Below are 112,127 nucleotides of genomic sequence, written 5' to 3'. Positions count from 1 at the left end.
TCGTACGGCGGGGAAGGCGCAGGGTGGCGACGGCCAGCAGGGGTGCGCCGATCACCATGCCGATGGCGAAGGCCGAGATCAGGAGCCCGGCCTGGGGGATCGAGACGTCCATGTCGGCGGCGATCGGCGGCAGCAGCCCGGACAGCATGAATTCGCTGGTGCCGAGGGCGAAGACCGCCAGGCCGAGGATGTAGACGGCGAGGGGCATGCGGGTGCGTCGGTCGGCAGAGTCGGGCATGACAGGGGAGAACACCGCCGGCGCGGCTCGCATTCCCGGGCGGCGGGTGGCCGGGGTGCGGCCGGGCCCGTCGCCGGGTGCTGCTCCGCGTCCGCGTTGTGCCTGGTGCCTGGTGCCTGGTGCCGCCCGTGCCGCTCAGACTGTGAGCAGGTCCAGCTCGGTCGTCAGGTTCTGGCGCGCCCGCTCCTCCCACTCCGCCCGCCCGTGCGGCGTACGGAAGAGCGTCGGCAGGCCCAGGAGCTGCCGCAGGACCGCCGCACGCCCCTCGCGGAACGCGTCGTCGGGAACGAAGCCGTACTCCTCGCGGACCGCCGCCGCGTAGGCGGCGTACGGCGCGGGGGCGGCGGCCAGGATCGCCAGGTCCGCGTCGCAGAGCGCCTCGCCGTTGGCGTCGCCCGGGGCCGGGTCGTGGGTGGCGGTGAGGCGGACCAGGCGGGCCACCTCGGCCGTACGGGCCTCGTCGAGCCCCAGCTCGGCCAGCGCGCGCTCGGCGAGGAGGGCGCTGCGCTCCTCGTTCTCGGAGCGGTCGGGGCGGTACACCGCGTCGTGGAACCAGGCCGCGAGGCGCACGGCGGCCGGGTCGTCGGCGTGGCCGGCCAGCGTGTCCAGGTGGCCGAGGACCGCGACCAGGTGGTCGGTGCGGTGGTAGCGCCGCTGCGGTTCGGCCCAGCGGGCGAGGAGGTTCTCGGCGTACGGGCGCGGATCGGCGGACAGCTCCCCGCCGGCCGGCAGCGTGTCCAGCCAGCGGCGGACCAGGTCGTCGTGCGCGGGGTGCGGCGGGGCGGCGGCCGTGGCGTTCATGGGCCTCATTCTGCCGCGCGGCGGCCCCGGCCCCCCGGCCGTCCCCCCGACCCGGCGGCCCGGACGCGCGAAACCGCCCTTGTGCGGGCCGGTGGGCGACCGGCTCCGCACAAGGGCGGCCGGGTCAGGCGCCGGCGGCCTTGAAGCCGCGCAGACGCAGCGAGTTGCCGACGACGAAGACGGAGGAGAAGGCCATGGCGGCTCCGGCGATCATCGGGTTGAGGAGACCGGCCGCGGCCAGGGGGAGCGCGGCGACGTTGTAGGCGAAGGCCCAGAAGAGGTTGGACCGGATGGTGCCCAGCGTCCTGCGGGAGAGGCGGATCGCGTCGGCCGCGGCGAGGAGGTCGCCCCGTACGAGCGTCAGGTCGCCCGCCTCGATGGCGGCGTCGGTGCCCGTGCCCATGGCCAGGCCGAGATCGGCCTGCGCGAGCGCGGCGGCGTCGTTGACGCCGTCACCGACCATGGCCACGCTGCGCCCCTCGGCCTGCAGCCGCTTGACCACGTCGACCTTGTCCTCGGGCATGACCTCCGCGAAGACCTCGTCGATGCCCACCTCGCGGGCCACGGACTCGGCGACGGCCCTGTTGTCGCCGGTCAGCAGGATCGGCGTCAGGCCCAGCGCGCGCAGGCGGGTGATCGCCTCGGCGCTGGTCTCCTTGACCGCGTCCGCGACCTCCAGGACCGCGCGCGCCTCGCCGTCCCATGCCACCGCGATCGCGGTGCGGCCCGCTGCCTCGGCCGCGGCCTTGGCCCGTTCGAGTCCTGCGGGCAGCGTCATCGCCCAGTCGGCCAGCAACCGGGTGCGGCCGACCAGGACCGCGTGGCCCTCGACGACGCCCTGGACACCGAGACCGGGTACGTTCGCGAAGTCCTCGGGGGTGGGCAGGGCGTCGCCGGTCCGCTCGACGGCTCCCGCCGCCACGGCCTGCGCGATCGGGTGCTCGGAGGCGTGCTCCAGGGCGCCCGCCAGGCGGAGTACCTCCTTCTCGTCCGTCGACCCGGCAGTGTGGACGGCGAGCAGGGTCATCCTGCCGGTGGTCACCGTGCCGGTCTTGTCGAGGACGATCGTGTCGACCTTGCGGGTGGTCTCCAGCACTTCCGGGCCCTTGATGAGGATGCCGAGCTGGGCGCCTCGGCCGGTGCCGACCATGAGGGCGGTCGGGGTGGCCAGGCCCAGCGCGCAGGGGCAGGCGATGATCAGCACGGCCACGGCGGCGGTGAACGCGGCGGTCAGGCCGGAGCCGGTGCCGAGCCAGAAGCCGAGCGTGCCGAGTGCCAGGGCGATGACGACCGGGACGAAGACGGCGGAGATCCTGTCGGCCAGGCGCTGGGCGGACGCCTTGCCGTTCTGGGCGTCCTCCACGAGCTTGGCCATGCGGGCGAGCTGGGTGTCGGCGCCGACCCGGGTGGCCTCGACGACCAGGCGGCCGCCGGCGTTGAGGGTGGCGCCGGTGACGGAGTCGCCGGGGGCGACCTCGACCGGCACGGACTCGCCGGTCAGCAGCGCCGCGTCGACGGCGGAGGTGCCTTCGACGACGGTGCCGTCGGTGGCGATCTTCTCGCCCGGGCGGACCAGGAAGCGGTCGCCGACGGCGAGTTCCGCGGTGGGGATCGTCTCCTCCCGGCCGCCGTCGCGCAGTACGGTCACGCTCTTGGCGCCCAGCTCCAGGAGTGCCTTCAGGGCCGCGCCCGCCTTGCGCTTGGAGCGCGCCTCGAAGTAGCGCCCGGCCAGGATGAAGGCGGTGACGCCGGCCGCCGCCTCCAAGTAGATGTTCCCGGCGCCGTCGCCGCGCGCGACGGTCAGCTCGAAGGGGTGCGTCATGCCGGGGGTGCCGGCCGTGCCGAAGAACAGCGCCCACAGCGACCACAGGAACGCGGCCGACGTGCCGACCGAGATCAGGGTGTCCATCGTGGCCGCGCCGTGCCTGGCGTTGGTCCACGCGGCGCGGTGGAAGGGCCAGGCGGCGTACGTCACGACCGGGGCGGTCAGGGTCAGCGACAGCCACTGCCAGAACTCGATCTGCAGGGCCGGGACCATCGCCATCGCGACGACCGGGACGGCGAGGACGGTCGCCGTGATCAGCCGCTGACGGAGCGGGCGCAGTTCGTCGGCGTCGGCGGTCGCCGCGCCCGTCTCCCCGGTGGCGCCGGGCGGGGGGTCCTTGCGTACGGGGGGTGGCTCGGCCGTGTAGCCGGTGGCTTCCACCGTGGAGATCAGGTCCTGTACGGAGACGTCCTCGCCGCGGTAGGTGACCTTGGCCTTCTCGGTGGCGTAGTTGACGGTGGCCTCGACGCCGTCCATCCGGTTCAGCTTCTTCTCGATGCGGGCGGCGCAGGAGGCGCAGGTCATGCCGCCGATGACGAGCTCGACCCGGTCTCCGGGGGTGGTCCTGGCGGTGGTGGTGGCAGGTGTGGTGGGCACGTGCGCTCCTCGGTCCGGCTCGTCTCCTATACCCCAGGGGGGTATTCGTCGGTCTCATGTATACCTCCGCCGCCGGGTCTGTGCAAGGCGTTCAGGGGGGTGGTTGCCGCGACATGTTGATGCGCCGAGGGGGCGAGGGCTCTAGGGTGGATATTGGACTAGACCTGTAGTCGCCGTTTTCCCGAGGAATGGGGTCCCATGAACAACCGTGCAGTCCTGGAGGTGATCGCCCTCGACGCGGAGGACGCGGTCGCCGCCCAGTCCGGAGGGGCGGACCGGCTGGAGCTGGTCACCGACATGGCGGCGGACGGTCTGACCCCGTCCCGCGAGACCTTCGGACGGATCCGTGCGGCGGTGGACATTCCGCTGCGTGTGATGCTGCGGCTGGCGGACGGGTTCCTCGCGGGGGACGTCGACGAGCTGGTGCGGGTGGCGCGGGGGATGCGGGCGGAGGGGGCGGACGAGTTCGTACTCGGCTTCCTCGACGCGGACGGGAATCCGGACCTGGTCGCGGTCGAGCGGGTGGTGGCGGAGATCGAGGGGTGCCGGTGGACGTTCCACCGGGCGATCGACCGGGCGGCGGACCGTGACGCGCTGCGCAAACGGCTGGCGGAGCTGCCGGGCCTGGACACGTACCTGACCGCCGGCGCGGCGGAGGGCGTGGACGCGGGGCTGCCGGTGCTGGCGGCGGAGGCGGAGGCCGCGCGGCGGGGGGCGCCGGGGTACCAGCCGCAGCTCCTGGTGGGCGGGGGGCTGCGGCTGGACCACCTTCCGGGGCTCCGGGCGGCCGGGATCGACGCGTTCCACATCGGGGGCGCGGCGCGGCCGGGGGGCTGGGAGGCGCCGGTGTCCGCGGAGGCGGTGCGGGTCTGGAGGGCGACGCTGGACGGGTAGGCGGAGCGGCGGGGTGCGGCGGGGCTCCGCTGCGCGGGGCTCTCCCCACCCCGCTCTTTCCCGAACCGGGGCGCCGCCCCGGGCCCCGGTCCTCAAGCGCCGGACGGGCTGAAGGGGGTGGGGGTGGCGGGAGGGTGCTCGGTGCCCCGTCCCCCGTGGTCAGGTCAGGGACGGGGGGAGGGGGGTGGTGTGGACGACTGTCAGGCCCGACACCGCTCGGGTCAGGGCCACGTACAGCCGGCGCAGGCCCGTTCGTTCGTCCGGTTCGCCCGCGACCACCGCCGCCGGTTCGTCCAGTACCACGTAGTCGTACTCCAGGCCCTTCGCCAGCGACGCCGGCACCAGCGTCAGGCGGGACTCCGCGGTGGTCTCCTCGCCGGGGGAGAGGTACGCGTGGCCCGCCGCCGTGAGAGCCGCCGCCAGTTCCCCGATGCGCGCGTCCGCCGCGATCAGGCCCGTCGATCCCTCGTTCCGCAGCGCCTCCGCGCACGCCGCCACCACCGCGCCGGACAGCTCGCCCGCGTCCACCCGGCGCACCGCCAGCGCCCCCGCGCTCTCCCGTACCGACGACACCGGCGCCAGCCCCGGTGAGATCTCCGGCAGCAGCCGCGACGCGTACGCGATGACGTCGCGCGGCACGCGGAAGCCCGCCGTCAGCTCCTCGACCGCCGCCTCCGGCTTGCCCAGGTGCCGCAGTGCCTCCGCCCAGCTCGCCGTGGCCCACGACGTCGTCCCCTGGGCGAGGTCGCCCAGTACCGTCGCCGAGCCCGTCGTACAGCGGCGGCCCACCGCCCGGTACTGCATCGGCGACAGGTCCTGCGCCTCGTCGAGCACGACGTGCCCGAGCGAGTGCGTACGCGAGATCAGGTCCGCCGCCTCGTCCAGCAGCACCACGTCCGCCGCCGACCACTTCGCCGTCTTCACGGACCGCGCCGGCTTCGCCCACAGGATCCGCTTCTGCTCCTCCGCCGAGAGCACCCCCTGCGCGTGCTCCGCCAGGAACTCCGCGTCGGACAGCAGCCGCAGCACGAGCTTCGCCGGGTCCACCGCCGGCCAGATCGCCTTGACGGCCGCCTTCACCGCCGCGTTGCGCGCCACGGCGTCCTGCACCCGGTCGTCCGGCGCCTCGCCGGCCTGCTCCATGCGGACCAGCACCGCGTGCGCGATGCGCTGCGGCAACGCGTCGTGCGCCGCCCCGTAGCGGATGTCGCGGGCCAGCAACTCGCCGACGATCTCCTCCAGTTCGTACGCCGGGACGCGCCACCTGCGCGAACCCCGGACCACCACCACCGGCTCCGTGGGCACGGCGGTGACGTGCGAGCGCAGGGCCCGGCGAAGGACCTCGGCCATCCGGGCGTCGCCCTTGACGACGGCCGCCTCCGCGTCGTCGGCGCCGCGCACCTCGCCGTGCACCGCCACCAGGTCGTCGACCGTCGCCTGCTTGACCTCCAGCTCGCCCAGCGCGGGCAGGACCTGCTCGATGTAGTGGAGGAAGGACTTGTTGGGGCCGATGACCAGCGTGCCGGTACGGGCCAGCCGGTCCCGGTGCGCGTACAGGAGATACGCCACGCGGTGCAGGCCCACCGCCGTCTTCCCGGTGCCGGGGCCGCCCTGCACGCAGACGCTGCCGGACAGGCCGGACCGTACGATCTCGTCCTGCTCGGGCTGGATCGTCGCCACGATGTCCCGCATCGGGCCCACGCGCGGGCGCTCGATCTCCGCCTGGAGCAGTTTGCTGGTCTGCGCGGCTTCGGCCGGGTCGGAGAGGTGCTCGTCCTCGTACGCCGTGAGCTCGCCGCCCGTGTAGCCGAAGCGGCGGCGCAGTCCTACGTCCAGCGGATCCTTCCTGGACGCGCGGTAGAACGGCTGGGAGACGGGGGCGCGCCAGTCGATGACCATGGGGTCGCCGCCGGCGTCGTGGACGTGCCGGCGGCCGATGTAGAAGCGCTCGCCCGCCGCGCCCTCGGCCCGGTCTGCGCCGACGGCGTGGAGGTAGTCGAGGCGGCCGAAGAACAGCGGCGTGTGGGAGAGGTCCGCGAGCGACTTGATGCGTTCCTCGATCTGGGCCCCGAGGACGACGGCGTTCACCCAGTTGGCGGTGACGTCGCGGATGTCGAGCGCCTCCGCGTCCTCGCGCATGGCGCGCAGCGCGGCGCGCGAGGCGGCGAGGTGGGCGCGTTCACGGCTCAGGGGGTCGGGCGGGCCGCCGACGAGGTCGGGGGCGTCGCTGCGGGACGTGTCGGGATCGAGCGCGGGCACGGTCTTGCCTCCGGAGGGGTTCACGTGGGTGTCGCGGGGTTCGCGTGCGATCGAGCGGGGATCGCGGCGTGGACCGGCCGGTTTCCGTCCGGGCGGCGGCGCTCCGAAGAGGGAGGCGGGAAGACGGGGGAGTGTACTCGCGGGGGCGGGGCGCGGGCCAATGGATTTTCGCGGCGGTCCCGGCGGAGTGGCGCCGGGCGCTGTTGGCGCCCTGTCGGTGCGGCCGGCCCCGACGGTACGGCCGGCCCGGGCGGGAGCGTCCGGACGCCGCCCCGGAGGCGGACCCGGGACGGTCCCGGAGGCCGTCTCGGGGTCGGGGTAGGTCCCCGGGAGGAGGCGGGCGGTGCGGAGTTCAGCCCTCAGACCGTTGTGCGCCGAATGCCCGAAATACATCATGGAGGTATGAGTTCACTGACCTTCACCCCAGGCCCCTCCGCCCCACGCCCCTCCGGCCGTGTCCCCGGCGCCACCGCCATGGGCGCCGCCCGGCCCGGCCTCCGGATCGGCGAAGTCCTGCACGCCGTCAAGGTGTTCGCGGGCGCCGCCTTCAGCGTGGTCGTCCTCGGGGAGTACGCGCAGGAGGCGGGCGTACGGCGCCGCTGACCCGCGCCCGCCGGTCCGCCGTCCGCCGCTCCTCCGTCGATCCGGGCCCGCTGATCCACTAGGGTCGCGGCCGTGGAACAACGGAGCGTGACACCTCGATCACCAGGCGTACCGGCCCGGACGCCCGCCTTCGTCCTGCTCGCCGTATCGCTGGCCGCGCTGGCCGCGCTCTGCGTGCTCCAGCACATCCCGATGGCCGACACCCTCGTCTACCGGGCGGAAGGCGCGGCCGTCGCCAACGGCACCGACCTGTACGGGTTCACCGTCACCCGGTGGCAACTTCCCGCCACCTACCCGCCGTTCGCCGCGATCCTCTTCGTGCCGACGACCTGGCTGCCGCTCGGCGCCCTCAAAGTCGCCTTCGCCGTCGGCAACACCGCGCTCCTCGCGCTCCTGGTCCATCTCTCCTGCCGGTTCGCCGGGCTCCCGGGTGGACCCGTGCTCGTAGTCGCCGGCACAGCGCTCGGCGTGTGGCTCGAACCCGTCTTCCAGACGATCGTTTTCGGTCAGATCAACCTGGCCCTCGCCTGCCTCGTCCTGTGGGACCTGACCCGTACGGACGACGCCCTCGGCAAGGGTTTCGCGCTGGGGGTGGCGGCGGGCGTGAAGCTCACGCCCGCGATCTTCATCGTCTATCTGCTGCTGACGGGCCGGGTGCGCGCCGGGCTCACCGCGGTCGCCTCGTTCACCGGCACGGTGCTGCTCGGCGCGCTCGTACTCCCGCACGCCAGCCTCGACTTCTGGACCCGGCGCGTCTTCGAGACGGGGCGGGTCGGCAAGGCGTGGATCGTGGACAACCAGTCGCTGCAAGGGCTGCTGGCCCGCCTGCTGCACCAGCCCGAGCCGGGCGCGGTGTGGCTCGCGGCGGCGGCGCTCGTCGCGGCGGGCGGGCTGTGGGCCGCGCGCCGGGCGGCGGGGGCGGGGGGCGATACGTGGGGCGTGCTGGCGACGGCGGCGACGGCGCTGCTGGTGTCGCCGATCAGCTGGACGCACCACTGGGTGTGGTGCGTGCCGCTGCTCGCGGTGCTCGTGGCGGAGGGGCGGGGGAGAGCGGCCGCGGCGGTGGCCGCCGTGTTCCTGGCCCGCTCGCTGTGGCTGGTGCCGCACGACGGCCCGCTGGACCTCCGGCTCCCCTGGTGGCAGCAGCCACTGGCGTCCCCGTACCCCCTCCTGGCCCTCGCCCTGCTGGCGTACGCGGTGGCGGCTCCGGGCCGGTCCCGGAGCGGGGCCGTCCTGCGGGGCCGGACGCCCGCCCCACTGCGCGCGGGGAGCCCCGGTGGCAGCGACTGCGCCGGAAGCCGCACCGGCACCGGCGTGAAGGCCCCGTCCGGCCTCTAGGCCGGCAAGAGCCGCAGGCACGGCGGGCACCGCAAAGGACCACAGGCACCGCAAGGGCCGCAGACGCGGCAAGCGCTGCAGGCGCCACAGGCACCGCAGGCACGGCGAAGGGCGGGGTCCGGGGCGGTCCGCCCCCGACCCCGCCCTTCCGCGGTCACGACGCGGTGTCGGCGTCGCCCGCCATCAGTTCGTCCGCGTCCATGATCCGGTACGCGTAACCCTGTTCGGCCAGGAAGCGCTGGCGGTGGGCCGCGAAGTCCTGGTCGATGGTGTCGCGCGCGACCACCGAGTAGAAGTGCGCCTGGTGGCCGTCCGCCTTCGGCCGCAGGACGCGGCCGAGGCGCTGCGCCTCCTCCTGGCGGGAGCCGAACGTGCCCGACACCTGGATCGCGACCGTCGCCTCCGGCAGGTCGATCGAGAAGTTCGCGACCTTCGAGACGACGAGGACGCTGATCTCGCCCTGCCGGAACGCCTCGAAGAGCTTCTCGCGCTGCGCGTTGGACGTCTCGCCCTTGATCACCGGGGCGTCCAGGTGCTCGCCCAGCTCGTCGAGCTGGTCGATGTACTGGCCGATGACGAGGATCTGCTGGCCCGCGAACTTCCGTACCAGCGCCTCCGTCACCTTCCGCTTCGTCGCCGTGGTCGCGCAGAAGCGGTACTTCTCCTCCGTCTCGGCCGTGGCGTACGCGAGCCGCTCGCTCTCGGTGAGGTTGACGCGCACCTCGACGCAGTCGGCGGGCGCGATGTAGCCCTGCGCCTCGATCTCCTTCCACGGCGCGTCGAAGCGCTTGGGGCCGATGAGCGAGAACACGTCCGACTCGCGGCCGTCCTCGCGCACGAGCGTCGCCGTCAGACCCAGCCGGCGCCGCGCCTGGAGGTCGGCCGTGAACTTGAAGACGGGCGCGGGCAGCAGGTGCACCTCGTCGTACACGATCAGGCCCCAGTCGCGGGAGTCGAAGAGCTCCAGGTGCGGGTAGATGCCCTTCCGCTTCGTCGTCAGGACCTGGTACGTCGCGATGGTGACCGGCCGGATCTCCTTGCGCGTACCGCTGTACTCGCCGATCTCCTCCTCGGTCAGCGACGTCCGCTTCACCAGCTCGTGCTTCCACTGGCGGGCCGAGACGGTGTTGGTGACGAGGATCAGCGTGGTGGCCTTCGCCTGCGCCATCGCGCCCGCCCCGACCAGCGTCTTGCCCGCGCCGCAGGGCAGGACCACGACGCCCGAGCCGCCGTGCCAGAAGCCCTCGACGGCCTGCTTCTGGTACGGGCGCAGCGCCCAGCCGTCCTCCGCGAGGTCGATCGGGTGGGCCTCACCGTCGACGTAACCGGCGAGGTCCTCGGCCGGCCAGCCCAGCTTGAGCAGCGTCTGCTTGATCTGGCCGCGCTCGGAGGGGTGGACGGCGACCGTGTCGCCGTCGATCCGGGTGCCGACCAGCGGCTGGACCTTCTTCGAGCGCAGGATCTCCTCCAGCACCGGGCGGTCCGTCGAGGTGAGGACGAGACCGTGGACCGGGTGCTTGGAGAGGGTGAGGCGGCCGTACCGCGCCATCGTCTCGGCGACGTCGACGAGCAGCGCGTGCGGGACCGGGTACCGGGAGAACTCGACGAGCGCGTCGACGACCTGCTCGGCGTCATGTCCGGCGGCCCGCGCGTTCCACAGGCCCAGCGGCGTCACCCGGTACGTGTGGATGTGCTCGGGGGCGCGCTCCAGCTCGGCGAAGGGCGCGATGGCGCGACGGCAGTCGTCGGCGCGCTCGTGGTCGACTTCGAGGAGCAGAGTCTTGTCGCTCTGGACGATGAGGGGTCCGTTCACGCGTGTTTCGGCCCTTTCTGCGGCAGATCGGCCCGTACGGCCAAACGTCCAGTGTGCAGCATCGGGCGCGGTAGGGGCCGGGAGTCGGGGTAAGCGGGTGTTCATGACAGCTGAAGCGGATGAAGCGGAAGCAGCCCGACGGCCTCGTCGCTCCTGGGGGCGGGCGGTGCTGCGCGCCCTCGCGGTCGCCCTGGCCTTCGTCGGCCTCGTGCTCTTCTCTGCCGTACTGGCGCGGCTGACCCTCGCCCCGTCGCACGCGTCGGAGGCGCTGGTCACGACCAATCTGCGGCCGGGTGCGTCGCTGCGGCAGTACGCCGAGGACTACACGTTCCTCGCCGCGTGCAAGCAGATCGGCGGCAATCTGCTGCTGGGCATGCCATTCGGACTGCTGCTGCCGGTGCTGGTGCCGCGCTCGCTGCGGCTGCTGCGGGTGGTGGCCCTCACGGTGGTGGTGATGGTGCTGGTGGAGCTGGCACAGGGCGCGATCGTGGAGGGCCGGGCGTTCGACGTCGACGACGTGATCCTCAACACCACGGGCGCGCTCATCGGCTACTTCCTCCTCGGCCGCCGCATCGGCCGCGCGGTGCACGCCAAGCGCGTACCGCGCGCGAAGGGGGAGACGGTGCCTTCCGGCCACTGAGCCCCCGGCCGCCGGGGCGCGTCTCGCCCCGGCTACGCGCTGTCCGCCAGTTCCGCCACGCCCGTGATCCGGTGCAGGGGGTAGGTGCGGACCTCGTCGGCCGTGTGGTCGTACGCCGTGACGAAGCCGCCCTCCACCCGCACCGGGGCGATCACGCGCTGGCTCGCCGCCCCGTCCGCGTTGACGTACCCGATCCACACCGCCGACCCCGTCAGCGCCGCGGCCTGGACCGTCGCGAGGGTCTCGGCGGCGGTGGTGCGCGGCAGCTCGCCCGGGGCGGTGGCGGACCCCGCCGCAGTCCCCGCCGGGGTTTCCCTGCGGACCGCCGTGGAGGCCATGTCCCCCGCCCGGATCGCCCGCAGCGCCGCGCCCAGCAGCGTCTCGTCCGGCGTCGGCGGCCCCTCGGGCACCGGCACGGGCGCGGTGCGGGGCGGCGTCCGGTAGGCGTGGGCCCGGGTGATCAGCACGTCGCCGGCCGCCGACTCGGCGGCCGGTGCGAAGCCCATGGCCCGCAGCCCTTCGAGCAGCGCCGCCGGGTCGCTCTGCGCCGCCAGGACGGTCGGGGCGAGGCGCCGCAGGCCCAGGCCCTGCGACCGCTTGTCCGCGAGGATCTCGCCGAGCATCGCGTCGTCGTCGCACCGCACGTACGCCGACGCCGCCCCGACCCGCAGATGCCCGTGCTTCCTGGCCACGTCGTCGATGAGGTAGCTCAGCGGCTGCGGCACGGGCGTACGGCTGTGCTCGGCCAGGAAGGCGTGCAGGTCGGACGCGGCCCGGCCCGCGTCCAGGGCGCGCCGTACGGACCCGGGCGTGAACCGGTAGACCGTCGCCCCGCCCTTCGACTCCACGTCCGCGAGCACGTCGAGCGTGTCGGCGAGCGGCCGTCGCAGCGGCCCCGGGGCCACGGCCGTGAGGTCGGCCTGCAGGAGTACGTGGTCCAGCGGCTCCGGGATCAGCGGCGCGAGCAGCGCGGCGGCCCGCGCGGCCGCCGCGGCCTCCCCGGCGCCGGTCCCGTGGCCCGCCGGGGGCGCGGCGTCCAGCAGCGCGCGCCCGTGGGACGAGAGCGCACCGCGCCCTGTCACGCCGAGGAGCTCCGCCTCGGTCAGCGTCCACAGCGCCACACGGGAGCGCAGGTCACCGGGGGCGCCGGCGGAGGAGGAGCCGGAGGCCGGGGCCGCTCCCCGCAGCGGCCGCTCCCACCGCAGCCGCGCCAGCAGCTGCTCCGGGGCCGGAGCCGCGCCCTCCGCCAGCTCCGACAGGAGCCGGAGCACGCGGCGGCGCACCTCCGGGGCCGCCGAGCGGTCCAGGTCGGGGCCGAGCGCGGCGAGCACCCGGCCCTTCGAGTCCTGGCCGCCGACCAGACCGGCCGTGCGGGTGGCGTGCAGCCAGGCGGCGGCGAGGCGGGTCCACCGGTCCTGCGGCGGGAGGTCGAGCCATTCGTCGTACGCGGGGGTGGCGGCGTACCGCTCGGCGGTCTCGCCGTCAGAGGCCAGCAGCCCGGCTGCGTAGGCGAGTTCGACCCAGAAGGCGGCCGTGTGCTCGGGCGCGTCGAGCGCGGCGGCGGTCCGCTTGAGGTCGCGGACGCTCAGGCCGCCGGAGCGCAGGACGGGCGGCCCGCCCTCGTTCCAGTCCTTGAGCAGCTCCTCGACGGTCGCCAGGGCCGTGTACGCCTGGCCCGCCGCCGTGCTGTCCACAACCTGTGGACGGTACGCGTGGGCCGGCTCGACGGCGGGCGGCACCGGCTCCGGCACCCGGTGCGCGCGCCCGGCGCGCAGATGCAGCGCGGCCTCGCGCGGGAGCACGACCGTACGGGGACTGGTCGGCAGCAGCAGCCCCCGCTCCCGCAGCCACCGCACGGGCGGGGCCGGGTCCGGCGTCACCTCGCCGTACGGCGGCCCCCACACCAGCCGCTCCAGCACCATCAGTGCCTCGGGCGGCGCGGTGTCGAGCAGCGCGGACATCCGCGTGCGGTCGTTGAAGAGCTCCGCCAGCGCGGTGACCGCCGACACGGGGTCGTGCGTGGGCGGCAGCCCGGCGGCGGCCAGGGTCTCCTGCCACCGGCCCGGCGACATCCCGGCGGTCGCCTCCGCGACGGTCGGTCCGAGGCCGGTGGGGGACGGGTGCGCGGGGGAGGGGGCGAGCAACTCGCGGGCGGTGCGCACCAGTCTCAGCCGGTCGTCGGCGCCCCACAGCAACGCCTGGTCGCGCAGGGCCCCGACGGCCGCCGGCAGCGCCGCCTCGACCACCGGATCGCCGTCGTCGCCGGTCATCAGGGCGCGCAGAGCCTCGTACGGAGCCGGGTCGGGGGCCACCGCGAGGGCTTCGGCGGTCTGCAGCGTGAACCGGTCGAGCCGTTCGAGGGCGCGCACGACCGACGCGCGCGTCGCCGCGCGCGTCGCGAGCTGCGACAGGTCGTTCGGCACCGGCGAGAGCAGGTCGGGCCGGGCGCGCAGCAGCGCGGCCAGGGACGCGTCGCCGCGGGTGCGCAGGGCCTCCGCGAGCGTGCGCGGTGGCGTCGGGCCTGATCCTTCGGACACGTGCGCCTCCTGGTTGCGCTCGCCGGTCCCCATCCGCCCCACGGTAGCCGGTGTGGCGCTACCGTCGGTGCAGGCAGTTGGAGGGCAAGGGACGGACCGACGCGTGGGGATCGAGAGCGATCAGCTCGTCTACGACTATCTGAGCCGGGTCGGCGACCTGGCTCAGCAGCAGAAGCTGCCCTCGGCGGCGCGTATGCGGCTGGTGGCCGGCCTGCGCGACGAGATCGACCGGCAGCGCGCCCGATTCGGCACGCCCGACTCCCCCGCCGCGGTGCGCCGCATCCTCGGCCGCATCGGGCCGCCGGACGAACTGGTGGCGCGGGCGGCGTCGGGCGGGGCGCTGCCCGTGGGCGCGGCCGGGCCGGCGACCGAAGCGGAGAAGGGCCCGCCGGTCGTCCTGCCGGAGCAGCGCGCGAAGCCGAAGCGGGCCGGTGGACGGATTCCCCGTCCCCGCGACCGCGCGAGCGAGCCCGGGGCCGTGTCCCGGCCCGCCGGGGCGTCGCCGCCCCACCTCGCCGGAACCGACGAACTCGGGCCCCGGGGCAGCGAACCCGACTGGTGGCGTGTCGAACCGGGGCCGTTCGGTCTGGGCGTCGACGTGCCGGGGTTCGTCGGCGGGGTCGAGATCCCGGAGATATTGAAGCCGCCGCCCCCGGCGCGCGACGACGACGGGGAGGACGAGGGCGCGGCCGCCGGTGCGGACGGCGTCGAGCAGGCGCCCGCCGGGACGCGGGGCTTCCTGCGCCGCGGCCTCACACGCCTGTGGCGGCGTACCGCCCCGGCGCCCGCCGTCGTGCCGGCGGAGGAGGCGCGGGCCCCGGTCAGCGTGCTCCTCGCGGCCGCCGCCGCGTTGCTCGTGCTGGGCGCCGTGCTCGGCAACTGGCTCGCGCTGGCCGCCGGTTGGCTCCTCGCGTACGCGTCACGGCGCATGAGCCGCGCCGAGGCGAAGTGGGCGGTGCTCGGCCTGCCGGGGGTCGTCGCGGCGGGCGCGCTGGTGTGGCTGTGGGGCCGGACCGAGGGGCGCTGGGGCGAGCCGGTCGCGCCGGACGCGATGGGCGAGGCCCTGTCGGGCATGTGGCCCGTGGTCGTACGGGTGGCGGCCGTCGCCTCCGCGCTCCACCTGCTGTGGCGGGCGCGGAGGCGGTAGCGCCGGCTACTTCGTGAGGTGGCCCCGCAGTTCGTCGAGGATCCGGTGGGCGGCGGTGTATCCGATGCCCTGGATCCACAGTTCGTCGTCGACGGCGAAGACCTTGCCCGCCTTCGCGGCGGGCATGTTCTTCCACAGCCCGCTGCCGAGGGTCTTCACCGCCCCGGCCTTCTCCGGGTCGCCGTACGTCGAGTGGAAGACCACGTCGGCGCCCTCGCCCGCGAGGTTGATCCTCTCGGGGCTCACGTCGTACGAGAAGCCGTCCTTGGCCTTGTCGGCGATGGCCGGGCGGCCGAGACCGACGTCGGCCAGGACGGTCGCGATGTAGTTCTGCCTGCCGTAGACGCGGATGTCCGCGCCCTCGATGAAGCGCACCACGTTGACGTCGGTCTTCGCGGCCCGGTCCTCGCCGCCGATGGCGTCGGTGACCTCGCGGGCGTGGGCGGTGTAGTCGGCGACGATCCGCTTCGCCTCGGCCTTCTTGCCGAGCGCGTCCGCGTGGACCTGGAAGTTCTCCTTCCAGGGGTAGCCGGTGTTCTCCGTCATCACCGTCGGCGCGAGCTGCTCGAGCTCGTCGTAGAGGGCGGCGTGGCGCACCTTGCTGGTGAGGATCAGGTCGGGCTTCAGGGCGGCGACGGCCTCCAGGTTGGGGGTCGTCATCTCGCCGACGTCCTTGATGCCGGCGACCTCGTCCTCGGGCAGGTAGCTCAGGAACCCGGACTCGGTGCCGGTGTGCGTCGCGCCGACCGGCTTCACGCCCAGCGTGATCGCGGAGTCCAGCTCGGCGGTGTCGAGCACGACGACGCGCTTCGGGTTCTCGGGGACCTTCACGTCCCCCATGGCGGTCCTGACCGTGTGCGTCTTCGCTCCGGCTGGCGCGGAGTCCACGTCGCCCGAGCCGGCACCGCAGGCGGAGAGCGTGAGGGCGGCGGCGACGGCGAGGGATGCGGCGGCCGGGCCGCGGCTACGGAGGGGTGAGGTCATCGGGTTGGCGCCTTTCGGGTTGTCCGGAGGGGGTGGCGGGCTCGTGGGGCGCGGCGGACCGGGCGGTGGCTTCGGGGGCGGTGCGCGGAGCCGGGGCCGACGGGGTCCACGGGGCGCCGGGGACGACCAGCGGGGATCCGGTCACCGGGTCCGGGACGACCACCGACGCGAGGCCGAACACCTCCCGTACGAGATCCGCCGTGACGATGTCGCCGGGGTGGCCCTCGGCGACGACGCGGCCCTCCTTCATCGCTACGAGGTGATCGGCGTAGCGGGCGGCCTGGTTGAGGTCGTGGAGGACCGCGACGACGGTCCGGCCGCGGTCCCGGTTGAGCCGGCGCACCAGGTCCAGCACCTCGACCTGGTGGGCGATGTCGAGGTACGTCGTCGGCTCGTCCAGCAGCAGCAGGTCCGTCTCCTGCGCGAGGGCCATCGCGATCCACACGCGCTGGCGCTGGCCGCCGGAGAGCGCGTCGACGGGCCGCTCCGCGAGCGCGGTGACGTTCGTGCGCGCCATGGCGTCGGTCACCGCCCGCTCGTCCTCGTCCGACCACTGCTGCCACCAGTGCTGGTGCGGCTGACGTCCGCGCGCGACCAGGTCGGCGACGGTGATGGCCTCGGGCGCGACCGGGGTCTGCGGCAGCAGACCGATGGCCCGCGCGATCTTCTTCGTCGGGATCCTCGCCAGCTCCGCGCCGTCGAGCAGCACCGCCCCGCGCTTCGGCCTGAGCAGCCTGCCGAGCGCGCGCAGGGTGGTGGACTTGCCGCACGCGTTCGGGCCGACGATGACGGTCACCCTGCCGTCGGGCACGGCCAGGTCGAGGTCGTGCACGACCGTACGGTCCTCGTAGGCGAGCGTCAGCCCGCGCGCGGTGAGCCTGCTCACGCCTTGCCTCCGGTACGGCCCTTGATGATGAGCCAGATCAGGTACGGGGCGCCGACCGCCGCCGTCAGCACGCCCACCGGCAGTTCGGTGGGCGACAGCAGCCGCCGGGCCCACAGGTCCGCCAGTACGACGACGAGGGCGCCCATCAGCGCCGAGCAGAGCAGCGGGATCTGCGCGGTACGGGTCGTCCGGCGGGCGATCTGGGGCGCCAGCAGCGCCACGAAGTCGACGGGACCGGCGGTCGCGGTGGCCACCGAGGCGAGCACGACGCCGGTGAGCACCAGGCCCAGCCGCACCCGCCCCAGCCGCACGCCGAGCCCCGTCGCGGTGTCGTCGTCCAGGGCCACGGAGCGCTGGGCACGGGCCGCCCACGCAACGGCGGGCAGCAGCAACAGGAGCACCCACGCCAGCGGGGCCGCCTCGTCCCAGCCGCGCCCGCCCAGCGATCCGGTCATCCAGATCTGCGCCTGCTGGGCCGCGAGGTGGTCGCCCTTGGTGAGGAAGAGATGGGTGACGGAACGCAGGGCGATCGCGAAACCGATGCCGATGAGCACGAAACGCGTGGCGTGCAGCCCGCCGCGCCAGGCGAAGGCGTACACGAGAGCGGCGGCGAGGAGGCCGCCGAGCACGGACACGTACGGCAGTACGGCGTACGAGGTGATCCCGAAGGTCGTCGCCCCGACCGTGAGCGCGCTCGCGCCCTGGCTGACGCCGATGATGTCGGGGCTGGCGAGGGGGTTGCGCGCGACGCTCTGGATCAGCGCCCCGGCGATGCCGAACGCGGCCCCGACGAGCAGCCCGACCGTCATGCGCGGCAGCCGCAGGGTCCCCACGACCAGCTCGTCCGCCGACGGCTGCCCGAAGAGCACCTTCAGCACCTCGGCGGGCGGGACGTAGCTCTCACCGGCGCAGAGGTACGCGACGCACACCCCGGCCAGCGCGAGAGCGAGGGCGCAGGCGACGAGGGCGGAACGCCGGTGGAGCAGGAACCGCGTCCGGCCGGCGCGGACGACCGCACAACCGGCGGGCCGCATCCCGACCGCGGCGCCCGCCGTCACGCCACTGCCCGCCGTCACGCCGGCACCGCCTTCCGCCGTACGAGCGCGACCAGGAACGGCACGCCGATCAGGGCCGTCATCACGCCCGCCGGCACCTCGCCGGGCGGGAAGACCACCCGCCCCGCCACGTCGGAGACCAGCAGCATCACCGGCCCGATCAGCGCGGCCATGGGCAGCGCCCAGCGGTGGTCGCCGCCGACCACCGCCCGCGCGATGTGCGGGACCGCGAGGCCGACGAAGGCGACGGGGCCCGCGGCGGCGACCGCGGCGCCGGTCAGGACCGTCGCGCCGACCCCGCCGACGATCCGTACGGTCGCGACGTTCTGCCCCAGCCCCCTGGCGACGTCCTCGCCGAGCGCCAGCGCGTCGAGGCCGCGCGCCACGGACAGCACGAGCACCACCCCGGCCAGCAGGAACGGCCAGGTCTGCCCGACGATGTCCGCGTCCCGCCCGGCGACCGACCCGACCTGCCAGAAGCGGAACTCGTCGAGCGCCGCTCCCTTCGTCGTCAGGACCGCCGTCGTCACGGACGCGAGCAGGGCGTTGATCGCGGCGCCGCTCAGCGCGAGCTTCACCGGCGTCGCGCCGCCGCGCCCGCCCGCCGCGACGGCGTACACCGCGACAGAGGCGAGACCCGCGCCGGCGAACGCGAACCACACGTAGCCCGACAGCGTGTGGACCCCGGCGAACGCGATGGCGAGCACCACGCCCACCGACGCGCCCTGGCTGATGCCGAGGATGCCCGGGTCCGCGACGGGGTTGCGGGTGATGCCCTGGAGCGCCGTTCCGGCGAGGGCCAGCGCGACGCCGGCCATCAGGGCGACGAGCGTGCGCGGCACCCTCATCGTCCGCACGACCTCGGCGGCGTCGCTGTGACCGCCGTGCAGCAGGACGCCGAGGACCTCGGCCGGCGCGATGGACCGCGCCCCGACGGCGAGGCTCAGCAGCACGGACACCAGCAGGGCCGCGATCGCGGCGGCCGTCCATCCGATGCGCCGCATGACCGGCGCACGTCCGGTGGGGCTGGTGGCGGCTCGCATCTGACCCATTCGCGTCCGGAGGCTGGTAAGGCTTGGCTAAGTGTACGAGTGGGCCCCCGGCGCCCGCAGGCACAATGGCCTTCATGCCCACGCACTCCGACAACGCCCCGACGCCGCCGCTGACGGTCGGCTTCGACCTCGACATGACGCTCATCGACTCCCGGCCCGGCATCAAGGCCGCCTACGAGGCGCTCGCCGCCGAGACCGGGGCACACATCGACGCGGACCTGGCGGTCACCCGGCTCGGCCCGCCACTGGAGCGGGAACTGGCGTTCTGGTTCCCCGAGGACCGCATCCAGGAGATGGGCGACCGCTACCGCGAGATCTATCCCACGTACGCGATCACGCCAACTCCCGCGCTGCCTGGCGCCCGCGAGGCGGTGGCCGCGGTACGGGCGGCGGGCGGCCGGGCCATCGTCGTGACGGCCAAGCACGAGCCGAACGCCAAACTGCACCTCGCGCACCTCGGCATCGAGCCGGACGCGGTCATCGGCTGGCTGTGGGCGGAGGCCAAGGCGGAGGCGCTGCGCGAGTACGGCGCGTCGGTGTACGTCGGCGACCATCTCGGCGACATACGCGGAGCCAGGGCGGCGGGGGCCCTGTCCGTGGCCGTGCCGACGGGGCCCTGCGACGCCGCTGAGCTGCGGGAAGCCGGTGCGGACGTCGTCCTGGACGACCTCACGGCCTTCCCGGCCTGGCTGGCCTCCTACCGGGGGGCCGCCGCTCCGCGCGCCTGACGGCGCTGCGCGGCGATCGACCTGAGCACGCCGGCCGCGGCGATCACGAAGCCCGCGCCCATCAGCATGCACACGGCGTACGCGACCGGCGGGAAGGGCTCCGTGCCGAGGAAGAGCGGGGCCACAGTGACCAGTGTGGCCAGCGCGCCGGTGAAGAAGACGATCGCGCCGGCGCGTACCAGCCGGTCACCGGCGCCGGCCTCGGCCGATTGGGTTTCAGTCATCACCGGGCCAGGGTAGTTCCCTGCCCGGAGGAACCGCCCGGCGACGTCTTGTCACCAGCCCCTGGACCATTAGCCTTGGTGGTGGCGGGTCCGAAGACCCGCTGTAGTGCTATCCAGAGCCGTTTTCCCCGGCCGAACGCTTGAGCGGAACGTGCCGGGGATCCGACGAGTACGAGGACGAGGACAGACGGTGCCTACCGGCAAGGTCAAGTGGTTCAACAGTGAGAAGGGCTTCGGCTTCCTCTCCCGCGACGACGGCGGCGACGTCTTCGTTCACTCGTCGGTGCTTCCTGCCGGAGTCGACGCCCTGAAGCCCGGCCAGCGCGTCGAATTCGGCGTCGTGGCGGGCCAGCGCGGCGACCAGGCGCTCACCGTGACGATCCTCGACCCGACTCCGTCCGTCGCCGCCGCGCAGCGCCGCAAGCCCGACGAACTGGCGTCGATCGTCCAGGACCTGACGACGCTCCTGGAGAACATCACCCCGGCCCTGGAGCGCGGCCGCTACCCCGAGAGGGCGGCCGGCGCGAAGATCGCGGGCCTGCTGCGCGCGGTGGCCGACCAGCTGGACGTGTGAGCGCCGGCTAGACGAAGTCGAGCGCGCGGCTGCCGAGGGGCGGAACCAGCCCCTCGGCAGCCGCGCGCGTGAGCAGCCCCCGCACCGCCGCGTAGCCGCTCTCGCCGAGGTCGGCGGTGAACTCGTTCACGTACAGGCCGATGTGCTGGTCCGCCACCGCCGGGTCCATCTCCTGGGCGTGCTCCAGCACGTACGGCCGCGACACCAGCGGGTCGTCCCAGGCCATCCGCACCGAGGTCCGGGCCGCGTCCGCGAGCCGGCGCAGCCGTTCCGCGCCCAGCGAGCGCTTGGCGATGATCGCGCCCAGCGGGATCGGCAGGCCGGTCGCGCCCTCCCAGTGCTCGCCCATGTCGGCGAGGGAGTGCAGCCCGTAGTCCTGGTAGGTGAAGCGCGCCTCGTGGATGACGAGCCCCGCGTCGACCTTGCCGTCGCGCACCGCGGGCATGATCTCGTGGAAGGGCATGACGACGATCTCGCCGACCCCGGCCGGCACGACGTCCGCTGCCCACAGCCGGAACAGCAGGTACGCGGTCGAGCGCTCGCTCGGCACGGCCACCCGCTTGCCGGTGAGGTCCACCCCGGCCTCGCGTGTGAGCACCAGGGGCCCGCAGCCCCGGCCGAGCGCCCCGCCGCACGGCAGCAGCGCGTACTCCTCCAGGACCCACGGCAGCACCGCGTACGAGACCTTGAGCACGTCGAACTCCCCGCGCTCGGCCATCCCGTTGGTGACGTCGATGTCCGCGAACGTCACGTCGAGCGCGGGCGCGCCGGGCACGCGGCCGTGCGCCCAGGCGTCGAAGACGAAGGTGTCGTTGGGGCAGGGCGAGTAGGCGATCTTCAGCGTCTCAGCGGTCATTTCCATCCCAACCCTCGAGTACGGGCACGAGCTTCCCGAACGCCTCGGTGAGCGCCTCCAGCGCCTCCCCGATGCGCCAGGCCGCCCGGTCGCGCGGCCCCACGGCGTTCGACACCGCGCGGATCTCCAGCACCGGCACGCCGTGCCGCGCGGCGGCCTCCGCGACCCCGAACCCCTCCATCGCCTCGGCGGCGGCGCCGGCGTGCCGGGCGCGCAGCTCGGCGGCGCGGGCGGCGGACCCGGTCACGGTGGAGACGGTCAGCACGGTGCCGGCCGCCGCGCCGGTCGCGTCGGCCACGGCCCGTACGAGAGCGGCGGGCGGCAGGTGCTCCACCGTGCCGAAGCCCAGGGCCGTCACCGGGAGGTAGCCGCCGGGCGTCTCGGCCCCCAGGTCGGCGGCGACGATCGCGTCCGCGACGACGACCGAGCCGGGCGGGGCCACCCGCTCGAACCCGCCGCCGATGCCGGCGGAGATCACCAGCCCGTACGGGCGTGTCGCGGACGCCAGCGCCAGCGCGGTGGCCGTTTCGGCGGCGGCAGCGGCCGGACCGACCCCGGCGGCGACGACATCGACGCCGACCGGGCCGGAAACGCTCGCCAACGCGCGCGTGACCGCGTCCCGCTCGGCGGGAACCGCGGTCACGACCAGCACACGCATCGTCAGGAGGTCTTCTCCAGCTTGAAGTGCCAGATGCCGGTGAGCTTCTTGCCCTTCGTCTCGACGACGCTGACCTGCGCCTCGTCGGGGCTCGGGGCGCCCGGCTGCTGTTGCTGCTGCTGGGCGAAGAAGGCGCTGCCCGGGATGGTCCGGTACGTCTTCTTGAACGGCTCCTGCTCGGCCTGCTGGCCGTTGATGAAGAGCGTCCAGCCCTTGTCCGCGATCTCGGGGTCGACGCCGAAGCGGACCTTGTCGTCCATGGAGACCTTGACGGTCTTCTCGGCCTTCTTGTTCAGGCACCCCTGGAGCAGGGATTCCTTGATCGCGGCGCCGTCGTTGTAGCACGCGGCGTCGGTGTGCACCGAGTTCGTGCCGACCGTCACGGTCGCCAGCGGCGTCGGCTTGTCGCAGGCGGACAGGACGAGGAGTCCGGCCGACACGGCACCGATCACGGTGGCGGTGCGGCGGGCCTTACCAGAGAGGAGCGCAACGGTCATGGGGCGAAGGCTATCGCCCGCTCCACCTCACGCCACGCGGGGGTGCGGCGTGCCGCGCCGGGCCGCCCCCAGGAGGCCCCGTACGGACAGGGCCGCGCCCGTCGCGAGAAGCCCCGCGGCGACCGACATGCCGAGCGCGCCGTTCAGCGGCAGGGCGATCCCGATGGCGCCGCCCACCACCCACGCCATCTGGAGCAGCGTCTCCGACCGCGCGAACGCCGATGTCCGCACCTCCTCGGGCACGTCCCGCTGGATCAGCGCGTCCAGCGACAGCTTGGCCAGCGCCTGGCACAGCCCGGCCGTCGCGCCCAGCACGGCCACCATCAGCCCGCCGAAGAACACCGCCGCGCAGACGGCCACCCCCAGCGTCAGCATCAGGACCGTCGCGATGATCAGTTCGGGGCCGCGGGACTTGAGCAGGGCCCCGATGGCCGTCCCGCAGGCGTTGCCCACCCCGGCCGAGACGCCGACGACCGCGAGCGACACGGCAGCGCTCTGCCCGGAGAGCGGATGCTCGCGGATGAGGAACGCCAGGAAGAAGATCAGGAAGCCGGAGAGCGCGCGGTGCGCCGCGTTGGCCTGGAGGCCGTGCAGTACGGAGGGGCCGACGGTCCGCAGGCCGGGACGGCGCGGCGCCCTGCCGTTCCCGCGTTCGTCCCCGCGTTCGTGCCCGTGGCCGTGTTCCAGCAGCATGGCCTTCCGCTCGCCCTTGGCGGAGTCGACCTTGTGCGGCATCGAGAAGGCCAGCACCGTACCGGCGACGAACAGCACGAACGCCCCGTACAGCGGCCACGCCGGACCGAGCTGCTGGAGCCCCACCCCGATGGGTGCGGCGGCGCCCGTCGCCAGCAGCCCGGCCAGCGTCACCCGTGAGTTGGCCTTCACCAGGGAGAAGCGGGGTGGGAGCAGGCGCGGGACGACGGCGCTCCGTACGACGCCGTACGCCTTCGAGGACACCAGTACGCCGAGTGCCGCCGGATAGAGCTCCAGGCCGCCCGTCGCCACCGCGCCCGACATCGCGAGGGCGAGCAGCGCGCGGGCGAGCATCGCGCCGGCCATCGCGGCCCGGCGGCCGTGCGGGACGCGGTCCAGGAGGGGGCCGATCACCGGGGCCAGGAGGGTGAAGGGCGCCATGGTGACGGCGAGATACAGGGCCACCCGGCCGCGCGCCTCGTCCGTCGGGACGGAGAAGAAGACGGTGGAGGCCAGGGCGACCGTGACCATCACGTCGCCCGCGCCGTTCACGGCATGCAGCTCGATCAGCTTGCCGAGGCCCGACTCGCCCGCGCCGTGCGCGTGCGTGGCGCGCCGAATGCCCTTCGCCGTACCGGAGAAGGGCAGATGCAGGGCACGGCCGACCGCCCGGGCCCTCCTGCGGAGTGGACCGGATCCGTCGGACGACTGTGCGGCAGCCACCCCGCCATAGTGCCCCAACCCTCCCCGGGTCGAACGTGAAACATGGCGGCGACGCGGACGGACCATCACTCCGGGCATTTGGGACGCATTGCCGTCGCGGTGCCGCGTCCGCGCCCGATCCGCGCCCGATCTCCGACCGATCTCCACCGGATCTCTCGGGCCTTCCCGCCGCAAAGACGGGCGTGCAGGTGGGCCGGGGGCGGCGAAGGGGGTAGCGTGCGTAGCGCGCCACCGGCGGTTGTCCTCGGCCGCGCGCCTCTCCGTCATCCCGCAGAATGGGTGGTGGAAAGTGCGCCCGAGACCGAGACGGGTCGGGCGAGGCGCGGACGTCGACGCGGCCCTTCGGTCCGCTCCGCCCGCAGCTCGCACCTCGTATCTCGTACCTCGTACGGGCATCCGTTGGCGCACCCGTGAGACGGCGTAGGAGAGAAGCGAGACCTGTGAGTGCTGCGACGACGCGAAGCCGAACCCCCGACCGCCTGTGCGCCGAGGCGGTAGACCTTGCCAGGGCGGCGGCCGAGGAGGCCGCCTTTCCCGGCGTGGTCGGCGAGCATGTCTCCCTCTTCGCCGAGGGTGACCGGGTCGTCACCCACCTCTTCGAATGCAAGGAACCCGGTTACCGGGGCTGGCGCTGGGCGGTGACGGTCACCCGCGCCTCGCGGGCCAAGCTGGTCACCCTCGACGAGACGGTGCTCCTGCCGGGGCCGGACTCCCTGCTGGCGCCCGAGTGGGTGCCGTGGAGCGAGCGGCTGCGCCCGGGGGACATGGGTCCCGGCGACCTGCTCCCCACCGAGGCGGAGGACCTGCGCCTGGAGCCCGGCTACACCGGCGAGGACGTCCCGCCGCCGGACTCGGCCGTCTCCGAGGAGATGGCCGACCTCGTCGAGGCGGAGGACGCCGAGGTCGCGGGCGGAGCGCCGGCGACGCTGCCGCTGGTTCCCTCGCGCGGGTCGATCGCGGCGGTCGCCGAAGAGCTGGGGATGCGGCGGGCGCGCGTCCTGTCGCGGTACGGGCTGCACATCGCGGCGGACCGCTGGGACGAGGCGTACGGCGCGAAGACCCCGATGGCCCAGGCCGCGCCGGCGACGTGCGTCTCGTGCGCCTTCCTGGTGCCGCTGTCCGGATCGCTGCGGCAGGCGTTCGGCGTCTGCGCGAACGAGTACTCGCCCGCGGACGGGCGGGTCGTGTCGCTCGCCTACGGCTGCGGCGGGCACTCGGAGGCGGCGGTCATGCCGAAGCCGATGCGGCCCGCGCCGCCGGTGCTGGACTCGATGGCCACGGACGCGTTCCCGCTCCGCCCGGACCCGGAGGGCGGCTCGGTCCCGGCCACGCCCGACCCGACGGAGGACCTGGGCCACTCCTGAGCCCGGGCCCCCGGATCCGCTGCCCGTGCGGCGGCCCCCCGCCGCCGCACCACACCCGCACCGCCCCGATGGGCAGGTGGCCGTCGGCGGGCCGTCGGCGCGGGATACTTGCGCCCCGTAGACGCGGGTAGGCGTCAGCCGAGCCGTACCTCAGGACGAGCGGAGACAAGCGTGAGCGTCAGGGCCACCGACGAGGCCGACCCCTTCGGCACGGCGCGGCTGCGGCGCGGTGTGCTCGACGCCTGGAGCGCGAGTCCCGCCCGCTTCCGGGAGGACGCCAACGCCGAGGAGGACCTCGCCCTCGGCGGCTACCGCGACCGCCTCGTCGTGGAGCTGGCCCAGAACGCCGCCGACGCCGCCGCCCGCGCCGGCGTGACCGGCCGCCTGCGCCTCACCCTGCACGCCGCCACCCCCGACGCGCCCGCGATCCTCGCCGCCGCCAACACCGGCGCGCCCCTCGACGCCGCCGGCGTCGAATCGCTCAGCACCCTGCGGGCGTCGGCCAAGCGCGAGGACACCGACAACGCGGTCGGCCGCTTCGGCGTCGGATTCGCCGCCGTGCTCGCCGTCAGCGACGAGCCCGCCGTCCTCGGCCGGCACGGCGGCGTCCGCTGGTCCCTGGCCGAGGCCAGGGAACTGGCCGTGGACGCCGCCCAGACCGCCCCCGGACTCGGCGAGGAACTGCGCCGCCGCGACGGCCACGTACCGCTGCTGCGCCTCCCGCTCCCCGCCGAGGGCTCCGCCCCCGCCGGCTACGACACCGTCGTGGTCCTGCCGCTGCGCGACGGCGGCGCCGTGGACCTCGCCCAGCACCTCCTCGAAGCCATCGACGACGCACTGCTGCTGACCCTCCCCGGCCTCGCCGAGATCGTCGTCGAAACCCCGGACGGCACCACCCGTACGCTCACACGCGCCGAGCGGGACGCGTACGTGCACATCGACGACACCGCGCGCGGCGCCACCCGCACCACCCGCTGGCGCACCGTCACCCGCTCCGGCGCCCTGCGGCCCGAACTCCTCGCCGACCGGCCCGTCGAAGAGCGCCTGCGCCCCCACTGGGCCGTCACCTGGGCCGTCCCCGTGGACGGCGACGGAGCGCCGCAGCGGCCCGCCACCGCGCCGGTCGTGCACGCACCGACGCCGACCGACGAACCGCTCGGCGTACCGGCGCTCCTCATCGCCTCGCTGCCCCTGGACACGACCCGCCGCCACCCCGCGCCGGGGCCGCTGACCGCCTTCATCGTGGAGCGCGCGGCCGACGCGTACGCCGAACTGCTCGGCGACTGGGAGCCGGTGTCCACCGGCACGGTCGACCTGGTCCCCGGCCCGCTCGGCAAGGGCGAACTCGACGGCGCCCTGCGCGCCGCCGTCATCGCCAGGCTGCCCCGCGTCGCGTTCCTCGCACCGGCCGCGCCCTCCGAGGAACTCACCGCACTGCGCCCCTTCGAGGCGGAGGTCGTCGAGGGCGCGGGCGCCGACACCGTACGCGTCATGGCCGAAGTGCTGCCGACCCTGCTCCCCGCCGGTCTGGAACGCCGGGCCGAGCTGCGGACCCTGGGCGTCGGGCGGCTGCCGCTGGGCGACGCCATCGAGCGCCTCGCGGGCGCCGAGCGCGAGCCGTCGTGGTGGCGGCGGCTGTACGAGTCGCTCGCCGGCGTCGACCCGGACCGCCTGTCCGGGCTCCCGGTGCCGCTGGCCAGTGGCCGCACCGTCATCGGCCCCCGGCAGGTGCTGCTCCCGCTGACCGGCGCGGACGCGGACACGGCCGCCCCCGAGCAGCTCGCCCGCCTCGGCCTCAAGGTCGCCCACCCGGACGCCACCCACCCCCTCCTGGAGAAGCTCGGCGCGCTCCCCGCCACCCCCCGCGCCGTCCTCACCACCCCGCAGGTGCGGGCCGCCGTCGCCGCCTCCCTCGACGACGGCGGCCGGCTCTGGGACGAGGACGCCCCGGACGCCGACGAACTCGCGGAGACCGTGCTGGCGCTCGTACGGGACGCCGACCTGTCACCCGGCGACGAGCCGTGGCTCGGCGCGCTGGCGCTGCCCGACGAGGACGGCGAGCTGTCTCCCGCCGGTGAACTCGTGCTGCCCGCAAGCCCGTTCGCGCAGATCATGCGCGAGGGTGAACTGGCCCTGTGCGACGCCGAGCTGGCCGCCCGCTGGGGCGAGCAGCCGCTCACGGCCTGTGGCGTGCTGGCCACCTTCGCGCTCGTGCGCACCACCGACATCGTGCTCGACCCGGACGAATTCGAGCCACGCGACGGCGACTTCGCCGAGCCCGACGACGCCGGCCTGCTGGACGCCGTGGACGTGTGGTGCGAGGACATCCTCGACCAGCTGCCGGAGACCTCCGTGCCGCCGGTCGCCACCGAGATCGTCGCCGTACGGGACCTGGACCTCGTCGACGACGACCGGTGGCCGCAGGCCCTCGCGCTGCTCGCGCAGCCGCCCCTGCGGGACGCGCTGACCCAGCCCGTGCGCGTCCTGCTGCCGGACGGGACGACGCAGTCCGTACGCCCGTACACCGCCTGGTGGCTGCGCGACCACCCCGTGCTGGACGGGCGGCGTCCGGCCGGGCTGCGGTCCGCGGGCGGCGACCCGCTCCTCGACGGGCTCTACACCTCGGCGGACGCCACCGGCTTCGACGACGAGCAGGTGCTGAGGGCGCTGGGCGTACGGACCTCCGTGGCGGCGCTGCTGGACGAGCCCGGCGGCGCGGCCGAGCTCCTCGGCCGTCTCGCGGACCCCGACCGCACGGTCACCGCTTCCCAACTCCACGCGCTGTACGGCGCCCTGGCGGACCTCGATCCCGAACAGGTCACGCTGCCGGACGAGTTGCGCGCGGTGGTGGACGGCGAGGTGCGGGTGGTCGACGCGGCGGACGCGGTGGTCGCGGACGCCCCCGACCTGCTGCCGCTCACCTCGGGGCTGCCCCTGCTGCCCGTCTCCCCCTCGCGCGCCGCCGACCTGGCCGACCTGCTCCAGGTGCGCCGCCTGAGCGAGTCCGCGGAGGCGGAGGTGACGTCGGAAGGCGTGGAGCGCGAGGTCCCGGAATCCGTGCGCGTCCTGCTCGGCACCGGCACTCCGTCGTCGTACATCGAACACGAGGAACTGCTCGCGGGCGGGGTCGAGCTGGATTGGCGCCGTACGCCCGACGGGACCGTCCACGCGGCCACGTTGGAGGGTGTGGCGGCGGGTCTCGCCTGGTCAGCGGGGCAGTGGCCGCGTCGCTTCGAGGTGGCGGCCCTGATCGAGGATCCGTCACGGACGGAAGAACTCGCACGGGACCGCTGGTTCGACTGATTTGGTGTTTACGAACTCTCCGCGCTCTCCTTACACTTCGTTCGACACTCAAAGATCCTGTCGGGGGGAAAAGCGGCGGGGTCGCATACCTGTGGGGACATTCATACATGCGCATACGTGCCACTGTGGCCGCCGTTTCGGGCGCCCTGGCCCTGTCCGCTCTCGCCGTCCCGGCCGCCACGGCCGTGGACGTGCCGAAGCCGGGCAGCCTGTCGGCCCGCGCCGGACAGGCTCCCGCTGACGACATCGTCGTCGGCGACACCAAGATCACCAACGTCGTCGTCAACGGCGGCAAGGACATCGTCCTGGGCACCACCAACCCCAAGACGATCACCGTCTCCGTGACGGCGACCGACGCGTCCGGCATCAAGGACGCGTACGTCGCGCTCTGGCACGGCACCGCCGACAACGTCGACGGCTACCTCATCCCGAACGAGGAAGCCGCCACCTGCACGGCGGTCAACGCCACGACGTCGACGTGCAAGCTCACGATCACGATCGACCCGCAGCTCGACCTGTACATGAACTCGCTCGCGGGCACCTGGAAGGTCGAGGCGGCCGCGGAGGGCAACGACGAGGACTTCATCTGGCAGGACGCGTACAAGACGCACCGCGTCCAGCGCTTCTCCAAGCTGACGGTCAACGCCTCGCCGGAGCCGGTCGTCAAGGGCAAGACCATCACGGTCACGGGCAAGCTGTCCCGCGCCAACTGGGAGACCTACACGTACGCGGGCTACACCGCCCAGCCGGTGAAGCTCCAGTTCCGCAAGGCCGGCACCAGCACGTACACCACCGTCAAGACGGTGACGTCCAGCAGCACCGGCGCCCTGAAGTCGACCGTCACGGCGGCCTCCGACGGTTACTTCCGCTACTCGTTCGCGGGTACGTCGACCACCCCCGCGGTCTCCGCGGCCGGTGACTACGTCGACGTCCGCTGACGCGAGCACCGAGCATCGAGCACTGACACCGGGCCTCGCACGCGAGCGCCCGACCGGCTGACGGGCTGACCGCCCGACCGGCCGGGCGACCGGCCGCCGCCCCGGAACCACACCGGATCCGGGGCGGCGGCCGCGTCGCCGTACCAGGACCACCTTCACGGGGCTTCGCTCAACACCTCACCTTCCCGGCCGGGGGGAACACGCGGCGGGAAGTGTGTCGACCATGGGGAAAAACATGCGCTTTCGTGCCACTGCGGCCGCCGTCTCCGGTGCCCTGGCCCTGTCCGCCCTCGCCGTCCCGGCCGCCCGGGCGGACGGTGGTCACGGCGACACCGCCCTCACCGAGGTGGTCGTCAACGGCGGCAAGAACGTCGTGGTCGGCACCACGGAGGTCAGGACCTTCACCGTCGCCGTCACGGCCGCGGACGACTCGGGCGTCATCGGCGCCGACCTGACCCTGAACGGCCCCGGGTTCGGGTCCCTGGAGCCCACCGACGTGGACTGCCTGGGCAACACCTGCACCGGCACCTTCTCGGTCGACCCCCGCGCCGACCTCGAGTACGCCAACGACAAGGCCGGCACCTGGTACGTCGACGCCTGGGTGGACGCCGCGGACGGCGACCACGTCTGGAGGCAGAAGGCGGCCGCCTTCAAGCTCCAGCGCCAGTCGACCCTTTCGGTCAACGCCTCGCCCGAGCCGGTCGCCAAGGGCGGCACGATCACGATCACCGGCAAGCTGGCCCGCGCCAACTGGGAGACGTACACGTACGCGGGCTACACCGGCCAGCCGGTGAAGCTCCAGTTCCGCAAGGCCGGCACCACCGCCTACTCCACCGTCAAGACGGTGACCTCCAACGGCTCCGGTGCGCTGAAGGCGACCGCCACGGCGGCCTCCGACGGCTACTGGCGCTACGCCTTCGCCGGCACGACCACCACCCCCGCGGCCACCGCGGCGGGTGACCACGTCGACGTGCGCTAGGCGGCGTTCGCTCCACCCGTACCACCACACCACGGGCCCCGCCGGGGGGAAACGCGGCGGGGCACGTATCGACTCTCACCCAATGGGGACATCACCACATGCGCATACGCACCACCGTGGCCGCCGTTTCGGGCGCCCTGGTTCTCTCCGCCCTCGTCGTACCGGCCGCCCAGGCCGACCACTCCCCGAGGCCGGCCGGCCTTTCGGCGGCCCTCGCCGCCACGCCGGACGTGAAGGCGGCGGCGGGCGACACCAAGATCACCAAGGCGGTCGTCAACGGCGGCAAGAGCCTGTCCCTCGGCACCACCGCGGTGAAGACCGTCACCGCGGAGGTCACCGCCACCGACCCGGAGGGCATCTACGAGATCCACGCCGCCCTGTGGAACGGTGCGGGCAGCGACTTCGAGAACGCCAAGGGCTTCATCGGCGCGAACAGCCAGACGGGCACCTGCACCGAGGTCAACGCGACCACCACCAAGTGCAAGTACACCTTCGAGGTCGACCCGCTGCTCATGGCGAACGACATCGCCGGCACCTGGAAGCTCTGGTCCGTGGGCATCGGCGCCGACGGCGACTCCGTCACCAACGCCACCGCCGCCACCTTCAAGATCCTGCGCGCCGGCAAGCTGACGGTCGACGCCTCCCCGGAGCCGGTCCGCAAGGGCAAGACCGTCACCGTCAAGGGCAAGCTCTCGCGCGCCAACTGGGACGAGCTGAAGTACGCCGGCTACTCGGGCCAGAAGGTGAAGCTGCAGTTCCGCGAGAAGACCAGCACCACGTACACCACCGTCAAGACGGTGACGTCGAACAGCACCGGCAACCTGTCGGCCACGACCACGGCCACGGTCGACGGCTACTTCCGCTACACCTTCGCGGGTTCGTCCACCACCGCGACGGTCACCGCGGCCGGCGACTACGTCGACGTGCGCTGAGCACCGTCGTAGGCGACTCCTCCGGCTGAGCCGGAGGAGCGGCGGCCGACCCAGCGCCACACCAGCTCCAGGGCGGCCGCCGCCACCGCCGAGACGCCCACCGCCAGCCACGGCATCGTGGTGCCGACCAGACGCAGCGCGAAGAACTCCTGCAGCCACGGCACCACGAGCACGACCACGAAGCCGAGGCTCATCGCGGCCACCAGGCCCAGGCGCCACCAGGTGTACGGGCGGGCGATGATCGCCAGGACCCAGATCGACACCAGGAACAGCGTCAGCGTCGCCACGCTCGTCTCGGCGGACAGGGCGTCCGGGCCGGAGTAGTGGGAGCGGGCGAGCAGGTACGTACAGAAGGTCGCGCACGCGGCGATGACGCCGCTGGGGATCGAGTACCGCATCACCCGGCGGACGAAGTGGGGCCGGGCCCGCTCCTTGTTCGGCGCCAGCGCAAGGAAGAACGCCGGGACGCCGATCGTGAGCGTCGACAGCAGCGTCAGGTGGCGCGGCAGGAACGGGTACTCGACCTGTGAGCAGACCACCAGGATCGCCAGCAGCACCGAGTAGACCGTCTTCGTCAGGAAGAGCGTCGCGACCCGCGTGATGTTGCCGATGACCCGGCGCCCCTCGGCCACCACCGAGGGCAGCGTGGCGAAGCTGTTGTTCAGCAGCACGATCTGCGCGACCGCACGCGTCGCCTCCGAGCCGGAGCCCATCGCCACCCCGATGTCGGCGTCCTTGAGCGCCAGTACGTCGTTCACGCCGTCGCCCGTCATCGCGACCGTGTGGCCCTTCGACTGGAGCGCCGCCACCATCTCGCGCTTCTGCTGCGGGCTGACCCGGCCGAAGACCGCGTTCTCGTCCAGCGCCTGCGCCATCTGCGCGCGCTCGGCCGGCAGCGTACGGGCGTCGACGGTGTTCGCCGCGCCCGGCATGTCGAGCTTGTCCGCCACCGCGCCCACCGACACCGCGTTGTCGCCGGAGATGACCTTCGTGGCGACGTCCTGATCGGCGAAGTACCGGAGGGTGTCGGCGGCGTCGGGGCGCAGCCGCTGCTCCAGGACCACCAGGGCGGTCGCGCGCGAGCCGTCCTTGGCCGCCGGGTCGTCGAGTGCCTTGTCGACGCGGGTGAGCAGCAGCACGCGCAGGCCCTGCCGGTTGAGCAGGTCGATCTCGTCGAGGCAGGGGTCGCCCTTCGGCAGCAGCACGTCGGGGGCGCCGAGCAGCCACGAACTGCTGCCGCCGTCGCCTTCCGCGAAGCTCGCCCCGCTGTACTTGCGGGCGGAAGAGAAGGGCAGCGACTGCGTACAGCGCCAGGAGTCGTCGTCCGGGTAGGCGTTCCTGATCGCCAGGAGGCTGGCGTTCGGCCGCGGGTCGGACTCGCCCAGCGCGCCGAGGACGCCGTGCACGTACGCCTCGTCGGCGCGGGAGCCGTTCAGCGTCCGCACCTCGGTGACGTCCATGCCGCCCTCGGTGAGCGTGCCCGTCTTGTCCAGGCAGACCACGTCGACCCGCGCGAGGCCCTCGATCGCGGGCAGCTCCTGCACCAGGCACTGCTTGCGTCCCAGCCTGACCACGCCGACCGCGAAGGCGACCGAGGTGAGCAGGACCAGGCCCTCGGGGATCATCGGGACGATGCCGCCGACCGTGCGCGCGATCGAGTCCTTGAGCTCGTTCTCCTTGACGACGAGCTGGCTGACGACGAGGCCGATCGAGGTCGGGACCATCAGCCAGGTGACGAACTTGAGGATCTGGTTGATGCCGTTGCGCAGCTCGGAGTGGACGAGCGTGAAGCGGGACGCCTCCTCCGCGAGCTGGGTGGCGTACGCCTCGCGGCCGACCTTGGTCGCGGTGAACGCGCCGCCGCCCGCGACGACGAAGCTGCCCGACATCACCTGGTCGCCCGGCTGCTTGAGCACCGGGTCCGCCTCACCGGTGAGGAGCGACTCGTCGACCTCCAGGCCGTCGGCCTCGACCACCTCGCCGTCGACGACGGCCTTGTCGCCGGGCCCGAGCTCCACCAGGTCGCCGAGGACGATCTCCGAGGTGGTCACCTCGGCGGAGACCCCGTCCCGGCGGACCTTGGGTCTCGCCTCGCCGATGACGGCGAGGCTGTCCAGGGTCTTCTTGGCGCGCAGTTCCTGGACGATGCCGATGGCGGTGTTGGCGACGATCACGAAGCCGAAGAGGCTGTCCTGGATCGGCGCGACGAAGAGCATGATCCCCCACAGCACGCCGATGATGGCGTTGAAGCGGGTGAAGACGTTGGACCGGACGATCTCGACGGCGGAGCGCGAACTGCGCACCGGTACGTCGTTGACCTCGCCCCGGGCGACCCGTTCGGCGACCTCGGTCGCGGTGAGCCCGTTGGGCCCGGGCCCCGCGACGGTCCCGTGCGTGTCGGTCTCTGCCCGCTGCGTCATGGTTCCGACGGTACGACCGGATGTGCCGGTTGACCCGTCGAGTGGCGGAAGACGGGACCGGAGCAGGACGGCGGTGCGGTGGGCACCGTCCCCGGGTCGTACGGGATCCCCGGCTTCCGAGGGGGTGGGCCGGGGGCGTCAGTGAGGGTCGTGCCGGGCTTCGTCCGGCCCTGTGGACCCCGCGGCCCCGGCCGTCTCCGCCGTCCCCACCTGCGCGCGCTTGATCGCCGCGTCGCGTCCGCGTACGTACCAGATACCGATCAGCCCGAGTCCCGCGCCGGCCAGGCAGGTCCACACCCAGCCCGCCCAGCCCCGGTCGTCGAACCATCCGTAGAAGGGGACCTGCACCAGGAAGAGGACGAACCACAGGATCGTGCCGCCGACGACGGTGGCCACGACCGGCCCCTCAAGGGGCTCGGGTGCCTCGTGCTTGGGGGTCCACTTCGCCATGGGGACAGTGTAGGCGCGGCGTACGAGCCCTCGGCGGGCCCCGGCTCAAGGCAGTGGACACAAGGGTCTACGCGCGGAGATAGCGATCTTTCTCTTATGTATTCATACTGAAACGGCTTTGGTCTGACCGATTTCGTTCGGTTGAACATCCAAGGTCGACCACTTTCGGTTCACTTCCTGAGCTTCCCTTCTTCCGCATGAGGTCACGCATGTCCCCCTCGGTCACGGCTCCGGTCGACGACAAGCAGCCGCCGTCCCCCTCGGAGCCGCGGAACGGTCTCGACCGTTTCTTCAAGATCTCCGAGCGGGGCTCCACCGTCGCCCGCGAGGTCCGGGGCGGCCTCGCCACGTTCTTCGCGATGGCCTACATCATCGTGCTGAACCCGATCATCCTCGGCAGCGCGAAGGACATGTACGGGCACCAGCTCGACGGCGGCCAGCTGGTCACCGCCACCGTGCTGACGGCCGCGTTCTCCACGCTCCTGATGGGCGTCATCGGCAACGTACCGATCGCGCTCGCGGCCGGCCTCGGCGTCAACACCGTCGTCGCCCTGCAGCTCGCTCCCCGCATGAGCTGGGCCGACGCGATGGGCATGGTCGTACTCGCCGGCTTCGTCGTCATGCTGCTCGTCGCGACCGGGCTCCGGGAGCGCGTGATGAGCGCGGTGCCGAACAGCCTGCGCAAGGGCATCGCCATCGGCATCGGCCTGTTCATCATGCTGATCGGCCTGGTCGACTCCGGTTTCGTCTCCCGCATCCCGGACGCCGCGCACACCACCGTCCCGCTCCAACTGGGGGCCGACGGCCACCTCAACGGCTGGCCGGTGCTGGTCTTCGTCCTCGGCGTCCTGCTGACGCTGGCGCTGATCGTCCGCAAGGTGCCGGGCGCGATCCTCATCTCGATCGTCGTGATGACCATCGTCTCCCTCGTGATCAACGCCGTGGCCGACATCCCGGCCGGCGGCTGGGGGCTGACCACGCCCGAGTGGCCCGGCAACCCGGTCGCCTCGCCCGACTTCGGTCTGGTCGGCCAGGTCAGCCTGTTCGGCGGCTTCGAGAAGGTCGGCCTGCTGGCCGGCGTCCTGTTCGTCTTCACCGTGCTGCTGTCCTGCTTCTTCGACGCGATGGGCACGATCCTCGGCGTCAGCGACGAGGCGAAGCTGCTGGACGAGAAGGGCAACCTGCCCGGCGTCAACAAGGTGCTGCTCATCGACGGCATCGCCGTCGCTGCCGGCGGCGCCAGCTCCAGCTCCGCCACCACCTGCTTCGTCGAGTCCACCGCCGGTGTCGGCGAGGGCGCGCGCACGGGTCTGGCGAACGTCGTCACGGGCGGCCTGTTCGCCGTGGGCCTGTTCCTGACGCCGCTGGTCACGATGGTGCCGTCGCAGGCCGCCACGCCGGCCCTGGTCGCCGTCGGCTTCCTGATCCTGTCGGGCTCGGTCAAGGACATCGACTGGAGCGACTACACGCTCGCGATCCCGGCGTTCCTGACGATGGTGATGATGCCGTTCACGTACTCGATCACGAACGGCATCGGCATCGGCTTCGTGGCCTTCTGCGTACTGCGCCTGGCGGCGGGGCGTGGGCGCGAGGTGCCGGTGGCGATGTACGCGGTGTCGGCGGTCTTCGCCTTCTACTACCTGATGCCGGCGCTCCAGCTCACGTAGGGAGCCCTGCCCGGCGCGAGGGCCTTTCCCCGTGAGGGGCCTCACGTCAGACCGTAGAACTTCTCCGTCTCGTCGACCGCCGTCTTGAAGCGCTCGTCGAAGTCGTCGCGAATGAGCGTCCGGACCACATAGTCCTGGACGCTCATTCCGCGTTTGGCGGCGTGGTCCCGGAGACGGTCGTGCAGTTCCCCGTCTATCCGCAGGCTGAGCACTGTCGATCCCATGGGGGACAGGGTGACGTTCGCGCCCGCGGCGGTGCGTCGCTTTCCGCAGTGGACTCACTCGTACGGGTGAGCTTGTGATGCCGCTGGTCTTTAGTGTGGGTAATGAGTTAGGCTAAATACATGCCTGACCTGTCGCACGCCGGCAACGCTGCCGCTGTGAACTCCCTGCGCTCGGCCGTCATGCGGCTGGGCCGGCGCCTGAAGCATCAGCGCGTCGACGAATCGCTGAGCCCCACCGAGATGTCGGTGCTGGGCACGCTCGCCCGCTGCGGCTCGGCCACCCCCGGTGAGCTGGCCCGCAAGGAGCATGTGCAGCCGCCCTCGATGACCCGCATCGTGGCGCTGCTCGAAGCCAAGGGACTGGTCAGGCTGGAGCCGCATCCCGACGACCGCCGGCAGAAGGTGGTCAGCCAGACCGAGACCGCCGAGGCGATGCTCGAAGAGAGCCGCCGCAAGCGGAACGCCTGGCTGGCCGGCCTCGCCGAGGGTCTGGACGAGGACGAATGGGCGAAGCTGCGCGCTGCCGCCCCCGTCCTGGAGAAGCTCGCCCACCTCTGACCCCGCGCGCCGCCAAGGAGGCGAACCCACTTTGAGTACGGGATCCGGAGCACACTCCGCCCCCGCACCGAACACCCACAACGAGACTCTCACCAAGGAACACCGAGGGACGACGGGCATGTTCTCGTCCCTGAAGATCCGGAACTACCGGCTCTTCGCCACCGGCGCCGTCGTGTCCAACACCGGCACCTGGATGTCCCGCATCACCCAGGACTGGCTGGTGCTCGACCTCACCGGGTCGGCCGCCGCCGTCGGCATCACCACGGCGCTGCAGTTCCTGCCGATGCTGCTCTTCGGTCTGTACGGCGGCGTCATCGCCGACCGCTGCCCGAAGCGCACGCTCCTGCTCTTCAGCCAGGCCGCCCTCGGCCTGTGCGGCGTGGCGCTCGCCGCCCTGACGCTCTCCGGCCACGTCCAGGTCTGGCACGTGTACCTGATCGCGTTCCTGCTCGGCATGGTCACGGTCGTCGACAACCCGGCACGGCAGTCGTTCGTGTCCGAGATGGTCGGCCCCGGCCAGCTGCGCAACGCCGTCAGCCTCAACTCGGCGAACTTCCAGTCCGCCCGTCTGATCGGCCCCGCCGTCGCCGGCGTGCTGATCACGACCGTCGGCAGCGGCTGGGCGTTCATGCTCAACGGCCTGTCCTTCCTCGCGCCGATCGCCGGTCTGCTGCTCATGCGCCCGAGCGAGATGCACAAGGTGGAGCGGGTGCCGCGCGGCAAGGGCCAGCTCCGGGAGGGACTGCGGTACGTGTCCGGCCGCCCCGAGCTGATCTGGCCGATCGTCCTGGTCGGCTTCGTCGGCACGTTCGGCTTCAACTTCCCGATCTGGCTGAGCGCCTTCGCCGACGGTGTCTTCGACGGCGGCGCCGGGCTCTACTCGTTCTTCAACATCCTGATGGCGGCCGGCTCCCTGGTCGGCGCGCTGCTCTCCGCCCGCCGCCGCTCCTCACGGCTGCGGATGCTGGTGGCCGCGGCGATGGCGTTCGGCCTGCTCCAGATCGCGGCGTCGTTCGCGCCGTCCCTGTGGCTGTTCGCGATGCTGCTGGTGCCGATCGGCATGCTCGGCCTGACGGTCAACGTCACGGCCAACACGAGCGTCCAGATGGCCACCGACCCGGTGATGCGGGGCCGTGTCATGAGCCTCTACATGATGGTCTTCGCCGGCGGCACGCCGGTGGGCGCGCCCCTCCTGGGCTGGGTCACCGACACCTACGGCGCCCGCGTGGGCTTCGCCACGGGCGGCGCCATCTCGCTGCTGGCGGGCATCGGCGTGGCCGTCGTACTGGCACGTCTGGGCGGCCTGCGGCTGAAGCTGGACCTCCGCCGGGGGCACCCGCACGTGTCGTTCGTCCCGAAGGCGCGGCACGAGGAAGCCGTACGCGCGAAGGAACTGACGACGGTGGCGTGACGCGTCCGTCGAGCCGTGACGATCAGGGCCCGGGCCTGCGCCCGGGCCCTCGTCGTTTCACATCTCGGCCCACTCGCGCAGGTCCCGGGCCAGGGCGCGTACCCCCGGCATGCCGGGAGCGACCTGGGAGAGCAGCGCCGTCGCCCTGGCGGGGTCGGGCTTGAGGCGCACACCGTTGGCTTCGAGGAAGCCGACGGCCGCGTACCACCCGAATCTCAGGTTCGAGTGCTCCAGGGGGCCGAGCAGCGCGAGGGTCTGGAGCAGTACGGCCGCCTTGCCCGTCAGGGTCTGGTAGCACTCGATGCCGCCGACGGAAGCCGACGGTCGTGCCACGGCGGTGACCAGTGCGCCGTAGTCGTCCACCTGAGGATCTCCGGGGATGCTCTCCGCCACGTGCAGAAGCTCCGCCAGCTCCGGAGGATGGATCACACGCGCTCCACGGAGGCGTCGGCCTGCGGCCGGCCGGCTTCCCACTTCGCGTCGGCTTCGGCGAGGACGTTGTGGTACACGTCGATGCTCTCCTTGACCGCCGCCATGTACCGCTGGTGGAAGCCCTCCCGCTGGAGCGTCGACACGACGTACTCCTGCACGGACATGTCACGGGCCGCAGCCTGCTCCTTGACCGAGGCGAGGGTGTCACTGTCTATGCGCACGCTCAGCATCCTGGTAGCCATGCGGCCATGCTTGCACGATGTCTGCGCAGGTGAAAGTGGAAGTTCGCCTTCGAGTGGTGGGCGACCGCAGTCGATCACGCGGTGCCGGAAACTGTTCGTATGAGACTTTTCGCCGCCGTACTTCCCCCCGCCGAGGCCGTCGACGAACTCGCCGTCGCCGTCGAACGGCTGCACGCCCTGCCCGGGCACGACGGACTGCGCTGGACGGGTCGCGACGGCTGGCACTTCACGCTGGCCTTCCTCGGCGAGGTGGGCGAGGAACTCCTCCCCTTCGTCGAGGAACGCTTCGCCCGCGCCGCCGTCCGCCAGGACCCCTTCCTCCTCCGCCTCCACGGCGGCGGCCACTTCGGCCGCCGCGCCCTGTGGGCCGGAGCGGCGGGCGGCCTCGACGCCATGCGGCTGCTCGCGGACCGCGCGGACGCGGCGGCGCGGCGGGCGGGGGTGGCGATGGAGGAGCACCGGGCGTACAAGGCGCACCTGACGATCGCCCGGGGCCGCACCGGCTTCGACACCGACCTGCGGCCCTACGCCGACGCCCTCGCCGGTTTCGAGGGCACGGCCTGGACGGTGCGTGAGCTTGCTCTCGTACGCAGCAACCCGCCGGTCCCCGGTGTGCCCGGCGCACAGCCGCGATACGAGCCGTTGCGTGTCTGGCCGCTGGGGCACTGAGCCGGGGCGGCGGAGAGGGTGCGCTCCGGCGGCGGTTACGCTCGATGCGTGGACCCGAAAAGCAGAAACCGGATCATGGCCGGTGTACTCGTGCTGATGTTCGTCGTCGTCGCCGTGGGAGCCGCGCTCGGAGGGTGACGGCCGGCCGGTGCCGCCACGGCGCATGACGCGCGCGGCGGCCGTACGTTCCGGCGTGACCCGCAGAGCACCCACCGGGCTCACCGGCCGATGCACCTACCAGGCGAAGGCCTCGGGGGACGGCCCCGGCCCCGGGAAGATCTCGTCCAGCGACGCCAGCACCTCCTCCGAAAGCTCCAGTTCGACCGCCCGCAGCGCCGACTCCAGCTGCTCCGCCGTGCGCGGCCCGACGATCGGCCCGGTCACTCCCGGGCGCGTGAGGAGCCAGGCCAGGGCGGCCTCGCCGGGTTCGATGCCGTGCTTGTCGAGCAGATCCTCGTACGCCTGGACCTGCGCGCGCACCGAGGTGTTGGCGAGCGCGTCCGCCGACCGCCCGGACGTCGAGCGCGCCGCCCCGCCCTCGCGCTCCTTGCGCAGTACGCCACCGAGCAGGCCGCCGTGCAGCGGCGACCACGGGATGACCCCGAGCCCGTACTCCTGCGCGGCCGGAACGACCTCCATCTCGGCGCGCCGCTCGGCGAGGTTGTAGAGGCACTGCTCGCTGACGAGCCCGTACGACCCGAGCCGCCGCGCCGTCTCGTTGGCCCGGGCGATGTGCCAGCCGGCGAAGTTCGACGACCCGGCGTACAGGATCTTGCCCTGCTGGACGAGTACGTCGACGGCCTGCCAGATCTCCTCGAAAGGAGTGTGCCGGTCGACGTGGTGGAACTGGTAGACGTCGATGTAGTCGGTGCGCAGCCGCCTGAGGCTGGCCTCGACGGACCGACGGATGTTGAGGGCGGAGAGGCGGTCGTGATTGGGCCAGGGCGGTGTGTCGTCGAGCGACATGTTGGCGTACACCTTGGTGGCGAGGACGGTCTTGTCCCGCCGGTCGCCGCCCTTCGCGAACCAGGAGCCGATGATCTCCTCGGTGCGGCCCTTGTTGGCGCCCCACCCGTAGGCGTTGGCGGTGTCGAAGTAGTTGACGCCGGCTTCGAGCGCGGCGTCCATGATGCTGTGGCTGTCGGCCTCGCCGGTCTGGGGCCCGAAGTTCATCGTGCCGAGGACGAGGCGGCTGACCTTGAGTCCTGTGCGTCCGAGCTGCGTGTACTTCATGGTTGCCAAGCCAACGCCTTGGAGCGCGCTCGAAGCAAGGGGACGTGCGGGAACGGCCCCCTTGCCGCCGCTTACTGCCGCTGGCCTTGCCCGAGTTGAGCCTGGTCGAGCCGCCGTGACCGCGTAGGGAAACGGCACGCGAAAACCCGCGCCGACGCGCCTCGTACTGCCCCCGTGACGGCCTCCGGCGGGTGCGCAGACGCCGATGGGGCCGGGCCTGCGGGCGCGCCCCCAAGGGCCGCCCAGGAGCCCGCCAGGCGGCTGTCCACGCAATCCCGATGCGCCCTCTCACCGCCTCTGACCTGGGCTTTCCTTCCCTCTCACTCTAAAATTGGACCATCGGGAAAGGGGACCGGATGGACCGGAACATGCGCACGGTCGACGATGTGCTGAAGCTCCTGGACGGCCTGTTCGCGCGGGACGCCGACCGTTGGACGGCCGGCGCCGCGGGGTGGTGGGACGGCTTCTACGCGGACCGGGAGAAGCCGGTGCCGTTCTTCGTGCCCAAGCCGGACGAGAACCTCGTCGAGTACGCCGAGCGGGGCCTGATCACCCCCGGCCGCGCGCTCGACCTGGGCTGCGGGCCGGGACGTAACGCTCTCCATCTCGCCTCCCTGGGCTGGGAGGTGGACGCGGTCGACCTGTCCCCGCAGGCCATCGCCTGGGCGGAGGAACGGGCCGGGGCGGCGGGAGTGCTGGGGGAGCCGGGAAAGCCGGGGGAGTTTGCGGGGTCGGGGGAGCTCGGGGGGTCGGAGGTACGTGAGGAATCACGACGGAACGTGCGCTTCCGGTGCGCCGACGCGTTCTCCCTCACGGAGGAGGAGCTGGCTGAGCGAGGCGGCCCGTACGACCTCGTGTACGACTCCGGTTGCTTCCACCACCTGCCGCCACACCGCCGCGTCAGCTACCTCGCGTTGCTGGGCAGGGCGCTGGCGCCGGGCGGTCACTTCGCCCTGACGTGCTTCGCGGCGGGCGAGGACGGCATGGGCTCGGAGCTGCCCGACGCGGAGTTCTACAGCGCTGCGAACGCGGGGCTCCACGGCGGCCTCGCCTACACGCCGGAGTCACTGCGGTGGATCTTCTCCAACCCCGGCCCTTGCCCCGACCCCGACCTCAACCCCGGCCACGGTTACGGGCTGAGCCACGGTTACGGCCTGACGGAGGTCGAACTGCGCCGCATGCGCGACGAACCGCCCGAGTCCCCGTCCTTCGGCGAACCGTTCCTCTGGACGGCGCTGTTCCGCCGGGAGGCGTAGGGCCCTTCTCCCGCCCCTCCCCGCCCCTCCCTGTCCCTCCCGGTCCTCATCCGGTCCGCTGGAGACGATCCGCTTGTAGAGTCACGCCACGGGCAGGGGGGGGCGGCGATCGGACACCGACCGGCCGCCGACTGCCCAACTTCCTCTTGGCATTGGGGGGAACGAACCGATGAGCGTGCATCTCACGATCGCCCGAGGCGGCCTCCTACGCATCCTGCTGCTGACGGCCGCCGCCACGACGGCAGCCGTCGGCTGCACGTCGTCGAGTGGCGGCGGGGATGCGGTGGGCTCATCGCCGCAGGACGCGCTCTTCGTCGCCGTCGACCCGGGCAAAAAGCTGCCCGCCGAAGTCGAGAAGCTGAGGACCGGCTCCTGACGGGTGCTCGGTGGGGGGCCGGCGATCCGGTGGCGGGGGAGGAAGTCGACAGGTGCCGCAGGGGGCCCTCGAATGTAGCGGTGCAAATGGGGTGAAACGGGCGGCCGGCCGTGTCGTCTACGCGGTTTGTCGCGTTCCGCTGTAGGGAGTGGGCAGCCGCCGTCCGGCGCGCCCGCCTCACGCGCGGCTCATGGCCTCCGCAGGGGCGGGGGAGTACGGGCCGCCCACACCCCACGCCGCGTGCATCGCGTCCGCGAAGGCGGCCGCCAGTTTGTGTTCGCCCGTCGGGCCCGGGTGCGTGCCGTCGTACGTGTCGCGGTGGATGTCGTACGTCGCGTGGGGCGACGCCAGCACGAGCGGGGACGTGCCGGGCGCGTCGAGGTTCGCCACCGTCTTGGCCAGCAGCTCGTTGAAGCGGTCGCACTCGGCGGCGAAGGGGGCGTCGGACTCGGCCCGCACGTTGGGGATCACCGGGTGGATCACCATCCGTACCGCAGGGTTGGCCGCTCGCGCCTGCGCGATGAAGCGCTCCGTGTTCTCGGCGGTCTGGCCCGCGTCCGTGTAGAAGCCGAGGTCGATCAGACCCAGCGAGACCAGCAGCACGTCCGCCTTCGTCGACGACACGGTCTCGCCGATCAGCGGCGCCATGTGCAGCCAGCCCTCGCCCCACCCCGACAGGTGGCGGCGGGCGTGCTCCGGGAAGGCGGGGTCGGCGTACTCGTACGAGAGCGGGGCGTTCGCGCCGGTGTCGTACAGCTCGGTGCGTGGGCCGACGATCCGGAACGGGCCGCCGTACGACGCCACCAGGTGCTGCCACATGCGATAGCGCCAGGTGAAGTCGCCGGCGCGCCCGATGGTCATGGAGTCGCCGACGAACAGGAAGCGCATTGCGTCATCATCCCGGATCACTGCCGTGGCCTGCGACGTGATGATGAACACTTGGGCCATGCGCCCGTTCTCGTACGTCGTCGCCCCCAGTGCCGCAGCCGTCCTTCTCCTGCTCGCGTCCGGTGGCACCGCCGTCGCCGACGACGGCTTCACCATCAAGGACCCCCGGATCACCGAGTCCAGCGGCCTGGCCGCCAGCCGCATCCACCCGGACGTCTACTGGACGCACAACGACAGCGACGACGGGGCGTTCGTCTATGCCGTCGACGCGAAGAGCGGCGAGACGGTCGCGACCCTCACGCTGCGCGGGATCGGCTCACCGCGCGACGTCGAAGGCATCTCGGTCGGACCGGACGGGAACGTGTACGTCGGCGACATCGGCGACAACCTCGACGGCAGTTGGAGTCACGTCTGGATCTACCGCTTTCCCGAGCCCAAGCGGCTCGAGGACGCCACGGTCGACGCGGCCCAGTTCACCGTGAAGTACGCCGACGGGGCCCGCAACGCCGAGGCGCTGATGGTGCATCCGAAGACCGGACGCATCTACATCGCCAGCAAGAACGAGGACGGCGGCGGCCTCTACGAAGGGCCCGCCCGGCTGTCGACCGGGGGTACGAACGTCTTCCGTCGGGTGGGCGAGGTGCCGTGGGTGACGGACGGGGCGTTCTCCCCGGACGGAAAGGAGCTCGTACTGCGCTCCTACTTCAGCGCCCGCGCGTACGAGTGGAAGGACAACGGGCGGCTGGGGGACGACCGAGCGGTCAGCGCGCCGTTCCAGGGTCAGGCCGAGTCGGTGACGTACACGGCCGACGGCACGGCCATGATGTTCGGCTCCGAGGGCGCCCAGAGCGATGTCCGTTGGGTGGCTGTGGAGGGGCGCAAGGGAGGCGGTTCCGGTTCCGGCGGCGAGTCACCCTCCTCGGGCGGCGGTTCCGGGGACAGCGGCAAGGGGGGCGACGGCGGTGACGGGGGTGGCGGTGACGTCGAGGACGGCGACGGGAAGACCACCTTGGGGCTGGTGGTGGTCGGGGGCGTCGTCGCTCTCTTCCTATGGCTGAAGCGGCTGAGGCGTCGGCCATAGGGAGGGGAGTTACGTAGGGTGACCGTTCGGCGTGCGCGTGTGACGAACCACTGCTTCGCTGGAGGGGACCCGCTCTTCCTAGCGTCAAGGAGTGACGATGAGCGTTGCAGGCGAATCCAGTGGCCGTGTGCAGCAGATGCGCGAGAAGGCCGAGCAGCTGAAGCAGGCGGCGGAGCGCGCGACCGATCCGCAGGAGCGACAGAAGCTGCAGGAGAAGGCACAGCGGCTGCAGGAGCAGAGCCGGCAGGAGAGCTCGATGGGCGGCCAGGGCATCCTGCCCGAGTAATCGGGCTGCCTGTCCGACCTCGCCCCATCGCGAGCCGATGGCCTTCCGCCCCGCCCGAGCGGGAAGCGGAGCCATCGGCTCGTCGCGTTGCGGCTGTTCCCGAGAACGTGCGCCCCTTCGTTCCCGAGAACGTGCCCCTTCGTTCCCGAGAATGCGCGCCGGCCGTTCCCCGGAACGGCCGCACCGCGTCCCCGCTGCTCGCCCCCTCCTGGCTAGAGACGGATCGTCCGACTTGCCTGTGGGCTTTGTGCACAGTGGCGCAGGACCCGTCGTGGCGTCGCCCCTAGCCTCACCGGAACAGCACCAGCACCTATGAGGGGCGGTATCGGTGAACTGGCTCATCCACGACTACCGCGAGAGTGATCTCGCGGCAGTGGTCCACCTGATCGACACCACGGCCGAGCTCGGGCAGGAGTCCGTCTTCTCGCTCGCGGAGTGCATCGGTGCGCTGACCTCGCGGCAGCCGGCCGTCGTCGCCGTGCACCAGGGCGTGCCCATCGGTGCGGCGCTCGCCTGCGTCGCCGGAGAGCGGGCCTGGGTGATGCGTATCGCGATCTCCTCCGCCTGGCGCGGACGCGGGCTGGCCAGTGCGCTTCTCGTCGAGCTGGAGCGACGGCTCGTCGCCGCACGCGTCGGGCGCATCGCGTACGTGCTGCCCGAAGAAGACCTGCTCGGCGAGGGGCTGCTCAACGCGGGATACACCCGTCAGCCCGCCGTCGCGTACTTCGAGAAGGTCGAACCGCTCCACGGCCCTTCGGCCAACCTTCTGGAGGACCTCGGGGGCCGCTTCCTGCCCAGCGACCTCTGGGCGAAGGTGGCCGGCATGGAGGCCGAGAAGGATCTGATCGAGCGGCGTGTCGTACTGCCGCTCGCGCAGCCCGAGCGAGCCGCCCGGCACGGCGTCCGGCCGCCGCGCGCGGTCGCTCTTTTCGGCCCTCCCGGGACCGGCAAGACGACGTTCGCGCGAGGCATCGCCTCCAAGCTCGGCTGGCCGTTCGTCGAGCTACTGCCCTCCCGGCTGGCCGACGAGGGGAACCTCGCGGCGGCGCTGCGGGACGCGTTCGCGCGTATCGCGGAACTGGAGCGGGTGCTGGTCTTCATCGACGAGGTGGAGGAGATCGCTCCCGTACGGACCGAGCCCGCGCAGCCCGGCGGCATGCACGGAGTGACCAATGAGCTGCTCAAGCTCATACCGGGCTTCCGGGAGGGCGACGAGCGTCTGCTGGTGTGCGCCACCAACTCCATCCGGTCGCTCGACCCGGCGTTCCTGCGGCCCGGCAGGTTCGACTACCTGATTCCGATCGGTACGCCGGACACGGCGGCCCGGGCGGCGATCTGGGCCCGGTACACGGACGGCAGGGCGGACGTGGACGTGGCGAGGCTGGTGAAGGCCAGTGAACTGTTCACGCCGGCCGACATCGAGCACGCGGCCCGTATCGCCGCCCAGGCCGCGTTCGAGCGGGATCTCGAGGAGATCGGAGCCGGTACGGGCGACCCGCGCGCGCTCGGTGCGTCCACCGAGGACTATCTGGCGGCCATCGGGCAGTGCCGGCCGACGGTGACGCCCGCCATGATCGACCAGTTCGACGCGGACATCACGGCGCACGCCCGGTTCTGAGCGGCCGGGCGGACCCGCCCGGCCGCGTGACCATGCGCCACCGCGTACCAGGCCCGGTTGCCCGGCGTACGGCCGTATGCCGGGCCCGGCAGCCGCGCGCCCGGCCTACTCGCGCGGGCCGGACTGGCCGCCCGCTCCGCCCGCCCCCGTCACTCCCCCCGCGCGCGTTCCGCCACCAGTACCTCGAAGCCCGCGACCAAGCGGCGGAGGCCGAACGCGAAGTGGTCGAAGTCGGTGGCGAAGGCGTTGTCGTCCAGCCCTGCGACCAGCGGAAACACGCCGCTTGCCATGGCCCGTTCAAGGTACGGTGTCTGGCTCCCCCAGAACTCCTCGTGGCTCAGCCCCGTCTCCTTGGCCGCCTCGTCGGCCTCGGCCTCCATCCGGGCGATGCCGGTGACGAAACTCTGGACCGCGATGATCGCGGAGATCAGCTCCTGGTCCGGCAGCCCCATGCCCTGGAGCGCCGCCACGGACACCTCCAGGCCGCGCACGGCGCTCGGGCCCAGCACCGTGCGCGCCTGGTTGATCTTCAGCAGCCAGGGATGGCGCCGCAGGAGGTCGAGGTGGGTGCGGGCCATCGACTCCATCGCCGTACGCCAGTCCGCCGCCTCCCCGAGTTCGGCGGATTCGAGCGGCTCGCCCTGTACGCGGTCGAGCATCAGGTCGAGCAGCTCGGCCTTGCCCGGCACATAGCGGTACAGCGACATGGTGCCCGTACCGAGGTCGGTCGACAGCCGGCGCATCGACACCGCGTCGATCCCCTCGGCGTCCGCGATCGCGACCGCGGCGGCGACGATGCGGTCGAGCGTCAGGCCGGGCCTGGGGCCTCGGCTGGGGCGCTCGCCCGTGCCCCAGAGGAGTTCGAGGCTGCGGCCGATGTCGCCGCTGCCGCTCGTGTTGCTCGCGCCGCCCGGCCCGGTCGTCTTCTTCATGGGCCCACTCTAAATCCGCCGCCAGAAACTGAGTACGGTGTACTCTCATAAGAGTACGCTGTACTCAGTTAACCGGTCGTGTCGTGTGTGAGCGAAAGGGAACCCCTGGTGAGTGCCACCGATTACGCCGTGCGGGCGGAAGGTCTCCAGAAGCGGTACGCGGAGAAGAAGGCGAAGGGCGCCCGAGGTGCGAAGGGCAGTGCGTACAAGCTCGCCCTCGACGGCTTCGACCTCGCCGTCCGCGCCGGCACCGTCCACGGTTTGCTCGGCCCCAACGGCGCGGGCAAGACGACCGCCGTACGCGCCCTGGCCACGCTGCTCAGGTTCGACGGGGGCCGGGCGGAGGTCGCGGGCGTGGACGTGGCCCGCGACCCCCGGCTCGTACGTCGCCGGATCGGCCTCGCCGGCCAGTACGCGGCGGTCGACGAGGTCATGACCGGGCGGCAGAACCTCGAGATGTTCGGCCGCCTCTTCCACCTCGGCGGCAGGCGCGCGAGGGGGCGGGCGGTGGAACTCCTGGAGCAGTTCGACCTGGTGGAGGCCGCCGACAAGGGAGTGGGCGCGTACAGCGGTGGGATGCGGCGCCGGCTCGACCTCGCCGCCTCGATGATCCTCGCCCCGCGTGTGCTCTTCCTGGACGAGCCGACCACCGGGCTCGATCCCCGGGCGCGGGGCGAAGTATGGGATGCGGTGCGGGCGTTGGTGGCCGGCGGTACGACCGTTCTGCTGACGACCCAGTACCTCGAGGAGGCCGACCGGCTCGCCTCGCGCATCACCGTCATCGACCGGGGACGGGCCATCGCCGACGACACCCCGGACGGACTGAAGAACCGGGTCGGCGGCGACCGTATCGAAGTCGTCGTCGCCAGGGCGGCGGATCTCGCGGTCGCCGCCCGGGTGATCGCCCGCGTCGCGGAGACCGAGCCGGAGGCCGACGACGTGGCGCTGCGGGTGCACGCGCAGGTCGGCGACCGCGTGGCGGCACTGACGGAAGTGGCGCGAACTCTGCAGGAGGAGGGGATCGCGGTGGAGGACATCGGACTGCGCAGGCCCAGTCTCGACGACGTGTTCCTGCGCCTGACCGGACACCGTACGGAACTGGAGGCGGCGGCGTGAGCACCACGAACACCGAGGGGCTGAACACCGGAGAACGGAACACCGCGGGACCGGGCGCCGAGGGGCCGGGCGACGGGGGGCCGCGGACCGAACGTCCGGGCACCGCGGGCGCCGCGCACCGGACCTCGCAGGATCCGGGTCCGGCCGGTCCCGAGCGGCGCCTCTACTGGGCTCTTTCGGACTGCTGGAACGTCACCCGGCGCACCCTCACCCACTACCGGCGCCAGCCCGTCACCATCGTCTGGCAGCTCGGCTTCCCGATCGTCTCCGTGCTGCTGTACGGATTCGTCTTCGGCGAGGCGATGGCGGTGCCGGGCGACGGGGACTACCGGGAGTTCCTGATGCCCGGCATGTTCGCCTCGACGATGGCCTTCGGGTTCATGGGTACGACGATGGCCGTGGTCACGGACTCCACCAAGGGCGTCATCGACCGATTCCGCTCGATGCCGATGGCGCCGTCAGCGGTGGCGTCCGGACGAGGGGTGTCCGATCTGCTGGTCGCCTGCGCCGAGTTGACGATCCTGGCCGTGACGGCGCTCCTCATCGGATGGGAGGCCGAAGGCGGCGCGCCCGCCGCAGTAGGGGCCTTCGGCTTGCTCCTGCTGCTGCGCTTCAGCCTGATCTGGGTAGGTGTGTGGCTGGGGCTGCTCGTTCCGAACGCGGAGGCGGCCGGCGGGCTCTACGCGGTGGCGTTCCCGCTGACGATGATCTCCAGCATCTTCGTGGCGCCGTCCCTGATGCCGAGCTGGCTGGGGCCGATCGCGGCCTGGAACCCCGTCTCGTCGACCGTCACGGCGACCCGCGAGCTGTTCGGTCAGCCGGTGAGCGGCGGCTCGTGGATCGAGGAGAACGCCGTACTCATGGCGGTGGTCTGGCCGCTGGTGATCACAGCGGTGTTCCTTCCGCTCGCGATACGGCGGTTCCAGGCGCTGAGCCGGTGAATCCCTGATCGGGCGGCCGGCGGGGGGTGGGCCCGGGAGGGGTCGGGCCCACCCCGGTCGTGGCTAGGCCGGGCACTCCTTCCAGGCCAGTCGGTAGATGGTCTTGATGTCGCCGTCGGTCGAGTCCATGGCGATGAAGCTGTTGGTCTTGGCCGGGTCGGACGTGCCGGCGTTGACCCGCAGTTCCGTGTTGATGTTGAAGTTCCGCTTCACCCCGCAGGGCGCCCAGACGAGCTGCCCCCAGTCGGTCTCGTCGGTGGCCTGCCAGTTGTTGTCGTACGGCCCGCTGTACGGGTGGCTCCGCGACGCGGTGTCGGGCGAGCCCTGGAAGTAGTACGACGCCTTCTGCACGGCGGTGGCGCCCGCCTGGAGGCGGGCGAAGCCGCGGTAGTCGGCGCTGGCGACGGCGTACGTGAAGCCGTGCGGCACGTGCACGATCAGGTTGAGCTGGCAGTTCTTGCGGAAGTCGGTCGGCTTCGCGCCGAGGCCGACCTGCGCGAGGTAGTCGCTGTACGTCACGGTGAAGGCCGTGTTGTCCGGGGAGACGGCGATGGCGGCCGTTCCCTGACGGCAGCCCGATCCGTTGACCGTCGCTATCTCGATGACGATCTTGTCGGGCGGTGCGACGATCCCGTGGTCCGCGGCGGCCGAGGCGGTCTGTGCGGACAGGGTGGAGGCGAGCAGCGCGGCGGCCGCACCGCCGACGAACAACGCTCGTCGTCCTGACGTGTGTCTGGGCATGGTGCTCCGATCGGTCGTCGGGCGAACTTGGGGGGTCCAACCGAAGGAACTGTGGAGTCGTGCGTGTGCTGCGTACTTCGCACGGATGCGCAGGCAGGGCATGGCGTGGCAAGGTCCTCGCTGATGCCATGCGCATGTCAAATATTCAAGCGGTTCCGGCCGGTGGTCGAAGCGCCGGAAGCCCTTCGGACTGTAGGCAGTCGAGCGCGGCCTGGGTAGAGCGGTTATCGGCCGAGCGCGCGGGGCGGCGGAACGTACGCGCGGCGCGCACGGCGCGGGGCCCGGCGACAGTGTCGGCCGGGCCCCGCGCTGCGTACTGGTGGCGTACCGCTACAGCTTCTCGATCACGTAGTCGATGCAGGCCGTCAGGGCCTGGACGTCGGCCGGGTCGATCGCCGGGAACATCGCCACGCGCAGCTGGTTGCGGCCCAGCTTGCGGTACGGCTCCGTGTCGACGATGCCGTTCGCGCGCAGCGCCTTGGCGACCGCCGTGGCGTCGATCTCGTCGGAGAAGTCGATCGTGCCGATGACCTGCGAACGCTTGGCCGGGTCGGTGACGAACGGCGTGGCGTACTTGGACTCGTCGGCCCAGCCGTACAGGTTGGCCGCCGAGGTCGCCGTGCGGCGGACCGACCAGTCGAGACCGCCCTGCGAGTTGATCCACTTCAGCTGGTCGTCCAGCAGGAAGAGGGTGGCGAGCGCGGGGGTGTTGTACGTCTGGTTCTTGAGGGAGTTGTCGATCGCCGTGGGCAGGCTGAAGAACTCCGGGATGTGGCGGCCGGACGCGTGGACGCGCGCGGCGCGCTCCAGGGCGGCGGGCGAGAACGCCGCGATCCACAGGCCGCCGTCGGAGGCGAAGGACTTCTGCGGGGCGAAGTAGTAGACGTCGGTCTCGGCGATGTCGACCGGCAGGCCGCCCGCGCCGGACGTGGCGTCGACCACGACGAGGGAACCGGCGTCGGCGCCGGGCACGCGCTTGATCGGCGCCGCGACACCGGTCGAGGTCTCGTTGTGCGTGAAGGCGTACACGTCGACGCCCGCCTCGGCCTGCGGGTCCGGGTGCGTGCCGGGGTCGGAGGCGATCACGGTCGGCTCGTCCAGCCAGGGCGCCAGCTTGGCGGCCTTCGCGAACTTCGACGAGAACTCGCCGAAGTTCAGGTGCTGCGACTTGCGCTCGATCAGGCCGTGGGTCGCGATGTCCCAGAAGGCGGTGGAACCGCCGTTGCCCAGGATCACCTCGTAACCCTCGGGGAACTGGAAGAGGTCGCGTACGCCATCGCGCACCGAGCCGACCAGGTTCTTGACCGGGGCCTGGCGGTGGGACGTACCGAGGAGGGAGGTGCCGGTGGCGGCCAGGGCGTCCAGCGCCTCCGTACGCACCTTGGAGGGGCCCGCGCCGAAACGGCCGTCGGCGGGCTTCATGTCAGCGGGAATCTGGATCTCAGCCACGAGCCGGAGCGTAGCCGGTCGCGGGCGGTGCCGGAGACGCCCGTCCGGGGCGTGAGACACGCACTCCGGGGCTTGAGACGGGATGCGGAGGGCGGCCGGGTGGGTGGTGAGGGTTCGGAGCCGGGGGTGCGGGGGCATCCTTGGCCCCATGTCTGATCACAGGGACGTGAACAGGGACAGCCCGGCCGGCACGGCGGCGCTCGCGCGGGAGCTGCGCCGGGCCGTGGGCGGCGAGGTCGACTTCGGCGCGGCGGCGCGTGCCCTGGTCACGATGGACGCCTCGAACTACCGGCGCGTACCGCTCGGCGTCGTCGCGCCCCGCGACGCCGCCGACCTGGCCGCCGCGCTCGCGGTCTGCCGGGCGCACGGAGTGCCGGTCGTGCCGCGCGGCGGAGGTACGTCGATCGCCGGGCAGGCGACGGGCACGGGCGTCGTCCTCGACCTCACCCGCCACATGCGTGCCATCACGGACCTGAACCCCGAGGCCCGTACCGCCGTGGTGCAGCCCGGCGTCGTACTCGACGACCTGCGGGCGGCCGCCGGGGCGTTCGGCCTGACCTTCGGCCCCGATCCGTCCACGCACAGCCGCTGCACCCTCGGCGGCATGATCGGGAACAACTCGTGCGGCTCGCACTCGGTGGCCTGGGGAACGACGGCCGACAACATCGGCCGCCTCTCGGTCGTCGGTTACGGCGGTGATGTGCGGCATCTGGGGCGGGGCTGGGAGGGAGCACCCGAAGGACTGAGCGTTCTCGTGAACGACAACTTGACGCTCCTGCGCACCGGCTTCCCGGACCTGCCGCGCCGCATCTCCGGTTACGCACTGGACGCGCTGCTTCCCGAGAACGGCGTGGACCTCGCGCGCGCGTTCTGCGGAAGCGAGGGCACGCTCGGGGTGGTGAGCGAGGCGACCGTACGCCTGGTGGAAGCACCCCGGGCCCGCGTACTGGCCGTTCTCGGGTACGCAGGCGAGAGCGCCGCCGCCGAAGCCGCGCCCGCGCTCCTTCCGTACGGTCCGCTCACCGTGGAAGGCATGGCGGAAGACCTCGTTCCCGAGAACGAGCGCAGGCTGCTCCCGCGCGGCTCCGCGTGGCTGTTCGTGGAGTTGGGGGGAGAGTCGCCCGCCGAAGCGCTCGCAGGCGCCGAGCGGCTGGTGAAGGGCGCCCAGGCGCTCGACGGAACGGTCGTCACGGACACCGCCGCACAGCGCGCCCTGTGGCGCATCCGCGAGGACGCCAGCGGTACGGCGACGCGGATGCCCGACGGCAGCGAGGCATGGCCCGGCTGGGAGGACTGCGCCGTGCCGCCCGCCCGGCTGGGCGCCTACCTGAGGGACTTCCGGTCCCTGCTCGCCGAACACGGGTTGCGCGGCACGCCGTACGGTCACTTCGGTGACGGCTGCATCCACGTCCGCATCGACTTCGACCTGCTCGGCGACGACGGCGTACGGCGCTTCCGCGTCTTCTCCGAGGAACAGGCGCGGCTCGTCGTCGCGCACGGCGGCTCGCTCTCCGGAGAGCACGGCGACGGACAGGCGCGCGCAGAGCTGCTTCCGACGATGTACGGGAACGAACTCGTCGCCCTCTTCGGCCGCTTCAAGGACGTGTGGGACCCGGCCGGCGGAATGAACCCGGGCATGCTCGCCCGCCCCGCCCGGCTGGACGAGAACCTCCGCTTCGCGGTGCTCCCCCGGGAGCGCGTCGACGTCACCTTCGCGTACCCGCACGACAGCGGTGACTTCTCGGCCGCCGTACGCCGCTGCGTGGGCGTCGCGAAGTGCCGTACGGAGTCGGCGGGAGGAGCGGGCGTCATGTGCCCCTCCTTCCGGGTCACCGGAGACGAACAGCACTCCACGCGCGGGCGCGCGCGACTGCTGCACGAAATGCTCGCAGGAGAGGTCGTCACGGACGGCTGGCGTTCGCCGGAGGTACGGGACGCACTGGACCTGTGCCTGTCGTGCAAGGGGTGCAGGAGCGACTGTCCGGTGGGCGTCGACATGGCGACGTACAAGGCGGAGTTCCTGCACCACCACTACGAGGGCCGCGTGCGTCCGGCCGCGCACTACGCGATGGGGTGGCTACCCGTGTGGCTGCGCGCGGCGGCTCCGTTCGCGGGCACGCTCCGGGCCGCTTCCCGGGTGCGCCCGCTGACCGCTCTCGTGAAGCGCCTGGGCGGCATCGCCCCGGAACGCGACCTGCCCGCCCCTGCGGCCCGTACGTTCAGGAGCTGGTGGCGGGCCCGGAACAGGGCGGCAGCCGCCGGGGCAGGGGAACCGGGGGCGCTCACGGTCGTGCTGTGGCCCGACACGTTCACCAATCACCTGTCCCCGGACGTCGGCCGGGCCGCCGTGCGTGTTCTGGAAGCCGCCGGTCTGCGCGTGGTCATGCCCCCGCGTCAGCTGTGCTGCGGCCTGACGTACGTCTCCACCGGGCAGCTCGACCGCGCCCGCGCGGTCATGCGCCGCACCCTGGACGGCATGGAACGGGCCGCGGGGCTGCCGGTGGTGGTCCTGGAACCCAGCTGCGCGGCAGCGCTCAGGACGGACCTCCCGGAGCTCCTGCCGGACGACCGGAGAGCGGCCGCCCTCGCTTCCTCGGTGCGCACCTTCGCGCAGGCGCTGGAGGAGCACGCCCCGCGCTGGCGGCCTCCCCGGATCGACCGCCCGGTGGCCGGCCAGACGCACTGCCACCAGCACGCCGTACTGGGTGACGCGGCGGAGCAGCGGCTGCGCGAGCGGGCGGGGCTCACCGGCGCCCTGAGCGGCGGCTGCTGCGGACTCGCGGGCAACTTCGGCTTCGAGCGCGGCCACTACGACGTGTCGGTCGCCTGTGCCGAGGAACAGCTGCTCCCGTCGGTACGCGAGGCGCCCGAGGGGACGGAACTGCTGGCCGACGGTTTCTCCTGCCGCACGCAGCTGGACCACCTGGCGGGCCGCCGGGCCCGTCACCTGGCCGAGGTACTGGCTGACGGCCTGCCGTAACGGCCCCGTGGCGTACGTGGCGGCGGCGTGGTCCGGCGGACCGTCCGTACGCCGGTGGACAGGGGTGTGGACGGTGGTGTCCGCTTACCGTGGAACGCATGGATCAGCCCACCTCCTCCACTCCCGCCCCCGCCTCCGTTACACCCGACGCAGGTCCCGCCGGGGGCGGCGGCGCACCCGGCGGAGGCCGGTCCGAGGGGCGGCTCGGGGCGCGGCTCGGGCCCGTGGCGATGGTGATGGCCGGCGGCCTGTCGGTGCAGTTCGGATCAGCCCTCGCGGTGACGATCATGCCGAGCACGGGAGCGGCCGGTGTCGTCGCCCTGCGTCTGGCCGCGGCCGCCGTGATCCTGCTCGTCGTGTGCCGCCCCGGGGTGCGCGGATACGCCCGCGCCGACTGGTGGACCGTCGTCGCCTTCGGGCTCGCCCTGGCCGGCATGAACGGCCTGTTCTACCAGTCGCTGGACCGCATCCCGCTGGGCGTCGCAGTGACCCTGGAGGTCCTCGGGCCGCTCGCGCTGTCGGTGTTCGCCTCCCGCCGCGCCATGAGCGTCGTGTGGGCCGCGCTGGCGCTCGGCGGCGTGGTGCTGCTGAGCGGAGGCGGCTTCGACCGGCTGGATCCGGTCGGCGCGGCGTACGCGCTCGGGGCGGGCGGCTGCTGGGCGGCGTACATCCTCTTCAGCGCCCGGACGGGCCGCAGGTTCCCGCAGGCGGACGGGCTGGCGCTCGCGATGGCGGTCGCCGCGGTCCTCAGCCTGCCGTTCGGGGTGGCCGGGGCGGGTGGCGCGCTGCTGGAGCCGCGCACGGTGGCGCTGGGCGCGGCGGTGGCGCTGATGTCGTCCGTGCTGCCGTACACGCTGGAGCTGCTGGCGCTGCGCCGGCTGCCCGCCGCGGCCTTCGCCGTACTGATGAGCCTGGAGCCGGCCATCGCGGCGGTCGCCGGGTTCCTGGTGCTGCACCAGGCGCTGTCGACGACCGACGCGCTGGCGATCGCGCTGGTCATCGGGGCGAGCATGGGGGCGATGCGGAGCCAGGCGCGTCACAAGCGCCGGGATCGTGACGGCTCGGCCGCCTGAAATCCGGCTGCGACAAATAATGCAAGCATGCTTGCTTGTTTCTTGGCCGGCTGCCATGCTCCGGACACACCGCCCTACCCCGAGGGGAGCGCACCGTGTCCGACCCGGCAGCCGTGCTCGACGATCTCCGTGCCGAAGGGGACGCACTCGACCAGTTGGTCGGCGGCCTGAGCGGGAAACAGTGGTCGCTCGCCACGCCCGCACCGCGCTGGACCGTCGCCCACCAGATCGCGCATCTCGCCTGGACGGACACGGCGGCGCTGCTGTCCGTCACCGACCCCGAGGGCTTCGCGGCGGAGGCGCGGGAGGCGATGGCCGCGCCCGACCGGTTCGTCGACGACGGAGCCGACGCCGGGGCCGAACTGCCGGTGGACGAACTGCTGGACTGGTGGCGGGACGGGCGCGAGGAACTCCAGCGCGCGCTGCGGGCGGCCCCCGCCGGGGTGAGGTTTCCCTGGTACGGCCCGCCGATGAGCGCCGCCTCGATGGCGACCGGGCGGTTGATGGAGACCTGGGCCCACGGCCAGGACGTCGCGGACGCGCTGGGCGTACGCCGGGAGCCGACCGCGCGGCTGCGGCACGTGGCCCGGATCGGTGTACGGGCACGCGGGTACGCCTTCGCGGTGCGCGGGCTCACGCCGCCCGCCGAGGAGTTCCGGGTGGAACTGAACGCGCCGGACGGGTCCGAGCTGTGGGCGTACGGACCCGAGGACGCCCGGCAGCGCGTGACCGGTCCGGCGCTCGACTTCTGCCTCCTGGTCACCCAGCGGGCCCACCGCGACGACGTGGCGGTACGGGCGGAGGGCGCCGACGCCGACCGGTGGCTCGACATCGCCCAGGCGTTCGCGGGACCGGCGGGCGCGGGGCGGGAGCCGAAGCACGGCGGGGGAGGGGCGTGAGCGCCGGGAACGAGGGCGGCGCGGACGGCGGCCGCCGTCCGCTGCGGATCGGCAACGCCTCGGGCTTCTACGGCGACCGCTTCGACGCCATGAGGGAGATGCTCACCGGCGGCGAACTCGACGTGCTCACCGGGGACTACCTCGCCGAGCTGACCATGCTCATCCTCGGGCGCGACCGGCTGAAGGACGCCCGCCTCGGGTACGCCAAGACCTTCCTGCGGCAGCTGGAGGAGAACCTGGCCGTCGCCCACGAGCGCGGGGTGCGGATCGTGGCCAACGCGGGCGGGCTGAACCCGGGAGCGCTCGCCGGCGCCGTACGGGAACTCGCCGGGCGGACCGGCGTTCCCGTGCGCGTCGCCCACGTGGAGGGCGACAGCCTGCCGCTGCCCGAAGGGGCGCTTACGGCCAACGCCTACCTGGGCGGCGGGGGGATCACCCAGTGCCTGCGCGCGGGCGCCGACGTGGTGGTGACCGGACGCGTCACGGACGCGGCTCTGGTCACCGGACCGGCCGCCTGGTGGTTCGGGTGGGGCCCCGAGGAGTACGACCGCCTCGCCGGAGCGGTGGTGGCCGGGCATGTGCTGGAGTGCGGGACACAGGCGACGGGCGGCAACTACGCGTTCTTCGGCGGCCTTTCCGGCCGTTCCCGGGAACAGCCGGAAAGGCGCTTCGGCTTCCCGCTCGCGGAGGTCCACGCCGACGGCGGGGCCGTCATAACGAAGCACCCGGGAACGGGCGGCCTCGTGGACACGGGAACGGTCACCGCGCAGCTCCTGTACGAGACGGGCGCCCCCCGGTACGCCGGCCCCGACGTCACGGCGCGACTCGACACCGTACGGCTGACGCGGGAAGGCCCCGACCGGGTCCGGATCTCGGGCGTACGAGGAGAGGCCCCGCCGCCCACCCTCAAGGCCGGGGTGACCCGGATCGGCGGGTGGCGCAACGAGGTCGTGTTCGTCCTGACCGGCCTGGGCGTCGAGGAGAAGGCCGAGCTGGTGCGCGCCCAGGTGGAGGACGCGCTGTCGGCGGCCAAGAGCCGCCCGGCCGAGGTCCGCTGGGAGCTGGTGCGCACCGACCGCCCGGACGCCGACACCCAGGAACGCGCGAGCGCGCTGCTGCGGCTCGCCGTACGGGACCCCGACCCGGCGAACGTCGGCCGTGTGATCAGCGGAGCGGCGATCGAGCTGGCCCTCGGCAGCTGTCCCGGCTTCCACGTGACGGCGCCGCCGGGGAAGGGAGCGCCGTACGGCGTCTTCGAGGCGGCGTACGTGGACGCTTCGGAGGTCGAGCACGTGGCGGTGCTCCCGGACGGCGAGCGGGTACGGGTACCGCCGCCCTCCACCACGCGCGCCCTGGAGCCCGTCGTCGAGCCACCCGTCCTGCCGCCCGTGCCGAACGGCCCGACCCGCAGGGCCCCGCTCGGCGCGGTCGCGGGAGCGCGCAGCGGGGACAAGGGCGGGGACGCGAACGTCGGCGTGTGGGTGCGCACCGAGGAGGCGTGGGGGTGGATGGCGCACGCGCTGACGGTGGAGCGGTTGCGGGAACTGCTGCCAGAGACGGCCGGCCTTCCCGTGACGCGGTACGTCCTGCCGAACCTGCGGGCGGTCAACTTCGTGATCGAGGGGCTTCTCGGCGAGGGCGTCGCCTCCCAGGCCCGCTTCGACCCCCAGGCGAAGGCGCTGGGCGAATGGCTGCGCTCGCGCCACATCGACATACCGGAGGTACTCCTGTGACCCTCGCGGCCCCCCTCACCCCGGCGGTGACTCCGTGACCGTGCTCCCCACGGCCCTCGACCCGCGAAGCCCCGAGTACGCCGCCAACCGCGCGGCCATGCTCGCCAAACTGGCCGAGCTGGACGCGGAGCACGCCAAGGCGCTCGCCGGCGGCGGCGAGAAGTACGTGGCCCGCCACCGTGCGCGCGGGAAGCTGCTCCCCCGTGAGCGCGTGGAGCTGCTGCTCGACGCGGACACCCCGTTCCTCGAACTGTCCCCCCTGGCCGCATGGGGCAGTGACTACGCCGTGGGCGCGTCCATGGTCACCGGCATCGGCGTCGTCGAGGGCGTCGAGTGCCTGATCACCGCGAGCGACCCCACCGTCCGCGGCGGCGCGTCCAACCCGTGGACCCTCAAGAAGGCACTGCGCGCGAACGAGATCGCGTACGCGAACCGCCTCCCGTGCATCAGCCTCGTCGAATCCGGCGGCGCGGACCTCCCGTCCCAGAAGGAGATCTTCATCCCGGGCGGCGCTCTCTTCCGCGACATCACCCGCCTCTCCGCCGCCGGCATCCCGACCGTCGCGGTCGTCTTCGGCAACTCCACGGCAGGCGGGGCCTACATCCCGGGGATGTCCGACCACACCGTCATGATCAAGGAGCGCTCGAAGGTCTTCCTCGGCGGCCCGCCCCTGGTCAAGATGGCCACCGGTGAGGAATCGGACGACGAGTCGCTCGGCGGGGCCGACATGCACGCCCGCACCTCCGGCCTCGCCGACCACTTCGCCGTCGACGAGTACGACGCCCTGCGCCAGGCCCGCCGCATCGTCGCCCGCCTCAACTGGCGCAAGGCGCAAGCCGACCCGCCCCCTGCCGAGCCTCCGAAGTACGACGAGGAGGAACTCGCCGGCATCGTCCCCGGCGACCTCAAGGTGCCCTTCGACCCTCGCGAGGTCATCGCCCGCATCGTCGACGCCTCCGACTTCGACGAGTTCAAGCCGCTCTACGGAGCCAGCCTGGTCACCGGATGGGCCCGCCTCCACGGCCACCCTGTGGGCATCCTCGCGAACGCGCAGGGCGTGCTGTTCAGCGCGGAGTCGCAGAAGGCCGCCCAGTTCATCCAGCTTGCGAACCAGCGCGACACGCCCCTGCTGTTCCTCCACAACACCACCGGCTACATGGTCGGCAAGGAGTACGAACAGGGCGGCATCATCAAGCACGGCGCGATGATGATCAACGCGGTGTCCAACTCCAGGGTCCCGCACCTGTCCGTCCTCATGGGCGCGTCGTACGGAGCCGGTCACTACGGCATGTGCGGGCGCGCCTACGACCCGCGCTTCCTGTTCGCCTGGCCGAGCTCCAAGTCCGCCGTCATGGGCCCCCAGCAGCTCGCCGGCGTCCTGTCGATCGTCGCTCGGGCGTCGGCCGTGGCGAAGGGCCAGCCGTACGACGACGAGGCCGACGCGGGGCTGCGCGCCATGGTCGAGCAGCAGATCGAGTCGGAGTCCCTGCCGATGTTCCTGTCGGGGCGGCTGTACGACGACGGGGTCATCGACCCGCGCGACACCAGGACCGTGCTGGGGCTCTGCCTGTCCGCGATCCACACGGCACCGGTCGAGGGCGCGCGCGGCGGCTTCGGCGTCTTCCGGATGTGAGGGGCCTTCCCATGAGTTCGACGATTTCCTCGGTCCTCGTGGCGAACCGCGGCGAGATCGCCTGCCGGATCTTCCGCACGTGCGCACACCTCGGCATCACCACGGTCGCCGTGTACTCCGACGCGGACACCGGAGCGCTCCACGTCCGTTCCGCGGACGCGGCCGTACGCCTCCCGGGAACGGCTCCCGCCGACACGTACCTGCGCGGCGATCTCGTCGTGAAGGCCGCCCTGGCGGCCGGAGCGGACGCCGTGCATCCCGGGTACGGGTTCCTGTCCGAGAACGCGGAGTTCGCCCGCGCCGTCCTGGACGCCGGTCTGGTGTGGATCGGGCCGCCGCCGGGCGCCATCGACGCCATGGCCTCCAAGACGCGCGCCAAGGAGCTCATGGCGGCCTCCGGAGTGCCCCTGCTGGCCCCCGTGGCGCCCGACCGGGCCACCGACGAGGACCTGCCGCTCCTCCTCAAGGCCGCGGCCGGCGGCGGCGGCAGGGGCATGCGCGTCGTACGCGACCTGGCGGCCCTCCCGGGAGAGCTGACGGCGGCCACCGCGGAAGCGCGCGCGGCGTTCGGGGACGGCGAGGTGTTCGCCGAGCCGTACGTCGAACAGGGCCGTCACGTCGAGGTCCAGGTGATGGCCGACGCGCACGGCACGGTGTGGGCGCTCGGCACCCGTGACTGCTCGCTCCAGCGCCGGCACCAGAAGGTCGTCGAGGAGGCCCCTGCGCCCGGCCTGGACGACACCCTGCGCACCACGCTGCACGACGCCGCCGTGGCGGCGGCGAGGGCGGTGGACTACCGGGGCGCGGGGACGGTCGAGTTCCTCGTCTCGGCCGAGGGCCGCCCGTACTTCCTGGAGATGAACACGCGCCTCCAGGTCGAGCACCCCGTGACGGAGGCGGTGTTCGGCATCGACCTCGTGGCCCTCCAAGTGCGCGTCGCGGAAGGAGAGGCCCTTCCCGCCGAACCGCCCGCGCCGTCGGGCCACGCGGTGGAGGCGCGCCTGTACGCGGAGGACCCCGCCCGCGACTGGCAGCCCCAGACGGGCCCCCTGCACGCCCTGGGCGTCCCGGAGGGACCCGGCCTGCGGCTCGACACCGGGTACGAGGGCGGGGACGCCGTGGGGGTGCACTACGACCCGATGCTGGCCAAGGTGATCGCCCACGCCCCCACCCGCGCCGAAGCCGTACGCAGGCTCGCCCATGCCCTGGAGCGGTCCCGCGTCCACGGCCCGGTGACCAACCGGGAGCTGCTCGTGCGCTCCCTGAGGCACCCCGATTTCACCGCCGGGCGGCTCGACACCGGGTTCTACGACCGGAACCTCGGCGCCCTCACGGAGCCGTCCGGGGACGCGCCGGACACCGCGCTCGCCGCGCTCGCCGCGGCCCTGGCCGACGCCGCCGCCCGGCGGGCGGCGGGGACCGCGGGAGCCCGGCTGGGCGGCTGGCGGAACGTGCCGTCCCAGGCACAGCTGAAGAGCTACCGGGCGGAGCCCGCCGGAACCGAGTACGAGGTCCGCTACCGGTACACCCGCGGCGGCTACACCGCGGAAGGCTTCGAGGGCGTGCACGTGCACGCCGTACGGAGCGAGGACGTGATGCTCGAAACGAACGGCGTGCTCCAGCACTTCGGCGTACGGGCGTACCCCGGAGGACGCGTGTACGTCGACGCCTCCACCGGCGGTTCGCACACCTTCACCGCCCTGCCCCGCTTCCCCGACCCGACCGTTCGCGCCGAACCCGGGTCCCTGCTCGCGCCCATGCCCGGGACCGTCGTCCGCGTCGCCGAAGGGCTCACGGAGGGCACGCACGTCACGGCCGGCCAGCCCCTGCTCTGGCTGGAGGCCATGAAGATGGAGCACCGCGTCTGTGCCCCGGCCTCCGGCATGCTCACCGCGCTCCACGCCGCCCCCGGCCGCCAGGTCGAGGTCGGCGCCCTGCTCGCCGTCGTACAGGCCGAAGAGCCTGGCGAAGAGTCCCAGGAGGAACAGCAGCCATGAGCACCGCCGTCGCAGAGACCGAAGAACAGGCAGCACTCCGCTCGGCCGTCGCCGCTCTCGGGAAGCGCTACGGACGCGACTACATGACCGCCGTCGTCCGTGAGGGACGGCACCCCGACACGCTCTGGGCCGAGGCCGCCAAGCTCGGGTACCTCGGGGTGAACCTGCCCGAGGAGTACGGCGGAGGGGGCGGCGGGATCGCGGAACTGTCCATCGTCCTCGAGGAGCTGGGGGCGGCCGGCTGCCCGCTCCTCATGATGGTCGTCTCGCCCGCCATCTGCGGCACCGTCATCGCCCGCTTCGGCACGGACCGGCAGAAGGCCGCCTGGCTGCCCGGCCTCGCCGGCGGAAGCCTCACCATGGCCTTCGGCATCACCGAGCCCGACGCCGGGTCGAACTCCCACCGGATCACCACCACGGCCCGCCGCGACGGCGGGGACTGGCTCCTCACCGGCCGCAAGGTCTTCATCTCGGGCGTCGACATCGCGGACGCCACCCTCGTCGTCGGCCGCACCGAGGACGCGCGGACGGGCCGTCTCAAGCCGTGCCTGTTCATCGTCCCCCGCGACACCCCGGGATTCCGGCGCTCGCAGATCGACATGGAACTGCAGGCGCCGGAGAAGCAGTTCGAGCTGGTCCTCGACGACGTGCGGCTGCCCGCCGAGGCGCTGGTCGGAGACGAGGACGCGGGCCTCCTGCAGCTCTTCGCCGGACTCAACCCCGAGCGCGTCATGACCGCCGCCTTCGCCGTCGGCATGGGCCGCTACGCCGTGAGCAGGGCCGTCGAGTACGCCCGGGAACGCACCGTCTGGAAGGACCCCGTCGGCGCCCACCAGGCCATCGCCCACCCGCTCGCGCAGGCCCACATCGAACTCGAACTGGCCCGCTTGATGATGCAGAAGGCGGCCCGCCTCTACGACGACGGCGACGACCTCGCCGCGGGCGAGGCGGCCAACATGGCGAAGTACGCCGCCGCCGAGGCGTGCGTGAAGGCCGTCGACCAGGCCGTCCACACCCTGGGCGGCAACGGCCTCACCCGCGAGTACGGCCTCGCCTCGCTCATCACCGCCGCACGGGTGGCCCGTATCGCGCCCGTGAGCAGGGAAATGATCCTGAACTTCGTCTCCCATCAGTCCCTGGGTCTCCCCAAGTCGTACTAGCACGCGCGATTCTGGCCACCACCCATACCGCGGAGGGGACCGTCATGGCGTTCCAGAGCGAGTACGCATCCGTAGAGCCCGTCGAGCTGCCCATCCACGAGGCGGTGCTGGGGAGGGCCGCCGAGTACGGCGAAACGCCCGCCCTGATCGACGGGACGAACGGTGACACGATCACGTACGGCCAGCTGGACGCCTTCCACCGGCGGATCGCCGCCGCACTGGCGGAGGCGGGGGTGCGGCAGGGGGACGTACTGGCCCTGCACAGCCCCAACACCATCGCGTACCCCGTGGTCTTCTACGCCGCCACGCGCGCCGGTGCCTCCGTCACTACCATCCACCCGCTGGCCACGGCGGAGGAGCTCGCCAAGCAGCTCGCCGACTCCTCCGCCCGCTGGATCGTCACCGTCTCACCGCTCCTCGGCGTCGCACGGAGGGCCGCCGAACTCGTCGGCGGAATCGAGGAGATCTTCGTCTGCGACAGCGCGGAGGGGCACCGGTCCGTCCTCGACATGCTCGCCTCGACCGCGCCCGAGCCGCGGATCACCGTCGACCCGGCCGAGGACGTCGCGGCGCTCCCGTACTCGTCGGGGACCACGGGCGTCCCCAAGGGGGTGATGCTGACGCACCGCAGCATCGCCACCAACCTGGCGCAACTCGACCCGTTCATCCCCATGGGCCCCGGCGACCGCATCCTCGCCGTGCTGCCCTTTTTTCACATCTACGGGCTCACCGCTCTCATGAACGCCCCGCTGCGCAATGGTGCGACGGTCGTCGTACTTCCGCGCTTCGAACTCGACCAGTTCCTCGGCGCGGTCGAGAAGCACCGCATCAACGGCCTGTACGTCGCTCCACCGATCGTCCTGGCCCTCGCCAAGCACCCCGCCGTGGCGAAGTACGACCTGTCCTGCCTGGAGTACATCGTCAGCGCCGCCGCCCCACTCGATGCCGCTCTCGCGCAGGCGTGCTCCAGCCGTCTGGGGCTGCCGCCCGTCCTCCAGGCGTACGGCATGACGGAACTGTCGCCGGGCACACACGTCGTTCCCCGGAACGCCCCCAACCCGCCCCCGGGAACGGTCGGAAAGCTGCTCCCGGGAACGGAGATGCGCATCCTGTCCCTCGACGACCCCGGCACGGACGTGGCCGTCGGCGAGGAGGGCGAGATCGCGATCCGGGGCCCCCAGGTGATGAAGGGCTACCTCGGCCGCCCGGACGCCACCGCCGCGATGATCGACGCCGACGGGTGGCTGCACACCGGCGACGTCGGAAGGATCGACGCGGACGGATGGCTGTTCGTCGTCGACCGCGTCAAGGAACTCATCAAGTACAAGGGCTTCCAGGTCGCCCCGGCCGAACTGGAAGCGCTCCTGCTCACCCACGAGGCGATCGCGGACGCGGCCGTCATCGGCGTCCTCGACGCGGACGGCAACGAGGTGCCCATGGCGTACGTCGTCCCGCAGCCGTCCGCCGGCCTCACCGAGGAGGACGTGACGGCGTACGTCGCCGAGCGCGTCGCACCGTACAAGAAGATCCGCCGCGTGGCGTTCGTCGGAAGCGTCCCCAGGGCGGCCTCCGGAAAGATCCTCAGGCGCGAACTGCGGGACCGGCACCCCGGGCGCGAGCCCCGCGAAAGGGAGGGCGCATGACCCTGGTACCGGCCTCGCACGAACGCGGGATCACGACTCTTACCCTCGACTCGCCGGCGAACCGCAACGCGCTGTCCGCGCGGCTCGTCGGCGAGCTGGGCGACGCCCTGTCGGCGTGCGCGAAGGACCCCGCCGTACGGGCCGTACAGCTGAGCCACACAGGGAACACGTTCTGCGCGGGCGCCGACCTGAAGTCGCCGCCCGACCCGGCCGCCTTCGTCGCCCTTCTGCGGAGCATCGTCGCGCTGCCCAAGCCGGTCGTGGCGCGGGTGGAGGGACACGTGCGGGCCGGCGGCCTCGGACTGCTCGGCGCGTGCGACATCTCCGCCGCGGGGCCGGGAGCGAGCTTCGCGTTCACCGAGTCCCGGCTGGGGCTCGCGCCCGCCGTGGTCTCGATGCCGCTGCTGCCCCGCCTGGACCCGCGCGCCGCCGCCCGCTACTACCTGACCGGGGAGCGGTTCCACGCGGCCGAGGCGGCCCGTACGGGACTGATCACCGTCGCCTCCGAGGACGACGTGGACGAGGCTCTCGCGCCCGTGCTCGAAGGGCTGCGCAGGGCCTCCCCGCAGGGGCTGGCCGAGTCCAAGCGCCTGGTCACGGCTACAGTGCTGGCAGCCTTCGACCGGGACGCGGACATGCTCGTCGAGCGGTCCGCGCGCCTGTTCGCCTCACGGGAGGCGGCCGAGGGCGTGACGGCATTCCTCGAACGACGGGACCCCGCATGGGCGCTGTGACCCCGACACCGAGCCCGACCCCGGCGCCGAGCGCTGCCCGGACGCCGCGCACGTCCCCGGCCACGGGCCACACGCAGGGCCCCACGCCGGCCACCACGCCGGCCACCGGAAAGGCACCCAAGCAGGACCGCTCCAGGGCGACCAGGCAGCGCCTGCTCGAAGCCGCCGTGTCCTGCCTGGCCGAGCGCGGCTGGGCGGGCTCCACGGTGTCCGTCGTGGCGGAACGGGCAGGCGTCTCGCGGGGCGCGGCCCAGCACCACTTCCCGACACGGGAGGACCTCTTCACGGCGGCCGTCGAGTACGTCGCCGAGGAACGTTCCACGGCGCTGCGCGCGCTGTTCCCGGACGGCGCCACCGACCGCGCCGCGGTCGTCGGCGCGCTCGTCGACCTCTACACGGGACCGCTCTTCCGGGCCGCCCTGCACCTGTGGGTCGCCGCTTCCAACGAGGACCAGCTGGGCGCCCGGGTCACCGAGCTGGAGGCGCGCGTCGGCCGCGAGACCCACCGCATCGCCGTCGACCTCCTGCACGCCGACGAATCGGTGCCCGGCGTGCGCGAGACCGTCCAGGGGCTGCTCGACATGGCGCGCGGTCTGGGCCTGGCCAATCTCCTCACCGACGACGCGGCGCGGCGCGAACGCGTGGTGATGCAGTGGGCGGCGCTGCTCGACGGCGCGCTCGGCTGAAAGCACGCCGGACCGGGATCGGGTGAGGCGCCGGAAGCCCGGCCCCTCACCCGATCCCATGTCCGGGACGCCGACGCGCCCGCGGTGTCAGCGCGCGATGTCGTCGAAGCCCGTGACCTCGTGCGGGTTGCGCGAGGGAGGACCGACGTACCGCGCGGAAGGACGCACCAGGCGTCCCGTGCGCTTCTGCTCCAGGATGTGCGCCGACCACCCGGCCGTACGCGCACACGTGAACATCGACGTGAACATGTGCGCCGGGACCTCCGCGAAGTCCAGCACGATCGCCGCCCAGAACTCGACGTTCGTCGCGAGCACCCGGTCGGGGCGCCGCGCGTGCAGCTCCTCCAGAGCGGCCTTCTCCAGCGCCTCGGCGACCTCGAAGCGCGGCGCGGCGAGCTCCTTGGCCGTACGCCGCAGAACGCGCGCACGCGGGTCCTCGGCGCGGTACACCCGGTGCCCGAAGCCCATGAGGCGCTCGCCCTTGTCGAGGGCCTGCTTCACGTACGCGGTCGCGTCACCGGTGCGCTCGATCTCCTCGATCATGCCGAGGACACGCGAGGGCGCGCCGCCGTGGAGCGGTCCGGACATGGCGCCGACCGCGCCCGAGAGGGCGGCGGCCACGTCGGCGCCGGTCGAGGCGATCACGCGGGCCGTGAACGTGGAGGCGTTCATGCCGTGCTCGGCGGCCGACGTCCAGTAGGCGTCGACCGCCTTGACGTGCTTGGGGTCGGGCTCGCCGCGCCAGCGCTTCATGAAGCGCTCCACGACGGTCTCCGCCTTGTCGATCTCCCTCTGCGGGACCATCGGCAGGCCCTGCCCGCGCGCCGACTGGGCGACGTACGACAGTGCCATCACGGCGGCCCGCGCGAGGTCGTCGCGCGCGGTCTGCTCGTCGATGTCGAGCAGCGGTTTCAGGCCCCACACGGGCGCGAGCATCGCGAGCGCGGACTGCACGTCCACCCGGATGTCGCCGGAGTGGACGGGGATCGGAAACGGTTCGGCGGCCGGAAGACCGGGGTTGAACGCGCCGTCGACCAGCAGACCCCAGACGTTCCCGAAGGACACGTGCCCGACGAGGTCTTCGATGTCGACCCCCCGGTAACGGAGCGCACCGCCCTCCTTGTCCGGTTCTGCGATCTCCGTTTCGAACGCGACGACTCCTTCGAGTCCGGGTACGAAGTCGGACATCAGGCGGCTCCTCATGATGTGTTCGAAACAAGCAGCGACAAGCGACAGGCGGCTCATGACCAGGGGTCATATCCGCTCAGTTCCGGTCAGGTTCCGGGTGCCATTGGTCACCCCGGTGATTCCCCGCGCGGCTGGTGGTCACCCAACCGCTTCGGAAGCAGGCACGATATCCCCTGCTGTATGGAGGTCACAGTGCCCGGCGCCCACATTTTGGCGGGTTCCGCCGATGCGGGGAAGCGTGATTACCGGCACACTGCCCCATTTTCCGGCGGAGGATTGATGGCACCGGGTGCCGGGCACACTGCACCCCTGCGGCAGGATGGCACCGTGCCGAACCGAGATTTCGATCCCGCCGCCATGCGCGAGCACTACCGCAGCGAAGCCTTCACGGAGGCGGAACTCGCAGCCGAGCCCATGGGCCAGTTCGACCACTGGTTCCGCGAGGTGGCCACCGGCGGCCTCCACGAGCCGAACGCCATGATCCTCTCCACGGCCACCGCGGACGGCCGCCCCTCCTCCCGCACGGTTCTGCTCAAGAAGTTCGACTCCCAGGGCTTCGTGTTCTTCACGAACTACGCCTCCCGCAAGGCGGCGGAGATCGAGAGCAACCCGTACGTCTCGCTGCTCTTCCCGTGGCACCAGGGCGCGCGTCAGGTCATAGTCACCGGCACGGCCGTGCGGATCGGGCGCGACGAGACGGCGGCGTACTTCAGGACGCGCCCGCACGGTTCGCAGCTCGGGGCCTGGGCGAGCGCCCAGTCGTCCGTGATCGCCTCCCGCGAGGAGCTGCTCGCGCGCTACGACGAACTGGCGACGCGCTACCCGCCGACCGAACGCGTACCGGTGCCGCCGGACTGGGGCGGCTACCGGGTCGTTCCCGAGGCGGTCGAGTTCTGGCAGGGCCACGCGAACCGGCTGCACGACCGCCTGCGGTACGTCGCCGAGGGCGGCGGTGCGTGGCGCGTGGAGCGCCTCTGCCCGTGAGTCCGCGGGGGCGCGGGTGGGCCGGAGGAGCCCGCTGCGCCCGCCGGGACGCGGAGCGCAGAAACCCGCGGGCTCTGGTTCCTCCGAGGAGGAGCCGGCCGGACTTACCGGCGAGCCCGCGGGTCGGTGACTGCTGGGATTTCGGCCGGCGACCTGCCGGCCCGCACTGGGTGCGACGACGGGCCGTCAGCCCGCAGTCACCTCACGAGTCCGAAATGACATCACTTCCGAACCACCTCCCTTCACGTGTACTGCAAGCCTAGGAACCCGTCCCGCGCACCACAACCGAATTAAGGGGGCCGTTTTTTATCCGAACCAGGTGTGTGCTGCGTCACGTTCCAGTTGAATGATCCCGGGTTCAGCAGTACAGCAAAGGCGAACACCTGCAGGGGGTGCCAGGTGAGTGCTTCCCGGATGGGCGAGACCACCGACGCGTTCGGTCCCGACGAGCCGGGACCCGGGTCCGACGATCTTCTCGCCGCGCTTCTCGACGGCATGGACGCGGCGCTCTGCGCCTTCGACGCGGACGGGGTGATCACCCACTGGAACCGCGAGGCCGAGCGGATCCTGGGGTGGACCGCCGACGAGGCGGTCGGGCGGCCCGGTCTCGCGGGATGGGCGGCGAGACCGGAGGACGCGGACGACGTACAGGGCCGGCTGATGTCGGCGATGCACGCGCCGGGCCGGCAGGTGCACGAGTTCGCCCTGCTCCGGAAGGACGGCGGACGCGTACTCGTACGGACGCAGTCGGCGGGCGTTCCCGGCGCGGAGGGCAAGCCCGCCGGGGTGTACTGCGCGTTCAGCGAGGTGCACGCCCAGATCGACCTGGAGCGGGCGATCGCGCTGAGCGAGGCCCTCTTCGACGACGCCTCCTGGGGTGTCGTCCTGGTCGACGTCGACCTGCGGCCGACCGTGGTCAACACGCACGCGGCCCGCGCGCTCGGCGTGGGGCGCACGACGCTTCTGGGCCGCCCCCTGGGGGAGCTCATCGTCCAGGGCGTGGAGGAACTGGAGGGCGCCCTCCAGCACGTACTGGCGGAAGGGGCGCCCCCGGCCCCCGCCGAGCTGTGGGTGACACTGCGCAAGGCGGAGCCGGGTGGGAGGGGCGAACGCCGGCGGTGCTGGCGCAGCGGCTTCCTGCGCCTCGCCTCGCCGCTCGCCGAAGAGCCGGTGCCGCTGGGGGTGGCCTGGCTGTTCCAGGACATCACCGAGGCGAAGACCGCGGAGCAGGAAGCGGCCCAGCTGCGCTTCCGCGGCAACCAGCTGCACCGTGCCGGGCGCGCGGCCGCCGAGTGCGAGGACCCGATGGAGGCCGCGTTGTCGTACCTCGACTTCGCCCTCGCGGGGTTCGCCGACCACGCGCTGGTCGACCTGGTCCGGGGGGACCATCCCGCGCGTCTGGTGCGGGCGGCGGCCACGCCGTCGGGCGGCCCCGGGCCGTGCCTTCCGGTGACCGGCGGGGCCGGCATCCCGGTCCCGTACCCGTCCGGCCACCCCGCGTTCCAGTGCATGGACCGCCTCGGCTCGGTACGGGCGAGCGGCGGCCCGCAGGACTGGGCGGCGCGGCGCCAGTGGCCGCAGGACACCGTGCACGCCCTGTGCACGGTGCTGCGCAGCCGGGGCAGGACGCTCGGCGTGGCCACCTTCCTGCGCGGCCCGAGCCGCACCGCCTTCGAGCGCCCGGACGCGACGTACGCGGAGAACATCGCCGTGCGGGTGGCGGCGGCCATCGACTTGGCGCAGACCCTGAAGCCGTAACGGGAAACGCGCCGCCGGGGAACGCTTTCCGCCCGTTCCGGGGACGGCAGGAAGCGTTCTCGGGAACGGCTGGGACGCGTCCCGGGGAACGGCCGTGCATGCGCTCCGGGGAACGGCAGGCACTGTCCCGGAATCGGCAGAGACGCCTTCTCGGGAACGGCAGAGACGTGTTCCCGGGAACGGCCCCCCGCGTGGTCAGTACCGGTAGAAGATGCGGTCGCGGTACTCCGTCATCACCCGGCCGTTCCACTCGTGGCCGCCGTCGACGTTGCCCGAGCGCAGCAGCGGCGGCTCGATGCCGCGCTCCGCCAGCTCGCCCGCCGCGCTCGCCATGACGGCCTGCATCAGCGCGCTCGTGACCACCGTCGAGGCGGGCGCGAAGGGGGCCTCGATGCCCTCTGCCGTGAGCTCCGCGTCCCCCACCGCGATCTTGCTGTCGAGGACGATGTCGCAGTGGTCCCTGAGGTACGTACCCGAGGCGTGCCGCGATCTCGTCTCACGCGTGTACGCCACCGACGTCACGCCGATGACCTTCAGGCCGAGCGCCCGCGCGTTCATCGCCATCTCCACCGGCAGCGCGTTGCGCCCCGACAGCGAGATGATCACCAGTACGTCGCCGGGCTTGGCGGGACTGCTGTCGAGTACGGCCGCCGCCAGCCCGTCGACGCGCTCCAGGGCGGAGCCCAGGGGAGCAGGCACGACGTCCACGCCGACGGTCCCGGGAACGGCGAGCAGGTTCATCAGGGCGAGCCCGCCGGCCCGGTAGACGACGTCCTGGGCGGCGAGTGAGGAGTGGCCCGCGCCGAAGGCGAACAGCCGTCCGCCCGATGCCACCGCGTCGGCGACGGCCGCACCGGCGGCCGCCACGTTCCCCGCCTCCTCGTCGCGGACACGGTGCAGCAAGCCGATCGCGGCGTCGAAGAACTGACCGGCCAGTTTGTTCTCGCTCATGGCGCACAGCCCCTTCAAGCGGTCGTCGTGCGAACGTCGTGCGACGGTGGCGCGGATCACGTTGCGGTCTGGACCAGTGCCCTGTCAATACGGCTTCCCGTCGCCACGGCACGGTTGTCGGCGCTATGCGTCAGAATTGGGGCAGGGCCAGCGCACGAGTAATCGAGGGGCACGTATGTCCGGACTGATCGACACCACGGAGATGTATCTCCGCACCATCCTCGAGCTCGAGGAAGAAGGCGTGGTCCCCATGCGCGCCCGTATCGCCGAGCGGCTCGACCAGAGCGGACCGACGGTGAGCCAGACCGTCGCCCGCATGGAGCGGGACGGTCTGGTGACCGTGGCGGGCGACCGCCACCTGGAGCTGACCGACGAGGGCCGCAAGCTGGCCACCCGCGTGATGCGCAAGCACCGGCTCGCCGAGTGTCTGCTCGTCGACGTGATCGGCCTGGAGTGGGAGCAGGTCCACGCGGAGGCGTGCCGCTGGGAGCACGTGATGAGCGAGGCGGTGGAGAGGCGCGTCCTCGAACTGCTGCGCCACCCGACGGAGTCTCCGTACGGGAACCCGATCCCCGGCCTGGAGGAACTGGGCGAGAAGGCCGAGGCGGACCCCTTCCTCGACGACAACATGGTCAGCCTGAACGACCTGGCGCCCGGCCCGGACGGCAAGACCGTCGTCGTACGCCGGATCGGGGAGCCCATCCAGACGGACGCCCAGCTGATGTACACGCTGCGGCGCGCGGGCGTGCAGCCCGGATCGGTCGTGAGCGTGACGGAGTCGCCCGGCGGGGTACTTGTCGGCAGCAGTGGCGAGGCCGCGGAGCTCGGAGCCGAGGTGGCCTCGCACGTTTTCGTCGCCAAGCGCTGACAGCGGCGTCCTGGCGGCACGGTCGACCGGTCCCGCGGTGGTGGGGCCGGTCCGGCGATCCTCCGGAATCCCAGCGACCGGGCGGATCGCGTGCCAGTCTGTGACCGAGGCACATGACGTGAGGATCGCCGACCGGTCCGACGACCGTCGGGGAGGGGGCAGGGGATGCGCCCGTCGCACGGGTATCGCCCGGAGATTCGTCCTGCTCGTGGTGAAGGGGGTGGCTCCGGCGCCCTGAGGCGCCGGAGCCCGTCCTCCCCTGCGCTGACCCGGAGCCCCGAGCTCCCAGGGTCAGCCCCCGCGGACCGTTTTCCCCGAGCGGTCCGCCTCCCGCTGAAGATCTCCCCTCGGCGGCGCGAGTCAACCCTTGAGCGTGGTCACTCGAACGAGGGGTGTTGCGCGCGGAACCCGCATTTTCGAATACGGGTTCGATAGTCTGGCCGGACTCGACCACTCACTCATTGGACGGACCACCCGGGGGACGAAGGGGGTGCCAGGACACATGGTGCGGCGCATCGACGTGACCGGAGCCGACGGCGTACGCCTGGCGGCCTGGGAGTTCGCCGATCCTCCCAAGGGCAGCGGGGAAACCGACCGCGCGCCCGGGGTCTTATTGCTCCACGGCCTGATGGGGCGCGCCTCGCACTGGGCGAGCACCGCGCGCTGGCTGTCGGAGCGGTACCGCGCGGTCGCCCTCGACCAGCGCGGACACGGCCGCAGCGACAAGCCGGCCGACGGCCCGTACACCCGCGAGGCGTACGTCGCCGACGCCGAGGCGGCGGTCGAGCAACTGGGCCTCGCGCCCGTCACGCTCATCGGCCACTCCATGGGCGCCCTGACGGCCTGGCAGCTCGCCGCGAAGCGCCCCGATCTCGTCCGGGCCGTCGTCATCTGCGACATGCGGGCGGGCGCGCTCGGCGCGGCCTCGCAGCGCGAGTGGGAGGACTGGTTCAAGACGTGGCCGGTCCCGTTCGCCACGCTCGCCGACGTGCGCAAGTGGTTCGGCGAGGACGACCCCTGGGTGGAACGGCCGAGTCCGGCCCGTGGCGAGTTCTTCGCCGAGGTCATGACCGAACGGGCCGACGGCTGGGGGCCGCTCTTCTCCCGCCCGCAGATGCTCGCGTCCCGCGCGACCTGGGTGTACGAGGCCCACTGGGAGGAGCTGGCACTGGTCCGGTGCCCGACCCTGGTGGTCCGCGGCCTCGACGGCGAACTGGGCCGGGCGGAGGCCCAGGAGATGGTGCGGGTGCTGCCGCGCGGTCAGTACGCCGAGGTGGTCGACGCCGGCCACCTCGTCCACTACGACCAACCGGACGGCTGGCGCAGCGCGATCGAACCGTTCCTGGAGGAGACCGCCGAGGAACAGGTCGCCCCGCCTCTGAGCCGCCCTTGAGCGTCTCCCCGCCGGTCACTTCCCGCCCGGGCGGCAGCCGCACGAACGACGGCCGCACGAACGGCAGCCGCCCGGGCGGCCGTCGGGCGCGGACTCAGCCCTTGCTCACCGCCGTGAGGATCTCCGGAAGCCGCGCCGCCGCCTGCGGCGCCGACCAGCGCACGCCCGCCCAGGAGATCAGCGCGCCGTACGCCGTGCCCAGCGGTAGCAGCAGCCACAGCCGGCCTTCCGCGTCCGCCGCGTGGAGCCAGATCGTCAGAGTGATCAGCGGAGCGCACAGCAGCGCCGCCGCGATCATGCCGCCGAGGATCGAGATCCAGGCGAGACCCGCCTGCCCCGGCGCCACGTTCTTGTGCGTACTGCCCTGCGGGATCGAGTACGGGAAGCGCACGGACGCCACGGCCCCCGTCGCCAGCATCGCGCCGAGCAGCGCGAAGGACAGCCCGAGCGCCTCGGGAAGGGACCGCCAGTCACCCACCAGCGCCGCCGTGACCACGGTGACCAGCGCCGAGTACGGCAGGGTGATCACCAGCAGCGCCAGCGCGCGCGCCCGCAGTTCCTCGTACGCGTCGCGCGGCGTGGAGATCGTCATGGCCACCGTCCAGAAGGCGGAGGTGTCCTGGCCGAACTGGTTGTACATCTGGATGCCGAGCATGCCGGCCGCGAAGCACGCGAAGTAGATGCTGCCCGTCCCCTGGAGGGCGTTGAACACCGGCACGATGAGGCCGATCACCAGCGAAGTCACCCAGGCGGCCTTGGTCTTGGGGTCACGCCACACGTACCGCAGGCTGCGCTCGATCACCGTGCCCGTACGTCCGCCGGGCAGGAACCGTCCGCCGAACCCGCGTGGTGACTCCTTGCCGGCCGGCTCGGCGGCCTGGAGCGTCGAACCGTCCGGGGAGGTCATCAGCTTCACCAGGCTGCGCTCCCAGGACCACAGCAGCGCGGCCAGCGCCACTGCGGCCAGCAGCAGTTGGGCGGCACCCCGGACGTACGCGCCTTCGCTCACCGCGGCCACCGCGCCGACGGCCGACGCCGGCGGCACCCAGCTCAGTACGTCCGCGACCGGGTCGAGCCTGGCGAGGCCGCCCGCGTTGCTGAGCCGCTGGGCGCCGAAGTTGACCACCTGGATGCCGACGGCGATCACCAGACCGCTGAGCACGGCCAGATCGCGCCCCTTGCGGCTGCTCAGCAGGCGGATGTTCGCCGCGGCCACGGCCCGTGCGAGCGCGACGCACAGCAACAGGGTCAGCGTCACGGCGAGGACCCCGACGGCTGCCGCCGCCACGCCGTGCGCCACGGAGATCACGGAGCCCAGCGCCAGGCAGAACGTGAACAGCGGCCCGATACCGACCAGGGACGCCGTCAGGAGCGCGCGCACCAGCGGGCGTGGCCGCAGCGGCAGCATGACCAGACGGGTCGGGTCGAGCGTCTCGTCGCCGCTGGGGAAGAACAGCGGCATCACCGCCCAGCCGATCCCGAGAAGGGCCGCCAGCAGCACCACGACCGTCGGGGCGTGCTCGTTCCCGCGCAGCGCGATCAGGCCGATCAGCTGAAGCGCCGCGAAGAGCAGCGCGAGCACACCGGAGAGGATGTACGCGGTCCTGCGGCCGGACGACTGCCGCAGCCCGTTGCGCAGCAGCGACAGCTTGAGCCGTATGAAGACGGACGTGATCCCGGGAACGTCCGGAGTGCCGTTCCCCGGAACAGCCGGTCCACTGTTCCCGGGAACAGCCGGTCCGCCGCCGTTCCCCGGAACAGCCGGTGTGCCGTTCCCGGGAACAGCCGGTCCATCGCCGTTCCCCGGAACAGCCGTTTCGCCCGCGCTCATCGGGCACCGCCGCCCAGCCAGTCCAGGCTCTCCCCGGTGTCCCGGTCGTTCGCGCCGACCAGCTCGAGGAAGGCGCTTTGCAGGGAGGGCGCTTCGCCGCGTACCTCCGCGAGTGTTCCCTGCGCCCGGATGCGCCCCCCGGCCATCACCGCGACCCAGTCGCACAGCGACTCCACGAGTTCCATCACGTGGCTGGAGAAGACGACGGTCGCGCCCGACAGTGTGTACCGCTCCAGCACGCCGCGGATCGTCTGCGCCGAAACGGGATCGACACCCTCGAAGGGCTCGTCCAGGAACAGCACTTGGGGGTTGTGCAGCAGAGCGGCCGCGAGACCGATCTTCTTGCGCATGCCGGTCGAGTAGTCGACGACCAGTTTGTGCTGCGCGCCCGCCAGGTCCAGTACGTCGAGAAGCTGCGTCGCCCGCTTGTCGACCTCGTCGCCGGGCAGCCCCCGCAGCCGGCCGGAGTAGGCGAGGAGCTCGCGCCCCGAAAGCCGTTCGAAGAGCCGCAGCCCCTCCGGCAGCACGCCGATCCTGGCCTTGACCGCCACCGGGTCCCGCCACACGTCGTGCCCGCCGATCAGGACCGTTCCCGCGTCGGGGCGCAGCAGACCGGTGACCATCGACAGGGTGGTGGTCTTGCCCGCGCCGTTCGGCCCGACGAGGCCGACGAACTTGCCCGAGGGCAGCTCCAGGTCGATGCCCGCGACCGCGATCTGGTCGCCGAAGCGCTTCCACAGGCCCTCTACACGCACGGCGGCGGGCGGCGCGTTCCGCGCTCCGCCCGCCTCGTCCGGTCCCGCTGTGTGCTCGGGCATGTCGCACAACCTCCCCGTGGTCCCCGTGCCGCTACGGGGATCACCCTACGGTCGGCGTGTGCGCGCCGCCGCTGCTTCCCGCCCGCAGGAGTAGGCCAGCGGACTGATCAGCTCCTCCACATCGGGCAGCCACCGGTTCGCGGGGGTGGGGCGGCGCGCCCACTGCACCGCGCCCATTCCGCCGAGCCGGGTCGGCGGCCCCGCGACGTAGTCGCCCTCGCCCCGCGTGACCAGGTCGATCGCCGTCGGGGTCCAGCCCAACTTCCGTACGAGATCGGGCACCTTCGCGCCGGCGCCCGGCAGTACGAAGAAGAGCATCCGGCGGTCCGGGGTGCAGGTCACCGGGCCGAGCGTCAGCTCCATGCGTTCCATCCGGGCCAGCGCCAGGAAACCGGCGGACTCGGGAACGTCCAGAGCGTCGAAGGAGCGGCCCGTCGGCAGCAGGATGGAGGCCCTGGGCTGTTTCGACCACATGCGGCGCGCCGCGGTGGCGCTGCCCGTCGCCTGCGACGCCCAGTCGGCGGTGGCGGGGTGCGCACCGGGCGAGGCACAGGAGGGGACGCCGCAGGAGCAGCGCTCCACGCCCTCGTCCGCCTCCAGCCAGGTGCCCGGGAACACGTCCCAGTGGCGTTCTTCCGCGTACCGCACGGCGCTGTCCAGCAGTTGATCGCCGCGCTGCTTGGGGATCTGGGCGGCGTCCGTGACTCCGATGGTGTCTTCCACGATGAACACAACTCTCGCCGTCACCTTGGGTTACGGGCGTGCGGTCGGCTTGCGGAGGAACATCGATCCTGCACGCGGGGCGCACCGGTGCATGGGCGGGGGCGCGCACGAGGCTGCGCGGCGGCGGGCGGGTAACCACATGTGGGGAAGGGCGGGAATGGCGGTCGAAAGACCCTCAATCCCGTCTCGTCCGGCATGTTCCGCATTCTCTGTATATCTGCCGGGCAGTGATCAGCGGGACCGGCGTGATCAGTTCACGGATTCACGGACCACGACCAATGGACCAGGACTCACGGACCATCACCGACCACTGCGGCACCAGGGGGTAGTCAATGGCAGCCAGGCCTCTCGTCGCCCGCCAGCCGAACGAACGGTTGCAGGCGCTCATTCAGGAAGCCGGGTGCTCCAACGCCGGGCTCGCCCGACGTGTGAACATGTGCGGCGCCGAACACGGCCTCGACCTGCGGTACGACAAGACGTCCGTGGCCCGCTGGCTGCGCGGCCAGCAGCCGCGCGGCCGGGCGCCCGGCATCATCGCGGAAGCGATCGGGCGCAAACTCGGCCGCACGGTCACGATCGACGAGATCGGGATGGCCAACGGCAAGAACCTGGCCTCCGGGATCGGACTCCAGTTCTCGCCGACCGTCCCCGGCGCGATCGAGCAGGTCTGTGAGCTGTGGCGCAGTGACGTGGGGCGCCGCGACTTCCTGTCCGGCTCGACGGTGGCCGCCTCGGCGCTCGTCGAGCCGAGCCGCGACTGGCTGATCACGGGAACGGACACCCAGGTGGCCAGGACGGCGGGCGGCGGACGGGTCGGCGCGTCGGACGTGGAGGCGGTACGGGCGACGACGGACGCCCTCGTGGAACTCGACCACCGTTTCGGCAGCGGGCATGTGCGGCCGATCGTCGTCCACTACCTCAACAGCGTGGTGTCCGGGCTGCTCTCGGGCTCGTACCGCGAATCCGTCGGCCGGGACCTCTTCGCGGCCGTGGCACGCCTGACGGAACTGGCCGGCTACATGGCCGTCGACACGGGACAGCCCGGCCTCGCCCAGCGCTACTACATCCAGGCGCTGCGGCTCGCCCAGGCGGCGGGCGACCGCGGCTACGGGGGGTACGTGCTGGCCGCTTCCATGAGCCACCTCGCGGCCCAGCTCGGAAACCCGCGCGAGATCGCGCAGTTGGCGCGGGCCGCCCAGGAGGGCGCGAGGGGGCGGGTGACGCCCCGCGCGGAGGCGATGTTCTGCGCGGCGGAGGCGCGCGGCCACGCGCTGATGGGCGACGCCCGGGCCTGCAACCAGGTGGCGGTCAGGGCGCTGGCCGCGCTGGAGCGGGCCGAGGAGGACGCGGGAGACGATCCCGTGTGGATCGCGCACTTCGACCACGCCTACCTCGCCGACGAGCTCGCGCACTGCCACCGCGACCTGGGGCAGGGGCAGGCGGCGGCGCGGCGCGCCCAGGACGCGCTGGACGGCCACCCGGAGGGGCGGGCGCGCCGCCGGGCGATCGGGCTCCTCCTGCTGGCGACGGCGCAGGTCCAGCAGCGCGAGGTCGAGCAGGCCTGCCACACGGGCACGGAGGCGGTGCGACTGCTGAGCACCCTGCGGTCGAACCGGGGAGCGGAGTACCTGGAGGACTTCCAGCAGCGGCTCACGCCGTACCGCGACGAACCCGCCGTACGGGAATTCGGTGCGCGCATGGAGATGCAGGCCGCGTAGGAAGGGAGCAGCGGTACGCGCACGAAGCGGCCCTAACCGCCGATAAGGGACGCATCGTGTCGCGGGGTCGCCGCCGGGGCTCCGGCGGGATGTGTGGGGACCGTGGGCGCGTGGCAGAGGCTCGTCGCCACCCGGTAGCGTGAACCGACGGTTCCGTAGGTCCACACATACGTCCACACGTAGGAGTCCCGGTGACGCAGAGCGGACAGGGTGACGAGTCGCGGCTTCCCGCCGCGCGGCCGCCCGCGCACGAAGGTGTCGTGCTGCCCGCAGACGGCAGCGGTCCCTGGATACCCGGGGCGCCCGAGGAACAGGTCGCTCCGGCGGGTGGACAGCCGTGGGGCCAGCCCTGGGGGCCGCAGCAGGCCGCCGGTCAGCCGCAGCAGCAGCAGTACGGCTCGCCGCAGCAGCCGCAGTACGGGGAGCAGCAGTACGGTTCCCCGCAGCCGCCGCAGCAGTACGGCGCCCCGCAGCCGGGTGCGCCGCTGCCGCCGCAGCAACCGGGTGCTCTGCCGCAGCCCGGCGCGCAGCCGCAGTACGGCGCTCAGCACCAGCAGCCGCAGCAGTACGGCGCTCAGCCGCCCGTACAGCAGCAGTCGCACCAACCCCAGCCGCCGCAGTACGGTTCCCCGCACGGGCAGCAGCCCGGACCAGCGCAACACGGGCAGCAGCCCGGACAGCCGCAGCCTGGGCAGCAGCAGTACGGCGCTCAGCAGCCCCAGCAGCCCCAGGCGCCCCAGAACCACCAGCAGCACCAGAACCAGCCCCCTCAGCCGCACCCGTCCGCCCCCCTCCCGGCGCAGCAGCAGTACGGCGCTCCCCAGACCCAGGCTCAGGGGCAGACTCAGGGGCAGCCCCAGGCGCAGCCGTTGCCGCTGCCTCCCGAGGCACCCGCCGGAGGCTCGGCCGCCGACGCGGACGCGACGCAGTACCTCCCGTACGTGCCGCCCGCCGGGCCCGGTGCGCTGCCGCCCGAGAATCCGGCGGACTCCACCCAGTTCCTCGGCCGGCACGCGCAGGGGCCGGCGGCCCCCGCGGGCGACGGTGACGCCACCCAGTACCTCCCGCCCGTCGGGAACGCGCAGGCCGCGCCCGAGGCGCCCCCCGGCGCCCCCTTCGGCATCCGCCCGGGCGCTCCCGAGGACCGGCAGCCGCCCGCGGAGTTCGACAGCCTGTTCAGGGCCGCCGCCCCGGCGGACCCGACGCAGCAGATGCCGCCCGTCGGCGCGCAGTCCCCGCACCAGCAGCAGCCGTACCACCAGCCGCAGTTCGGCGGCGGGCCCCAGGGCCACTCCCACGGAGGGCCGCCGGCGTCCGCGACGCCCGCGTCATCCGCCGGGTCCGCCTCGAAGAAGCGCAACTCGCCGCTCGTGCTGATCGCCGCCGTGGTCGTCGGCTGCTCCGTACTCGGCCTCGGCGCGGGCGCGTTGCTCAGCGGGAGCGACGAGGAGACGCCCGTGGACAAGAAGCCGGTCGCCGCGCCCAGTTCGACGGGGGCCGACGCCTCGCCGCAGGCGGCCGCCGACCCCGCCGAGCCGCAGGCCAAGTCGCTCGACGCACTGCTCGCCGACAGCAACGACAGCCGCGCCTCGGTGATCAGCGCGGTCAAGGCCATCGGAACCTGCAAGAACCTGCCGAAGGCCGCGAGCGACCTGCGTGCCGCCGCCAAGCAGCGCAACGAACTGGTGACCCGCCTCCAGGGGCTGACCATCGACAAGCTGCCGAAGCACCAGGAACTGTCGGTCTCCCTCACCACCGCGTGGAAGGCCTCGGCAGCGGCCGACAACCACTACGCCGCCTGGGCCGACCAGGTCGCCGGCCGCAAGGGCTGCCACAAGGGCCAGGCGAGGTCGACGCCGCAGCACCAGGCGGGCAACCGCGAGAGCGGCAAGGCGTCGCAGGCGAAGAAGGAAGCCGTCGGCATGTGGAACAGCATCGCCAGGCGCCACGGCCTCACGGAACGCGACGCCACGCAGCTCTGACGGCGGCGGGCAGGGTCACCACCGACAGCGGCCGGCAGGGGTCACCCCCGTCGGCCGCGGCAGAGGCTGTACCGACGCGTTGCGAATCCGGCCGGCGGGGACAGCGGACGGCGGAGGGGGGGGGGGGGGGGGGGGGGGGGGGCCCCCCCCCCCCCCCCCCCCCCCCCCCCCTCCGCCGTTCTGTCGCCCGGCCGCCGGTCACACCCCGGAAGGCGCGCGTACCAGCGTCTCGCCCACGTCCACGAAGCCCTCCTTCGCCGACACCAGGCGCCCCTGCCGCACCACCTGGAACGTCACGTCCCTGTTGACGATGCGCGGAAGGTCGCGCGTCGCCAGCATGTGCTCCAGGCGCCAGCTCAGGGTCGGCGTGAGGCCACCGGTGTCCACGCTCTCGAGGTGGTTGAGCTCCCCGACCACGTCGGCCGCCGAGACGCTGTCCCTGTCGTCGTCCCCGCCGCCCCGAGCGAGGGACTCCAGGACCGCCTTGAGGACCGTGTACGCGATCCACGTGGTCTGCACGCCGGGGTCGGCCGGGTCGATGCGGTTGTCCGCGAAGGCGTGCTTCCGGATCACCTCGCGCATCGGGTTCCAGCGCTCGTCGCTCGCCACCGGGTACCAGCCCGTGACGTACGCCCCCTCGAACGGTCCGCTCTTGCCGCCCGTCCGGTCGACGAGCGGCTGTCCGACGCTTCCCAGGACCGACGCGACGGCGACCTTCCGCTCGGTCTCCTCCTCCAGCCTGCGGAACGAGTCGAAGAAGGTCTCGGTACGGTCGCCGAGCGCCGCCGTGACGCAGCCCTTGACGTTCCCGTACGCGTCGAACGCGCCGGCGCCCTTGAGCGCGTCCCGGGCCCGCGCGGTGTAGTCGCTCGCGTCCTCGGCCGCCCGGATGTCGGCGGGGGCCCTGCGGTCCCCCTCGGCGAGGCCGGCGCCGAGGAGTATCGGCAGGGCGTCACCCGCGACGGTGTCCGGGCGCACCAGGACCACGCGCTCGCAGTCGCGGGCGAGCTGCTTGCCGTTGCCCGCGAGGAGAGCCGCCTGGCCGCCGTTGACGGGGTAGGAGAACACGCTGGCGAACTCGTCGTCGGAGGCGCCGTAGCCGCCGATGTACGGGATGCCGGCGACCTCCAGCGGCGCCATGAAGGCCCGGCCGTGCTGGCTGTACGAGCCGACCACCGCGACGGCGTTCTCCCGTACGGCCTGCTTGGCGCACTTGGCGGCCCCGACGGTGCTGTTGTGCTCGTTGCAGGTGATGATCCTCAGCTCGTGGCCGGCGAGGCCGCCGTTCGCGTTGGCCCACCGGGCGTACGCCTGCGCCATGGCGGGCATGCCGGGCATGTTCGTGGCCGAGGTGCCCTGCGGCGCCCACGTCATGACGGTCACGGGCTCCCTGGATCCCCCCGAGATCCCGGGGAGCGTTCCGCAACCGGTGAGCAGCGACGCTCCGACCGCCGTCGCCGTCACCGCGGCCAGCGCCGTCGTGGCCTTCGAGAGCAGGGAACGGGTGGAGGGGGAGCTGCGCCGTCCGGTCATGTGCATGCACGTTTCCGCCCCATGGGTAACGCGGAAGTGAGCATGTCTCAACACGCGGTGACATCGGAGTGAATTACGGGGGGCCGCACGTCCGTGTCACGGGGGAACGTACGATCTGCAACCGTGCAAGGTTCGGTGAACTCTTCCCGTCGCGGCCGTCGCTCCCCCACCATGGGCGGCATGCCGCTCAATGACATGCCGTGGTGGCGCTGGCGCACGAACGTGCGATCGGCGCTGCACATGCTCTCCGACCCCGTCTTCCAGCAGGAGTGCTGGCTGGCCGGCGTCGAGGGCTACGGAGACGTGACAGACGCCGTGTACCGGTTGGTGGAGGACACCTGGCTGGACAACTGGTCGGCCGAGAAGTACGTCGGCACGATCTTCCGCGATCCGCAGGAGGCGTCGCTCGTCGACGTCGCCGTACTGCGCGTGCTGAAGATCATGCACCAGGTGGGCGCCGACGCCCCCGTGTCGGCGTACCTGGAGCACCACGCCTGGCCGGAAGCGGTCCGGGCGGCCCGGGAGGCGCACGTACGGCTGGCGGTGAACGACGGGGAGGACCCGGACAGCGCGCCGCGCACGCTGGAGGTCATCCGGATCCTGACCAGGTCCGCCTGACCCCGCCCGAATGTGAAATCCTCGGGGCATGAGCGACCCGCACCGCGCCCCTTCGTCAGACCGGCCCTCGTCGGACCAGTACGTCCTCACCCTCTCGTGCCCGGACAAGCAGGGCATCGTGCACGCCGTGTCGAGCTACCTGTTCATGACCGGGTGCAACATCGAGGACAGCCAGCAGTTCGGCGACCCCGACACGGGACTGTTCTTCATGCGGGTCCACTTCTCGGCGGACGCTCCGGTGACCGTGGAGAAGCTGCGGGCCAGTTTCGCCGCGATCGGCGACTCGTTCCGGATGGACTGGCAGATCCACCGTCCCGAGGAGCGGATGCGGATCGTCCTCATGGTCAGCAAGTTCGGCCACTGTCTGAACGACCTGCTCTTCCGGTCGCGGATCGGCGCCCTGCCGGTGGAGATCGCGGCGGTCGTCTCGAACCACACGGACTTCGCCGAGCTGGTCGGCTCGTACGACATCCCCTTCCACCACATTCCGGTGACGCGGGACAACAAGCCCGAGGCGGAGGCCCAGCTCCTTGAGCTCGTACGCTCCGAGAACGTCGAGCTGGTCGTCCTCGCCCGCTACATGCAGGTTTTGTCCGACGACCTGTGCAAGCAGCTGAGCGGCCGGATCATCAACATCCACCACTCCTTCCTGCCGAGCTTCAAGGGCGCGAAGCCGTACCACCAGGCGCACGCGCGCGGCGTGAAGCTCATCGGCGCGACCGCTCACTACGTGACGGCCGACCTCGACGAGGGGCCGATCATCGAGCAGGAGGTCGAGCGGGTGGGCCACGACGTGACGCCGGAGCAGCTGGTGGCGATCGGGCGCGACGTGGAGTGCCAGGCGCTGGCGCGGGCGGTGAAGTGGCACAGCGAGCACCGCGTACTGCTCAACGGCCGCCGTACGGTGGTCTTCGCCTAGCTCCCACCTGCGACGGCGGCGGACGGGGCCGCTACAGGCGGCTCAGCGACGCCGCCGCGAAGAGTACGTCGCGGATTGCCTCCCGGTCGCCGGTCTGACCGGCCGCGGCCTCCTCCGGCGGCACATGCCCCGAGGCCAGCTGGCAGAACTCGACGCCGTCCAGCGCCACGTGCGCCACCTGGTGGTCGGGCGAGCCGACCGCCGCCGGGGAGTCGAGGGCGATGTACCAGTCGCCGCCGCCCGCGCCCTCGATCTCCAGGTGCAGCGAGCGGCCGGGCGAACCGGCGGTCACGAGGCTCTTGGACGGGGCCGCGAGACCGGCCCTGCGGCGGGCCGCGAGAGTCGCCGGGATCAGCCGGGCGGCCAGGTCGATCATGCTGTTCAGGTGCGCGGCGGCCGGCGGCTCGTACGGATAGTCCACGGCGTCGGCGATGTCGCCCGCGTGGACCCAGCACTCGAACGCCCGGTCCAGCAGCGCGTCGCGCAGGGGCAGGGCGAAGTCGCCGTACGAGACGGACAGCTCCGCCGCGCCGCGGCCCGCGAAGGACGCCGTACGGATCAGGTCGTGGCTCTGCTCGCGCCAGGGGCCGCGGACGGTGCGGGTGGGCGGGAAGCGGGAGCCGCGCCAGTACGACTCGGTGCGGTCCGACGGCGACACGGGACCCGAGGGGCCCAGCGGGTCGTCGAGGCCGAGCGCCTTGGAGACCAGCCCGTCGACGGTCATGAGATGGCCGATCACACCGGCCACCGTCGTCTTGCGGGTGGTCGCCTCCTGGCCCGCGAACCACTTGAGGCGCACCGGAGCGTGCCACTCCGAGTCGCCGATGTCCCGCAGCAGGGCGTCCAGCCGCGCCGTCTCGGCGTCGTACGGCGTGGCCCAGGCGGGGACCGGGATGCGCGCGGGCCTGCGGCCCAGGCAGCCGTCGAGCACACGGTTGCGCAGCAGGGGGTCGAGGTCGAGGCTGCGCTCGGCGTGCAGGAGGCCGACCGCGTCCCGCAGGCGCAGGGCCTCGTCCGCGCACGGCGCGCACTCGGTGAGGTGGTCCTCGACGGCCTCGGTCTCGTCGGCGGCGCACGCCGACAGGGCCCAGGCGCCCAGCAGCGACTTGAGCACGCGGTGGGACGGGGCCGGGGAGGCCGGCTGCCTCTCCGGCGACGCGGACGGGGGCTCGAACGAGGGCGACGGCGGGGGAGGGGGAGGCAGATCCGGCGCCGGCTCCAGGACCTCGCGGTCGTCCGCGGCCGCTCTCGGGGCCGGTATGCGCGGAGCCCGGCCCTCCGGGCGCTCGTGTCCGCCGCCCGCGCCCGGACCGTTGCCCTCCGGGCCGTGCGGCCCCTGCGGTCCCTGGGGTCCCGGTGGTCCATGAGGCCCTTGTGGCCCGTGGGGCCCTTGAGGTCCACGGGGTCCGTGCGGCCCGTTGGGGCCGTGTTCGGCGTTCACCGGCGACGCTCCCCGAATCCGGGAGGGGACGACAGGCCGTCCTGCCGGGGCGGGTTCGCCGTGGACAGCAGCTGCAGCCCGAGCCGCAGGCGGCGGCGTGCCTCGTCCTCCGTGACCCCCAGGTCGGCCGCCGTCTGCCGGTAGTCCCTGCGCTGGAAGTACGCGAGCTCCAGGGCGGCCCGCAACGGCGCCGGCATCGACGTCACGATGTAGTCGGCGCGGGCGGCCGCCGAGGCGCTGCGGACCTTCTGCTCCAGCTCCTCCGAGTCACCGTCGCCGTCGCGCAGCCCCGCCGACTCGCTCTGCCGCAGGCGGCGCACCGCCTGCCGGTGTGTGAGCCCGGCCACCCAGGACCTCATCGAGCCCTGCTTGGGGTCGTACGCGTGCGGATCCTCCCAGACCTGGCCGAAGACCTCGCGCGTGATCTGGTCGGCCGCCGCGTCGTCGTCGAGCACCCGGTGGGCCAGGCTGTAGACGAGCGAGGCGAACCGGTCGTACAGCTCACCGAGCGCCGCGGCCTCGCCGCGCGCCAGTCGCTGCTGCATCCTGCGGTCCCAGCGGGGTGGTGCGTCCTTCGCCATGCGGCCCCCAACCCTGTTCGCCTGCCCACCGTGTGCTGTGCCTCTCGTCACTTTCTTCGAATGTAGTGCGAACCGCTGACAAGCATGCCCCTTTACGGTAAGTGCGTCCGTGTTCCGGGCCAGGATGATAATGATCCAGTCACTCGTAAGGCGGTGTCTTTCCCGGCACCGCGTTTCGCAGGGACGCGGTGGGGCAGCCGCGAGGTGGAAGGACCACTTCCGCATCGGCAGAACGAAAGGTCCAGACGCGTGACGCTGAAGGTGACCGAGGCCGAGCACAACGCCTGGGCCGTACTGCATGTTTCGGGAGAGCTGGACCTGGTGACGTCACCGGCGGTCCGCCAGCACGTCCACGAAGCGGTCGCGCACGGCCGCCACCGGGTCGTGCTCGATCTGTCCGAGGTCCTCTTCTGCGACTCCAGCGGGGTCGGCGTGATGATCGCCGCCCGCCGCCTGATGCATTCCTGCGGCGGCGACCTGCGGTTGATCCTGCCCGCGCACGGGGCCGTCGACGGTTCGCACGTGAACAAGGTGCTCGCTGCCCTCGGCGTACGCCGCCTCTTCGACGTCTTCCCGGACGTGGCCACGGCCGCCGACGACGAGGCGCAGGCCCTCTCCGCCTGAGAAACGGGAGAATTCCCCGGTCCGGCCGCCCACGTCGTACCCTCCCCCCTATGGACAGCGCAGAGTACGAGCGCAAGACAGCGGCCCGGTTCGCGAGTTTCGACCAGGACGGCAACGGCTACATCGACCGCGAGGACTTCAGCGCCGCGGCCGCGGCCCTGCTGGCCGAGTTCGGCACGACGGCCCGCTGCGACAAGGGGCAGGCGCTCTACGTGGGGGCCGAGGCCTTCTGGCAGGGCATGGCGGGCATCGCCGACGTGGACGGCGACCAGCGGGTCACCCGCGAGGAGTTCGTCACGGGAGCGGTCAAACGGCTGCGGGACAGCCCGCAGCGGTTCGCCGGGATCGCCCGACCGTTCCTGCACGCGGCGATCGCCGTCGCGTCGGAGGACGGCGGCACCCGGGTCACCCGGGAGGCCGCGGGGCGCGTGCTGCGGGTGCTGGGCGCGACGGAGGAACGGGCGCAGGCGGCAGTGGCGGCGCTCGACGCGGACGGTGACGGCCTGATCAGCGAGGAAGAGATCCTGGCCGCCTTCGCCGCGTACTACACGACGCCCGGACCGGACGCCCCGGACGCCTGATCCACCGGCCCCGGGCGCCGGCCCGGGGCCGCCGAGAAGCGTTCGCGCAGCTTGTACTTGAGGACCTTGCGCAGCGTCTCGTTGCGCGGCAGCGCGTCGACGATTTCGAGCTGCTCGGGCAGTTTGTGCACGGCCAGCCCCCGCGCCCGCAGATACGCCGTCACGTCCTCCAGGGTCAGCGGCGGGGCTCCGGCGGGCTGTTCGACCACGGCGCACACCCGCTCGCCGCGCTCGGCATCCGGCAGGCCCACCACGGCCGCGTCGCCCACGCCCGGATGCCGGTGCAGGAGGTCCTCGATCTCCTTGGCGGAGATGTTCTCGCCCTTGCGGATGATGATGTCCTTCAGCCGTCCGGTGAGCACGAGGTGGCCGCTCGGGGTGAGGTGCCCGACGTCTCCGGTGATCAGGAAGCCGTCCTGGTCGAACGCCTCGGCGTTCTGTGACGGATCCAGGTAGCCGCGGCACACGGCCTCGCCGCGCAGCCGCACCTCCCCGTCGGCGCCCGCCGGCAGGGGCGTGCCGTCCTCGGCGGTGACGCGTATCTCCATTCCCTCCGGGGGGCGGCCCTCGGTCGTCGCCAGGTTCTCGGCCGTGTCGTCCGGTGAGCCCATGGTGATCATCGGCACCTCGGTCATGCCGTAGCCGTGCGTCAGTTGGCAGCCCATCTCGCGTACGACGGCGTGGTAGATCTCCGGCGGTTTGGGCGCCCCGCCGCCGGCGAGCAGCCGGAGGGTGGGAACGATTCTGCGGGAGGGGCCCTTGCGCTGTTCCGTCAGGAACATCGAGTAGAAGGCGGTGGAACCGCCCGCGACCGTGACGCCGTGCCGGCGGTAGTCGTCCAGTGCGGCGGGCATCTCGAAGTGCTCGAAGAGGACGGCCGGGAAGCCGTACAGGAGCAGCATCACCAGGTAGTCGGGGCCGCCGATGTGCGCGTACGGGAACGCCACCGAGCCGACGTCGTCCGGAGACAGCCGCAGGGCGTGCGCCAGGCAGGAGCCGCCCGCGATCAGGGAACGGTCGGTGTGCAGCACGCCCTTGGGAGCGGACGTCGTCCCGGAGGTCCAGTAGATCCAGCGCACCGCGGCCCCGTCGGAGGGCGGCGCGGGGAGCGTTCCCGGGTCCCCTTCCGGAACGTTCCCGTACGCTTCGAAAACGCCGCGCGCGCCGAGCCGGTGCGCCATGCCGGTGTGGTCGAAACCGCGCCACCGTCCCGGTACGGCGAAGAAGTCCGCCTTGGACTCCCGCAGCGCGAAGCCGGTCTCGCGCTCCCGGTAGAACGGGATGACCGGGGTCTGTACGGCGCCGAGCCGGGCCAGCGCCACCGACAGGAGCACCGTCTCTATCCGCGTCGGCAGCTGCCAGGCGACGACGGTCCCCGGGCGCACGCCCCGTGCGTACAGACCGGCCGCGACGCGCTCGGCGCGGTCCCGGAGCCCGCCGAAGGTGAGGACCCGGTCGTCCTGGAGCAGTACGGGCCGCCGGGGGGTGAGCGCGGCACGGCGGTCGACGAGCTCCCAGAGGGTGCGGGAGGCGCCCAGCGCGTACGCGGTGTCGGTCGCGGTGTCGGTCACGGCAGGTCCCCTCATAGCTGACGGTCAGTCAGATGATGCGCAGAGCGTAGGGCGCTGCGCCTTGTCGGTCCAGAGGTGCGGGGCTAGCCTGATATCTGACGGGTCATCAGAAAGCTGGGATCGCGAACGCCGGAGGACACGCCCATGGAACTGCCTCGGATCGTCAGCGTCGACGACCACGTGATCGAGCCGGCGCACCTCTTCGAGACCTGGCTTCCGGCGAAGTACCGCGACCGCGGCCCCCGGCCGCTGACCGCCGGGATCGGCGAGCTCGCCTACGTGGCGGGCAAGTACCGGATCACCATGGACCCCGAGGGCCCGCCGACGGACTGGTGGATCTACGAGGACCTGAAGTTCCCGTACAAGCGCAACATCGCCGCCGTCGGCTTCGACCGCGACGACATGACCCTGGAGGGCATCACCCGCGCGGAGATGCGGCGGGGCTGCTGGGACCCGGCGGCGCGGCTCGCCGACATGGACCTCAACCACGTCGAGGCGTCCCTGTGCTTCCCCACGTTCCCGCGCTTCTGCGGCCAGACGTTCGCGGAGGCGCGGGACAAGGAGGTCGCCCTCGCCTGCGTGCGCGCGTACAACGACTGGATGGTCGAGGAGTGGTGCGGCGACAGCGGCGGCCGGCTGATCCCGCTGTGCATCATCCCCCTGTGGGACATCGGTCTGGCCGTCGCCGAGGTCCGGCGCAACGCGGCGCGCGGCGTGCGGGCGGTCACCTTCAGCGAGATCCCCACGTACCTGGGACTGCCGTCGATCCACTCCGGCCACTGGGACCCGTTCTTCGCGGTCTGCGAGGAGACCGGGACGGTCGTCAACATGCACATCGGATCGTCCTCGCAGATGCCCGCGGCGTCCCCGGACGCCCCGCCCGCCGTGCAGGCCGCCCTCAGCTTCAACAACGCCATGGCCTCGATGATGGACTTCCTCTTCAGCGGTGTCCTGGTGAAGTTCCCCCGCCTCAAGCTGGCCTACAGCGAGGGTCAGATGGGCTGGATCCCGTACGCCCTGGAGCGGGCCGACGACGTGTGGGAGGAGCACCGCGCGTGGGGCGGCGTACGGGATCTGATCCCCGAGCCCCCGTCGACGTACTACTACCGGCAGATGTTCTGCTGCTTCTTCCGCGACAAGCACGGCGTCGCCTCCCTGGACGTCGTCGGACGTGACAACGCCACCTTCGAGACGGACTATCCGCACGTCGACTCGACGTTCCCGCACACGAAGGAAGTCGCCCTCGACCACGTGAAGGGCCTCGACGACGAGACCGTCTACAAGCTGATGCGCGGCAACGCCATCCGCATGCTCGGGCTCGACCTGGACCGCGACCGCGTCCCCGCCGCCGGCCACGTCCGCTGATGGACCTCACGTACACCGAGCAGGAAGAGGAGTTCAGAGCCCGCCTGCGCGCCTGGCTGGCGGCCACGCTGCCCGGGCTGCCGCCCCGGCCGGACCCGCGCGACTGGCCGGGCCGGCGCGCGTACGACACGGCCTGGCAGCGGCGGCTGTACGACGCCGGGTACGCGGGGCTGCACTGGCCCGCCGACGCGGGCGGACAGGGCGCCACGCCCACCCAGCACCTGATCTTCCTGGAGGAGAGCGAGCTGGCCGGAGCGCCCTACGTCGGCGCGAACTTCGTCGGCCTGCTGCACGCCGGACCCACCGTCGCCGCCGAGGGGACACCGCGGCAGCGCGCCCGCTGGCTGCCGCCCATCCTGCGCGGCGACGAGATCTGGTGCCAGGGCTTCAGCGAACCGGACGCCGGCTCGGACCTCGCCTCGCTGCGCACCCGCGCCGTGCGGGACGGGGACGAGTACGTCGTCACCGGATCGAAGATCTGGACCTCGCACGCGGAGGTCGCGGACTGGTGCGAGCTGCTGGTGCGCACAGGTCCGGCCGGCCCGGACGTTCCCGGGCACCGGGGCATCACCTGGCTCGCCATGCCGATGAACGCGCCGGGCGTGACCGTCCGGCCGCTGCGCACACTCACGGGAACGGCCGAATTCGCGGAGATGTTCCTCGACGAGGTGCGCGTTCCGGCGGCCCACCGGGTGGGCGAGGAGAACGACGGCTGGCGCGTCACCATGGTCACCCTGTCCTTCGAGCGGGGCACGGCCTTCGTGGGCGAGGTCGTGGCCTGCCGGCGCACCCTGCGGGCGCTCGCGGCGGCCGCTCGCGGGAACGGCACGTGGGACGACCCGGAAGTGCGCCGCACCCTGGGGCGCCTCAGCGCCGAGTTCACCGCGCTGTGGCGGCTCACCCAGTGGAACGTCAGCGAGGCGCAGCGCGCCGGGGGCGTTCCCGGGAACGGCGGTTCCGTCTTCAAGCTGCGCTACTCGCACGCCCGTCAGGAGCTGTACGACGCCGCCGCGCGGGTGCTCGGCCCCGGCTGCCTGGACCTGGACCACGACTGGACCGCGGACCGGCTGTCGTCGCTCTCGTACACGATCGCGGCGGGTACGTCGCAGATCCAGCGGAACATCGTCGCCGAGCGCGTCCTCGGCCTTCCCCGGGGGCGCTGATGGACTTCCGTCTCACCGACGACCAGCGCGCGCTCCGCGCGGGCGTGCGCAAGCTCCTGGAAGGGCGCTTCGGGCGGGAGCGGCTGCGGGCCGCCGTCGGCGTACCGGGGGCGGGCCCAGGACCGGCCCTGGACCGCACGCTGTGGCGGGAGCTCGGTGACGCCGGTTTCTTCGCGCTGCGGTTGCCCGAACAGGACGGCGGAGTGGGCCTGGGCCCGCCCGAGGCCGTGCTCGTCTTCGAGGAGGCCGGCCGCGTGCTGCTGCCGGGCCCCCTGGTGGCCACGCATCTCGCCGCCGGAACGGTCCCCGGGGCGGCCACCGGCGAGACCGTGGTGACGCGGGTCGACGGCGGGCTGGTGGAGTGGCTGGACGAGTCCGACTGTGTTCTCGGGGGGCTCGGGGAGCTCGGTGGGCTTGAGGTTCTCGGGGTACTCGGGAACCCCCGTCCCGAAGGTCTCGGGAACGCCGCCGGGGCCGTGCCCGTACGCTCCGTGGACCCGCTGACGCCGCTGCACCGCGTACCGGGCCCGGCGGACGGCTCCCGGCCGGTCCCGCCGGGCGAGGCCGGTCTCGCGGCCCTCCTGACCGCCGCCGAACAGCTCGGCAGTGCCGGGCGTACGACCGCCGAGGCCGTCCGGTACGCGGGGGAGCGGGAACAGTTCGGCCGGCCCATCGGCTCCTTCCAGGCGGTCAAGCACCTGTGCGCGCGGATGCTCGAACGCACCGAGACGGCCCGCGCCGCCGTGTACGGCGCGGCGGTGACCGGGGACCCCGTGGAGATCGCGGGGGCCAAGCTGCTCGCCGACGACGCGGCGGTCCGCAACGCCCGCGACTGCCTCCAGGTGCACGGCGGCATGGGGTTCACCTGGGAGGCCGACGTGCACCTGCACCTGAAGCGCGCTTGGGTGCGGGCCGAGCGGTGGCCGACGCAACGGGAGGCGGCGGAACTGCTGGCCGCCGCGCTGCTGTGAGCCCGGCGGCGGCGGGGGCTGCGTACGGGGCCGGGCGGCAGTCCGGGCCGGCGACCCGCCGTGACCGGTTGCGACAAGAAGCGCTACGTTGCGTGCGTTTCGTGGCCCTGCGTGATCCGTCGGTCACCGCGCTCTGCGACTGGTGAACGATTACGGTGCGTCGATATCGGGTTGTGTCCTTCACGTGACTCGTCACGGCCTGGAGTCGGGGGTGCGCTCCGGTACTCTCCGTGGGATGCGAGTGGTTGTGATGCGCAGCTGTCCCGGCGTTGCCTCGGTGGTGACTCCGGGCCGCGAGATGTGCGCCGCTCGCGCCGTACGGAGGCGCCGTGCGCGCCCCTGTTCGACTTCCCGCAGCGCGCGTCGCACAGTATGCACCACGCGTACTCCTTCGCGCTGGAATATGCCTGAAGCGCTTGTTGCGGTGACTGTACGTCAACCATGCTGTTCCACAAGGGGATCACGTTCCGTGACCCTGTGGAGACGCGAGGCGATGTGTCCGCCGGTTCGGATGGTGTGAGCGGTGCAGGTGCTTCAGGTGCAGTTGGAGGTAGGGGCCGACCCCGCCGAGGTGGGGCGCGCCCGGCGGTGGGCGCGTTCGCGGCTCGCCGGCTCCGGGATAAGGGTCGACGAGCCGCTGGCCGAGACGCTGATCCTGCTCATCTCGGAGCTGGTCACGAACGCGGTGGTGCACACGGGCTGTCCGGCCGTGCTGCGCATGCTCTTCGGCACCGCCGACGACGGCACGGTGCGGGTCGAGGTCGCCGATGCGAGCGCCCGGCCGCCGAAACCCCGCCACGCCGAGGGTGACGACACCAACGGGCGCGGCCTGGAGCTGGTCGACGGGCTGGCCGACCGCTGGGGCTGGCAGTCCGAGGGGGCGGGCAAGCGCATCTGGTGCGAGGTGGACCGGGGGGCGCCCGTGGGGGCGTCAGGGGCGTACGGGGCGACGGTGTATGAGCCGTCGTGCGCTGTCACCAATAGTGCGTAAAGGGTAAATCACCCATCAGGTGTTGACGGTTGGTGATGCCCTGGTGACCCTTGAGTGAGGCGATTCGCTGCGAGGGGACGCCGAGGAGCGGAGCTGCGTCCAGGCGGCCCGGCCTTGGCGAACGCGGGTCGTGGTTCGGCGTCAGCTCCTCCGGGGGAAGCGGGAGGGGCAGAGCCTGTACGCCGGAGCCGGGTGGTGGCCCTCGTGCCGTGCTCGGGGCGTGCGCAAGCGCGTCGCCACCCGGCTTTCATCGCAGCCGCCCCGGCGTGATCGCCCGAGCCGTCAGAGAATCGCCACCGGGGCCACCGGGGCGCCCGTTCCCCCGACGAACGGTTCCGGCGTCGCGGACAGCAGGAAGGCGTACCGCCCCTCCTCCGCACAGGCTGTGGACAGTTCCTCCAGATTCCAGTTCTGCCCCTGGAGCATGCCCATCTCCACGAGGTGGAGCGCGTGCACGGGCAGCCACAGGTTCTCGATCTCCGGCGGAAAGATCTCGAAGGTGAGGGTGTCGTTCGCGACCGCGGCGACATCGCGCGCGTGGAACCACTCGGGCGTACGGACGGACAGGCCGGGGGACGGGTAGCCGTAGGCGTGCTTGTCGCCCGCGAGGTAGGTCCGGATCTGACCGGTCCGTACGAGAACGATGTCGCCGGCCCGGACCGTCGTGCGCGCCAGCTCCTCGGCGGCTTCGAGGTCCTCGGGCGTCACCGCGTGGTCCCCTGCCAGCCGGTCCGCCCCGCGTGCGCGGGCGACGTCGAGCAGCACCCCGCGCGAGACGACGTGCCGCGCCTTGTCCATGCCGCTGAACCGGGCGCGGGTGTGGGGCGTGATCGTGTCGGCGGGGCGGCCGTTGTAGATCCTTCCCGAGTGCGACGCGTGGGTGAGGGCGTCCCAGTGGGTGGCCGCCTGGAGGCCCATGGTCACGGCGTCGTCGCTGGTGGCGACCGTGCCCGGGCCGAACAGCTCCTGGTTGATCTGGACCATCGTGTGGAGCGGGTTCATCCGGCCGGGGATCAGTCCCGTCTGTACGCCGTCCTCCTGGAGGGGGAGTGCGAGGGGGACGCGGTGCCCCGTGCGGACGGTGGCGGCCGCGGCGCGTACGACGTCGTCGGTGATCAGGTTGAGCGTGCCGGTCTCGTCGTCGGCGCCCCAGCGGCCCCAGTTGTTCACGCGCTTGGCGATGTCGTGGAACTCGGCCGGCAGTGACATGGGGCCTCCTTGGGCTTGTGTCCGGGCGACTCGGTGCGCATAAAATCTAACGGTCCGTCAGAAACCGCGGGAAGGGGCCGGTTGTGGGGAACTTCTTGGCAGGCAGGGTCGTCGCCGTCACGGGGGCGGGACGCGGTATCGGGCGGGCGGTGGCGCTGGCCTGCGCGGCCGAGGGGGCGCGGGTCGTCGTGAACGACTACGGCGTCTCGGTGGAAGGCTCGCGGCCGACCAGCGAGGTCGCCGAGGCGGTGGTGAAGGAGATCGAGGCCGCTGGCGGTCAGGCGGTCGCCGTCGCGGACGACGTCTCGACGATGGCGGGCGGCCAGCGGATCGTCGATGTGGCGCTGACGCGGTACGGGCGCGTCGACGGAGTGGTGTGCGTCGCCGGGATCCTGCGCGAGCGGATGCTCTTCAACATGGCCGAGGAGGAGTGGGACCCGGTCGTCGCGACGCACCTGAAAGGGACGTTCACCGTCTTCCGCGCGGCTTCGGCGGTGATGCGCAAGCAGGGGGGCGGGACGCTGATCGGCTTCACGAGCGGCAACCACCAGGGGAGCGTCGCACAGGCCAACTACAGCGCCGCGAAGGGCGGGGTCATCTCGCTGGTGCGCAGTGCGGCGCTCGGGCTGCACAAGTACGGGGTCACGGCCAACGCGGTGGCTCCGGTGGCGCGTACGCGGATGTCCGCGAACGTGCCGATGGAGCTGAAGGAGATCGGGGAGCCGGAGGACGTGGCCGCGCTCGTCGTCTACCTGCTGTCCGAGCGGGCCCGGGCGGACGGGATCACGGGGCAGGTCTACACGGTCGCCGGGCCGAAGATCGCGGTGTGGGCGCAGCCGAGGGAACTGCGGGCGGCGTACGCGGAGGGCGGGGCGTGGACGCCGGAGCGGATCGCGGACTTCCTGCCGGGGACGGTCGGCACGGATCCGATGCCGATGCTGGAGCGGTTGTCGGCGATGGCGGAGGCGGCGGCTCGGGGGACGCGGCCGAATGCGTGAGGGGGTTGGCCGGGTGGCAGGGCTTCGGGCTCGGTGTGTTGGCCCCGGGAGCGTTCGGCGGGGTGCGGGGCTTGGCAGGCGGGGGCCCTGGGGTCGGTGCCGTCCGGGGCGTCTCCTCGGGTGCCGAACCTTTCTGGTACTGCGGGAGGTTCGGGGTGGTTGCGTTCGACGCCCTGCGGGGAGCGCCCCGGTACGTCCCCTCCTGGTACTGCGAGTGCGCGGGCGGGGTGGCGGTGGGGCGGGGCGATATTCCCTCCCGGTAGTGCGGGTGCGCGGGCGGGGCGGTCGCTCGACGGAAGGGGTGGGGTGTGGAGTTCGGGTTCGGGGCTGAGGACGAGGCGTTCAGGGGTGAGGCCAGGGGGTGGCTCGGTGCGCGTCGCGGGGGTGACGGCGGGCGGGGCTGGGAGCGGGAACTCGGCGGCGGGGGGTGGATCGGGCTCGGGTGGGAGGACGGCGGGGCGTACGGCGGGCGGCGGGCCGGTCTGACCCAGCAGGTCGTGTGGGCCGAGGAGTACGCCCGCGCCCGCGCTCCCGCGCGGGCCGGGCACATCGGCGAGAACCTCCTCGCGCCCACCCTCGTCGCCTACGGAACCGACGAGCAGAAGCAGCGGCATCTGCCCGCGATCGCGCGGGGCGAGGAGCTGTGGTGCCAGGGCTACAGCGAGCCCGGCGCCGGGTCCGACCTGGCCGGGGTGCGTACCGCCGCCGTGCGGGACGGGCGCACGTACCGCGTCACGGGCCAGAAGATCTGGACATCCCTCGCCCAGGACGCCGACTGGTGCTTCGTCCTGGCCAGGACCGGCGCGGGCACCGTGCGCCACCACGGGCTGTCGTTCCTGCTGGTGCCGATGGACCAGCCGGGGCGCGTCGACGTACGGCCGATCCGGCAGATGACCGGGACCAGTGAGTTCAACGAGGTGTTCTTCGACGGGGCCGTCGCCGAGGAGGTGGTGGGCGGTGAGGGGAACGGATGGCGTGTCGCCATGGGGCTGCTCGCGGTGGAGCGCGGAGTGTCCACGCTCGTGCAGCAGATCGGCTTCGCGGAGGAGCTGAAGGAAGTCGTGCGCGCCGCCCTCGCGGCGGAGGGCGTCGCGGACCCCGTCGTCCGCGCCCGGCTCGTGCGGCTGTGGGCCGAACTCCACACCATGCGCGCCCACGCACTGCGGACCCTGGGCGCGTCCCGGGCGGACCCCGGCGCCCCCAGCGTCGCCAAGCTGCTCTGGGGCGGCTGGCACCGGCGCCTCGGTGAACTGGCCGTACAGGTGCGCGGGGCGGCCGCGGCGGTCGGGCCGTACGACTGGGAGGAGGAACGCCCGTACCGGCTCGACGCCCTCCAGCGGCTGTTCCTCTTCAGCCGGGCCGACACCGTCTACGGCGGCTCCGACGAGATCCAGCGGAACATCATCGCCGAGCGCGTGCTCGGCCTACCGAGGGAGCCCCGATGAGAGGTGTGGTGTTCGACGGCACGCAGCCGCAGGTCGTCGACGACCTGGAGATACGCGACCCCGGACCCGGCGAGGTGCTCGTCGCGGTCGCCGCGGCCGGGCTGTGCCACAGCGACCTGTCGGTGATCGACGGGACGATCCCCTTCCCCGTGCCCGTGGTGCTCGGGCACGAGGGCGCGGGCGTCGTGGAGGCGGTCGGCGCGGGCGTCACGCATGTCCGGCCCGGGGATCACGTGGCGCTGTCCACCCTCGCCAGTTGCGGGGCGTGCCCCGACTGCGCAAAGGGCCGGCCGACGATGTGCCGCAAGGCGATCGGGAGGCCGGGGCGGCCCTTCTCGCGCGGCGGCCGGCCGCTCCACCAGTTCGCGTCCAACTCGGCCTTCGCGGAGCGCACCCTGGTCAAGGCCGTCCAGGCCGTGAAGATACCGCGGGAGGTCCCGCTGACGTCGGCCGCGCTCATCGGCTGCGGAGTGCTCACGGGGGTGGGAGCCGTGCTGAACCGGGCGAAGGCCGGTCTCGGGGACACCGTCGTCGTCATCGGGACGGGCGGGGTCGGGCTCAACGTCATCCAGGGTGCCCGCATCGCCGGCGCGTCGACGATCGTGGCCGTCGACACGAATCCGGCCAAGGAAGCCGTCGCGCGGCAGTTCGGCGCGACGCACTTCCTGGGGTCGGCGGACGGGGACGCGGTGCGGGAGATCCTGCCCACCGGCGCCGACCACGTCTTCGAGTGCGTGGGCAGCGCGGCACTGATCCGGCAGGCGATCGACCTGCTCGACCGGCACGGACAGGCCGTGCTGCTCGGTGTGCCGGCCGCCACGGCGGAAGCGTCGTTCCTCGTCTCCTCCCTGTACCTGGACAAGTCCGTCCTCGGCTGCCGGTACGGCTCCTCCAGCCCGCAGCGGGATGTCGCGCTGTACGCCGGGCTGTACCTGCGGGGCCGGCTGCTGCTGGACGAGCTGGTGACCGGGACCTACCCCGTCGAGGACTTCGCGAAGGCGGCGGACGACGCCCGTCACGGGCGCGTGGCGCGCGGAGTGCTCACCTTCTGAGACCGTGCCGGGGGGGTCGTCGTGGCGCGGAACGTGCGGCGGTAGACGGTCGGGGGGACGCCGAGCGCCGCCTGGAGGTGCTGGCGCAGTGACGTCGCCGTGCCGAAGCCGGCGGCGCGGGCCACCTGGTCGACGGACAGGCCGGTCGTCTCCAGCAGGTGCCGGGCCCGTTCCACGCGCTGCTGGGTCAGCCACTGCCCGGGGCTGATCCCGGCCTCCTCGCGGAACCGGCGGGTGAACGTCCGTACCGACATCGACTCCTGCGCGGCCATGTCCCGCAGCTGGATCGGCTCGTGGAGGCGGCCGAGCGCCCAGGCCCGGGCGGCCGTCGTGGTGGCCAGCCGCGGCTCGGGGACCGGGCGCCGGACGTACTGGGACTGGCCGCCCTCCCGGTGCGGCGGTACCACGGTGCGCCGGGCCACCTCGTTGGCGACGCCGCTGCCGTGGTCGCGCCGCACGATGTGCAGGCAGAGGTCGAGCCCGGCCGCGACCCCGGCCGAGGTCAGGACGTCGCCGTCGTCGATGAACAGCACGTCCGCGTCGACCCTGACCGACGGGAACAGCCGCTGGAAGTGCTCGGCCGCCGACCAGTGCGTGGTGGCGGGGCGGCCGTCGAGGTACCCCGCCGCGGCCAGGACGTAACCGCCGGTGCAGATGGAGACCATGCGGGTGCCGGGGCGTACGAAGGCGAGGGCCGCCGCCAGGTCCTCGGTGAGCACGCCCTCTTCGTAGACGCGGCCCAGCTCATACGACGCGGGGATCACGACCGTGTCGGCGGTGGCCAGGGCCTCGGGGCCGTGCTCGACGGCGACGGCGAAGTCGGCGTCCGTGCGGACCGGCCCCGGCGGGCGCACCGAGCACGTCACGATCTCGTAGAGCGGGGTGCCCGCCGCGTCCTTCGCGCGGCCGAAGATGCGGTGCGGAATGCCGAGTTCGAAGGGGAGCAGCCCGTCGAGTGCGAGGACGACGACGCGGTGCGGCGCGGCGGAACGCTCCTGGGGCATGGGGAGGGCCTCCGTAGTCCTGTCCACCGGGTCTTCATCACTGCCTGGTACAGACCTCTACCTGATACATGTCTGCGCTGTGACGGACAAGCCTTCAGCAGCCCAGGACATTCCCGATACGGCTCTCACCGCGCGAGCGGCGCCCCCAGCCCGTGGAACCGTAACTTCCGGCTGTTCTTCGTGGCCCGCACGGTCGCCGTCTTCGGTGACGGCATGGTCCCCGTCGCCCTTGCCGCCGGTCTGCTCGGCGCGGGCCGGCCCGGCTCGTCCGTGGGGTACGCCCTCGCCGCATGGATCGGCCCCTTCGCGGTGCTGGTCCTCTTCGGCGGCGTACTCGCGGACCGCTTCACGCCGCGCCGGATGATGATCCTCGCGGACGCGCTGCGGCTGGCCGGCGCGTCGGTGCTCGCCCTGTCCTTCGCGGCCGGCGATCCGCCGCGCGCTCGCGGGCCCGGTGGCGGAGGCGGTCGGCGAGGAACGGGCGCTGGTGGCGGGGGTGGCCGTGATGCTGGGGGTGGTCGCGGTGCTGCTGGGGGCGCGGCCGGTTCGCGAGCTGCGCCGCGTGGACACGGGGTGACACCCGGGGACGGGCCGGCCACCGGACCCGTGTCCCGATTCTTGCGAACCGTGGCTGCCGGGCCACTCGTCCGTGCTTCCGGCGGGCCCGAAGCTGAGTGACGTGACCCAGACAACCGATGCCGCCGCACCCGCGGACCCCGAGACCCCCGGCCCGCGCCGAAGCCGCCGGAGGATGCCGCACCGCGCCTGGTTCGTGGCCGCCGTGGCCTTCGTGACGATCATCGGCGGGGCCGCCTTCAACTCCCTGCCCGGCCTCCTGATCGAGCCGCTGCACGGCCGGTTCGGCTGGTCGCGCGGCGAGATCGGCCTGGCCGTCTCCATCGACATGGCGCTGTACGGTCTGACCGCACCGTTCGCCGCCGCGCTCATGGACCGCTTCGGCATGCGCAAGGTGGTGGTCGCAGCGCTGAGCATGGTCGCCGCCGGCGCCCTGCTCAGCGTCTGGATGACGGCGAGCTGGCAGCTGATGCTCTACTGGGGCCTGCTCGTCGGCCTCGGCACCGGTTCGATGGCGATGGCCTTCGCCGCGACGGTCACCAACCGGTGGTTCGTCGAGAGGCGGGGCCTGGTCACCGGCGTGCTGACCGCCGCCGGGGCGTCCGGCCAGCTGATCTTCCTGCCGCTCTGCGCCTGGATCGTCAAGGACCACGGCTGGCGGCCCGCCTCCGTCACCGTCGCCCTGGCCGCCCTCGTCGTGGTCCCGTTCGTCTGGCTGCTGCTGCGCGACCACCCGGCCGACGTGGGGATCGCCCCGTACGGAGGGGCGTTCGTCGCCAAGCCGGAGCCACGGACGGGCGCGGCGCGGCGGACCGTGGCGGTCCTTCTCTCGGCGGCGAGGACCGGGCCCTTCTGGCTGCTCGCCGGCACGTTCGCGATCTGCGGGGCGTCGACGAACGGACTCGTCCGCACCTACTTCATCCCCTCGGCGCACCACCACGGCATGCCGATCACCACCGCCGCCTCGCTGCTCGCCGTCATCGGCGTCTTCGACGTCATCGGCACGATCGCCTCCGGCTGGCTCACCGACCGTTTCGAGGCCCGCCGCCTGCTCGCCGTGTACTACGCGCTGCGCGGTGTGTCGCTGCTCTTCCTGCCGATGCTGCTGGCGCCGAGCGTCCACCCTCCGATGATCTTCTTCATCGTCTTCTACGGCCTGGACTGGGTGGCGACCGTTCCGCCGACCCTCGCCCTGTGCCGTGAGCAGTACGGCGAGGATTCCGCGATCGTCTTCGGCTGGGTGCTCGCCTCGCACCAGGTGGGCGCGGCCGTGGTCGCCGTCGCCGGCGGTGTGGCGCGGGACGTGTTCGGTTCGTACGACGTCGTCTGGTACGCGGCCGGGGCGCTGTGCGCGGCCGCCGCGCTGATGTCCCTGGTCATCCGCAGGCAGCGGGAGCCCGTCGCGGGTCTCACGCGCTGAAGCGGCCGAACCTGCCCCGGTGGAACAGCAGGGGCTCGCCGTCCTCGGTCCCGCCCAGCGCCTCCACCCGGCCGACCACGATCAGGTGGTCGCCGCCGGTGTGGACGGCCTGGATGCGGCAGTCGATCCAGGCCGGAACGGAGTCGAGCAGCGGGGAGCCGGTGACGGGCGCCGGCGCGTGCCCGACGCCCGCGAACTTGTCCGCCCCGCTCACCGCGAAGCCCCGGCACAGGTCGCCCTGGTCCGCGCCGAGGACGTTGACGCAGAAGACCCCGGCGCGGGCGATGCGCGGCCAGGTCGTGGACGTACGGGCGACCATGAAGGTGACCAGGGGCGGGTCGAGGGACAGTGAGGCGAAGGACTGGCACGCGAAACCGGCCGGACCGCCGGGGCCGGCCGGCGGCGCGGTGACGACCGTGACGCCGCTCGCGAAGTGGCCGAGCACGGCGCGGAACTCGGCCGGGTCGACCGGTGGCCGCTCGTCCGCGCCGACGGCCCGCAGGTCGGGGCGCGGCAGCGCGTCGTAGGGTTCGGCGACCGTGGGGGCGCCGACCGACCTGAGGTATCGGACGACGGTGGCCGCCATCCCCGCGTGTCCCATCACACGGCCCATTGAAGCTGACGGGTCGTCAGATGTGAAGGGTTCGGCCGCGCGGCCGCAACCCGCCGGCCGCGTGCCGGCGTCGGAGGGGACGGGAGGGGTCTGCGCTGACGACGGCGGACCGAATCGGCGGCCTACCGGGACTGACGGGCCGCCGCGCCCGCCCTACAGACCCCGGTACTTGGGCGTGCGGCGCTCCACGAAGCTCGCCACGCCCTCGTTCGCGTCGGACGTGGTCATGTTGATCTCCTGGGCGCTCGCCTCGGCCGCGAAGGCGGTGGCGCGGTCGACGTCCAGCGAGGCGTTGACCAGCTGCTTGGCGAGGGCGATCGAACGGGTCGGGCCGGCCGCCAGGCGCTCCGCCCAGGACCGGGCGGCGGCGGCCAGTTCCGCGTCCGGCACGACGCGGTTGACCAGGCCCATGCGCGCGGCCTCGGCGGCCGGTACGGAGTCCCCGAAGAACATCAGCTCCTTCGCGCGCTGCGGCCCGACGAGCCGGGGCAGCAGGTACGCGCCGCCGCCGTCCGGGACCAGGCCGCGTCGAACGAAGACCTCGATGAACCTGGCGGACTCGGCGGCCAGGACGAGGTCGCAGGCGAACGCGAGATGGGCGCCGATACCGGCGGCGGTCCCGTTCACGGCGGCGATCACCGGCTTCTCGCAGTCCAGCACCGCTCCGATGAGCCGCTGGGCACCGAGCCGGATCGTACGGGCGATGTCCCCGGCCACCCGGTCACCGCCGCTCACCGGCGCGCCGCGCAGGTCCGCGCCCGCGCAGAAGCCCTTGCCGGTGGCGGTGATCACGACGGCGCGCACGGCGGGGTCGGCGGAGGCGGCGCCGAGGAGCGCGACGACGCGGTCGCGCTGGTCGCGGGTGAGGGCGTTCAGGGCGGCGGGGCGGTTGAGGGTGATCCACGAGACGCCGTTGTCGGTGGCGTGCAGAACCAGGGACTCGACGGGCTCGTCGGCGGCGTCGCGTGGGGAGTCGGTCGTCACGTGCGGGCTCCTGGGGGTGGGTGGGGGTGGGAGTGGGGGGCGTTGGGGCTCCGCCCCGTGCTCGGGTCCTCGACCGTCGGGCGGGCCTGGGCGGCGAGTGCCGCCCCCGCGACCCCGTCCGCAGGCGGCCGCAGGACGGGCTGCGGGGTGCCGGTACGCGGGCGCGGGCGTTGCGGCCGGGTGGCAGGCGTGTGCCGTGGCCGGGCCCACCGGCCCGTCCGGCGCCTGAGGAAACGCCCGGAGGGCGTCCGGGCCCGGCCCCGGTTCAGGAAGGGGCGGGGCGGGGATGAGGCCCGTGCAGCGGTCCACCCCCCGCCCCCCCTCACCGGCACACCGCCAACGCGTCCAGGGCCACCGCCCCCTGTCCCCGGGGCAGGACCATCAGAGGGTTGACGTCCAGTTCCGACAGGGTGTCGCCCAGTTCCATGGCCATCCGCTGGACCCGCAGCACGACCTCCACCAGCGCGTCCACATCCGCCGGCGGCGCCCCCCGTACGCCCCCCAGCAGCGCGTGCCCGCGCAGTTCGGCGAGCATGGCCCGCGCCTGGTCCTCGCCGAAGGGCGGCACACGTACCGACGCGTCGCGGAGCACCTCCACCAGTACGCCGCCCAGCCCCACCGTCACCGTCGGCCCGAACAGCGCGTCCTGCGTCACGCCGACCATCATCTCGACGCCCCGCTCCACCATCTGGCACACCAGGACGCCGTCCAGCTCGATCCCCTCGTACCGCGCGATGTCCGTCAGCTCGCGGTACGCGTCGCGGATCTGGCTCGCGGAGGTCAGGCCGACCTTCACCAGGCCCAGCTCGCTCTTGTGCGCGAGCCGGGGGCCGGACGCCTTCATCACCACCGGGTAGCCGACGAGCCCGGCCGCCCGGACGGCCGCCGCCGCGCTGGTCACCAGTTGCTCGCGCGGTACGCGGATGCCGTACGCCCGCAGCAGCTGCTTCGCCGCGTGCTCGCTGAGCTGCTCGCCGGGCCGCATCAGGGCCTGCGCCTTGCGGAAGGACGGGGACGGGGTGCGCGGCGCTTCGTCGAAGGGGGAGCGGTAGGAGGCGGTGAAGCGGTGGTGGCCGAGGTAGGCGCGTACGGCCGAGACGCAGTTGCCGAACGTACGGAAGGTGGCCACCCGCGACGATCCGAGCAGCGTCTCGCGGTACGCCGCCTCCGTGCCGACCGGTGAGCCCCACACCACGCACACCAGCTTGTCGGTCGTCTCGGCCGCGTCGGCCAGGTCCTGGGCCAGTGTGTCGCTCATCGGCGGGAAGGGGCCGGTGATCGGGCAGACGAGGACGCCCACCGCCGGGTCGGCCAGGATCGCGTCGATGATCTTGCGGCCGCGCCAGTCGCCGACGGGGTGGCCGCCGTTGTCGACGGGGTTCGCGACGTTCAGGTGGTCGGGTATCCACTGGTGCAGCTCGGCCTGCTTGGCGGCCGACAGCTCCGGCAGCCGCAGCCCCGCCGCCGTCGCGAGGTCCGCGAAGTGCGCGCCCGTGCCGCCCGAGATCGAGTGGACGACGACCCCGTCGGCCACTGGTTTCCGCGCCCTGGCCAGCAGGGCGGCCGTGTCCTGGAGTTCATCGAGGCCGTCCACCCGGATCACGCCGAACTGCCGCATCGCCGCGTCCACCACCTCGTCCGCGCCGGTCAGCTTGCCGGTGTGCGAGGCCGCCGTACGGGCGCCCCGCTCCGTGCGCCCCACCTTCACGGCGACGACGGGCACCTTCGCGCGTGCGGCCCGGTCGGCGGCGAGCAGGAAGGAGCGGCCGTCCTTGAGGCCCTCGACGTAACAGGCGATCGCGCCGACCTCCGGCCGCTGGGCGAAGTACGAGATGAAGTCGGCGGTCTCCAGGTCGGCCTCGTTGCCGGTGGGCGCCCAGTGGGACAGGCGGATGCCGAGTTCCTGGAGGGCGTGGACGGGGCGGCCCTGGTGGCCGGACTGGGTGATCAGGGCGATGGCGGGCCCGTCGAGGTCGTCGCGGAACCGCTCGAAGGCGTTGAGGTTGGTGTTCGGCCCGAGCAGCCGTACGCCGGACCTCTCGACGGCGGCGGCCAGCCGGGTCTGGGCGACGAGGCCGGCCTGGCCCGTCTCGGCGAACCCGGACGCGAAGGCCACGGCGAACCGCACCTTCGCCTCGCCCAGTTCCTCGATCAGCGGGACGGGATCGGCGACGAGCAGCACGGCCAGGTCGACCTGTTCGGGCAGGTCGCGGACGGCGGGGACGCACGGCAGCCCGAAGACGGACGCGCGGGAGGGGTGCACCGGGTGCAGCCGGGCGCCGACCCGCTCGGCCCAGGTGATCAGCTGCCGGGTGATGCCGGCGTTCGGCCTGCCCCCGGTGTCGGAGGCGCCCACGACGGCCACGGACTCGGGCCGGAAGAACCGGTCCAGGTCGGGGACGTCCGCGTACAGGGGGCGGCCGCTGACATCGACGTCGCCGGCCGCGGTGGCGGTGGGGGTCGCCGTGTCGTGGACGGCGGCGTGCGGTGCCTCACCGCAGGCCACGACGCGGGCGCGGAGATCGGTGGTCAGGGTGCCGTGGGTAGATCCAAGCATGTCTCAGCCCGCTCCTGCTCGTCGGCCAACGTAACTGACGCGTAGTCAGATTACTGAACTGACGGCTCGTCAGGAACAGTGCGGCGGGCAAAGCCTGGCGGCGGGCGCGCGGGGCGGACACGGATGCCGTGCCCGCCCTCACTCTCCCTACCCGGGGCGCGGCCCCGCCAAGACCGGAAGTCAGCCGTCCAGGACGGGCAGATCGAGCCGCTTCAGGCGGTCGGGGTCGGCGTGCGCGAACGCAGCATGTCCAGGCACACCCGCCCCACGACGGTCGTCAGCCAGCCGCCCAGGTTGGCGACGTCGGTGGTGTCGGACCGGCTGAGCTTCAGCCAGGTCTCCTGCACGGCGTCCTCCGCCTCGCTCAGCGAGCCCAGCATCCGGTACGCGACGGCGCGCAGATGCCCGCGGTGGGCCTCGAAGCGTTCCGCCAGAAGTTCGGCGTCGTCCATCGGTCACCCATTCCTCGGGCGGGTTCCGGCAGGCCGCCAGGTCGGCAACGCGGCGCGGGACGACGGGACGTGGTGACAGCCATCATGCGGGCACGGACGCGAACCCCCGCAGCCGTCGTCCCCGGGTCCCCGCCCGACCGGCCCCTTCGACCGGCCGAAACCACCGCGGAGCGGGCGGCCGGCGAGGGCCGGTGGCCGGTCGGTCAGCGGCCGGCCCGCCGGCCCGCCGCGATCCTCTTCGCGATCTTGCGTGCGTCGACGGCCATTTCGCGGAACATGCCGCTGATGGGGTTGGTGAATCCGGTGAAGTACAGGCCGGGCGCCTGCGCCGGGGTGCGCGCACCGTGCACCACCGGCCGGCCGCGCCCGTCGAGTACGCCGAGGTGGCCGACCAGACCTTCCAGGGCGCGCCGGTAGCCGGTCGCCGCGATCACCGCCTGCGGGGAGATCCGGGTGCCGTCGGCCAGTACCGCCTTGTCCTCCTCGAAGGACTCGACCCCCGCCACCGGTTCGACCGCCCCGCGCCTGACGGCGTCGATCAGCCCGGCGTCCTGCACGGGGATGGCGCCCTCCTTGACCCGGGTGTAGAGGCCGGTGGCCGGACGCGGCAGGCCGTACGCGGACAGGTCGGGGACCGCGATCCGGGCCATCAGGTCACCGGCCCGGTCCACCAGCCGGACCGGCAGGCGGCGGACGAGGATGCCGGTGGCCTGCGCGGGCCAGCCGGCCGTCGAGCGGCGGACGATGTGCGGGGCGGTGCGCACGGCCAGGCGGACGCGGGCCGCGCCGCCCTCCGCCAGGTCCACGGCGATCTCGGCGCCTGTGTTCCCCGTGCCGACGACCAGGACGTCCTTGCCCTCGTACGGGTGCGGGTCGCGGTAGTGCGCCGCGTGCGTCAGTTCGCCGGTGTACGCGTCACGGCCGGGCCACCCGGGCACGTACGGCGTGTGGTTGTAGCCGGTGGCCACCACCACCGCCGACGCCGAGAGCTCCCGGCCGCCGGAGGCGTGCAGGATCCAGCCTGGGGCACCGTCGGGCGCGGGCTCGACGCGGGACACCTCCACCCCGGTGACGATCTCCAGCTCGTGGAACTCGGCGTACTTCTCCAGGTAGCGGACCACGTCGTCACGCGCCACCCACCGCCCGAACGCCCGCGGGATCGGCAGGCCGGGCAGGCCCGAGAGCCGCCGGGTCGTGTGCAGGCGCAGCCGGTCGTAGTGGGCACGCCAGGAGGCCCCGACGGACGCGGACTTCTCCAGTACGACGGCCCGTACGCCCCTCTCGCGCAGAGCGGCGGCGGCCGCGAGGCCGCCGGGGCCGGCGCCTATGACGTACACGGGGTGGTCGACGTGGGGGGTGGGGGTCATGATTTGTGAGCGTAATAGCGGCAAATCCTTGATGGGTCTCGGTCAAGATACGGAATGGGTTGCGAAACGATCACGGACAGTCGTGAGGCCGGGCCCCTTGCGCCCGACCGCCTCTTCCGCTGAACTGACGTACCGTCAGATGAGCGAGGGGTGGGTGGAGCGACATGCGGACCGTCCTGCTCGGCGGCGCGGAGTGGCTCGCCGTGCTGCGCGTCGGCCTCGGCCTGTGGTGGCTGGAGAGCTGGCGCCACAAGGACAAGAAGGGCTGGTTCGAGCGCGGCACGGGCATCGCCTGGGCGGCGGACGTGGCGGGCAAGCACAGGTGGCCGGCGGTGAAGCGCGGCTTCGACGCGGTCGTCGCACCCCGGCCCAGGGTGATGGCGTACGTCGTCGTGTACGCCGAACTGGCCGTCGGCCTCGGGCTGGTCGCGGGTTTCCTGACACCCGTGGCACTGGCCGGCGGCCTGCTCCTGAACGTCCTCTATCTCGTCCTGATGATCCACGACTGGGCCGAGCAGGGGCAGAACGCCATGATGGCCCTGATCTCGCTCGTCGCCCTGTTCGCCCTGTCCTGGCAGACGTGGTCCCTGGACCACGCCGTCGGATGGCTCGGGGCGTGAGCGCCGCCGAGCCCGACATCGACGCGTTCACCCGCCCCTACTGGGACGCGGCTGCCGAGGGCCGGCTCCTGTTGCGCCGCTGCCGCGCCTGCGGCAGGCCGCACCACTACCCGCGCGAGTTCTGCCCGTACTGCTGGAGCGGGGACGTCGCGTGGGAGCGGGCGAGCGGCCGGGCGGCGCTCTACACCTGGTCCGTCGTCCACCGCAACGACCTGCCGCCCTTCGACGCCCGCGTCCCGTACGTCGCCGCGGTCGTGGACCTGGCGGAGGGGCCGCGGATGATGACGGAGGTCGTCGGCTGCCCGGAGTCGGACCTGCGGACAGGGATGCCGCTGACGCTCACCTTCAGGCGCGAGGGCGAAGGGCCGGTCGTCCCCGTCTTCCGGCCGGTTCAGCTCTCCGGGGGCAGGCAGAGCTGAGCGGTGACCACCTCGTTGAGCAGCTCCGGATCGACGAACTCCCCCTCGCGCGGCGGCCCGCAGCGCCACGACAGCGGGTACGTGTTGCCGTGCGCGGCCGGGATTCCCACGTACTGATCCCGCGCGCACGGCCCGAAGCAGGTCGCGCCCGGCGGCCAGACATGCTCCTTGCTGCTGCCGGCCGGGATGAGGAAGTACGTCCACCGCCCGCCCGAGACCTCCCGCACCACGGGGCCGGGCCGCCCGTCCGTGGCGTCGGCCAGATGGTGCAGCACGGCCTCGCCGCGGACCCCGCGTACGCGGATGGCGTCGAAGTGGATCCCGGCGAGGCGGAGTTGGTGCCCCGAGGCGGGCACCCAGTCGGGGTGTTTTTCGCTGGTCATGGCTACGAGCATCGGGTCGGTTGCGTAGCGTGACCAGGGTGGCGCGATCCACTTCGGCGCGGTGTGGGAAGGACGGTGGCGGTTGTGGGATCGAGTGGGGAGCCCTCGTCGGCACGGAAGCACGTGGGCGAGCTGATCAAGAAGTTCCGCACCCTGGCGGACCTGACCCAGAAGGACCTCGCGGACCGGCTGCTGATGTCGGAGTCGCTGGTCGGCGCGTACGAGCGGGCGGAACGCATCCCGACGACGGCGTTCCTGGCCGACGCGGACGCGGCGCTGGGCGCGCAGGGGGTGCTCAGGTCGTGCGTGGAGCTGATGGAGGAGGAGAAGTATTCGCCGAAGTTCTTCAACTGGGTCCGCACCATCAGCGAGGCGACGAGCTACAGCGCCTACGAGAGCATGGTCGTGCCCGGCAAGTTGCAGACACCGGCCTATGCGCGGGCCCTCTACGCGGCACGGGTACCGGCCTACGAACCGGAGGTGGCCGAGCAGTATGTGGAGACTCGGCTGGAACAGCAGACGGTGCTTGACCGCAAACCCGGGCTGGCTGTGAGCTACGTGGTCGAGGAGTCGGTGTTCCGGCGGCCCATCGGTGGCGAGGCGGTACTCAAGGAACAGCTCCTGCATGTGCTGGAGTGCCTGCGTACGAGGAACCACGTCACGCTGCAAGTGATGCCGACCCAGCGATTCACGCACGCCTCCGTAATGGGGTCCCTTCAGTTGCTGAGCAGCAGCGAGGGCAAGCACCTGGCCTACGCCGAGGGGCACTTCGTCGGTACGTTGTTCTCCAAGCCCGAACAGGTGAATCAGCTCATCGACCGCTTCGGGGCGTTACGTGCACAGGCCCTCACGCCGTGGGAGTCCGTTGAACTGATCGAGAGGATGGCGGCGCAGCTATGAGCCCCGCACTGGCCTGGTTCAAGAGCAGCTACAGCGGCAACGAGAACGAGAGTTGCGTCGAAATCGCCGCCTGCCCCGACGCCGTCCACGTCCGCGACTCCAAGCTCACCGACGGCCCCACCTTCGCGGTGGGGCCCGACGCGTGGGGCGTCTTCGTGCAGTCGTGCGCGAAGGCGGCTGGCTGAGGCCGGTCACGGCCAGAGCAGCTCCCGCACCCACGCGTCCCCCTCGCGGCGATAGCGCAGCCGTACGTGCCGGCGCCGTTCGTCGCCCTGGAAGAACTCGACCTCGCGCGGTTCGAGCATGTACACCGTCCAGGTCGCCGATTCGGCGTCCGGTTCGGCCTCTGCCCGTGCCCAGGCCGCCTCGCTCGCCCGCGCTAGTTCCTCCCGCGAGCTCAGCACCTCGCTCTGCCGCCCGACCAGCGCCGACGCCAGCGCCCCCGTCGAGCGTGCGTGCAGGTCGGCGGCGGCCTCCTGGGGCGTTCCGCTGGAGACCTGCCCCCGTACCCGGATCTGCCGGCCCTGGGCCGGCCAGTAGAGACCGAGCGCCGCTCGCGGGTCGGCGGCGAGCTGGCGGCCCTTGGCACTGGTGGCGTGGGACGCGAAGTGCCAGCCCCGCTCGTCGGCGTCGTGCAGCATCAGCGTCCGTACGTCGGGCCACCCCTGCGGGTCGACGGTCGCCAGGCTCATGGTGTGCGGTTCGGGCTGCCCGGCGGCGACGGCCTCGGCGAACCACTGGTGGAAGAGGGCGAGCGGCCCGGGCGGGGCGGTCGCGGGATCGAAGGCGGGCAGTTCCGTGTCCCAGACGCGCTGGGAGCGGAGCAGATCGTGGAAGGTCATCCGGCCATCTCACACCATCGGCCGGCTCGCGGGACCGACGCCCGACGGGTTCCCGGGTCCCGCCCCTACGCGCGTCCCAGCACCAGCGTGCCCGACGAGCAGAACCAGCCGCCCGTGCCCGAGGCCACCGCCAGTTCCGGCAGGCTGCCGTCCGCCCGGTGGACCTGGCCGTCGCCCGCCTCGCCGCGGAGTTGCCGTACCGCTTCCACCAGGAGGAACAGGCCCCGCATGCCGGGGTGGCAGGCGGACAGGCCGCCGCCGTCGGTGTTCACCGGCAGCCCCCCGTCGCGCAGCAGCCGGCCCTTCTCCACGAAGGCCCCGCCCTCCCCCTTCCCGCAGAACCCGAGATCCTCCAGGGTCACCAGCGTCATGTAGGTGAAGGCGTCGTAGATCTCCGCGAGGTCGATGTCGGCGGGGCGCACGCCCGCCCGCTCGAAGGCCAGGCGTCCCGAGACGGCGGCCGGGGAGACCGTGAAGTCCTCCCACTCCGACATGGCGGTGTGCGACACGGCGGTCCCGGCGCCCAGCACCCAGACCGGGGCCTTCGCCGCATCCGGCACGTACTCCTCCGCGACCATGAGCACCGCGCAGCCGCCGTCGCTGCGGACGCAGCAGTGCAGCTTGGTGAAGGGATCGGCGATCAGCGGGCCGGACAGTACGTCGTCCACCGTCACCGGGTCGCGGAACATCGCGTCGGGGTTCGTCGCCGCGTTCGCCCGGGCCTGGACGGCGACCTCGGCGAGCTGCTCCAGGGTCGTGCCGTACTCGTGCATGTGGCGGCGGGCGGCCATCGCGTACTTCGCCACGAGGGTGTGCCCGTACGGGACCTCGAACTGGAGGGGGCCGCGCCCGCCGAACGAGAGGTTCGAGGTGCGGCGCCGCGCCCTGATGTCGGCGCGGGCGGTCGAGCCGTACACCAGCAGTACGGCGTTGGCGTGGCCGGCCGCTATCGCGTCGGCGGCGTGCGCGGCCATGACTTCCCAGGTGGAGCCGCCCACACCGGTCGAGTCGACCCAGGTGGGACGGAGCCCGAGGTATTCGGCGACCTCGACCGGGGCGAGCGTGCCGAGGCCCGCCGACGCGAAGCCGTCGATCAGGTCGCGGTCGAGGCCCGAATCGGCGAGGGCCCGCCGGGCGGCCTGGGCGTGGAGGGCATAGGGGGTGACCTCGTCGACGCGTCCGCAGTCGGAAAGGGCTGCGCCGACGACGGCTGCCTTGCGGGGGTGGCGGAGAGGGGGCATGCATCTGACGGTACATCAGATTGAAGGAGTCGCACCGGCTGTGGCGTGCGGGGGCCGCCGGCCCGTACCCCTGTGCATCTCGCGCCCCCGCCCCTAACATGACGGCCCGTCAGTCAGGGAGGGAGTCCCATGGACGCCGCTTTCACCGTGGAGCAGGACGAGATCCGGCGCACGCTGCGCGAGCTGCTGACCAAGCGGAGTGGCCCCGACGAGGTGAAGTCGGCCGTACGGACCGCCGCCGGTTACGACGCCGGCCTCTGGCGGCAGCTCGCCGAGCAGATCGGACTGCCCGGCCTCGCCCTCCCCGCCGCGTACGGCGGCGTCGGCTGCGGGACGGTCGAGCTCGCGCTCGCCTGCGAGGAGACGGGCCGCGCCCTGCTGCCCTCGCCGCTGCTCGCCACCACCGTGCTCGCCGCCCCGCTGATCGCCGCCCTCGGCACGGACGCCCAGCGCGCCGCCCTGCTCCCGCCATTGGCCGACGGCACGCTCACCGCCGCCCTCGCCGTCCCCGGCGGCGGCCTCTCCGCCGCGCTCGCCCTCACCGGCGACAACACCTGCGGCGAGTGGGCGGGCGGCGGCCGGTCCGGCGGCGTACAGGCCCGGCGTACGGGCGCGGGGGAGCGGGACGGCACGTGGACCCTGTACGGGGAGGCGGCGCAGGTGCTCGACGGGCACAGTGCCGGCCTGCTCCTCGTCGCCGCGCACACCGGGGGCTTCGCGCGCGGCCGGACGCTGCTGTTCCTCGTACGGGCCGGCGCGCCGGGGCTGGTCCGCGTGCGCCAGACCGCCCTGGACGAGACCCGGACCCAGGCGCGGGTGCAACTGCGGCAGGTCGAGGCCCGGCTGCTGGGCGGTGACGCCGCCGCCGACGTGGCCGGCGCGCTCGCGGCCACCGGGCGCACCGCCGCCGTCGTGCTCGCCGCCGAGGCGGTCGGGGCCGCCTCGTACGCGCTGGAGCGAACCGTCGACCACGTGAAGAACCGCGAGCAGTTCGGCCGGGCGATCGGCTCCTTCCAGGCGGTCAAGCACCGGCTGGCCGACCTCTACGTACAGGTGCAGGCGGCGCGCTCGGCGGCGTACTACGCGGCCTGGGACCCGTCCACCGGCGGCCTCGCCCTCGCGCAGGCCGTCGAAGCGCTGCGCGCGAGCACGGCGGAGGCCGTCCAGCTGCACGGCGGGCTCGGGTTCACCTGGGAGCACGAGGCGCACCTGTACTTCAAGCGGGCGGCGTCGGACGAGCTGCTGTTCGGCCCGGTGCACCGCCTGCGCGACCGCGCGGCGCGGACGGCGGGCCTGTTCGGCGGTGCGCGGGAGGAAGCGGCCGCCGGCCCCGCGGTGGAGCGGGAGGTGGCGTACTGATGCCGCCCGGAGCGCGCCTCGTGCAGAAGCTGTCGTCGACCCGCGCGTTCGCCAGGATCGCCCCGCGCTTCGTGCCCGCCCTGGACCGCGCGGTCCACCGGCTGACCCGGGGCAAGGTGCTGCCCAGCGCCCGGATGCTGCCGGGCGTGATCCTCACGGCGAAGGGCGCCAGGAGCGGCGTGCTCCGCACGACGCCGCTGGCGTGCATGCCGCAGGAGCCGGGCGGCGGGTGGATCCTCGTCGGGAGCAATTTCGGGCGGCCGGGGCATCCCGCCTGGACCGCCAACCTCATGAGGCACCCGGACGCGCGCATCAGCTGGCGCGGCAGGGACGTCGAGGTCAGGGCGCGGCTGCTGGAGGGGCCGGAGCGGGAAGCGGTGTGGCAGGCGGTGCTGGAGTTCTGGCCGCCGTACGCGACGTACCAGGCGAGGGTGGAGCGGGAGATCCG

Annotated in this window: 102 protein-coding genes and 2 pseudogenes (2 of these 104 only partly in view); 59 read left to right on the top strand and 45 right to left on the bottom strand. The window is 72.8% G+C overall.

Features of this window, described 5'->3' with window-relative positions; translation table 11 throughout:
- From AC07FK_RS17360 to AC07FK_RS17350, 3 genes are all read right to left on the bottom strand, one after another.
- Positions 1-208, bottom strand: the start of a protein-coding gene (locus tag AC07FK_RS17360; protein ID WP_479105873.1) for a Cmx/CmrA family chloramphenicol efflux MFS transporter. Its footprint begins 1,040 nt before the window's first position; 208 of the gene's 1,248 nt are visible here — the first part of the coding sequence; it begins with the start codon at positions 206-208; the stop codon falls past the left edge of the window.
- A 165-nt stretch (positions 209-373) separates the two neighbouring features.
- Positions 374-1,039, bottom strand: coding sequence for an HD domain-containing protein (locus AC07FK_RS17355; RefSeq protein WP_479105721.1), 666 nt, complete (start codon positions 1,037-1,039; stop codon positions 374-376).
- 124 nt (positions 1,040-1,163) lie between these two features.
- Positions 1,164-3,389: a heavy metal translocating P-type ATPase gene (locus tag AC07FK_RS17350; protein WP_479105872.1), complete on the bottom strand. Its 2,226-nt coding sequence runs from the start codon at positions 3,387-3,389 to the stop codon at positions 1,164-1,166.
- Between the two features lie 270 nt (positions 3,390-3,659).
- Here AC07FK_RS17350 and AC07FK_RS17345 point away from each other — a divergent pair, with 270 nt between their 5' ends.
- Complete coding sequence (locus AC07FK_RS17345) at positions 3,660-4,355, top strand: copper homeostasis protein CutC (protein WP_479105720.1); 696 nt, start codon at positions 3,660-3,662, stop codon at positions 4,353-4,355.
- A gap of 159 nt (positions 4,356-4,514) precedes the next feature.
- Here AC07FK_RS17345 and AC07FK_RS17340 read toward each other — a convergent pair whose 3' ends face one another.
- A complete protein-coding gene (locus AC07FK_RS17340; protein WP_479105871.1) occupies positions 4,515-6,494 on the bottom strand; it encodes a HelD family protein in 1,980 nt (659 codons plus the stop codon).
- A gap of 522 nt (positions 6,495-7,016) precedes the next feature.
- Between AC07FK_RS17340 and AC07FK_RS17335 the strand changes: the two genes are divergently transcribed.
- Positions 7,017-7,217, top strand: coding sequence for a hypothetical protein (locus AC07FK_RS17335; protein WP_479105719.1), 201 nt, complete (start codon positions 7,017-7,019; stop codon positions 7,215-7,217).
- 135 nt (positions 7,218-7,352) lie between these two features.
- Positions 7,353-8,555, top strand: coding sequence for a glycosyltransferase 87 family protein (locus AC07FK_RS17330; RefSeq protein ID WP_479105870.1), 1,203 nt, complete (start codon positions 7,353-7,355; stop codon positions 8,553-8,555).
- Positions 8,556-8,709: 154 nt separating this feature from the next.
- Here the strand turns inward: AC07FK_RS17330 and AC07FK_RS17325 are convergent, their stop codons facing one another.
- Positions 8,710-10,368: a DNA repair helicase XPB gene (locus AC07FK_RS17325; RefSeq protein ID WP_479105718.1), complete on the bottom strand. Its 1,659-nt coding sequence runs from the start codon at positions 10,366-10,368 to the stop codon at positions 8,710-8,712.
- A 103-nt stretch (positions 10,369-10,471) separates the two neighbouring features.
- Between AC07FK_RS17325 and AC07FK_RS17320 the strand changes: the two genes are divergently transcribed.
- Entirely contained in the window at positions 10,472-11,008 is a 537-nt protein-coding gene (locus AC07FK_RS17320) for a VanZ family protein (RefSeq protein ID WP_479105717.1), read from the top strand.
- Positions 11,009-11,040: 32 nt separating this feature from the next.
- On the opposite strand, the gene AC07FK_RS17315 is transcribed toward AC07FK_RS17320, so the two are convergent.
- Positions 11,041-13,578: a helicase-associated domain-containing protein gene (locus tag AC07FK_RS17315; RefSeq protein ID WP_479105716.1), complete on the bottom strand. Its 2,538-nt coding sequence runs from the start codon at positions 13,576-13,578 to the stop codon at positions 11,041-11,043.
- A 70-nt stretch (positions 13,579-13,648) separates the two neighbouring features.
- Between AC07FK_RS17315 and AC07FK_RS17310 the strand changes: the two genes are divergently transcribed.
- Positions 13,649-14,692 (top strand): hypothetical protein, encoded by a 1,044-nt coding sequence (locus tag AC07FK_RS17310; protein WP_479105715.1) that lies wholly within the window; start codon positions 13,649-13,651, stop codon positions 14,690-14,692.
- A 6-nt stretch (positions 14,693-14,698) separates the two neighbouring features.
- On the opposite strand, the gene AC07FK_RS17305 is transcribed toward AC07FK_RS17310, so the two are convergent.
- From AC07FK_RS17305 to AC07FK_RS17290, 4 genes are read right to left on the bottom strand one after another with little or no spacing between them, the layout of a single operon-like run.
- A complete protein-coding gene (locus AC07FK_RS17305) occupies positions 14,699-15,676 on the bottom strand; it encodes an ABC transporter substrate-binding protein (RefSeq protein ID WP_479105714.1) in 978 nt (325 codons plus the stop codon).
- Positions 15,657-16,562, bottom strand: a complete 906-nt coding sequence (locus tag AC07FK_RS17300; protein WP_479105713.1) for an ABC transporter ATP-binding protein — start codon at positions 16,560-16,562, stop codon at positions 15,657-15,659. The genes AC07FK_RS17305 and AC07FK_RS17300 overlap by 20 nt, the downstream gene beginning before the upstream one ends.
- On the bottom strand, positions 16,559-17,596 hold the full coding sequence (locus tag AC07FK_RS17295; protein WP_479105868.1) for a FecCD family ABC transporter permease: 1,038 nt from the start codon (positions 17,594-17,596) through the stop codon (positions 16,559-16,561). Before AC07FK_RS17295 ends, AC07FK_RS17300 begins: the two co-directional genes overlap by 4 nt.
- A gap of 38 nt (positions 17,597-17,634) precedes the next feature.
- The gene (locus AC07FK_RS17290) at positions 17,635-18,669 is read right to left on the bottom strand and encodes a FecCD family ABC transporter permease (protein ID WP_479105712.1); all 1,035 of its coding nucleotides are present in this window, start codon (positions 18,667-18,669) and stop codon (positions 17,635-17,637) included.
- 74 nt (positions 18,670-18,743) lie between these two features.
- Here AC07FK_RS17290 and AC07FK_RS17285 point away from each other — a divergent pair, with 74 nt between their 5' ends.
- A complete protein-coding gene (locus tag AC07FK_RS17285; RefSeq protein ID WP_479105711.1) occupies positions 18,744-19,397 on the top strand; it encodes an HAD family hydrolase in 654 nt (217 codons plus the stop codon).
- Here the strand turns inward: AC07FK_RS17285 and AC07FK_RS17280 are convergent.
- The gene (locus tag AC07FK_RS17280) at positions 19,367-19,621 is read right to left on the bottom strand and encodes a hypothetical protein (protein WP_479105710.1); all 255 of its coding nucleotides are present in this window, start codon (positions 19,619-19,621) and stop codon (positions 19,367-19,369) included. The two genes, AC07FK_RS17285 and AC07FK_RS17280, sit on opposite strands and share 31 nt — an antisense overlap.
- Before the next feature lie 190 nt (positions 19,622-19,811).
- Here AC07FK_RS17280 and AC07FK_RS17275 point away from each other — a divergent pair, with 190 nt between their 5' ends.
- Positions 19,812-20,195 (top strand): cold-shock protein, encoded by a 384-nt coding sequence (locus AC07FK_RS17275; RefSeq protein WP_479105709.1) that lies wholly within the window; start codon positions 19,812-19,814, stop codon positions 20,193-20,195.
- 7 nt (positions 20,196-20,202) lie between these two features.
- Here the strand turns inward: AC07FK_RS17275 and AC07FK_RS17270 are convergent, their stop codons facing one another.
- Genes AC07FK_RS17270 through AC07FK_RS17255 form a run of 4 tightly spaced genes read right to left on the bottom strand, consistent with a single transcriptional unit; the run spans position 20,203 to position 23,622 of the window.
- Positions 20,203-21,051, bottom strand: coding sequence for a 1,4-dihydroxy-6-naphthoate synthase (locus AC07FK_RS17270; protein ID WP_479105708.1), 849 nt, complete (start codon positions 21,049-21,051; stop codon positions 20,203-20,205).
- On the bottom strand, positions 21,041-21,709 hold the full coding sequence (locus AC07FK_RS17265) for a futalosine hydrolase (protein WP_479105707.1): 669 nt from the start codon (positions 21,707-21,709) through the stop codon (positions 21,041-21,043). The genes AC07FK_RS17270 and AC07FK_RS17265 overlap by 11 nt, the downstream gene beginning before the upstream one ends.
- A gap of 2 nt (positions 21,710-21,711) precedes the next feature.
- Positions 21,712-22,206, bottom strand: coding sequence for a DUF2771 domain-containing protein (locus AC07FK_RS17260; RefSeq protein ID WP_479105706.1), 495 nt, complete (start codon positions 22,204-22,206; stop codon positions 21,712-21,714).
- A gap of 27 nt (positions 22,207-22,233) precedes the next feature.
- Positions 22,234-23,622 (bottom strand): MFS transporter, encoded by a 1,389-nt coding sequence (locus AC07FK_RS17255; protein WP_479105705.1) that lies wholly within the window; start codon positions 23,620-23,622, stop codon positions 22,234-22,236.
- Positions 23,623-24,062: 440 nt separating this feature from the next.
- Here AC07FK_RS17255 and AC07FK_RS17250 point away from each other — a divergent pair, with 440 nt between their 5' ends.
- The 5 genes from AC07FK_RS17250 (at position 24,063) to AC07FK_RS17230 (ending at position 31,138) form a co-directional block, all read left to right on the top strand.
- Entirely contained in the window at positions 24,063-24,986 is a 924-nt protein-coding gene (locus AC07FK_RS17250; RefSeq protein ID WP_479105704.1) for a DUF3027 domain-containing protein, read from the top strand.
- Positions 24,987-25,157: 171 nt separating this feature from the next.
- The gene (locus AC07FK_RS17245) at positions 25,158-28,289 is read left to right on the top strand and encodes a sacsin N-terminal ATP-binding-like domain-containing protein (RefSeq protein WP_479105703.1); all 3,132 of its coding nucleotides are present in this window, start codon (positions 25,158-25,160) and stop codon (positions 28,287-28,289) included.
- A 107-nt stretch (positions 28,290-28,396) separates the two neighbouring features.
- Complete coding sequence (locus tag AC07FK_RS17240) at positions 28,397-29,227, top strand: DUF5707 domain-containing protein (RefSeq protein ID WP_479105702.1); 831 nt, start codon at positions 28,397-28,399, stop codon at positions 29,225-29,227.
- A 235-nt stretch (positions 29,228-29,462) separates the two neighbouring features.
- Positions 29,463-30,206, top strand: a complete 744-nt coding sequence (locus tag AC07FK_RS17235; protein ID WP_479105701.1) for a calcium-binding protein — start codon at positions 29,463-29,465, stop codon at positions 30,204-30,206.
- 98 nt (positions 30,207-30,304) lie between these two features.
- Positions 30,305-31,138: a calcium-binding protein gene (locus tag AC07FK_RS17230; RefSeq protein WP_479105700.1), complete on the top strand. Its 834-nt coding sequence runs from the start codon at positions 30,305-30,307 to the stop codon at positions 31,136-31,138.
- On the opposite strand, the gene AC07FK_RS17225 is transcribed toward AC07FK_RS17230, so the two are convergent.
- Together AC07FK_RS17225 and AC07FK_RS17220 are read right to left on the bottom strand one after the other, a co-directional pair.
- Positions 31,120-33,558, bottom strand: a complete 2,439-nt coding sequence (locus tag AC07FK_RS17225; protein WP_479105699.1) for an HAD-IC family P-type ATPase — start codon at positions 33,556-33,558, stop codon at positions 31,120-31,122. The genes AC07FK_RS17230 and AC07FK_RS17225 overlap by 19 nt on opposite strands.
- Positions 33,559-33,696: 138 nt before the next feature.
- Entirely contained in the window at positions 33,697-34,008 is a 312-nt protein-coding gene (locus tag AC07FK_RS17220) for a DUF2530 domain-containing protein (protein ID WP_479105698.1), read from the bottom strand.
- Positions 34,009-34,217: 209 nt separating this feature from the next.
- On the opposite strand from AC07FK_RS17220, the gene AC07FK_RS17215 reads away from it, so the two are divergent.
- The gene (locus AC07FK_RS17215; RefSeq protein ID WP_479105697.1) at positions 34,218-35,675 is read left to right on the top strand and encodes an NCS2 family permease; all 1,458 of its coding nucleotides are present in this window, start codon (positions 34,218-34,220) and stop codon (positions 35,673-35,675) included.
- Between the two features lie 41 nt (positions 35,676-35,716).
- Here the strand turns inward: AC07FK_RS17215 and AC07FK_RS17210 are convergent, their stop codons facing one another.
- A complete protein-coding gene (locus AC07FK_RS17210) occupies positions 35,717-35,899 on the bottom strand; it encodes a toxin-antitoxin system HicB family antitoxin (RefSeq protein ID WP_355720936.1) in 183 nt (60 codons plus the stop codon).
- Positions 35,900-36,019: 120 nt separating this feature from the next.
- On the opposite strand from AC07FK_RS17210, the gene AC07FK_RS17205 reads away from it, so the two are divergent.
- Both AC07FK_RS17205 and AC07FK_RS17200 read left to right on the top strand, forming a co-directional pair.
- The gene (locus AC07FK_RS17205) at positions 36,020-36,457 is read left to right on the top strand and encodes a MarR family winged helix-turn-helix transcriptional regulator (protein ID WP_274559872.1); all 438 of its coding nucleotides are present in this window, start codon (positions 36,020-36,022) and stop codon (positions 36,455-36,457) included.
- 31 nt (positions 36,458-36,488) lie between these two features.
- Positions 36,489-37,868 carry an MFS transporter gene (locus AC07FK_RS17200; protein WP_479105696.1) on the top strand — a complete coding sequence of 460 codons (1,380 nt, stop codon included), beginning with the start codon at positions 36,489-36,491 and terminating at the stop codon, positions 37,866-37,868.
- A 57-nt stretch (positions 37,869-37,925) separates the two neighbouring features.
- Here the strand turns inward: AC07FK_RS17200 and AC07FK_RS17195 are convergent, their stop codons facing one another.
- Together AC07FK_RS17195 and AC07FK_RS17190 are read right to left on the bottom strand one after the other, a co-directional pair.
- The gene (locus tag AC07FK_RS17195; RefSeq protein ID WP_479105695.1) at positions 37,926-38,297 is read right to left on the bottom strand and encodes a fic family toxin-antitoxin system, toxin component; all 372 of its coding nucleotides are present in this window, start codon (positions 38,295-38,297) and stop codon (positions 37,926-37,928) included.
- Positions 38,294-38,542 carry a hypothetical protein gene (locus AC07FK_RS17190; protein ID WP_479105694.1) on the bottom strand — a complete coding sequence of 83 codons (249 nt, stop codon included), beginning with the start codon at positions 38,540-38,542 and terminating at the stop codon, positions 38,294-38,296. The genes AC07FK_RS17195 and AC07FK_RS17190 overlap by 4 nt, the downstream gene beginning before the upstream one ends.
- A gap of 99 nt (positions 38,543-38,641) precedes the next feature.
- Between AC07FK_RS17190 and thpR the strand changes: the two genes are divergently transcribed.
- On the top strand, positions 38,642-39,211 hold the full coding sequence (gene thpR, locus AC07FK_RS17185; protein WP_479105693.1) for an RNA 2',3'-cyclic phosphodiesterase: 570 nt from the start codon (positions 38,642-38,644) through the stop codon (positions 39,209-39,211).
- A gap of 234 nt (positions 39,212-39,445) precedes the next feature.
- On the opposite strand, the gene AC07FK_RS17180 is transcribed toward thpR, so the two are convergent.
- A complete protein-coding gene (locus tag AC07FK_RS17180; RefSeq protein ID WP_479105867.1) occupies positions 39,446-40,444 on the bottom strand; it encodes an aldo/keto reductase in 999 nt (332 codons plus the stop codon).
- A gap of 356 nt (positions 40,445-40,800) precedes the next feature.
- Between AC07FK_RS17180 and AC07FK_RS17175 the strand changes: the two genes are divergently transcribed.
- Both AC07FK_RS17175 and AC07FK_RS17170 read left to right on the top strand, forming a co-directional pair.
- Positions 40,801-41,700 carry a class I SAM-dependent methyltransferase gene (locus AC07FK_RS17175; protein WP_479105692.1) on the top strand — a complete coding sequence of 300 codons (900 nt, stop codon included), beginning with the start codon at positions 40,801-40,803 and terminating at the stop codon, positions 41,698-41,700.
- 169 nt (positions 41,701-41,869) lie between these two features.
- On the top strand, positions 41,870-42,076 hold the full coding sequence (locus AC07FK_RS17170; RefSeq protein ID WP_479105691.1) for a hypothetical protein: 207 nt from the start codon (positions 41,870-41,872) through the stop codon (positions 42,074-42,076).
- Between the two features lie 177 nt (positions 42,077-42,253).
- On the opposite strand, the gene AC07FK_RS17165 is transcribed toward AC07FK_RS17170, so the two are convergent.
- On the bottom strand, positions 42,254-42,964 hold the full coding sequence (locus AC07FK_RS17165; RefSeq protein WP_479105690.1) for a GDSL-type esterase/lipase family protein: 711 nt from the start codon (positions 42,962-42,964) through the stop codon (positions 42,254-42,256).
- Positions 42,965-43,007: 43 nt separating this feature from the next.
- On the opposite strand from AC07FK_RS17165, the gene AC07FK_RS17160 reads away from it, so the two are divergent.
- From AC07FK_RS17160 to AC07FK_RS17150, 3 genes are all read left to right on the top strand, one after another.
- Positions 43,008-44,045, top strand: coding sequence for a WD40 repeat domain-containing protein (locus AC07FK_RS17160; protein WP_479105866.1), 1,038 nt, complete (start codon positions 43,008-43,010; stop codon positions 44,043-44,045).
- 97 nt (positions 44,046-44,142) lie between these two features.
- The gene (locus tag AC07FK_RS17155; RefSeq protein WP_479105689.1) at positions 44,143-44,331 is read left to right on the top strand and encodes a DUF6381 family protein; all 189 of its coding nucleotides are present in this window, start codon (positions 44,143-44,145) and stop codon (positions 44,329-44,331) included.
- Positions 44,332-44,659: 328 nt separating this feature from the next.
- Complete coding sequence (locus AC07FK_RS17150) at positions 44,660-45,949, top strand: ATP-binding protein (RefSeq protein ID WP_479105688.1); 1,290 nt, start codon at positions 44,660-44,662, stop codon at positions 45,947-45,949.
- Positions 45,950-46,098: 149 nt separating this feature from the next.
- On the opposite strand, the gene AC07FK_RS17145 is transcribed toward AC07FK_RS17150, so the two are convergent.
- Positions 46,099-46,881: a TetR/AcrR family transcriptional regulator gene (locus tag AC07FK_RS17145; RefSeq protein ID WP_479105687.1), complete on the bottom strand. Its 783-nt coding sequence runs from the start codon at positions 46,879-46,881 to the stop codon at positions 46,099-46,101.
- A 108-nt stretch (positions 46,882-46,989) separates the two neighbouring features.
- On the opposite strand from AC07FK_RS17145, the gene AC07FK_RS17140 reads away from it, so the two are divergent.
- Positions 46,990-47,997, top strand: a complete 1,008-nt coding sequence (locus AC07FK_RS17140) for an ATP-binding cassette domain-containing protein (RefSeq protein WP_479105686.1) — start codon at positions 46,990-46,992, stop codon at positions 47,995-47,997.
- A 20-nt stretch (positions 47,998-48,017) separates the two neighbouring features.
- Positions 48,018-48,938: an ABC transporter permease gene (locus tag AC07FK_RS17135; RefSeq protein ID WP_479105865.1), complete on the top strand. Its 921-nt coding sequence runs from the start codon at positions 48,018-48,020 to the stop codon at positions 48,936-48,938.
- Positions 48,939-49,001: 63 nt separating this feature from the next.
- Here the strand turns inward: AC07FK_RS17135 and AC07FK_RS17130 are convergent, their stop codons facing one another.
- Together AC07FK_RS17130 and serC are read right to left on the bottom strand one after the other, a co-directional pair.
- Entirely contained in the window at positions 49,002-49,679 is a 678-nt protein-coding gene (locus AC07FK_RS17130; protein WP_479105685.1) for a DUF4360 domain-containing protein, read from the bottom strand.
- Between the two features lie 330 nt (positions 49,680-50,009).
- A complete protein-coding gene (gene serC / locus AC07FK_RS17125; protein ID WP_479105684.1) occupies positions 50,010-51,128 on the bottom strand; it encodes a phosphoserine transaminase in 1,119 nt (372 codons plus the stop codon).
- Between the two features lie 148 nt (positions 51,129-51,276).
- Between serC and AC07FK_RS17120 the strand changes: the two genes are divergently transcribed.
- The 10 genes from AC07FK_RS17120 (at position 51,277) to AC07FK_RS17075 (ending at position 65,666) form a co-directional block, all read left to right on the top strand.
- On the top strand, positions 51,277-54,108 hold the full coding sequence (locus AC07FK_RS17120) for an FAD-binding and (Fe-S)-binding domain-containing protein (RefSeq protein ID WP_479105683.1): 2,832 nt from the start codon (positions 51,277-51,279) through the stop codon (positions 54,106-54,108).
- Positions 54,109-54,206: 98 nt separating this feature from the next.
- Positions 54,207-55,181 carry an EamA family transporter gene (locus AC07FK_RS17115; RefSeq protein WP_479105682.1) on the top strand — a complete coding sequence of 325 codons (975 nt, stop codon included), beginning with the start codon at positions 54,207-54,209 and terminating at the stop codon, positions 55,179-55,181.
- A gap of 95 nt (positions 55,182-55,276) precedes the next feature.
- The gene (locus tag AC07FK_RS17110) at positions 55,277-56,080 is read left to right on the top strand and encodes a TIGR03084 family metal-binding protein (RefSeq protein WP_479105681.1); all 804 of its coding nucleotides are present in this window, start codon (positions 55,277-55,279) and stop codon (positions 56,078-56,080) included.
- A gap of 89 nt (positions 56,081-56,169) precedes the next feature.
- A complete protein-coding gene (locus AC07FK_RS17105; protein WP_479105864.1) occupies positions 56,170-57,813 on the top strand; it encodes an acyclic terpene utilization AtuA family protein in 1,644 nt (547 codons plus the stop codon).
- A 34-nt stretch (positions 57,814-57,847) separates the two neighbouring features.
- The gene (locus AC07FK_RS17100; RefSeq protein ID WP_479105680.1) at positions 57,848-59,446 is read left to right on the top strand and encodes an acyl-CoA carboxylase subunit beta; all 1,599 of its coding nucleotides are present in this window, start codon (positions 57,848-57,850) and stop codon (positions 59,444-59,446) included.
- 11 nt (positions 59,447-59,457) lie between these two features.
- Positions 59,458-61,443 (top strand): ATP-binding protein, encoded by a 1,986-nt coding sequence (locus AC07FK_RS17095; protein WP_479105679.1) that lies wholly within the window; start codon positions 59,458-59,460, stop codon positions 61,441-61,443.
- Entirely contained in the window at positions 61,440-62,603 is a 1,164-nt protein-coding gene (locus tag AC07FK_RS17090) for an acyl-CoA dehydrogenase family protein (RefSeq protein ID WP_479105678.1), read from the top strand. The genes AC07FK_RS17095 and AC07FK_RS17090 overlap by 4 nt, the downstream gene beginning before the upstream one ends.
- 44 nt (positions 62,604-62,647) lie before the next feature.
- Complete coding sequence (locus AC07FK_RS17085) at positions 62,648-64,246, top strand: 4-coumarate--CoA ligase family protein (protein ID WP_479105677.1); 1,599 nt, start codon at positions 62,648-62,650, stop codon at positions 64,244-64,246.
- On the top strand, positions 64,243-64,980 hold the full coding sequence (locus tag AC07FK_RS17080; protein ID WP_479105676.1) for an enoyl-CoA hydratase family protein: 738 nt from the start codon (positions 64,243-64,245) through the stop codon (positions 64,978-64,980). The genes AC07FK_RS17085 and AC07FK_RS17080 overlap by 4 nt, the downstream gene beginning before the upstream one ends.
- Positions 64,968-65,666, top strand: a complete 699-nt coding sequence (locus AC07FK_RS17075; RefSeq protein ID WP_479105675.1) for a TetR/AcrR family transcriptional regulator — start codon at positions 64,968-64,970, stop codon at positions 65,664-65,666. The genes AC07FK_RS17080 and AC07FK_RS17075 overlap by 13 nt, the downstream gene beginning before the upstream one ends.
- 87 nt (positions 65,667-65,753) lie before the next feature.
- On the opposite strand, the gene AC07FK_RS17070 is transcribed toward AC07FK_RS17075, so the two are convergent.
- Positions 65,754-66,854: a citrate synthase 2 gene (locus AC07FK_RS17070; protein ID WP_479105674.1), complete on the bottom strand. Its 1,101-nt coding sequence runs from the start codon at positions 66,852-66,854 to the stop codon at positions 65,754-65,756.
- Positions 66,855-67,211: 357 nt separating this feature from the next.
- On the opposite strand from AC07FK_RS17070, the gene pdxH reads away from it, so the two are divergent.
- On the top strand, positions 67,212-67,838 hold the full coding sequence (pdxH, locus tag AC07FK_RS17065) for a pyridoxamine 5'-phosphate oxidase (RefSeq protein WP_479105863.1): 627 nt from the start codon (positions 67,212-67,214) through the stop codon (positions 67,836-67,838).
- 399 nt (positions 67,839-68,237) lie between these two features.
- The gene (locus tag AC07FK_RS17060) at positions 68,238-69,596 is read left to right on the top strand and encodes a PAS domain-containing protein (RefSeq protein ID WP_479105673.1); all 1,359 of its coding nucleotides are present in this window, start codon (positions 68,238-68,240) and stop codon (positions 69,594-69,596) included.
- Between the two features lie 195 nt (positions 69,597-69,791).
- Here the strand turns inward: AC07FK_RS17060 and AC07FK_RS17055 are convergent, their stop codons facing one another.
- Positions 69,792-70,547 carry an SIS domain-containing protein gene (locus AC07FK_RS17055; RefSeq protein WP_479105672.1) on the bottom strand — a complete coding sequence of 252 codons (756 nt, stop codon included), beginning with the start codon at positions 70,545-70,547 and terminating at the stop codon, positions 69,792-69,794.
- A 175-nt stretch (positions 70,548-70,722) separates the two neighbouring features.
- Here AC07FK_RS17055 and AC07FK_RS17050 point away from each other — a divergent pair, with 175 nt between their 5' ends.
- Positions 70,723-71,415, top strand: coding sequence for an iron-dependent transcriptional repressor DtxR (locus tag AC07FK_RS17050; RefSeq protein WP_479105671.1), 693 nt, complete (start codon positions 70,723-70,725; stop codon positions 71,413-71,415).
- A 502-nt stretch (positions 71,416-71,917) separates the two neighbouring features.
- Entirely contained in the window at positions 71,918-72,808 is an 891-nt protein-coding gene (locus tag AC07FK_RS17045; RefSeq protein ID WP_479105862.1) for an alpha/beta fold hydrolase, read from the top strand.
- A 94-nt stretch (positions 72,809-72,902) separates the two neighbouring features.
- Here the strand turns inward: AC07FK_RS17045 and AC07FK_RS17040 are convergent, their stop codons facing one another.
- From AC07FK_RS17040 to AC07FK_RS17030, 3 genes are read right to left on the bottom strand one after another with little or no spacing between them, the layout of a single operon-like run.
- Positions 72,903-74,639, bottom strand: a complete 1,737-nt coding sequence (locus AC07FK_RS17040) for a transporter (RefSeq protein ID WP_479105670.1) — start codon at positions 74,637-74,639, stop codon at positions 72,903-72,905.
- A complete protein-coding gene (locus tag AC07FK_RS17035) occupies positions 74,636-75,457 on the bottom strand; it encodes an ABC transporter ATP-binding protein (RefSeq protein ID WP_479105669.1) in 822 nt (273 codons plus the stop codon). Before AC07FK_RS17035 ends, AC07FK_RS17040 begins: the two co-directional genes overlap by 4 nt.
- A 45-nt stretch (positions 75,458-75,502) precedes the next feature.
- On the bottom strand, positions 75,503-76,189 hold the full coding sequence (locus AC07FK_RS17030; RefSeq protein ID WP_479105668.1) for a bifunctional DNA primase/polymerase: 687 nt from the start codon (positions 76,187-76,189) through the stop codon (positions 75,503-75,505).
- A 323-nt stretch (positions 76,190-76,512) separates the two neighbouring features.
- On the opposite strand from AC07FK_RS17030, the gene AC07FK_RS17025 reads away from it, so the two are divergent.
- On the top strand, positions 76,513-77,898 hold the full coding sequence (locus tag AC07FK_RS17025; protein WP_479105667.1) for a transcriptional regulator: 1,386 nt from the start codon (positions 76,513-76,515) through the stop codon (positions 77,896-77,898).
- Between the two features lie 32 nt (positions 77,899-77,930).
- Here the strand turns inward: AC07FK_RS17025 and AC07FK_RS17020 are convergent, their stop codons facing one another.
- On the bottom strand, positions 77,931-78,677 hold the full coding sequence (locus tag AC07FK_RS17020; protein WP_479105666.1) for a hypothetical protein: 747 nt from the start codon (positions 78,675-78,677) through the stop codon (positions 77,931-77,933).
- Between the two features lie 90 nt (positions 78,678-78,767).
- On the opposite strand from AC07FK_RS17020, the gene AC07FK_RS17015 reads away from it, so the two are divergent.
- Positions 78,768-79,880: a hypothetical protein gene (locus tag AC07FK_RS17015; RefSeq protein ID WP_479105665.1), complete on the top strand. Its 1,113-nt coding sequence runs from the start codon at positions 78,768-78,770 to the stop codon at positions 79,878-79,880.
- Between the two features lie 198 nt (positions 79,881-80,078).
- Here AC07FK_RS17015 and AC07FK_RS17010 read toward each other — a convergent pair whose 3' ends face one another.
- The gene (locus AC07FK_RS17010; RefSeq protein ID WP_479105861.1) at positions 80,079-81,413 is read right to left on the bottom strand and encodes an ABC transporter substrate-binding protein; all 1,335 of its coding nucleotides are present in this window, start codon (positions 81,411-81,413) and stop codon (positions 80,079-80,081) included.
- A gap of 171 nt (positions 81,414-81,584) precedes the next feature.
- Here AC07FK_RS17010 and AC07FK_RS17005 point away from each other — a divergent pair, with 171 nt between their 5' ends.
- Positions 81,585-82,031, top strand: a complete 447-nt coding sequence (locus tag AC07FK_RS17005; RefSeq protein WP_479105860.1) for an SCO4402 family protein — start codon at positions 81,585-81,587, stop codon at positions 82,029-82,031.
- A gap of 28 nt (positions 82,032-82,059) precedes the next feature.
- The gene (gene purU, locus AC07FK_RS17000; protein WP_479105664.1) at positions 82,060-82,950 is read left to right on the top strand and encodes a formyltetrahydrofolate deformylase; all 891 of its coding nucleotides are present in this window, start codon (positions 82,060-82,062) and stop codon (positions 82,948-82,950) included.
- A gap of 31 nt (positions 82,951-82,981) precedes the next feature.
- On the opposite strand, the gene AC07FK_RS16995 is transcribed toward purU, so the two are convergent.
- Positions 82,982-84,211, bottom strand: a complete 1,230-nt coding sequence (locus tag AC07FK_RS16995; RefSeq protein ID WP_479105859.1) for a maleylpyruvate isomerase N-terminal domain-containing protein — start codon at positions 84,209-84,211, stop codon at positions 82,982-82,984.
- A gap of 176 nt (positions 84,212-84,387) precedes the next feature.
- Complete coding sequence (locus tag AC07FK_RS16990) at positions 84,388-84,972, bottom strand: sigma-70 family RNA polymerase sigma factor (protein ID WP_479105663.1); 585 nt, start codon at positions 84,970-84,972, stop codon at positions 84,388-84,390.
- Between the two features lie 249 nt (positions 84,973-85,221).
- Here AC07FK_RS16990 and AC07FK_RS16985 point away from each other — a divergent pair, with 249 nt between their 5' ends.
- Together AC07FK_RS16985 and AC07FK_RS16980 are read left to right on the top strand one after the other, a co-directional pair.
- The gene (locus AC07FK_RS16985) at positions 85,222-85,596 is read left to right on the top strand and encodes an STAS domain-containing protein (RefSeq protein ID WP_479105662.1); all 375 of its coding nucleotides are present in this window, start codon (positions 85,222-85,224) and stop codon (positions 85,594-85,596) included.
- A gap of 50 nt (positions 85,597-85,646) precedes the next feature.
- The gene (locus tag AC07FK_RS16980) at positions 85,647-86,177 is read left to right on the top strand and encodes an EF-hand domain-containing protein (protein ID WP_479105661.1); all 531 of its coding nucleotides are present in this window, start codon (positions 85,647-85,649) and stop codon (positions 86,175-86,177) included.
- On the opposite strand, the gene AC07FK_RS16975 is transcribed toward AC07FK_RS16980, so the two are convergent.
- Positions 86,141-87,748 (bottom strand): class I adenylate-forming enzyme family protein, encoded by a 1,608-nt coding sequence (locus tag AC07FK_RS16975; protein ID WP_479105660.1) that lies wholly within the window; start codon positions 87,746-87,748, stop codon positions 86,141-86,143. The two genes, AC07FK_RS16980 and AC07FK_RS16975, sit on opposite strands and share 37 nt — an antisense overlap.
- A gap of 144 nt (positions 87,749-87,892) precedes the next feature.
- Here AC07FK_RS16975 and AC07FK_RS16970 point away from each other — a divergent pair, with 144 nt between their 5' ends.
- From AC07FK_RS16970 to AC07FK_RS16955, 4 genes are all read left to right on the top strand, one after another.
- Complete coding sequence (locus AC07FK_RS16970) at positions 87,893-89,113, top strand: amidohydrolase family protein (protein WP_479105659.1); 1,221 nt, start codon at positions 87,893-87,895, stop codon at positions 89,111-89,113.
- Positions 89,113-90,276, top strand: coding sequence for an acyl-CoA dehydrogenase family protein (locus AC07FK_RS16965; RefSeq protein WP_479105658.1), 1,164 nt, complete (start codon positions 89,113-89,115; stop codon positions 90,274-90,276). The genes AC07FK_RS16970 and AC07FK_RS16965 overlap by 1 nt, the downstream gene beginning before the upstream one ends.
- A complete protein-coding gene (locus tag AC07FK_RS16960) occupies positions 90,276-91,247 on the top strand; it encodes an acyl-CoA dehydrogenase family protein (RefSeq protein WP_479105657.1) in 972 nt (323 codons plus the stop codon). Before AC07FK_RS16965 ends, AC07FK_RS16960 begins: the two co-directional genes overlap by 1 nt.
- A 523-nt stretch (positions 91,248-91,770) precedes the next feature.
- Entirely contained in the window at positions 91,771-92,238 is a 468-nt protein-coding gene (locus tag AC07FK_RS16955) for an ATP-binding protein (RefSeq protein ID WP_479105656.1), read from the top strand.
- Between the two features lie 282 nt (positions 92,239-92,520).
- Here AC07FK_RS16955 and AC07FK_RS16950 read toward each other — a convergent pair whose 3' ends face one another.
- On the bottom strand, positions 92,521-93,447 hold the full coding sequence (locus AC07FK_RS16950; protein WP_479105655.1) for a cyclase family protein: 927 nt from the start codon (positions 93,445-93,447) through the stop codon (positions 92,521-92,523).
- A gap of 83 nt (positions 93,448-93,530) precedes the next feature.
- Here AC07FK_RS16950 and AC07FK_RS16945 point away from each other — a divergent pair, with 83 nt between their 5' ends.
- From AC07FK_RS16945 to AC07FK_RS16935, 3 genes are all read left to right on the top strand, one after another.
- The gene (locus tag AC07FK_RS16945) at positions 93,531-94,445 is read left to right on the top strand and encodes an SDR family NAD(P)-dependent oxidoreductase (RefSeq protein WP_479105654.1); all 915 of its coding nucleotides are present in this window, start codon (positions 93,531-93,533) and stop codon (positions 94,443-94,445) included.
- A 308-nt stretch (positions 94,446-94,753) separates the two neighbouring features.
- Positions 94,754-95,890, top strand: a complete 1,137-nt coding sequence (locus AC07FK_RS16940) for an acyl-CoA dehydrogenase family protein (protein ID WP_479105653.1) — start codon at positions 94,754-94,756, stop codon at positions 95,888-95,890.
- Positions 95,887-96,942, top strand: coding sequence for an alcohol dehydrogenase catalytic domain-containing protein (locus AC07FK_RS16935; protein ID WP_479105652.1), 1,056 nt, complete (start codon positions 95,887-95,889; stop codon positions 96,940-96,942). The genes AC07FK_RS16940 and AC07FK_RS16935 overlap by 4 nt, the downstream gene beginning before the upstream one ends.
- Here AC07FK_RS16935 and AC07FK_RS16930 read toward each other — a convergent pair.
- A complete protein-coding gene (locus AC07FK_RS16930; protein WP_479105651.1) occupies positions 96,906-97,946 on the bottom strand; it encodes a GlxA family transcriptional regulator in 1,041 nt (346 codons plus the stop codon). The two genes, AC07FK_RS16935 and AC07FK_RS16930, sit on opposite strands and share 37 nt — an antisense overlap.
- A 72-nt stretch (positions 97,947-98,018) precedes the next feature.
- Between AC07FK_RS16930 and AC07FK_RS16925 the strand changes: the two are divergent.
- The 3 genes and pseudogenes from AC07FK_RS16925 to AC07FK_RS16915 form a co-directional block, all read left to right on the top strand.
- Positions 98,019-98,384 (top strand): annotated as a pseudogene (locus AC07FK_RS16925) (hypothetical protein); the annotation flags it as partial.
- A 16-nt stretch (positions 98,385-98,400) separates the two neighbouring features.
- Positions 98,401-98,523, top strand: coding sequence for a hypothetical protein (locus AC07FK_RS16920; protein ID WP_479105883.1), 123 nt, complete (start codon positions 98,401-98,403; stop codon positions 98,521-98,523).
- Positions 98,524-98,625: 102 nt separating this feature from the next.
- Positions 98,626-99,942 (top strand): MFS transporter, encoded by a 1,317-nt coding sequence (locus AC07FK_RS16915; RefSeq protein WP_479105650.1) that lies wholly within the window; start codon positions 98,626-98,628, stop codon positions 99,940-99,942.
- On the opposite strand, the gene AC07FK_RS16910 is transcribed toward AC07FK_RS16915, so the two are convergent.
- The 5 genes and pseudogenes from AC07FK_RS16910 to AC07FK_RS16890 all read right to left on the bottom strand — a co-directional run bounded on the left by AC07FK_RS16910 (position 99,932) and on the right by AC07FK_RS16890 (position 105,915).
- Positions 99,932-100,528 carry a flavin reductase family protein gene (locus AC07FK_RS16910; protein ID WP_479105858.1) on the bottom strand — a complete coding sequence of 199 codons (597 nt, stop codon included), beginning with the start codon at positions 100,526-100,528 and terminating at the stop codon, positions 99,932-99,934. The two genes, AC07FK_RS16915 and AC07FK_RS16910, sit on opposite strands and share 11 nt — an antisense overlap.
- Positions 100,529-100,708: 180 nt before the next feature.
- Positions 100,709-101,539: an enoyl-CoA hydratase/isomerase family protein gene (locus AC07FK_RS16905; RefSeq protein ID WP_479105649.1), complete on the bottom strand. Its 831-nt coding sequence runs from the start codon at positions 101,537-101,539 to the stop codon at positions 100,709-100,711.
- A 322-nt stretch (positions 101,540-101,861) separates the two neighbouring features.
- Positions 101,862-104,096, bottom strand: coding sequence for an acetate--CoA ligase family protein (locus AC07FK_RS16900; protein ID WP_479105648.1), 2,235 nt, complete (start codon positions 104,094-104,096; stop codon positions 101,862-101,864).
- Between the two features lie 230 nt (positions 104,097-104,326).
- Positions 104,327-104,548, bottom strand: a pseudogene (locus AC07FK_RS16895) (sigma factor); the annotation flags it as partial.
- A gap of 203 nt (positions 104,549-104,751) precedes the next feature.
- Positions 104,752-105,915 (bottom strand): flavin-containing monooxygenase, encoded by a 1,164-nt coding sequence (locus AC07FK_RS16890; protein WP_479105647.1) that lies wholly within the window; start codon positions 105,913-105,915, stop codon positions 104,752-104,754.
- Between the two features lie 164 nt (positions 105,916-106,079).
- On the opposite strand from AC07FK_RS16890, the gene AC07FK_RS16885 reads away from it, so the two are divergent.
- On the top strand, positions 106,080-106,535 hold the full coding sequence (locus AC07FK_RS16885) for a DoxX family protein (RefSeq protein ID WP_479105646.1): 456 nt from the start codon (positions 106,080-106,082) through the stop codon (positions 106,533-106,535).
- Positions 106,520-106,954: a Zn-ribbon domain-containing OB-fold protein gene (locus AC07FK_RS16880; RefSeq protein WP_479105645.1), complete on the top strand. Its 435-nt coding sequence runs from the start codon at positions 106,520-106,522 to the stop codon at positions 106,952-106,954. Before AC07FK_RS16885 ends, AC07FK_RS16880 begins: the two co-directional genes overlap by 16 nt.
- Here AC07FK_RS16880 and AC07FK_RS16875 read toward each other — a convergent pair.
- Entirely contained in the window at positions 106,927-107,337 is a 411-nt protein-coding gene (locus tag AC07FK_RS16875) for a hypothetical protein (RefSeq protein ID WP_479105644.1), read from the bottom strand. The genes AC07FK_RS16880 and AC07FK_RS16875 overlap by 28 nt on opposite strands.
- A gap of 123 nt (positions 107,338-107,460) precedes the next feature.
- On the opposite strand from AC07FK_RS16875, the gene AC07FK_RS16870 reads away from it, so the two are divergent.
- Positions 107,461-108,237, top strand: a complete 777-nt coding sequence (locus AC07FK_RS16870; RefSeq protein WP_479105643.1) for a helix-turn-helix domain-containing protein — start codon at positions 107,461-107,463, stop codon at positions 108,235-108,237.
- Entirely contained in the window at positions 108,234-108,422 is a 189-nt protein-coding gene (locus AC07FK_RS16865) for a DUF397 domain-containing protein (RefSeq protein WP_479105642.1), read from the top strand. Before AC07FK_RS16870 ends, AC07FK_RS16865 begins: the two co-directional genes overlap by 4 nt.
- A gap of 6 nt (positions 108,423-108,428) precedes the next feature.
- Here AC07FK_RS16865 and AC07FK_RS16860 read toward each other — a convergent pair whose 3' ends face one another.
- Together AC07FK_RS16860 and AC07FK_RS16855 are read right to left on the bottom strand one after the other, a co-directional pair.
- The gene (locus AC07FK_RS16860; RefSeq protein ID WP_479105641.1) at positions 108,429-109,079 is read right to left on the bottom strand and encodes a pyridoxine/pyridoxamine 5'-phosphate oxidase; all 651 of its coding nucleotides are present in this window, start codon (positions 109,077-109,079) and stop codon (positions 108,429-108,431) included.
- Positions 109,080-109,144: 65 nt separating this feature from the next.
- A complete protein-coding gene (locus AC07FK_RS16855; RefSeq protein WP_479105640.1) occupies positions 109,145-110,320 on the bottom strand; it encodes a thiolase C-terminal domain-containing protein in 1,176 nt (391 codons plus the stop codon).
- A 129-nt stretch (positions 110,321-110,449) separates the two neighbouring features.
- Here AC07FK_RS16855 and AC07FK_RS16850 point away from each other — a divergent pair, with 129 nt between their 5' ends.
- A complete protein-coding gene (locus tag AC07FK_RS16850; protein WP_479105639.1) occupies positions 110,450-111,679 on the top strand; it encodes an acyl-CoA dehydrogenase family protein in 1,230 nt (409 codons plus the stop codon).
- A protein-coding gene (locus tag AC07FK_RS16845) for a nitroreductase/quinone reductase family protein (RefSeq protein ID WP_479105638.1) crosses the window boundary here: on the top strand, positions 111,679-112,127 show its 5' portion. The gene runs 34 nt beyond the window's last position; the window shows 449 of its 483 coding nt (coding positions 1-449); it begins with the start codon at positions 111,679-111,681; the stop codon falls past the right edge of the window. Before AC07FK_RS16850 ends, AC07FK_RS16845 begins: the two co-directional genes overlap by 1 nt.

The sequence above is a fragment of the Streptomyces sp. NPDC046122 genome (assembly GCF_056429965.1).
Note: the sequence above shows the minus strand (reverse complement) of the source record. Positions and strands in the feature narration are given on the sequence as shown.

Coding starts and splice junctions, on each gene's coding strand:
- AC07FK_RS16860 (WP_479105641.1), bottom strand. CDS start 109,079: ATGACCTTCCACGATCTGCTCCGCTCCCAGCGCGTCTGGGACACGGAA.
- AC07FK_RS17210 (WP_355720936.1), bottom strand. CDS start 35,899: ATGGGATCGACAGTGCTCAGCCTGCGGATAGACGGGGAACTGCACGAC.
- AC07FK_RS16880 (WP_479105645.1), top strand. CDS start 106,520: ATGGCTCGGGGCGTGAGCGCCGCCGAGCCCGACATCGACGCGTTCACC.
- AC07FK_RS17280 (WP_479105710.1), bottom strand. CDS start 19,621: ATGACTGAAACCCAATCGGCCGAGGCCGGCGCCGGTGACCGGCTGGTA.
- AC07FK_RS16875 (WP_479105644.1), bottom strand. CDS start 107,337: ATGACCAGCGAAAAACACCCCGACTGGGTGCCCGCCTCGGGGCACCAA.
- AC07FK_RS16900 (WP_479105648.1), bottom strand. CDS start 104,096: ATGCTTGGATCTACCCACGGCACCCTGACCACCGATCTCCGCGCCCGC.
- AC07FK_RS17055 (WP_479105672.1), bottom strand. CDS start 70,547: ATGAGCGAGAACAAACTGGCCGGTCAGTTCTTCGACGCCGCGATCGGC.
- purU (WP_479105664.1), top strand. CDS start 82,060: ATGAGCGACCCGCACCGCGCCCCTTCGTCAGACCGGCCCTCGTCGGAC.
- AC07FK_RS17025 (WP_479105667.1), top strand. CDS start 76,513: ATGGCAGCCAGGCCTCTCGTCGCCCGCCAGCCGAACGAACGGTTGCAG.
- AC07FK_RS16850 (WP_479105639.1), top strand. CDS start 110,450: ATGGACGCCGCTTTCACCGTGGAGCAGGACGAGATCCGGCGCACGCTG.
- AC07FK_RS16855 (WP_479105640.1), bottom strand. CDS start 110,320: ATGCCCCCTCTCCGCCACCCCCGCAAGGCAGCCGTCGTCGGCGCAGCC.
- AC07FK_RS17005 (WP_479105860.1), top strand. CDS start 81,585: ATGGGCGGCATGCCGCTCAATGACATGCCGTGGTGGCGCTGGCGCACG.
- AC07FK_RS17270 (WP_479105708.1), bottom strand. CDS start 21,051: ATGACCGCTGAGACGCTGAAGATCGCCTACTCGCCCTGCCCCAACGAC.
- AC07FK_RS16950 (WP_479105655.1), bottom strand. CDS start 93,447: ATGTCACTGCCGGCCGAGTTCCACGACATCGCCAAGCGCGTGAACAAC.
- AC07FK_RS17230 (WP_479105700.1), top strand. CDS start 30,305: ATGCGCATACGCACCACCGTGGCCGCCGTTTCGGGCGCCCTGGTTCTC.
- AC07FK_RS17155 (WP_479105689.1), top strand. CDS start 44,143: ATGAGCGTTGCAGGCGAATCCAGTGGCCGTGTGCAGCAGATGCGCGAG.
- AC07FK_RS16930 (WP_479105651.1), bottom strand. CDS start 97,946: ATGCCCCAGGAGCGTTCCGCCGCGCCGCACCGCGTCGTCGTCCTCGCA.
- AC07FK_RS17335 (WP_479105719.1), top strand. CDS start 7,017: ATGAGTTCACTGACCTTCACCCCAGGCCCCTCCGCCCCACGCCCCTCC.
- AC07FK_RS17205 (WP_274559872.1), top strand. CDS start 36,020: ATGCCTGACCTGTCGCACGCCGGCAACGCTGCCGCTGTGAACTCCCTG.
- AC07FK_RS17070 (WP_479105674.1), bottom strand. CDS start 66,854: ATGTCCGACTTCGTACCCGGACTCGAAGGAGTCGTCGCGTTCGAAACG.
- AC07FK_RS17115 (WP_479105682.1), top strand. CDS start 54,207: ATGGATCAGCCCACCTCCTCCACTCCCGCCCCCGCCTCCGTTACACCC.
- AC07FK_RS17350 (WP_479105872.1), bottom strand. CDS start 3,389: ATGACCTGCGCCTCCTGCGCCGCCCGCATCGAGAAGAAGCTGAACCGG.
- AC07FK_RS17340 (WP_479105871.1), bottom strand. CDS start 6,494: ATGCGCGAGGACGCGGAGGCGCTCGACATCCGCGACGTCACCGCCAAC.
- AC07FK_RS17225 (WP_479105699.1), bottom strand. CDS start 33,558: ATGACGCAGCGGGCAGAGACCGACACGCACGGGACCGTCGCGGGGCCC.
- AC07FK_RS17295 (WP_479105868.1), bottom strand. CDS start 17,596: ATGCGGCCCGCCGGTTGTGCGGTCGTCCGCGCCGGCCGGACGCGGTTC.
- AC07FK_RS17285 (WP_479105711.1), top strand. CDS start 18,744: ATGCCCACGCACTCCGACAACGCCCCGACGCCGCCGCTGACGGTCGGC.
- AC07FK_RS17050 (WP_479105671.1), top strand. CDS start 70,723: ATGTCCGGACTGATCGACACCACGGAGATGTATCTCCGCACCATCCTC.
- AC07FK_RS16910 (WP_479105858.1), bottom strand. CDS start 100,528: ATGGCGGCCACCGTCGTCCGATACCTCAGGTCGGTCGGCGCCCCCACG.
- AC07FK_RS17305 (WP_479105714.1), bottom strand. CDS start 15,676: ATGACCTCACCCCTCCGTAGCCGCGGCCCGGCCGCCGCATCCCTCGCC.
- AC07FK_RS17120 (WP_479105683.1), top strand. CDS start 51,277: ATGTCTGATCACAGGGACGTGAACAGGGACAGCCCGGCCGGCACGGCG.
- AC07FK_RS17035 (WP_479105669.1), bottom strand. CDS start 75,457: ATGCCCGAGCACACAGCGGGACCGGACGAGGCGGGCGGAGCGCGGAAC.
- AC07FK_RS17235 (WP_479105701.1), top strand. CDS start 29,463: ATGCGCTTTCGTGCCACTGCGGCCGCCGTCTCCGGTGCCCTGGCCCTG.
- AC07FK_RS16885 (WP_479105646.1), top strand. CDS start 106,080: ATGCGGACCGTCCTGCTCGGCGGCGCGGAGTGGCTCGCCGTGCTGCGC.
- AC07FK_RS17040 (WP_479105670.1), bottom strand. CDS start 74,639: ATGAGCGCGGGCGAAACGGCTGTTCCGGGGAACGGCGATGGACCGGCT.
- AC07FK_RS16970 (WP_479105659.1), top strand. CDS start 87,893: ATGGAACTGCCTCGGATCGTCAGCGTCGACGACCACGTGATCGAGCCG.
- AC07FK_RS17315 (WP_479105716.1), bottom strand. CDS start 13,578: ATGGGGACCGGCGAGCGCAACCAGGAGGCGCACGTGTCCGAAGGATCA.
- AC07FK_RS16960 (WP_479105657.1), top strand. CDS start 90,276: ATGGACTTCCGTCTCACCGACGACCAGCGCGCGCTCCGCGCGGGCGTG.
- AC07FK_RS17165 (WP_479105690.1), bottom strand. CDS start 42,964: ATGCGCTTCCTGTTCGTCGGCGACTCCATGACCATCGGGCGCGCCGGC.
- AC07FK_RS17190 (WP_479105694.1), bottom strand. CDS start 38,542: ATGGCTACCAGGATGCTGAGCGTGCGCATAGACAGTGACACCCTCGCC.
- AC07FK_RS17290 (WP_479105712.1), bottom strand. CDS start 18,669: ATGGGTCAGATGCGAGCCGCCACCAGCCCCACCGGACGTGCGCCGGTC.
- AC07FK_RS17130 (WP_479105685.1), bottom strand. CDS start 49,679: ATGCCCAGACACACGTCAGGACGACGAGCGTTGTTCGTCGGCGGTGCG.
- AC07FK_RS17260 (WP_479105706.1), bottom strand. CDS start 22,206: ATGACCGTTGCGCTCCTCTCTGGTAAGGCCCGCCGCACCGCCACCGTG.
- thpR (WP_479105693.1), top strand. CDS start 38,642: ATGAGACTTTTCGCCGCCGTACTTCCCCCCGCCGAGGCCGTCGACGAA.
- AC07FK_RS17320 (WP_479105717.1), top strand. CDS start 10,472: ATGACAGCTGAAGCGGATGAAGCGGAAGCAGCCCGACGGCCTCGTCGC.
- AC07FK_RS17090 (WP_479105678.1), top strand. CDS start 61,440: ATGAGCACCGCCGTCGCAGAGACCGAAGAACAGGCAGCACTCCGCTCG.
- AC07FK_RS17175 (WP_479105692.1), top strand. CDS start 40,801: ATGGACCGGAACATGCGCACGGTCGACGATGTGCTGAAGCTCCTGGAC.
- AC07FK_RS17160 (WP_479105866.1), top strand. CDS start 43,008: ATGAACACTTGGGCCATGCGCCCGTTCTCGTACGTCGTCGCCCCCAGT.
- AC07FK_RS17345 (WP_479105720.1), top strand. CDS start 3,660: ATGAACAACCGTGCAGTCCTGGAGGTGATCGCCCTCGACGCGGAGGAC.
- AC07FK_RS17240 (WP_479105702.1), top strand. CDS start 28,397: ATGCGCATACGTGCCACTGTGGCCGCCGTTTCGGGCGCCCTGGCCCTG.
- AC07FK_RS16980 (WP_479105661.1), top strand. CDS start 85,647: ATGGACAGCGCAGAGTACGAGCGCAAGACAGCGGCCCGGTTCGCGAGT.
- AC07FK_RS17045 (WP_479105862.1), top strand. CDS start 71,918: ATGGTGCGGCGCATCGACGTGACCGGAGCCGACGGCGTACGCCTGGCG.
- AC07FK_RS16935 (WP_479105652.1), top strand. CDS start 95,887: ATGAGAGGTGTGGTGTTCGACGGCACGCAGCCGCAGGTCGTCGACGAC.
- AC07FK_RS16865 (WP_479105642.1), top strand. CDS start 108,234: ATGAGCCCCGCACTGGCCTGGTTCAAGAGCAGCTACAGCGGCAACGAG.
- AC07FK_RS16990 (WP_479105663.1), bottom strand. CDS start 84,972: ATGGCGAAGGACGCACCACCCCGCTGGGACCGCAGGATGCAGCAGCGA.
- pdxH (WP_479105863.1), top strand. CDS start 67,212: ATGCGCGAGCACTACCGCAGCGAAGCCTTCACGGAGGCGGAACTCGCA.
- AC07FK_RS17170 (WP_479105691.1), top strand. CDS start 41,870: ATGAGCGTGCATCTCACGATCGCCCGAGGCGGCCTCCTACGCATCCTG.
- AC07FK_RS16965 (WP_479105658.1), top strand. CDS start 89,113: ATGGACCTCACGTACACCGAGCAGGAAGAGGAGTTCAGAGCCCGCCTG.
- AC07FK_RS17215 (WP_479105697.1), top strand. CDS start 34,218: ATGTCCCCCTCGGTCACGGCTCCGGTCGACGACAAGCAGCCGCCGTCC.
- AC07FK_RS17080 (WP_479105676.1), top strand. CDS start 64,243: ATGACCCTGGTACCGGCCTCGCACGAACGCGGGATCACGACTCTTACC.
- AC07FK_RS17355 (WP_479105721.1), bottom strand. CDS start 1,039: ATGAACGCCACGGCCGCCGCCCCGCCGCACCCCGCGCACGACGACCTG.
- AC07FK_RS17010 (WP_479105861.1), bottom strand. CDS start 81,413: ATGACCGGACGGCGCAGCTCCCCCTCCACCCGTTCCCTGCTCTCGAAG.
- AC07FK_RS17145 (WP_479105687.1), bottom strand. CDS start 46,881: ATGAAGAAGACGACCGGGCCGGGCGGCGCGAGCAACACGAGCGGCAGC.
- AC07FK_RS17265 (WP_479105707.1), bottom strand. CDS start 21,709: ATGCGTGTGCTGGTCGTGACCGCGGTTCCCGCCGAGCGGGACGCGGTC.
- AC07FK_RS17095 (WP_479105679.1), top strand. CDS start 59,458: ATGAGTTCGACGATTTCCTCGGTCCTCGTGGCGAACCGCGGCGAGATC.
- AC07FK_RS17085 (WP_479105677.1), top strand. CDS start 62,648: ATGGCGTTCCAGAGCGAGTACGCATCCGTAGAGCCCGTCGAGCTGCCC.
- AC07FK_RS17075 (WP_479105675.1), top strand. CDS start 64,968: ATGGGCGCTGTGACCCCGACACCGAGCCCGACCCCGGCGCCGAGCGCT.
- AC07FK_RS17105 (WP_479105864.1), top strand. CDS start 56,170: ATGAGGGAGATGCTCACCGGCGGCGAACTCGACGTGCTCACCGGGGAC.
- AC07FK_RS17180 (WP_479105867.1), bottom strand. CDS start 40,444: ATGAAGTACACGCAGCTCGGACGCACAGGACTCAAGGTCAGCCGCCTC.
- AC07FK_RS16890 (WP_479105647.1), bottom strand. CDS start 105,915: ATGACCCCCACCCCCCACGTCGACCACCCCGTGTACGTCATAGGCGCC.
- AC07FK_RS17220 (WP_479105698.1), bottom strand. CDS start 34,008: ATGGCGAAGTGGACCCCCAAGCACGAGGCACCCGAGCCCCTTGAGGGG.